At 43.6% G+C, this 115,343-nt stretch carries 109 protein-coding genes and 7 tRNA genes (2 of these 116 only partly in view); 95 read left to right on the plus strand and 21 right to left on the minus strand.

Going from position 1 to position 115,343, the window contains the following annotated elements:
• A protein-coding gene (clpB, locus tag FCL46_RS01835; RefSeq protein ID WP_136810518.1) for an ATP-dependent chaperone ClpB crosses the window boundary here: on the minus strand, positions 1 to 1,059 show its start. 1,542 nt of this gene lie to the left of the window's left edge; only the first 1,059 of its 2,601 coding nucleotides appear in the window; the start codon lies at positions 1,057 to 1,059; the stop codon falls past the left edge of the window.
• Between the two features lie 255 nt (positions 1,060 to 1,314).
• Positions 1,315 to 1,656: an IscA/HesB family protein gene (locus FCL46_RS28610; RefSeq protein WP_338032043.1), complete on the minus strand. Its 342-nt coding sequence runs from the start codon at positions 1,654 to 1,656 to the stop codon at positions 1,315 to 1,317.
• 396 nt (positions 1,657 to 2,052) lie between these two features.
• Here FCL46_RS28610 and FCL46_RS01850 point away from each other — a divergent pair, with 396 nt between their 5' ends.
• Together FCL46_RS01850 and FCL46_RS01855 are read left to right on the plus strand one after the other, a co-directional pair.
• Positions 2,053 to 3,165 carry a 6-phosphofructokinase gene (locus tag FCL46_RS01850; RefSeq protein ID WP_136810520.1) on the plus strand — a complete coding sequence of 371 codons (1,113 nt, stop codon included), beginning with the start codon at positions 2,053 to 2,055 and terminating at the stop codon, positions 3,163 to 3,165.
• Positions 3,166 to 3,192: 27 nt separating this feature from the next.
• The gene (locus FCL46_RS01855) at positions 3,193 to 3,840 is read left to right on the plus strand and encodes an endonuclease III domain-containing protein (protein ID WP_136810521.1); all 648 of its coding nucleotides are present in this window, start codon (positions 3,193 to 3,195) and stop codon (positions 3,838 to 3,840) included.
• A gap of 18 nt (positions 3,841 to 3,858) precedes the next feature.
• On the opposite strand, the gene FCL46_RS01860 is transcribed toward FCL46_RS01855, so the two are convergent.
• The 5 genes from FCL46_RS01860 to rnr form a co-directional block, all read right to left on the minus strand.
• Positions 3,859 to 4,215 carry a flagellar basal body rod C-terminal domain-containing protein gene (locus FCL46_RS01860; RefSeq protein ID WP_136810522.1) on the minus strand — a complete coding sequence of 119 codons (357 nt, stop codon included), beginning with the start codon at positions 4,213 to 4,215 and terminating at the stop codon, positions 3,859 to 3,861.
• Between the two features lie 210 nt (positions 4,216 to 4,425).
• The gene (locus FCL46_RS01865; protein WP_136810523.1) at positions 4,426 to 7,743 is read right to left on the minus strand and encodes an AfsR/SARP family transcriptional regulator; all 3,318 of its coding nucleotides are present in this window, start codon (positions 7,741 to 7,743) and stop codon (positions 4,426 to 4,428) included.
• Between the two features lie 21 nt (positions 7,744 to 7,764).
• Positions 7,765 to 8,511 (minus strand): RNA methyltransferase, encoded by a 747-nt coding sequence (locus tag FCL46_RS01870; RefSeq protein WP_136810524.1) that lies wholly within the window; start codon positions 8,509 to 8,511, stop codon positions 7,765 to 7,767.
• Between the two features lie 151 nt (positions 8,512 to 8,662).
• The gene (locus FCL46_RS01875) at positions 8,663 to 9,178 is read right to left on the minus strand and encodes a hypothetical protein (protein ID WP_136810525.1); all 516 of its coding nucleotides are present in this window, start codon (positions 9,176 to 9,178) and stop codon (positions 8,663 to 8,665) included.
• 186 nt (positions 9,179 to 9,364) lie between these two features.
• Positions 9,365 to 11,557: a ribonuclease R gene (gene rnr / locus FCL46_RS01880; RefSeq protein WP_167506090.1), complete on the minus strand. Its 2,193-nt coding sequence runs from the start codon at positions 11,555 to 11,557 to the stop codon at positions 9,365 to 9,367.
• A 199-nt stretch (positions 11,558 to 11,756) separates the two neighbouring features.
• Between rnr and FCL46_RS01885 the strand changes: the two genes are divergently transcribed.
• Positions 11,757 to 13,862, plus strand: a complete 2,106-nt coding sequence (locus FCL46_RS01885) for an HD domain-containing protein (protein WP_136810527.1) — start codon at positions 11,757 to 11,759, stop codon at positions 13,860 to 13,862.
• A 26-nt stretch (positions 13,863 to 13,888) separates the two neighbouring features.
• Here the strand turns inward: FCL46_RS01885 and FCL46_RS01890 are convergent, their stop codons facing one another.
• The 3 genes from FCL46_RS01890 to FCL46_RS01900 form a co-directional block, all read right to left on the minus strand.
• Positions 13,889 to 14,434: a TSCPD domain-containing protein gene (locus FCL46_RS01890; RefSeq protein WP_228723309.1), complete on the minus strand. Its 546-nt coding sequence runs from the start codon at positions 14,432 to 14,434 to the stop codon at positions 13,889 to 13,891.
• Entirely contained in the window at positions 14,427 to 15,110 is a 684-nt protein-coding gene (aat, locus tag FCL46_RS01895; protein ID WP_136810528.1) for a leucyl/phenylalanyl-tRNA--protein transferase, read from the minus strand. Before aat ends, FCL46_RS01890 begins: the two co-directional genes overlap by 8 nt.
• Before the next feature lie 69 nt (positions 15,111 to 15,179).
• The gene (locus tag FCL46_RS01900) at positions 15,180 to 15,905 is read right to left on the minus strand and encodes a sulfite exporter TauE/SafE family protein (protein WP_136810529.1); all 726 of its coding nucleotides are present in this window, start codon (positions 15,903 to 15,905) and stop codon (positions 15,180 to 15,182) included.
• A gap of 494 nt (positions 15,906 to 16,399) precedes the next feature.
• On the opposite strand from FCL46_RS01900, the gene FCL46_RS01905 reads away from it, so the two are divergent.
• On the plus strand, positions 16,400 to 18,616 hold the full coding sequence (locus FCL46_RS01905; protein ID WP_136810530.1) for an AAA family ATPase: 2,217 nt from the start codon (positions 16,400 to 16,402) through the stop codon (positions 18,614 to 18,616).
• A gap of 144 nt (positions 18,617 to 18,760) precedes the next feature.
• On the opposite strand, the gene FCL46_RS01910 is transcribed toward FCL46_RS01905, so the two are convergent.
• Positions 18,761 to 18,836: transfer RNA gene (locus FCL46_RS01910), tRNA-Ala, on the minus strand.
• 257 nt (positions 18,837 to 19,093) lie between these two features.
• On the opposite strand from FCL46_RS01910, the gene FCL46_RS01915 reads away from it, so the two are divergent.
• From FCL46_RS01915 to rodA, 5 genes are all read left to right on the plus strand, one after another.
• A complete protein-coding gene (locus FCL46_RS01915) occupies positions 19,094 to 20,131 on the plus strand; it encodes a rod shape-determining protein (RefSeq protein ID WP_136810531.1) in 1,038 nt (345 codons plus the stop codon).
• 94 nt (positions 20,132 to 20,225) lie between these two features.
• Positions 20,226 to 21,104 carry a rod shape-determining protein MreC gene (gene mreC / locus FCL46_RS01920; RefSeq protein WP_136810532.1) on the plus strand — a complete coding sequence of 293 codons (879 nt, stop codon included), beginning with the start codon at positions 20,226 to 20,228 and terminating at the stop codon, positions 21,102 to 21,104.
• Between the two features lie 6 nt (positions 21,105 to 21,110).
• On the plus strand, positions 21,111 to 21,641 hold the full coding sequence (locus FCL46_RS01925; protein ID WP_136810533.1) for a hypothetical protein: 531 nt from the start codon (positions 21,111 to 21,113) through the stop codon (positions 21,639 to 21,641).
• Positions 21,642 to 21,884: 243 nt separating this feature from the next.
• Positions 21,885 to 23,777, plus strand: a complete 1,893-nt coding sequence (gene mrdA, locus FCL46_RS01930; protein ID WP_136810534.1) for a penicillin-binding protein 2 — start codon at positions 21,885 to 21,887, stop codon at positions 23,775 to 23,777.
• A gap of 48 nt (positions 23,778 to 23,825) precedes the next feature.
• Positions 23,826 to 24,950, plus strand: coding sequence for a rod shape-determining protein RodA (gene rodA, locus FCL46_RS01935; RefSeq protein WP_136810535.1), 1,125 nt, complete (start codon positions 23,826 to 23,828; stop codon positions 24,948 to 24,950).
• 52 nt (positions 24,951 to 25,002) lie between these two features.
• Here the strand turns inward: rodA and hemH are convergent, their stop codons facing one another.
• Entirely contained in the window at positions 25,003 to 25,956 is a 954-nt protein-coding gene (gene hemH / locus FCL46_RS01940; protein ID WP_136810536.1) for a ferrochelatase, read from the minus strand.
• Positions 25,957 to 26,294: 338 nt separating this feature from the next.
• Between hemH and FCL46_RS01945 the strand changes: the two genes are divergently transcribed.
• Entirely contained in the window at positions 26,295 to 26,825 is a 531-nt protein-coding gene (locus FCL46_RS01945) for an HPF/RaiA family ribosome-associated protein (protein WP_136810537.1), read from the plus strand.
• A 313-nt stretch (positions 26,826 to 27,138) separates the two neighbouring features.
• Positions 27,139 to 29,811 (plus strand): DNA polymerase I, encoded by a 2,673-nt coding sequence (gene polA / locus FCL46_RS01950; protein ID WP_136810538.1) that lies wholly within the window; start codon positions 27,139 to 27,141, stop codon positions 29,809 to 29,811.
• 66 nt (positions 29,812 to 29,877) lie between these two features.
• Here the strand turns inward: polA and FCL46_RS01955 are convergent, their stop codons facing one another.
• The gene (locus tag FCL46_RS01955) at positions 29,878 to 31,173 is read right to left on the minus strand and encodes a citrate synthase (protein ID WP_136810539.1); all 1,296 of its coding nucleotides are present in this window, start codon (positions 31,171 to 31,173) and stop codon (positions 29,878 to 29,880) included.
• Between the two features lie 408 nt (positions 31,174 to 31,581).
• Between FCL46_RS01955 and thiE the strand changes: the two genes are divergently transcribed.
• Positions 31,582 to 32,265, plus strand: coding sequence for a thiamine phosphate synthase (gene thiE, locus FCL46_RS01960; protein WP_228723310.1), 684 nt, complete (start codon positions 31,582 to 31,584; stop codon positions 32,263 to 32,265).
• A complete protein-coding gene (locus FCL46_RS01965) occupies positions 32,265 to 32,948 on the plus strand; it encodes a hypothetical protein (protein ID WP_136810541.1) in 684 nt (227 codons plus the stop codon). The genes thiE and FCL46_RS01965 overlap by 1 nt, the downstream gene beginning before the upstream one ends.
• Positions 32,949 to 33,034: 86 nt before the next feature.
• On the opposite strand, the gene hflC is transcribed toward FCL46_RS01965, so the two are convergent.
• The 5 genes from hflC to FCL46_RS01990 all read right to left on the minus strand — a co-directional run bounded on the left by hflC (position 33,035) and on the right by FCL46_RS01990 (position 39,519).
• Entirely contained in the window at positions 33,035 to 33,976 is a 942-nt protein-coding gene (gene hflC / locus FCL46_RS01970) for a protease modulator HflC (protein ID WP_136810542.1), read from the minus strand.
• A gap of 23 nt (positions 33,977 to 33,999) precedes the next feature.
• Positions 34,000 to 35,109 (minus strand): FtsH protease activity modulator HflK, encoded by a 1,110-nt coding sequence (gene hflK, locus FCL46_RS01975; RefSeq protein WP_136810543.1) that lies wholly within the window; start codon positions 35,107 to 35,109, stop codon positions 34,000 to 34,002.
• A 197-nt stretch (positions 35,110 to 35,306) separates the two neighbouring features.
• Positions 35,307 to 36,227 (minus strand): rhomboid family intramembrane serine protease, encoded by a 921-nt coding sequence (locus FCL46_RS01980; RefSeq protein WP_136810544.1) that lies wholly within the window; start codon positions 36,225 to 36,227, stop codon positions 35,307 to 35,309.
• A 192-nt stretch (positions 36,228 to 36,419) separates the two neighbouring features.
• Positions 36,420 to 38,375, minus strand: a complete 1,956-nt coding sequence (locus FCL46_RS01985) for a phosphoenolpyruvate carboxykinase (GTP) (protein WP_136810545.1) — start codon at positions 38,373 to 38,375, stop codon at positions 36,420 to 36,422.
• 1,057 nt (positions 38,376 to 39,432) lie between these two features.
• Positions 39,433 to 39,519: transfer RNA gene (locus FCL46_RS01990), tRNA-Leu, on the minus strand.
• A 95-nt stretch (positions 39,520 to 39,614) separates the two neighbouring features.
• On the opposite strand from FCL46_RS01990, the gene FCL46_RS01995 reads away from it, so the two are divergent.
• The 81 genes from FCL46_RS01995 to FCL46_RS28400 all read left to right on the plus strand — a co-directional run bounded on the left by FCL46_RS01995 (position 39,615) and on the right by FCL46_RS28400 (position 111,279).
• Entirely contained in the window at positions 39,615 to 40,586 is a 972-nt protein-coding gene (locus FCL46_RS01995) for a bifunctional riboflavin kinase/FAD synthetase (protein WP_136810547.1), read from the plus strand.
• Positions 40,587 to 40,799: 213 nt separating this feature from the next.
• Positions 40,800 to 41,429, plus strand: a complete 630-nt coding sequence (locus FCL46_RS02000) for a tetratricopeptide repeat protein (RefSeq protein ID WP_136810548.1) — start codon at positions 40,800 to 40,802, stop codon at positions 41,427 to 41,429.
• A 38-nt stretch (positions 41,430 to 41,467) separates the two neighbouring features.
• Positions 41,468 to 42,616, plus strand: a complete 1,149-nt coding sequence (locus tag FCL46_RS02005; RefSeq protein WP_136810549.1) for a DVU0298 family protein — start codon at positions 41,468 to 41,470, stop codon at positions 42,614 to 42,616.
• Positions 42,609 to 43,208, plus strand: coding sequence for a tetratricopeptide repeat protein (locus FCL46_RS02010; protein WP_136810550.1), 600 nt, complete (start codon positions 42,609 to 42,611; stop codon positions 43,206 to 43,208). The genes FCL46_RS02005 and FCL46_RS02010 overlap by 8 nt, the downstream gene beginning before the upstream one ends.
• Positions 43,209 to 43,229: 21 nt before the next feature.
• Positions 43,230 to 43,892 (plus strand): riboflavin synthase, encoded by a 663-nt coding sequence (locus FCL46_RS02015; RefSeq protein ID WP_136810551.1) that lies wholly within the window; start codon positions 43,230 to 43,232, stop codon positions 43,890 to 43,892.
• 49 nt (positions 43,893 to 43,941) lie between these two features.
• The gene (locus tag FCL46_RS02020) at positions 43,942 to 45,150 is read left to right on the plus strand and encodes a bifunctional 3,4-dihydroxy-2-butanone-4-phosphate synthase/GTP cyclohydrolase II (protein WP_136810552.1); all 1,209 of its coding nucleotides are present in this window, start codon (positions 43,942 to 43,944) and stop codon (positions 45,148 to 45,150) included.
• Positions 45,151 to 45,211: 61 nt separating this feature from the next.
• Positions 45,212 to 45,679 (plus strand): 6,7-dimethyl-8-ribityllumazine synthase, encoded by a 468-nt coding sequence (gene ribH / locus FCL46_RS02025; RefSeq protein WP_136810553.1) that lies wholly within the window; start codon positions 45,212 to 45,214, stop codon positions 45,677 to 45,679.
• 128 nt (positions 45,680 to 45,807) lie between these two features.
• Complete coding sequence (gene nusB, locus FCL46_RS02030) at positions 45,808 to 46,233, plus strand: transcription antitermination factor NusB (RefSeq protein ID WP_136810554.1); 426 nt, start codon at positions 45,808 to 45,810, stop codon at positions 46,231 to 46,233.
• Between the two features lie 113 nt (positions 46,234 to 46,346).
• On the plus strand, positions 46,347 to 48,482 hold the full coding sequence (locus FCL46_RS02035; protein ID WP_136810555.1) for a DNA translocase FtsK: 2,136 nt from the start codon (positions 46,347 to 46,349) through the stop codon (positions 48,480 to 48,482).
• 279 nt (positions 48,483 to 48,761) lie between these two features.
• A complete protein-coding gene (gene aprB, locus FCL46_RS02040) occupies positions 48,762 to 49,178 on the plus strand; it encodes an adenylyl-sulfate reductase subunit beta (protein WP_136810556.1) in 417 nt (138 codons plus the stop codon).
• Between the two features lie 70 nt (positions 49,179 to 49,248).
• A complete protein-coding gene (gene aprA / locus FCL46_RS02045) occupies positions 49,249 to 51,267 on the plus strand; it encodes an adenylyl-sulfate reductase subunit alpha (RefSeq protein ID WP_136810557.1) in 2,019 nt (672 codons plus the stop codon).
• A gap of 285 nt (positions 51,268 to 51,552) precedes the next feature.
• Positions 51,553 to 52,812 carry an FAD-dependent oxidoreductase gene (locus FCL46_RS02050; protein WP_136810558.1) on the plus strand — a complete coding sequence of 420 codons (1,260 nt, stop codon included), beginning with the start codon at positions 51,553 to 51,555 and terminating at the stop codon, positions 52,810 to 52,812.
• Positions 52,813 to 52,817: 5 nt separating this feature from the next.
• Positions 52,818 to 55,079, plus strand: coding sequence for a hydrogenase iron-sulfur subunit (locus FCL46_RS02055; protein WP_136810559.1), 2,262 nt, complete (start codon positions 52,818 to 52,820; stop codon positions 55,077 to 55,079).
• A 126-nt stretch (positions 55,080 to 55,205) separates the two neighbouring features.
• A complete protein-coding gene (qmoC, locus tag FCL46_RS02060) occupies positions 55,206 to 56,393 on the plus strand; it encodes a quinone-interacting membrane-bound oxidoreductase complex subunit QmoC (protein WP_136810560.1) in 1,188 nt (395 codons plus the stop codon).
• A gap of 1,188 nt (positions 56,394 to 57,581) precedes the next feature.
• Positions 57,582 to 57,657 (plus strand) — tRNA-Thr (locus FCL46_RS02065).
• A gap of 80 nt (positions 57,658 to 57,737) precedes the next feature.
• Positions 57,738 to 57,822, plus strand: a tRNA-Tyr gene (locus tag FCL46_RS02070).
• Between the two features lie 35 nt (positions 57,823 to 57,857).
• Positions 57,858 to 57,933: transfer RNA gene (locus tag FCL46_RS02075), tRNA-Gly, on the plus strand.
• 26 nt (positions 57,934 to 57,959) lie between these two features.
• A tRNA-Thr gene (locus FCL46_RS02080) sits at positions 57,960 to 58,035 on the plus strand.
• A 58-nt stretch (positions 58,036 to 58,093) separates the two neighbouring features.
• The gene (tuf, locus tag FCL46_RS02085; RefSeq protein WP_136810561.1) at positions 58,094 to 59,284 is read left to right on the plus strand and encodes an elongation factor Tu; all 1,191 of its coding nucleotides are present in this window, start codon (positions 58,094 to 58,096) and stop codon (positions 59,282 to 59,284) included.
• A gap of 71 nt (positions 59,285 to 59,355) precedes the next feature.
• Positions 59,356 to 59,505 carry a 50S ribosomal protein L33 gene (gene rpmG, locus FCL46_RS02090; protein WP_136798095.1) on the plus strand — a complete coding sequence of 50 codons (150 nt, stop codon included), beginning with the start codon at positions 59,356 to 59,358 and terminating at the stop codon, positions 59,503 to 59,505.
• A gap of 8 nt (positions 59,506 to 59,513) precedes the next feature.
• Positions 59,514 to 59,590 (plus strand) — tRNA-Trp (locus tag FCL46_RS02095).
• A gap of 96 nt (positions 59,591 to 59,686) precedes the next feature.
• Positions 59,687 to 59,938 (plus strand): preprotein translocase subunit SecE, encoded by a 252-nt coding sequence (gene secE, locus FCL46_RS02100; RefSeq protein WP_136810562.1) that lies wholly within the window; start codon positions 59,687 to 59,689, stop codon positions 59,936 to 59,938.
• Between the two features lie 85 nt (positions 59,939 to 60,023).
• The gene (gene nusG / locus FCL46_RS02105) at positions 60,024 to 60,557 is read left to right on the plus strand and encodes a transcription termination/antitermination protein NusG (RefSeq protein ID WP_136810563.1); all 534 of its coding nucleotides are present in this window, start codon (positions 60,024 to 60,026) and stop codon (positions 60,555 to 60,557) included.
• Positions 60,558 to 60,649: 92 nt separating this feature from the next.
• Positions 60,650 to 61,075 carry a 50S ribosomal protein L11 gene (rplK, locus tag FCL46_RS02110; protein ID WP_136810564.1) on the plus strand — a complete coding sequence of 142 codons (426 nt, stop codon included), beginning with the start codon at positions 60,650 to 60,652 and terminating at the stop codon, positions 61,073 to 61,075.
• Positions 61,076 to 61,137: 62 nt separating this feature from the next.
• Positions 61,138 to 61,842 carry a 50S ribosomal protein L1 gene (rplA, locus tag FCL46_RS02115; RefSeq protein ID WP_136810565.1) on the plus strand — a complete coding sequence of 235 codons (705 nt, stop codon included), beginning with the start codon at positions 61,138 to 61,140 and terminating at the stop codon, positions 61,840 to 61,842.
• A gap of 211 nt (positions 61,843 to 62,053) precedes the next feature.
• Entirely contained in the window at positions 62,054 to 62,581 is a 528-nt protein-coding gene (rplJ, locus tag FCL46_RS02120; RefSeq protein ID WP_136810566.1) for a 50S ribosomal protein L10, read from the plus strand.
• A gap of 54 nt (positions 62,582 to 62,635) precedes the next feature.
• Positions 62,636 to 63,013 (plus strand): 50S ribosomal protein L7/L12, encoded by a 378-nt coding sequence (gene rplL / locus FCL46_RS02125; protein WP_217909548.1) that lies wholly within the window; start codon positions 62,636 to 62,638, stop codon positions 63,011 to 63,013.
• A gap of 408 nt (positions 63,014 to 63,421) precedes the next feature.
• Positions 63,422 to 67,501: a DNA-directed RNA polymerase subunit beta gene (gene rpoB / locus FCL46_RS02130; protein WP_136810568.1), complete on the plus strand. Its 4,080-nt coding sequence runs from the start codon at positions 63,422 to 63,424 to the stop codon at positions 67,499 to 67,501.
• Between the two features lie 123 nt (positions 67,502 to 67,624).
• Entirely contained in the window at positions 67,625 to 71,671 is a 4,047-nt protein-coding gene (gene rpoC / locus FCL46_RS02135) for a DNA-directed RNA polymerase subunit beta' (protein WP_136810569.1), read from the plus strand.
• Positions 71,672 to 71,836: 165 nt separating this feature from the next.
• Positions 71,837 to 72,208: a 30S ribosomal protein S12 gene (gene rpsL, locus FCL46_RS02140; RefSeq protein ID WP_136810570.1), complete on the plus strand. Its 372-nt coding sequence runs from the start codon at positions 71,837 to 71,839 to the stop codon at positions 72,206 to 72,208.
• 31 nt (positions 72,209 to 72,239) lie between these two features.
• Positions 72,240 to 72,713, plus strand: a complete 474-nt coding sequence (gene rpsG / locus FCL46_RS02145; protein ID WP_136810571.1) for a 30S ribosomal protein S7 — start codon at positions 72,240 to 72,242, stop codon at positions 72,711 to 72,713.
• Positions 72,714 to 72,785: 72 nt separating this feature from the next.
• On the plus strand, positions 72,786 to 74,864 hold the full coding sequence (fusA, locus tag FCL46_RS02150) for an elongation factor G (protein ID WP_136810572.1): 2,079 nt from the start codon (positions 72,786 to 72,788) through the stop codon (positions 74,862 to 74,864).
• A gap of 24 nt (positions 74,865 to 74,888) precedes the next feature.
• Positions 74,889 to 76,079, plus strand: a complete 1,191-nt coding sequence (gene tuf, locus FCL46_RS02155; protein ID WP_136810573.1) for an elongation factor Tu — start codon at positions 74,889 to 74,891, stop codon at positions 76,077 to 76,079.
• 12 nt (positions 76,080 to 76,091) lie between these two features.
• The gene (rpsJ, locus tag FCL46_RS02160; protein WP_176360112.1) at positions 76,092 to 76,403 is read left to right on the plus strand and encodes a 30S ribosomal protein S10; all 312 of its coding nucleotides are present in this window, start codon (positions 76,092 to 76,094) and stop codon (positions 76,401 to 76,403) included.
• 41 nt (positions 76,404 to 76,444) lie between these two features.
• Positions 76,445 to 77,074 (plus strand): 50S ribosomal protein L3, encoded by a 630-nt coding sequence (gene rplC / locus FCL46_RS02165; RefSeq protein WP_136810574.1) that lies wholly within the window; start codon positions 76,445 to 76,447, stop codon positions 77,072 to 77,074.
• 37 nt (positions 77,075 to 77,111) lie between these two features.
• A complete protein-coding gene (rplD, locus tag FCL46_RS02170; protein ID WP_136810575.1) occupies positions 77,112 to 77,735 on the plus strand; it encodes a 50S ribosomal protein L4 in 624 nt (207 codons plus the stop codon).
• Complete coding sequence (rplW, locus tag FCL46_RS02175; RefSeq protein ID WP_136810576.1) at positions 77,732 to 78,019, plus strand: 50S ribosomal protein L23; 288 nt, start codon at positions 77,732 to 77,734, stop codon at positions 78,017 to 78,019. The genes rplD and rplW overlap by 4 nt, the downstream gene beginning before the upstream one ends.
• 91 nt (positions 78,020 to 78,110) lie before the next feature.
• On the plus strand, positions 78,111 to 78,932 hold the full coding sequence (rplB, locus tag FCL46_RS02180) for a 50S ribosomal protein L2 (protein WP_136810577.1): 822 nt from the start codon (positions 78,111 to 78,113) through the stop codon (positions 78,930 to 78,932).
• A 17-nt stretch (positions 78,933 to 78,949) separates the two neighbouring features.
• A complete protein-coding gene (gene rpsS / locus FCL46_RS02185; protein ID WP_136810578.1) occupies positions 78,950 to 79,225 on the plus strand; it encodes a 30S ribosomal protein S19 in 276 nt (91 codons plus the stop codon).
• 47 nt (positions 79,226 to 79,272) lie between these two features.
• Positions 79,273 to 79,608 (plus strand): 50S ribosomal protein L22, encoded by a 336-nt coding sequence (gene rplV / locus FCL46_RS02190; RefSeq protein WP_136810579.1) that lies wholly within the window; start codon positions 79,273 to 79,275, stop codon positions 79,606 to 79,608.
• Positions 79,609 to 79,639: 31 nt separating this feature from the next.
• The gene (gene rpsC / locus FCL46_RS02195; RefSeq protein WP_136810580.1) at positions 79,640 to 80,287 is read left to right on the plus strand and encodes a 30S ribosomal protein S3; all 648 of its coding nucleotides are present in this window, start codon (positions 79,640 to 79,642) and stop codon (positions 80,285 to 80,287) included.
• A 50-nt stretch (positions 80,288 to 80,337) separates the two neighbouring features.
• Positions 80,338 to 80,754: a 50S ribosomal protein L16 gene (gene rplP, locus FCL46_RS02200; protein WP_136810612.1), complete on the plus strand. Its 417-nt coding sequence runs from the start codon at positions 80,338 to 80,340 to the stop codon at positions 80,752 to 80,754.
• Positions 80,751 to 80,942: a 50S ribosomal protein L29 gene (gene rpmC / locus FCL46_RS02205; RefSeq protein ID WP_136810581.1), complete on the plus strand. Its 192-nt coding sequence runs from the start codon at positions 80,751 to 80,753 to the stop codon at positions 80,940 to 80,942. Before rplP ends, rpmC begins: the two co-directional genes overlap by 4 nt.
• 68 nt (positions 80,943 to 81,010) lie before the next feature.
• A complete protein-coding gene (gene rpsQ, locus FCL46_RS02210) occupies positions 81,011 to 81,271 on the plus strand; it encodes a 30S ribosomal protein S17 (RefSeq protein WP_136810582.1) in 261 nt (86 codons plus the stop codon).
• 59 nt (positions 81,272 to 81,330) lie between these two features.
• The gene (rplN, locus tag FCL46_RS02215) at positions 81,331 to 81,699 is read left to right on the plus strand and encodes a 50S ribosomal protein L14 (RefSeq protein ID WP_136810583.1); all 369 of its coding nucleotides are present in this window, start codon (positions 81,331 to 81,333) and stop codon (positions 81,697 to 81,699) included.
• 56 nt (positions 81,700 to 81,755) lie between these two features.
• Entirely contained in the window at positions 81,756 to 82,091 is a 336-nt protein-coding gene (gene rplX / locus FCL46_RS02220; RefSeq protein ID WP_136810584.1) for a 50S ribosomal protein L24, read from the plus strand.
• A gap of 30 nt (positions 82,092 to 82,121) precedes the next feature.
• Positions 82,122 to 82,661: a 50S ribosomal protein L5 gene (gene rplE, locus FCL46_RS02225; RefSeq protein WP_136810585.1), complete on the plus strand. Its 540-nt coding sequence runs from the start codon at positions 82,122 to 82,124 to the stop codon at positions 82,659 to 82,661.
• Positions 82,662 to 82,714: 53 nt separating this feature from the next.
• Positions 82,715 to 82,900, plus strand: coding sequence for a type Z 30S ribosomal protein S14 (locus FCL46_RS02230; protein WP_136810586.1), 186 nt, complete (start codon positions 82,715 to 82,717; stop codon positions 82,898 to 82,900).
• A 60-nt stretch (positions 82,901 to 82,960) separates the two neighbouring features.
• Complete coding sequence (gene rpsH / locus FCL46_RS02235) at positions 82,961 to 83,359, plus strand: 30S ribosomal protein S8 (RefSeq protein WP_136810587.1); 399 nt, start codon at positions 82,961 to 82,963, stop codon at positions 83,357 to 83,359.
• Positions 83,360 to 83,383: 24 nt separating this feature from the next.
• Entirely contained in the window at positions 83,384 to 83,923 is a 540-nt protein-coding gene (rplF, locus tag FCL46_RS02240; RefSeq protein WP_136810588.1) for a 50S ribosomal protein L6, read from the plus strand.
• Between the two features lie 51 nt (positions 83,924 to 83,974).
• On the plus strand, positions 83,975 to 84,340 hold the full coding sequence (gene rplR / locus FCL46_RS02245) for a 50S ribosomal protein L18 (protein ID WP_136810589.1): 366 nt from the start codon (positions 83,975 to 83,977) through the stop codon (positions 84,338 to 84,340).
• A 27-nt stretch (positions 84,341 to 84,367) separates the two neighbouring features.
• Positions 84,368 to 84,880 (plus strand): 30S ribosomal protein S5, encoded by a 513-nt coding sequence (gene rpsE / locus FCL46_RS02250; RefSeq protein ID WP_136810590.1) that lies wholly within the window; start codon positions 84,368 to 84,370, stop codon positions 84,878 to 84,880.
• A 73-nt stretch (positions 84,881 to 84,953) separates the two neighbouring features.
• Positions 84,954 to 85,136, plus strand: a complete 183-nt coding sequence (gene rpmD / locus FCL46_RS02255) for a 50S ribosomal protein L30 (RefSeq protein WP_136810591.1) — start codon at positions 84,954 to 84,956, stop codon at positions 85,134 to 85,136.
• A gap of 1 nt (position 85,137) precedes the next feature.
• On the plus strand, positions 85,138 to 85,593 hold the full coding sequence (rplO, locus tag FCL46_RS02260) for a 50S ribosomal protein L15 (RefSeq protein WP_136810592.1): 456 nt from the start codon (positions 85,138 to 85,140) through the stop codon (positions 85,591 to 85,593).
• A 62-nt stretch (positions 85,594 to 85,655) separates the two neighbouring features.
• Positions 85,656 to 86,960: a preprotein translocase subunit SecY gene (gene secY / locus FCL46_RS02265; protein ID WP_136810593.1), complete on the plus strand. Its 1,305-nt coding sequence runs from the start codon at positions 85,656 to 85,658 to the stop codon at positions 86,958 to 86,960.
• 68 nt (positions 86,961 to 87,028) lie between these two features.
• Positions 87,029 to 87,754: a type I methionyl aminopeptidase gene (gene map, locus FCL46_RS02270; RefSeq protein WP_267313773.1), complete on the plus strand. Its 726-nt coding sequence runs from the start codon at positions 87,029 to 87,031 to the stop codon at positions 87,752 to 87,754.
• Positions 87,755 to 87,842: 88 nt separating this feature from the next.
• Complete coding sequence (gene infA / locus FCL46_RS02275; RefSeq protein WP_035234762.1) at positions 87,843 to 88,079, plus strand: translation initiation factor IF-1; 237 nt, start codon at positions 87,843 to 87,845, stop codon at positions 88,077 to 88,079.
• A 14-nt stretch (positions 88,080 to 88,093) separates the two neighbouring features.
• Positions 88,094 to 88,207, plus strand: coding sequence for a 50S ribosomal protein L36 (gene rpmJ / locus FCL46_RS02280; RefSeq protein ID WP_136810594.1), 114 nt, complete (start codon positions 88,094 to 88,096; stop codon positions 88,205 to 88,207).
• Positions 88,208 to 88,253: 46 nt separating this feature from the next.
• Positions 88,254 to 88,619, plus strand: a complete 366-nt coding sequence (rpsM, locus tag FCL46_RS02285; RefSeq protein WP_136810595.1) for a 30S ribosomal protein S13 — start codon at positions 88,254 to 88,256, stop codon at positions 88,617 to 88,619.
• A gap of 25 nt (positions 88,620 to 88,644) precedes the next feature.
• Positions 88,645 to 89,043 carry a 30S ribosomal protein S11 gene (gene rpsK, locus FCL46_RS02290; protein ID WP_136810596.1) on the plus strand — a complete coding sequence of 133 codons (399 nt, stop codon included), beginning with the start codon at positions 88,645 to 88,647 and terminating at the stop codon, positions 89,041 to 89,043.
• Between the two features lie 48 nt (positions 89,044 to 89,091).
• A complete protein-coding gene (rpsD, locus tag FCL46_RS02295; RefSeq protein ID WP_136810597.1) occupies positions 89,092 to 89,721 on the plus strand; it encodes a 30S ribosomal protein S4 in 630 nt (209 codons plus the stop codon).
• Between the two features lie 177 nt (positions 89,722 to 89,898).
• A complete protein-coding gene (locus FCL46_RS02300) occupies positions 89,899 to 90,936 on the plus strand; it encodes a DNA-directed RNA polymerase subunit alpha (protein ID WP_136810598.1) in 1,038 nt (345 codons plus the stop codon).
• Between the two features lie 89 nt (positions 90,937 to 91,025).
• Positions 91,026 to 91,412 (plus strand): 50S ribosomal protein L17, encoded by a 387-nt coding sequence (rplQ, locus tag FCL46_RS02305; protein WP_136810599.1) that lies wholly within the window; start codon positions 91,026 to 91,028, stop codon positions 91,410 to 91,412.
• A gap of 155 nt (positions 91,413 to 91,567) precedes the next feature.
• Positions 91,568 to 92,302 (plus strand): YkgJ family cysteine cluster protein, encoded by a 735-nt coding sequence (locus tag FCL46_RS02310; protein WP_228723401.1) that lies wholly within the window; start codon positions 91,568 to 91,570, stop codon positions 92,300 to 92,302.
• 208 nt (positions 92,303 to 92,510) lie between these two features.
• A complete protein-coding gene (rpsB, locus tag FCL46_RS02315) occupies positions 92,511 to 93,284 on the plus strand; it encodes a 30S ribosomal protein S2 (RefSeq protein ID WP_136810601.1) in 774 nt (257 codons plus the stop codon).
• Positions 93,285 to 93,477: 193 nt separating this feature from the next.
• On the plus strand, positions 93,478 to 94,074 hold the full coding sequence (tsf, locus tag FCL46_RS02320) for a translation elongation factor Ts (protein ID WP_136810602.1): 597 nt from the start codon (positions 93,478 to 93,480) through the stop codon (positions 94,072 to 94,074).
• Between the two features lie 95 nt (positions 94,075 to 94,169).
• The gene (gene pyrH / locus FCL46_RS02325) at positions 94,170 to 94,883 is read left to right on the plus strand and encodes a UMP kinase (RefSeq protein ID WP_136810603.1); all 714 of its coding nucleotides are present in this window, start codon (positions 94,170 to 94,172) and stop codon (positions 94,881 to 94,883) included.
• 42 nt (positions 94,884 to 94,925) lie between these two features.
• Positions 94,926 to 95,480: a ribosome recycling factor gene (frr, locus tag FCL46_RS02330; protein ID WP_136810604.1), complete on the plus strand. Its 555-nt coding sequence runs from the start codon at positions 94,926 to 94,928 to the stop codon at positions 95,478 to 95,480.
• Between the two features lie 54 nt (positions 95,481 to 95,534).
• Positions 95,535 to 96,281, plus strand: coding sequence for an isoprenyl transferase (locus FCL46_RS02335; RefSeq protein WP_136810605.1), 747 nt, complete (start codon positions 95,535 to 95,537; stop codon positions 96,279 to 96,281).
• 3 nt (positions 96,282 to 96,284) lie between these two features.
• Positions 96,285 to 97,085 carry a phosphatidate cytidylyltransferase gene (locus tag FCL46_RS02340; protein WP_136810606.1) on the plus strand — a complete coding sequence of 267 codons (801 nt, stop codon included), beginning with the start codon at positions 96,285 to 96,287 and terminating at the stop codon, positions 97,083 to 97,085.
• On the plus strand, positions 97,085 to 98,245 hold the full coding sequence (locus FCL46_RS02345) for a 1-deoxy-D-xylulose-5-phosphate reductoisomerase (RefSeq protein ID WP_136810607.1): 1,161 nt from the start codon (positions 97,085 to 97,087) through the stop codon (positions 98,243 to 98,245). The genes FCL46_RS02340 and FCL46_RS02345 overlap by 1 nt, the downstream gene beginning before the upstream one ends.
• A gap of 73 nt (positions 98,246 to 98,318) precedes the next feature.
• The gene (rseP, locus tag FCL46_RS02350) at positions 98,319 to 99,392 is read left to right on the plus strand and encodes an RIP metalloprotease RseP (RefSeq protein ID WP_136810608.1); all 1,074 of its coding nucleotides are present in this window, start codon (positions 98,319 to 98,321) and stop codon (positions 99,390 to 99,392) included.
• Positions 99,392 to 100,129, plus strand: coding sequence for a tRNA (adenosine(37)-N6)-threonylcarbamoyltransferase complex dimerization subunit type 1 TsaB (gene tsaB / locus FCL46_RS02355; RefSeq protein WP_136810609.1), 738 nt, complete (start codon positions 99,392 to 99,394; stop codon positions 100,127 to 100,129). The genes rseP and tsaB overlap by 1 nt, the downstream gene beginning before the upstream one ends.
• Positions 100,130 to 100,209: 80 nt before the next feature.
• Positions 100,210 to 101,292 carry a flavodoxin-dependent (E)-4-hydroxy-3-methylbut-2-enyl-diphosphate synthase gene (gene ispG, locus FCL46_RS02360; RefSeq protein ID WP_136810610.1) on the plus strand — a complete coding sequence of 361 codons (1,083 nt, stop codon included), beginning with the start codon at positions 100,210 to 100,212 and terminating at the stop codon, positions 101,290 to 101,292.
• Positions 101,293 to 101,398: 106 nt separating this feature from the next.
• Positions 101,399 to 103,111, plus strand: coding sequence for a proline--tRNA ligase (locus tag FCL46_RS02365; RefSeq protein ID WP_136810611.1), 1,713 nt, complete (start codon positions 101,399 to 101,401; stop codon positions 103,109 to 103,111).
• 20 nt (positions 103,112 to 103,131) lie between these two features.
• Complete coding sequence (locus FCL46_RS02370) at positions 103,132 to 105,315, plus strand: RelA/SpoT family protein (protein ID WP_228723312.1); 2,184 nt, start codon at positions 103,132 to 103,134, stop codon at positions 105,313 to 105,315.
• A gap of 104 nt (positions 105,316 to 105,419) precedes the next feature.
• Positions 105,420 to 105,872 (plus strand): zinc-ribbon domain-containing protein, encoded by a 453-nt coding sequence (locus FCL46_RS02375; RefSeq protein ID WP_136810615.1) that lies wholly within the window; start codon positions 105,420 to 105,422, stop codon positions 105,870 to 105,872.
• Between the two features lie 594 nt (positions 105,873 to 106,466).
• Positions 106,467 to 106,625, plus strand: a complete 159-nt coding sequence (locus FCL46_RS02380; protein ID WP_153307153.1) for a hypothetical protein — start codon at positions 106,467 to 106,469, stop codon at positions 106,623 to 106,625.
• 246 nt (positions 106,626 to 106,871) lie between these two features.
• Positions 106,872 to 108,380: an IS1182 family transposase gene (locus FCL46_RS02385; protein WP_136810870.1), complete on the plus strand. Its 1,509-nt coding sequence runs from the start codon at positions 106,872 to 106,874 to the stop codon at positions 108,378 to 108,380.
• A gap of 374 nt (positions 108,381 to 108,754) precedes the next feature.
• Positions 108,755 to 110,200, plus strand: a complete 1,446-nt coding sequence (locus FCL46_RS02390; protein ID WP_167506110.1) for a methyl-accepting chemotaxis protein — start codon at positions 108,755 to 108,757, stop codon at positions 110,198 to 110,200.
• Positions 110,201 to 110,571: 371 nt separating this feature from the next.
• The gene (locus FCL46_RS28400) at positions 110,572 to 111,279 is read left to right on the plus strand and encodes an FKBP-type peptidyl-prolyl cis-trans isomerase (RefSeq protein ID WP_136810837.1); all 708 of its coding nucleotides are present in this window, start codon (positions 110,572 to 110,574) and stop codon (positions 111,277 to 111,279) included.
• A 101-nt stretch (positions 111,280 to 111,380) separates the two neighbouring features.
• Here FCL46_RS28400 and FCL46_RS02400 read toward each other — a convergent pair whose 3' ends face one another.
• The 3 genes from FCL46_RS02400 to crcB all read right to left on the minus strand — a co-directional run bounded on the left by FCL46_RS02400 (position 111,381) and on the right by crcB (position 113,848).
• Positions 111,381 to 112,271, minus strand: a complete 891-nt coding sequence (locus FCL46_RS02400) for a DUF362 domain-containing protein (RefSeq protein WP_136810838.1) — start codon at positions 112,269 to 112,271, stop codon at positions 111,381 to 111,383.
• Between the two features lie 98 nt (positions 112,272 to 112,369).
• Complete coding sequence (locus tag FCL46_RS02405) at positions 112,370 to 113,458, minus strand: LptF/LptG family permease (protein ID WP_136810839.1); 1,089 nt, start codon at positions 113,456 to 113,458, stop codon at positions 112,370 to 112,372.
• A gap of 9 nt (positions 113,459 to 113,467) precedes the next feature.
• Positions 113,468 to 113,848 carry a fluoride efflux transporter CrcB gene (gene crcB, locus FCL46_RS02410; protein ID WP_136810840.1) on the minus strand — a complete coding sequence of 127 codons (381 nt, stop codon included), beginning with the start codon at positions 113,846 to 113,848 and terminating at the stop codon, positions 113,468 to 113,470.
• Positions 113,849 to 114,379: 531 nt separating this feature from the next.
• Between crcB and FCL46_RS02415 the strand changes: the two genes are divergently transcribed.
• Positions 114,380 to 115,343, plus strand: partial view of a DHH family phosphoesterase gene (locus FCL46_RS02415; protein ID WP_136810841.1) — the 5' portion only. 56 nt of this gene lie beyond the right edge of the window; only the first 964 of its 1,020 coding nucleotides appear in the window; its start codon is at positions 114,380 to 114,382; its stop codon lies beyond the right edge, outside the window.

Consider the following 115,343-nt stretch of genomic DNA (forward strand, 5'->3'; position numbering starts at 1 on the left):
ACGGAGTATGGCAATGGTGTCTTCAACTGTCGGCTCCTGAACGAGAACAGGTTGAAATCGTCTTTCAAGGGCACTGTCTTTTTCTATATATTTCCTGTACTCATCAAGGGTAGTTGCGCCTACGCAGTGTAATTCACCTCTGGCAAGTGATGGTTTGAGCATATTTGAAGCATCCATGGACCCTTCTGCAGCACCTGCACCGACAAGGGTGTGTATTTCATCAATAAAGAGGATGATTTCTCCGGCCTTTTTTTCTACCTCTTTGAGTACAGCCTTCAGTCTGTCTTCAAACTCTCCTCGATATTTTGCACCAGCAACCAGGGCAGCGAGGTCAAGTGTAACAACCTGTTTATCTTTCAGTGTTGCGGGGATATCACCATCAATAATCCTTTGTGCAAGGCCTTCTACGATAGCTGTCTTTCCAACGCCAGGTTCGCCAATAAGTACAGGGTTGTTTTTGGTTCTTCTGGAGAGTACCTGTATGATACGGCGGACTTCGTCATCTCTGCCGATAACCGGGTCAAGCTTTCCCTGTTTGGCTCGATTCGTAAGATTAATCCCGTATTTTTCAAGAGATTGATATTTCTCTTCCGGATATTGATCTGTAACTCTGTGATCACCACGAATAGCCTGAAGTGCTGCCAGGAACTTTTTATCATCAATCCCTCTTGCGGACAAAGCACGAGTTACCTGATCTTTTTGATTTTTAATGACAGCAAGAAAAAGATGCTCCTGGCTTACGTAATCGTCCTGCATGTCGGCTGCGATCTTAAAAGCCAAATCAAGGATGTTTTGAAGTTCCTGAGATGCATACACCTGGCCTGCACCACTTCCAGAAACCTTAGGTTCTTTTTCTATGAGAGCATTGCAGTCCATAAGTACGAGTGATGGATCAATACCCATTTTTTTCAGCACCGGTACGACAACACCATCTACCTGCTCAAGTAGTGCCTTTACCAGATGAACCGGCCGGATACTTTGCTGTGAGGCATCCCTCGCCATTTTCTGGGCTGCCTGGATAGTTTCCTGTGATTTTATTGTAAACTTGTCAAATTGCATTCTTCTCTCCTGTTGACTCGTTTATTAAAGGTTACTTTGCTAAGAATCCGATGTTAGTGGTTCGGAAAAAGCATAACCCTTTCATTGATTGGCAGAAAGATAATAAGGATGCTGGAAAGGGGTGTCAATAAATTGACATATACGTTGGACAAGTTAAAAAAAAAGGTGAAACCAGAACGGTTTCACCTTTTTGTTACATCTATTTAAGACCTGAAATAGATATTCCAGGTGATAGTCCTTTGCAGGCAATACTACTTAACCGCAACTACCTGAATCGCAGGAACCTGAGCTGCAACCGCCACCGCCACCAATTGGGTTGGCAGATGTGATTCCAAAGCCCGAACGAGGTCCAGCATCAATAAAATCAACGGTGATTGTTCCACATGTGGTAAGAAGACTTTCTTCCACCAGAAACTTCAGGGTGTCGTTTTCGTATACTTTATCGTTTTCTTTTGGCTCATCCAGAGCCAAGCCCAGAGAGGGACCAGATCAGCCACCCTGCATAAGGGCTACACGAAGAGCAGAATCGATATTGTTCTGCTCCATATACTCTTTGAGTTTTGTAACAGCTAAGTCTGTTACACTAAAATCAGACATGATGCCTCCTCGTTTCAATACGTTACCACTATATTGAAGTGTTTCAGGTTGAACTTCTTTAAAGAAGTGGTTTCTGTTCCCAGACAAAATAAGGTGCTACAGATGATAAGTCAATCCGGGATTTTTAGAAAATTCCGGATTGACTTATTTGTGCATAAGATTTTTTAACAGGATGTTCACTGCAGACCCTGAATATGTAATGTTTTTTCTTGCTTAGGTGAAAAGTGTAGTGATAACCTTATAGAAATATGGCAATTATCCAACATTATTGAAACATTGTTGATATATCCTAACGCGTAAGCGATACTGAATTATTGATGAATCGGATGTTTTGTTACTAAGTATCCGAAGATTCTCTTCTCCTTAAACATTTCCATAAAGTAAAAGGGTACCGATATGAAGAAAATTGTAATTTCGACTGGTGGCGGAGATGCTCCTGGCTTAAATGCAGTTATTTTTGCAGTTGTACATTCGTGCTACAAGCGTGGCTGGGAGGTTTATGGGAGCCGAGACGGATATGCAGGTTTTCTTGATATTGATGACATGATCAGGCTAACTCCTAAAGACGTTGCTGAAATCTATTCAACTGGCGGTACCATTCTTGGTTCTACTAATAAAGGGAATCCTTTTTCACGACCTGTAGAGAATCTTGCAGGTGAAATTCAGGTTATTGATGTCTCAGATAAGATACTAAAAAACTTTAATAGAATGGGTTTTGATTGCCATATAGCAATTGGTGGTGATGGCAGCCTGGATATAGCAAATAGATTTGCCGAAAAAGGTATGCCCGTTATAGGTGTCCCAAAGACCATAGATAACGATCTCGAGGAGACAGATCGTACTTTTGGATTTGATACTGCTGTTTCTACAGCTACGGAGGCTCTTGATAAACTCCACTCTACGGCTAAATCTCATAATCGGGTAATGGTAGTTGAAGTAATGGGGCGTGATTCTGGATGGATTGCTCTTTACTCGGGAATATCCGGCGGGGCTGACGCTATTCTTATTCCGGAAATCCCATTTGATATGGAAGAGGTGTGTGAGAAAATCTCAGATAATGAACTGCATGGAAAACATTACGCTATTGTAGTGGTGGCCGAAGGTGCAAAGACTAAAGAGGGAACCGCATTTAATAAAGGCGAGGGGGAACTGGGTCGCGAGGAGGTTGTCCTCGGTGGCGTTGGGGAATATGTAGCTAGTGAGATTCGCAAACGTACCGATAAAGATACACGTTCGCTTGTATTAGGGCATCTTCAACGGGGTGGTTCGCCAACTACATTCGATCGTCTGCTGGCATTACGATTTGGAACGGCGGCTGTTAGAATGGTTGAAGAGAAAAAATTTGGTCATATGGTAGCACTTCATAATTCAAAGATGGTTCCTGTGCCAATTGTTGATGCGATCAAGAATCGAAAAAAAGTTCAAACTGATTGCGATAAAATTTCCACAGCGGAAGACATCGGTATCTGTCTTGGTGGTACCTCCGGTGGCTGGAGACTTACCAGATAAGAGAAAAATAAAGGAGTGTTGGTTGCAATGCGGATAGATGTTTTTCAGCAAGTATACGATTTGTTATTTAATCATTATGGGCCGCAAAAATGGTGGCCCGGTGACACACCATTTGAAATAATGATAGGAGCGGTGTTAATACAGAATACACATTGGAAAAATGTCACCAAGGCTATCAATAATTTACAAGAGCGGAATTTACTCTCTTTACCTTCATTGCATGATGCATCTTATGAGGAGATTGCGGACTGTATTCGCCCATCAGGATATTATAATATCAAGGCAAAGAGGTTGCGCAATCTGCTGCAGATGATTGTTGAACAATACGATGGCGATCTTGAAAGTCTGCTGAGTGATTCAACAGATGATGCACGAGAGAATTTGTTGTCAGTTAAAGGGATAGGCCAGGAAACCGCCGATGCTATTTTATTATATTGTGGGAATCACCCTGTATTTGTCGTAGATACCTACACGCATCGTGTATTTTCGCGACACAATCTTGTTCCTGATGAGTGTGGTTATGAAGAGCTCCAGGAAGAGTTTACGTGCAGATTACCGTCTGACTCAAAACTTTTTAATGAATATCACGCGCTGATAGTAAATGTCGGTAAGGATTTTTGTAAAAAGACAACCCCCTTATGTGAACAATGTCCACTCAAGGGGGTCGAGGGGTAGGAGGAGAGGGGATTGGGGTCAGGCTTTCAGTTTTAGAAGACTGCCAGCCATCTCGTCAGCAACTTGTAGAGTTTTAAGGTTGGCTTGATACAGGTTGCTGTTAATGCTCATTTCAGGAAACTCCTGTCCGATATCCACATTAGACAGTTCAACTTCTTGCTGTCCGTCACTGGTTTCCTGATATACTACACTGCCGGGAGTATTTACTTTCTCGATCTGCGCTTGCACCCCGCCTGTTTCTTTTGAGCTTAATGTCACACGGGTTTTCTTAAAACCATCAGTCAGTGAGTTTGCAACATTGTTGGAGTTGGACTGCACTCTCGTAGAGAATGCTTTCAAGGCAGAAAGAGCTGAATTTTGGGCTGAGGAGATCATAGTAGTCTTTTTAAGGCAAATGTGATTTCGTTGAACGAGTTAATCTTTAATTAGCAATTTAAATGCCAAAAAAAACTTTTGCAATGGCGTTACCAGAGAATATAGTTTAACTGGTTTAAATTGATGAATATAGTCCTTCACCTATTGTTCATAGAACGTGTCGGTGAAGGTCTGACTGGAGAGTGGGGTAGGGAATGTGTGGAATCAGAATTACATAAATGAACTTGGAGTGTTTTCGGGTATAATATTTTGTGCCGTTTTTATTACTTCCTGCAGGTAGGTCTCGATTTCGTCGAGACTATATTCAACTTTCATCAGAGCTGCTCTATACTTATCTAACGTTTCTTTGGCTTTGATCGGGCTGTTATTTTTCGAATGAAGCGCATAAAGTAGGGTTACCAGCTGTTCTTCAAGTTTATTCATCAGCACAACTTGTTCGAGCAGGGTGATTGCTTCTTCGGTTCGACCGGTTTCAGCCATGTGGTTTGCCCAGGTGGTCGTGAATTCGATAAGGCCGAAGACGAGCTGGTCATTATAGGCAAGCACTTGCTCAGATTTAAATATGTCTTCTGGGAGCGATCCTTTCCAGTAATGGAGTGCACGTGTGAACGCATTACTTGCCTGCCACCAATCGCTGTTTTTGCTATGCACCATCCCCTGTCGAGCAGAATCGAAAAATTGAAGAGAATCCATCTGATAATTCGCCAGGCATAGAATTCCTTTTTGCATGAATATATAGTCTCGCACAGTGAGTGCTTCAGTTTTCGAAAGTTCTTTTCTTAGCCTGGTGAGTAGAGTATCGAAGCTTTTTCGTGCATTTTCAGGCGTGTTGTCCGGCCAGAGTTCAAGCTGTACCCTCTCCTGACTTATTCGTTGTCCTTTCGAAGTGATTAACAGCCCAAGTAACTCTCGCTGGGAAGGAGTGAGATCTTTAGCTCGGCTGACAACTGTATCCCCCAGGCTGAGTTGAAAAGTATCGAGTAATGAAAAGCTAAGCAGTGTTACAGGTTCGCCTTCATCCGTGAAATTTAAACGAAGTCTTTCCCGTGACAACATTTTCGCAAAACTTTTTTCAATATCAAAACGAACAGCAATTGAGAGAAGACGGCTCATCATTACCGGTTCCCAGCCCCAGAAGAATGAGTAACCGTTATTTCTCATGAGTGATAACCCGGCATCCAGATCATCAAGTGCTGTTTCAGCATCGATAGCCAAAAGCTTGTTATAACTTCGCTGAAGGAGTGCACAAATGGTCAGGAAAGTGGATGGAATGGATTGGGCCTGTTCCACCGCTGTGTTAAGTGCTTCTGCAGCTTTATCAAACTCACCAATTCTGGTTAATGATGCTCCACTCAATATTGTGTTAAACGTTTCATAAAAGAATCCGCCAGCCTGTCGACGTAAATCTGCTGACTCTGTGATGAGTTCAAGTGTTTTTTCTTTGTCGTTGGTCAGAGATTTTCCATAAGCCAGCCACTGCAAAATCTGGCTATGCATATGATTGGTGCTGGCAGTAGACGTAATGCCGAATCCTTTACTCAACAATGCCATGGCATTATCTGTTTGCCCGAAAGAAAAATACCCGATAGCACCCCATACAAAAATATACGGAGCTGCTACGGTTTGGTCTACAATGGTCTGGTCAATGCTTTCCTGAATCTCCTGCTGATGTTTTTTGAAATTTAAAAAATCTCCAACCATAGAGAGGTAGCAAAGGTACATGACGCGGATGGTCAACTTGTTGGACATACCTACAAGGGGGTCGTTTAAAAAGGAATAACAGCGTTCGGCCTCTCTGAGATATTTCGCTCGATTACCACTAAGAAGTTCAATGTATCCCTGGATAAAGCAAGCTGATGCAATGTGGTTTCTGCAATTTTGACGAGTCGCCAGGGTGTTGGCTAGTGCAATGTACGATCTTGCCGTGTCCATTTCACCGTCAAAGAAACAATATCCACTTGCCAGATTACGAGCGGCATGGATTTTAACGTTATCCGGAAGAGTGTCTTTGTTTTTTTTCAGTAGCTTTGCAGCTTGTGGAAGCAGTTTTGAGCCAACTTGATACTGTCCGGAGATAACAAAATGAAAGTAGATCATTTGGGAAAGGCAAAGCAGCTCTCCGGTTTCGTCGTTATTTCTTTTGAAAACTCCCATTGCTTTTTCGTAATAAGGGAGGGTCGTCTGAGGGGAGTAATCATTTCTGAGCAGACCCGCATAAAATGTTAGCCAACTGTACTGGAAAAGGGTTTCTTCAGGGATTGATTTGAGCAGCGCTAGAATAGTCAGGGTTTTATTCTCTGCTACCATAGCCATTCCTTTCGTTTGAAGCAGTCGCTCCATGGTAAGAAAGTCACCTGCTTTTTTATAGCTGGCAAGGGCCTGCTCTATCATGTCCTTTTCAAGGTAGTACTCAGCTTCCCGGGTATGAATGTTTTTGATATCTGAAGGCGAAAGGGTTTGCTCAGCTCGTATTTGTAAAAATTCCTGAAAGAAATGGTGAAATCGAAAGATCGATTTTTGATCGTCAAGCTGGTAGACAAAGAAATTTTCCCTGGCCATATCGCTCAGTATCGTATCAATATCCTCAATTCCCGTGAGCATAGTGGCTAGATCAACAGGGATCTGTGATATAAACGACAGTTTTAAAAACGGAATATGCAGATTTTCTGGAATTTTATCAAAAATTTCATCCTGAAAAAAATCAAGCATATGACCCTGATCAGAACGGGATGCTGCAATTGAACTGTTATCTGTTTGCTGCCAGAATTTTGTGCGACCGGTCATCGGGTGGCTGGCGAGAACAATCCCCATGACCCAGCCGTTAGTCATTCTATGAATTTCACTGGCGTCCTGCCTCGTAATGCTTTTTTCAAGCACATTGGTGAAGAGATCTTCAATCTCTTTGTTACTTAGCGCCAGATCCTGAGTGCTGAGGTAGGATATCTTATTGCTATCTCTGAATGTCTTGCACTTCATTTCCAGCGGGTGTCTGGTGGAAAGAACAAAGTGGAGGCGTGGGGGAGATGTGTCAATAATATACTCAAGTATATTATTAGTAAGCGTTGCACCGGTGGTGAGATGAAGATCATCAAATACTATGAAAAGATCGTGAGCAAGATAATGGTTGATATCCGTCAGCAGAATATTTGCACATCGCTTCAGGTCAAGTGGACCGACTTCACCTTCTCGCAAAATGGTCGCAAGTTGAGGCGAATGAAAATTGGGATATTTTTGATTGAAGTTTGCAAGGAGCGACGATAGCAGAAGAACTGGGTCGGAATCTTCAGGACCTATCTGATACCACATATATTCGAAGCTATTGTGATCCAGAAACTGGGAGATAAGCGTTGTCTTTCCCTGACCTGCCTGAGCTTCAATAATCACTGCCTTTTTCGTCTTGATCTTTGCCGGCAGTTTTTTACTGAGTAAGCGGGTGCGGAGCAACGATTGGGATTCGTCAATATGAGGGGGGTAGAATTTGTTGGAAGGCATGGCGAACGGTATAGTGTTCTCTTTGGTGTTCATCATGTGGTGTCCCCCCTAAGAATGTTATTTTTCCTGGCCCCTCCCCTGGTAACAGAGAAACTGCCTGCAGATGCCACGTATGATTTTTGAATCTTTAGAAGTTATGCGGATTCTGCTCAAAAACTGTCTGATGTTGGTCATCCAGTATGTATGACTTTTTTCTTGTAGAAAATCAATACGTAATAACGTTTCTTCTAGATAGTCGTACATTCCTTCTAGTTCATATGACGAGGCGATTTTCGGATTAGGTTCGATGGCCCTGGGTGCATGCACTATATTATAATACAATTCATAGCAGTGAATAGCCACGGCCTGGGCAAGATTAAGTGAAGAAAAATCGGCTGTAGGGATGGATGAAGTGTAGTTGCAGTATTTGAGCTCGTCATTTGTCAATCCCCGGTCTTCAGGCCCGAATATAATGGCGAGCTGGTTGTTGGGTAGATCGGGAATGATGGTTTCAATTATTTCTCTAGGCGTTCTTTCAATGGTTCGTTTTTTTCCTGTACGTGCGGTCGTTCCCACTATTACAGAAAACGGTTTGAGTGCTTCCTCGAGATTATCATGGATTTCCATGTTGTCGAGGAGATGAGCTGCTTTGTGAGTTGCCATTTTGGCCATGGCAGCCCTGTCGGGCATGATTTCATGAACCAGAATCAATCGTTTTATTCCCATGTTAAAAGCAACACGGGCTGTGGAGCCGATGTTCTCGGCAAATTTAGGACGTACCAGAACTATAGCAACCTGGGAGAGTAATAATTGATCGGGATACATTGTAAGAAAAAGAGGATATGTAAAATAAGATCTGAAAGAGGGGGAGGTGTATTTCGCCCTGTAAATACAAAACAGGGACCTGCTCCATTAAATGGAACAGGTCCCTGTGAAATCAAAACAACTGTTTGTCGGGAGTATTACCCGGTCAGTGTTAGTTTTTCTTCTGATTGGTATCCATGGTAATTTTGCTGATTTTCTCGTACTCTTCTACCTGCTTGTCGGCTGAAGTAGGCATAAGTCTCTTAAGAAGTGGCATAACTCCACTCTCAGACTTTTCAAAGAGATTCTCTGCCTCTTTGAGGGTAACCTGCCAAGCCGGAGCAAAGCCTGGTGCTTTCTCAAACATTATGTCCAGAGCGGTCTGGTAGATGTAAAACTGACGTATTTCTTTGCGACCAGGCTTCTGGTTCAGGGACTGGACAGTGATTCGCAGATTGTCGCGTTCCTGCTTAAGCCGGTTGAGTTCAGTTTTACGTCGCTCGTTATCTGATGAATCGATTTCAAGCTTGGTGTGCAGGTGTGATCTGAGTCGATCAACCTCTTTACTCAGTTCGCGTCTTCTGAGCAGTCCTCTGAGATAAATAATAATACAAACCACAAGGCCAATTGCAAGACCTCTAAGAAACGGGTTTCCGAGAAGAGTTGTCAAAGATTCGGTTCCTTCCATATGGTACTCCCTCCTGAGCGAGTAGGACGTTAGGTAAGTCTTTATAACTGATTATTGATTAAAAATTCCGGATTTAACATTCTTCAAATAATTAATTCGAAAAGTGCTCGCAAGTCAAGCTGCAAAAGCACCATTAATAAAAAACCCTAACATTTCACTGGTAGGAGATACTTATGGAAATATCTGTTATTGCATTAAAGATGGTTTGAAATTCACCCTGTTTTTATTTTTATCAATATCTGTCGCAATAACAGTAATCCTGTCACCAAGCTGATATATATTTCTGCTTATTTCACCGATAAGCCTATGATGCTTGCCATCGTAGAGATAATAGTCGTCGGTAAGCTGTTCGGCGAGGATTGATCCACTGATAAACAGATCGTCCAGTTCAACAAAAAATGCAAATTCTGTGACCCCTGATATTATCGCACTAAATGACTCTCCCAAATGCTTTTCCATGTAAATAATTTTTAGGCGGTCATTCATTTCACGTTCAGAATTTACAGCGGTTCGCTCCCTCGTTGACAAAAAGATACCTGCGGCCTCAAGGTTCTGACTTTCAATGTTATCAGTATCCGTTTGCTTTTTTGTCAGGAGAAACCGGCAGAGTTCACGGTGAACCATCAGGTCTGGATATCGGCGGATTGGAGAAGTGAAGTGGGTGTAGTCAGTGGCCGCCAGTGCAAAATGTCCTTTATTGTCATGTGAGTAGCGAGCCTGTTGCATGGTGCGCAGGAGGAGGTTGTTGACAATATACTCTTTTGGTGTGCCTTTACATGCTTCAAGTACTTTGCCAAACCACTGCGGATTATTTTCCGGAGGAGGAAGGTGGAGGTCCAGTGTTTTTGCAAAATGACTGAATTCGACTACTTTTTCAAAATCAGGAAGTTCATGGATGCGATAGAGGCTGTTTCTATGGTTCCGTGTGAATGTTTCTGCGACAGCTTCATTTGCTGCAAGCATAAACTCTTCAATAAGCTGATGGGCGAAATTGCGTTCGGCTTTTTTTATCGATGCTATTTTGCCTTCGTGGTCTAGGGAAATTTCAGGCTCAGGAATAGAAAAGCCTATTGATCCTCGGTCTGTTCGATATCGCTGTAGAAGGGTTGCAAGCTCTGAAGCGTTCCCAAGCATTTCAAGAAATGGCGTATGTTGTGAAATTACCGCTGGATCTTTATCTATAAGGATTTGTCTCACTGTGGTGTAAGTAAACCTTTTATGACTTCTGATGATTGAGCGGCAGAACCGTTTACCGATACGATTACCTCTATTATCGAAATCAATAACTGCAGTTACTGCTAGTCGATCCTGGTCAGGAATCAGACTGCAGAGGTTGTTTGATAGCTTTTCAGGCAGCATCGGAATGACACGGCCGGGGAAATAGATTGAAGTACCACGCTGGTATGCATCTTTATCTATGGCGGAACCGGGTTTGACAAAATAGGAAACGTCGGCGATGGATACATAGAGTCGATAGCCGGTATCCGTTCTCAGAACGCAGACAGCGTCATCGAAATCTTTGGCAGTCTCTCCATCAATTGTTACCAGCTGAATGTCGCGTAAGTCTTCCCTTGCCTCATCTGTCGGGATAGTGTCAGAAAGCTTTTCAGCTTCCGCCACAGTTGCATCGCTGAACTGATGAGGTAGCTGGAATTTCTCAGTGACAAGGCGCATTTGAACATCAATATGTTCAGGTGGGCCCAGTATTTCTGTAATTGAACCGGCCACTGTTCGTGACGGTTGATCTGGCGGTGTTATTTTCGCTATGACCGCCATACCGTTTTCAATGTCTGGGCAGGTTTGAGGATCGATTCTGATAATAAACGGGTATCGTGTATCTTCTGGGAATACAAAAGCACCTTTCTTATCGCGAGTGAAAAATCCCGCAATAGTTTCAGGGCCACGTTCTATTACGTCTAGGATTGCACCTTCCGCTTTACCGTTTTTGGCTACATTGACAACCCTGATTAGCACAGTGTCACCATGCATTGCTTTACTAATTCTATTGGCTGGAATATGAACATCACGATCGAGATCAGGAGAAGAGCCATGTTTTTTTGTGATGCTGACAAATCCAAATCCCTTAGGATGTTGATGGAGAGTTCCACTATATAGTTGCGCTGCTGACCCTATTTGGTAATGTTTCTTTCCCGGTTTAATAATTGCCTTACTTTGGAACAGGTATGCTATTGCGAGTTTTAAATCTTTACTGATGGTGCGCTTACCTGTTACAGCAGTGGCGATATCAGTCAAGGAGGCAGGGGAATCGCAGCCGAATAGAAAATGAAGGACACTGTTTTCAATTGCCTGGAGTGCAAAGTTTTTGTGAGTGCGTTTTTTATCTTTCGCACCGAAGGGGGGCTTTCCTCTGCGTTTCAATCTTTTTTGACTCATAAATTCGTATTTTTTATTTCCCCCTCCAAGGGGAATTCTGTTATTCTGAGACGTAGTTGTCGTGTTTTTTTAATTTTATTCAGTGTATCACTGAGTTGCCAGCAGATAAAGATTTTTAAACACCTTGTGATCCGTGGCTAAATGGCTTCGGTTGGCTACCGACTTTGTAGCCAGATAGGAGAGTATGCGACGTATTCCTTTTGCTATAGATGATTATCGTCAACAGATGCGAGCGCTTCTGGGAGATTCTCCCGGGCAGTCTGTGTTCTGGGATGCTCTGGATTTTGCCATCGAAGCACATATCGATCAATGGCGTAAGTCAGGTGATGCGTATATTCTTCACCCCTGTTCAGTTGCCAAAATTCTTGTTGAAGAAATGGATATTGCACACCCGGAAATCCTGGCAGCTGCTCTTTTACATGATACGGTTGAGGATGTTGAGGAGATAACCGCCGAGGTGGTGGGGAACAGGTTCGGTGCTTATGTCCAGGCAATTGTTGAGGGTTGCACAAAGGTTACGCACGTTTCAGGCAGCAAGCAACATAATTCACAGAAAACTCACAGAAAAATCTTTTCAGGTGCTGCACTCAGGCCAGAAGTTATGTTGGTTAAACTTGCCGATAGAATGCATAACTTGCGCACCCTTCAGGCTTTACCAAGAAAAAAACGACAAAGGATTGCTGACGAAACCATTGATATCTATGCGCCTCTGGCCACGGTTTTTGGTTTGTTTCATTTGAAACGGCAGATGTATAACCTGGCTCTGCTGTTCAAATACCCGAAGCAGGGAGCAAAACTTAACAGCCAGATCCGACAGCTGAATCGTTCGCCGGTTGGGCTGGAAATTGTTCAGGCCCTGCGCCAGGAAACCAAGGCACATGGGTTGGCTGCAGAAGTTGTTATGCGTACTAAGGAACTCTGGGCGTATTATGATGTGACCAACAGATTATTGCTCAAACATATCGAAACTCCTATGGAGATTTTGATTGTCGTTAATGACCGTCACTCCTGTTACAGGGCGCTTGGCGTTGTAAATCAGACATTCAGACCAATCCCACGGACTATGCGGGACTTTATCGCAAACCCGAAGCCCACAGGATATCAGGGCTTGCATGCAAGGGCTATCATAAAAGGGCAACGATTCCTGTTTAAGATCAGAACCCATGAGATGGCACGAAAAGCCCAAAGGGGACTTTTTAGAAACTGGACATCAAAAACTGGAAAACAAGGGCGGTTTGTTCAGGAAATTCAGGAAATGTTTGATGTGCTGAGTTCTGATGAATCATTTTCCTATAGAGATGTTATCGCTGCCAGTGGAATTAAAGAGATCTATACATATACTCCACAGGGTGACTTGATCTGTCTGCCATTTAAGTCGACTGTGCTTGATTTTGCGTTCAGGGTACATACTGAAATCGGCCGAACCTGCCTGGGGGCTATGATTCGAAATACCCGGGTAACTCCAGATCATGTTCTGACTGATGGCGCGATGGTCAGAATTATTCGCAATAAGGAGCCGGTTCGTTTTGAACAGCATATGATGAATATGTGCAAAACACCGCGCGCGCGGGCTGAGTTGGCAAAGAGTTTCAGGATACGGCGCAGAAAAGTAACGTGTCGAGTCGGTGAGTCCCTCATGAGGCAGGAGATGTTGCGGTATGGTTTTCCATTCCATGTGTTAGAAGGCGATGGGCTGAAGAAAATATTAACGATGTTTCGAGTTGAAAGCCTTGATGATTTCTATGGCAGAATTGGAGAAGGGCGTTTGAGGCTGTATGATATTATGAGCAGGATTAAATCCGACATGTTTGATGGAAAATCCCCGCTCTTTACTCCGACAGGTGCCTTCAATAAAGTAGAGCTAACAACGCTTGACCCTGTTTGTGTGAAACTGTCTTCCTGCTGTAAACCAAATCCGACTGCAAAAGATAATTGTGCGCTGCTTACTGAAAAAGGTTTTTCTGTTCATCACAAGAAATGTTCACGGCTTGAACATATAAAGTTTCGTCGTGAGGATGCGGTAAATATTATCTGGAGATTGCGAACAACAACTGTTCGTAAGCAGCAGGAACTTCATGTTTTGCGAGCATCACGTGCGGATGTGATGAGAGCACTCGGTGAGGCTCCTGAAGATATGGAAGTGGCTCATTTACAACTTTTATCTCGGTATTCCACCCTGGAGCCGGCCTGGCTACTGAGTTTTAATGTCCCTAATCTTTATGCGCTCCAGAAAGTACTCAGACATTTTGATAAATCAAATATTCCGTATGAGTACTACCTGGACTGCTAATTAACTCGATTTTAGGGTATTAGGCACTACGGTGTTTCATGCTCACTGCGAGTTATTTCGTCAGGTCGTTTACTGTATTTTTGTAAAACTGTGACGAGCATTTCAGGCAGGTCATTTCGCTGTCGTGAACTTCGGTGCAGCTGAGTAAGTGTTTTCTCAAGGGTGAGCTTTTCTCCAAGGGATATATGTCGCAATATCAATGAAATTAGACGGGTTATCGTTGTAAGATTAGAGATGCGTGATTGCAGGTGCTGATCACGGTCAAATGCTGTTGAAGCAAAAATCTCTACAGGCGCACCTTCCATCTCACTAATAGACACATACCAGCTGTTTTGATCTCTGTCCCGAGTCCGGTAACGAACAGCGTCCAGCACTTCTGGGAGCTCGCAGGGACTTGCGGGCTTATTGCTACCTGCGATTTTTTTAAGTCTGTCTATGCGATTCTGTTCGTTTATCAGGGCATCTGCAAGTTTGCTGCAATCCATACAAAGTTGCGTCTCGTTGTAATCCAATAATTTCTTTTTTTTCTCGCAACCTGGGCACTGTCCTGTTGTCTGCGGTTTTTTACTCATTATTCCACTTGCCATCCGGCTGGGTTGATTTGATATGTTTGGCCAACAATTGCTGGAATTGTTTTCCCGAAATTTCCTTGGCGCCAAAGCTAAGAAGATGCTGGGTAGTCATTTGGCAATCAATTAACTTTACACCTTTTTTACGCAAATGTTCAATAAGTGCGACAAAAGCTATTTTAGACGCATCAGTTATTCTGGTAAACATTGACTCGCCGAAGAAAACATTGTCAAGACGGATTCCATAGAGCCCGCCGGCAAGTTTTGAACCTTGCCAGCATTCTACACTATGGCAATATCCGAGTTCATGAAGTCGAAGATAGGCAGACTGCATGTTACTAAGAATCCAGGTTTGCTCACCCTTTTCTGTCCGATTGGTTGCACACTCCGAAATAACCTGATGGAAATCCTGGTCAAAAGTTATTTCAAACGGATGACGGCGTATTGTCCTCGCAAGTCTTTTGGTCACGTGCAACTCATCAGTAAAGAGGACAAGGCGGGGAGATGTGAACCACCAAAGTAACGGATCACCTTCAGAGAACCATGGGAAAATACCATTCTGGTACGCTTTGACAAGGCGTTCCGGACGTAAGTCTCCACCAATCGCAAGCAATCCGGTATCTTCTGCAAGGTCTGGATGTGGGAAAACTATTTTATCTGTTAATTCAAAAACGGGCATAAATGAAGGTAACCGTAGTTCAATATGATGTCAACAACGAGCAATTGGGTATCGGAAGGGAGATCATTATCAGTGTTTATCTCGGAAATAAAAGAGTGACTCCGGAAAGAGCCAAAAAACAGGAAAAATTCGTACATAGGTTTTTCTGGGAAGGTGGTTATAAACAGCTGAACCCAAAATTGTTCCTACCAGCACTGATGGGCAACTCACTGTGAACATTTGAAGAACCGAAGGAGTTATTAGTCCGGTAAATGCATGAACTGTTACAGTAACAACCGAGTTGAAAATGAAAAACGCTGTTAAGGCGGCCTTGATCTGATCTTTGGACCAGTCATTGAGAGTTGTATATATTATAGTCGGTGGACCTCCTGTACTGAATGCTGAGCCGATTGTGCCGGATGAAAACCCGGCAAGATATGCCCAATATGTTGCAAGTGGACGGCGACGAGGGCTGAAAGCCAGATTGTATAGACTATAGGTGATCAGTAATGTCCCAAGGCAGATGCTCAGTATGTTGCTATTAACTTCGTGAAGTAGAGTTGATCCGACATAAATTCCAGGAATTGCAGAAAGGCAGAGTGGTAGGACTTTTCTGAAATCTATATGGGAGTTGAGTTTGGTTATCAAGTAACTGGTTATAGCTATGCTGTTTAGTACGCAGAGAGGAACGGCAGTTTTAACATCTATGAATAAACAGAGTAAAGGCATTGCAATAAGAGCTGCGCCAAACCCTGTTAGTCCTTGTAGAAAACCACCTACAAGGAAAATACCCGCTATAAATAATAATGGGGACATAGATTAACCTGTTTATATAACCAGTTAATTATCACCAAACCTGAGCTTGGCAAGATAGCAGTGACCTGTTCGGAGAATCGACTCAGGTTGGGATAATGTTGAAAACTCCCCAATTTCATTCTGATAATGAAGGATTGTACTCTTGTATCTTCGGCACCCTTTCCTTCTCAAATGTATCACCTTACCTTGAAAGATGAGGATTAGTGGTTATCAGATTAAACAATTTGAATTACCAACAGTTAATCGATACGTTTATACCCGGATCTTCTTCAGGGGAACAGCTAATTAACGTGTTACTGTTGTAGTTGAACCATTATTAAACGAGTGGTAGGATTGGTGCCAATTTGGCTCTGGTCCAAAGTTGTGGTAAACAGTTTGTATTATTATTATGAAACGTCGAACACCAATGGATGACCAATTGCTTACAAAGTACAAATCTTTAGAGGGTTTGTGCATGGGAATAAATCAGGACAGTTTTGAGCGCAATATAAAAGATGAATAGTAATGAGTTAACAGGAACTACTGATGATGATCCGTCTCCATTTGTAGAGACAGCCGGAAACGTTCAATTTTATCCTGTGAAGGCACATGTGAACTTACTTGCCAGGGTAAATCAGGATATTGCTGATTTGGTATCTGTGATTCTCCTGACGGGAGATTCCGGGAGTGGAAAGTCGGCAATCTGCAGAAAACTGATTGCTGATGGATTCACGGATCGGAAAACCTTACATTTCGAAAATTCCATCCAGAGTTTTGAAGATGTCGTTCGTCGGGTTGCTGATATTGTAGATGTAGAAGTACACGATTTATCTCGTCGTGGGATTACCGAAGCGATGTCACGTATAGTTTCGAGTGTTGCAGAACAAGGAATACAGGTCGTTCTTGTCTGCGACATGGCAGATAAAATATATCTGGCTACCCTTGAACGGATACGGAAGATGCTGGATGCGATGAATGATTCTACTGTTCATTTCCAGGTTGTCTTTATTGGTGAAGAAAGTCTACTCGAAAATATTAATCAGTTAAAGATCTGTGATTTTGACGAGGTTCCAGAGTCTCGCTATATACAAAAACCACTGAGCTTATCAGAGACGACTACGTATCTGGAACACTGCTGCAAGCAATTACCAACATCCAAGGCTAATATTTTTACACCTGCTATAGTTGATAAAATCTTTCAGGCATCAGGCGGGAATCTAAATAGTATTAACAGTCTAAGTCAAAAGATACTTACAGCGGGAAATGTTGAGGCGGAAAAACTTCTTAGTGTTCCATCCCAAACTGTTCAGAATCGTTCCCGGAAGGTAGTTGAAAAGATTGTTCCATTACCATTAACTCATCGTAATTTTTCATGGCGTGTTGTCGGTGGAATAGGTGGGGGGATCGCGGTCGGGGTGCTTGTACTTATTCTGATGAGTGGAAATGAACAGAAACCTGAGCTTGATGCAACTCTTCAGCAGCAGGTTACAGAGCAGCAATTGGAGGGAAGTAAACAGCAGATACCTATTGTAAAAGCAGATTCGCCCGTTGTTACACAAAGCGCGAATACAAATGTGGTGGATAGGGATATTGAGAACGAGGCATCCCATGTTGCCGATACAACAACACCGAATCAGGATTCTATCCCTGAAACAGAAGTGAATGATCCTGGCCAGAAAATTGCTCCAATTAAAGAGGAAGTTAATCAGAAAATTGAAAATGTGGTAGTTGCTCAATCCCTCCAACTTGAAGAAGATCCCGGTGGAAAGATGGGTGAGCAACCACTTGAAAAACGAGAAAAATCAAATAATCCAACTGGTACAGCAATAGATTCGCCTACTGGGGGGGGAATTGAGTCAGGTAAGGTAGTTGCGGTAAAGCCGCCAGAGAAAGTAACTGAAACAAAGGTGACAGCCCCGACAACTAAGGAAGTGGCTAAACCTATTACTGTCTCATCGCCGGTTGAAAAAGTGACAAGGGTTGAAGAGCCAGTTGAAATAACAACTATTAAGCCTTCAAAAGTCAAAGTTGTTACCGCGGTTGGTAATGATGAGGCTGTTCAGGAAGAAGAAATAGAAAAAACAAATATTGTAATCTCTTCTCTGACCAGTACAGATGAGGCACATGTACCCTTGCTTCGCGGTGATGAAGATAAAAAGAAAATTGTTGGTGATGTTGCTCTCAAAGTTACTGAATTGGATCAGAATAAAGATGTTCGGGTTATTCCTGAGAAAACTAAGGAATATGTTGCAGATACAACAGCTGATGTACCTGTTCTTCAAGAGATTAGCCCCCCTGTGAAAAGCCAGGAGGATACCTCTGGGCAGGAATCACAGATGACCACAAAGAGGATACCGCAGGTCAACGAGGCGATTGTGCCTGCCCCTGAGATTGTTGCAAATTCTGCGCTTTACAATAGCAGAAGAGCGGCGGGAGCATCCTGGTTAAGTGGGAAAAAGAACAGTAAATACACTATGCAGCTGATGGTGCTTTCCTCGGATAATGCTGAGGGGAAAATGAACGAAATTCTTTCCCGTGAAGGATATGCCAAGGCAGCTGGTGAATTTTACATTTTCAAAAAGGATTCTACTCCACCTGCAGTTTTTGTGTTTTATGGTGAATATGACACAATGACTGCAGCGCGTGACGCAAGAAATACGGTACCCGGTCTCTTGAGAAAACATAAGCCTTACGTATTATCTGTTGCGGGAGCAATGAGAAAGGTGAAATAATACTGTGTATTGAAGAATAGCGTGTTTGAAATACCCATTCAACAACTTAAGAAAGCGGAGTTTTATGGAAGTGATTGAGAGCCAACGCATGCTGAAATATAAAAAGGGCAACTGTTATAAACAGTTGCCCTTTTTATTTATATGTGGTGGAGCTAGGCGGGATCGAACCGCCGACCTCTTGAATGCCATTCAAGCGCTCTCCCAGCTGAGCTATAGCCCCACATGTCTCTCAAATTTTGTGACGGTTTAAATAACAGGCTTTGAGATTGCTGTCAACGAAATTTGTATTTTCTTTTACGAATAGCATTGTTGTTGCCAATGAATAAGAGGTTTGTTATGTTTTGTCTTTTTGCATATGTGGGCTCTGAAGCCTTGGATTTTACGTGTTAGATTGTTCAGCTCGGCAGCACGTAACAGGTTTACGAATATGCCAATATTATCAGCTGCCGATGGCTGTTTTACCTCAAGGAAGGTTGTATGTACTCTCCATTTAATTTTCTGTTTGGCTGGCTTTCCAATGATTTGGCAATTGATCTTGGAACGGCCAATACTGTTCTTTATGTTAAGGGCAAAGGGATAGTATTACGTGAGCCGTCAGTCGTCGCTGTACGTCAGGATGGCAGAATGAGTAAAGTGCTCGCGGTTGGGCAGGAAGCCAAAATGATGCTCGGCAAAACTCCTGGCAACATAACTGCAATTCGCCCTATTAAAGATGGGGTTATCGCCGATTTTGAAGTTACAGAGGCGATGCTTCGTTATTTCATCAATAAAGTGCATAATCGTCGAACCCTTGTTCATCCACGTATTATGATTTCGGTTCCATCTGGTATTACACAAGTTGAAAAACGTGCTGTTAAGGAATCGGCCGAATCTGCTGGTGCAAGGGAAGTGTATCTCATAGAAGAACCAATGGCCGCTGCTATTGGTGCTGATCTGCCAATTACAGAACCTACTGCGAATATGATTATTGATATTGGTGGTGGAACAACAGAGGTTGCAGTAATCTCACTTGCCGGAATTGTTTATGCTAAATCAGTTCGTGTAGCAGGTGATAAAATGGATGAGGCTATCCTTCAGTATATAAAGCGCAAACATAATCTTGCCATTGGTGAACGTACAGCAGAGTTAATTAAGACTACCATTGGTAATGTTATGCCGGAAGAACCCTATGAGACTATGGAGATCAAAGGTCGCGATCTCGTATCCGGGGTACCTAAAACATTGATGATTTCTGCGGATGAAATACAATCCGCTATTGCAGAACAGATAGATGTCATTGTTGAGGCAGTACGGGTCGCCTTAGAAGTTACTCCACCTGAACTTGCGGCGGATATTGTGGATCAAGGTATAGTTCTTACAGGCGGCGGGGCATTACTGAAAAACCTGGACAAGTGCCTTAAAGAGGCTACGGGTATGCCCATTATCGTTGCTGATGACCCCTTGTCATCAGTAGTCCTTGGTTCTGGTAAAGCACTAGATAATCTTGATATTCTACGTGAAGTAACCATTGATTAACTACTGATCAAAACCCAATAGATATCATCTCCGGCCTTTCTGGTCGTAATGAACGCATCGGCTGCAAACGCCGTTAAATGTGAAGTGGGTATCTGTGAGAAAACGTACTAAAGGTAGAAAAGGGGTATCGGGCCTGCTCTCAGTGAAAATGTTGCTGTTTTTTGCAACAATACTGATTGCAGGCCTTTTGTTGCTTGCCTCTATGTTGGGTGGGCGCTTCGGTGCTCTGCATCAAATCACTCTTGATCTGGTCGGTCCGTTACAAAGTGCTGTAACAACAACATTTTCGTGGTGCGGTGATATAAAGGATGACTATGTAGCACTGCTCGATGTGCGTGAAGACAACAAGCGATTGAACAAGCTTGTTGACAAATACATGCAGGAACTGAGCGAGCGACGAGAGGGGTATCAAAAATACAAACATTACGAAGAACTACTTGAGTTTAAACAGAATGCCGGATTTGGATTGATAACCGGTAGGGTGGTTGGCAAAGATCCTGCGTTTTGGTTTCAGACAATCATTGTTGACAGAGGATCAGAAGACGATGTGGTTGAAGGCATGGTCGTTTTGAGTCCGGGTGGTGTTGTTGGCCAGGTCATACACACCTCTGCTCATTTCTCTAAGGTATTACTTGCAAACGCACCGAGTAGTGCAATAGATGCAATGGTGCAGAAGAATCGAGTCCGTGGCATATTGAAAGGTGCTGGAGAAAAAGGATATAATCTCAGGTATGTTCTGAAAAATGCTGACGTCTCAGAAGGCGATCATATTGTTACTGCTGGTATAGGAGGTATTTTCCCGTCCGGCATTTCTCTTGGTGTAATTTCTGCAGTCCGTATCAAAGAGCGGGGGATGTTTCAGGAGATTGAGGTGAAACCTAGTGTTGATTTCCAGAAGCTCGAAGTTGTTTTTATAGATCTTACTGACAGAAAGAAAGTACAGAGTGAAATGTATTCAGAGTCAGACAGGTAGGTTGTCATGATACTTACTCTTGTCTTTTTATTGCTCGCTGTAATTCTTGTAGTTGTTCAAACGACGGTTTTGCAATTTCTGCCTGGCGGCTTTGCAAGGCCGGACCTTGCTTTTCTGCTCGTAGCCTTTGCGGCGTACAGGCTCCCATGGATTCCTGGTATATTGGTCGTGTTTACAGTCGGGTGGGTCTTTGATGTGGTGGCAGGTATCAATCTCGGCATTTATCCACTCGAATTTCTGTTTGTTTATATTTCCCTCAAAGTTGTCACACTAAATAGTCCTGTTAAGGAAAGTGTTTATCAGATTCCGATGGTAGGTTTAAGCTATTTCCTGTTGCAGATGATTGTCTATTTCCTTTCCTCGCTGACGCTTGATCATGCCATCCCTCAGTGGTCCTGGGGAAATGTAGCTCAGGAAACAGTTTTGCTGGTTCTTGCAGCTATCCCCTGTTTTGTATTGTTTAACAGTCTATATGAATACTTGCAGATGCGAATAGCACGTTCTCGTCCGGCACGCAGAGTGAGGAAGCGTTTATAACTCAAGGTGCTTCTCAGGGCTGATTCGTGGAGTGATGAACTGCGTGTTGCTTAGGTTGATTTTCAGGTTAACGTAAGCCAGAGAGATACAGGATTGTAATCTGAAAATGAAGTATAGAAGAGAGAAAATTCAACATATCTCTTGGGAGAATTGCCTGTTACAATCTACAATCATGAATCGTTATTACGCCACAGCGTTTATGTATATAAATTAATTCGCTTCAAAGGTGTCAGGATATTCACAATGAAGTTGTTCTATCGAGAGGTTGAAGAATTCACCGAGCGTGATGAGTTGGGAGTAGATCTATTACGGAAGCGATTGCTTGGCGGTGCTGCTGTGATATTGATCTTTTTTTCACTTATAATCATTCGATTGTGGTCCCTCCAGATCCATAATGGTGACGAGTATAAGAAGTTTGCCTATAGTAACCGTGTAAGAATTCAGGAGGTTGCTCCACCAAGAGGGCATATTCTCGACCGTAAGGGGCGAGAAATCATAACTAACCGTCCATCTTTCAATGTTGTTATGATGAGAGAGGATTCTCATGATATAGAAGATGTTCTCAAGCGTCTTTCCCCAATACTCAAGGTTGACATATCTGAACTTTGGCAACAAATACGTGATGCTTCAAGTACTCCCCGTTATCTCCCTATTACTTTAAAAGAAGATATTGATTGGGAAACTCTGGCCTATCTTGAAAATCATAATCAGAACTTTTCGGGTATCAGAATAGAAGTACAACCCGTTCGCGTTTACAACTATAAAGATCTTGCCGCAAATTCTCTGGGTTATCTTGGGATAATTAGTAAAAAAGAACTCGAGAAGTCAGATAGAGAAATTTACAGCGGGACCGATCTCATAGGAAAAAGCGGAATTGAACGGTTGCGCGAAGCGGATTTGCGGGGCGGAAAGGGACAGCGATTCACCGAGGTCGATGCACGAGGGTTTGAGAGAAACCAGCTTAAGCGGTTGGACCCTTTGCCTGGGCGTGAAATACATCTTACGATTGATGTTGATCTGCAACAGATAGCCGAAGGTTTGATGGCCGAAGGTGAAAAAGCCGGGGCAGTGGTAGCGATGGAAGTGAAAACAGGACGCCTTCTGACTTTGGTATCCAGTCCTCCTATTCACCTTGACGAATTCATTGGCGGAATTTCCTATAAAAACTGGAACGCATTGCGTGATAACATCAGGAATCCCCTGTTGAATAAGGTTGTACAGGCAGCGTACCCACCCGGTTCAACGTATAAAATGATTACTGCGCTGGCTGGCCTGGCGCTTGGTGTTATAGACAAAGATACAGTGATGTATTGTCCTGGATATTATGCATTTGGTAACAGAACATACCGCTGCTGGAAGCACAGTGGGCATGGCGCAGTAGATTTAAAACGTGCCCTTGGTGAATCTTGTGATGTCTATTTCTATCAGGTTGGCCAGTGGGTCGGTGTTGATGCCCTAGCTGAATTTGCTAAAAAATTCGGACTTGGACAACGTACAGGCGTTGAGCTGGAACATGAAAAAGCAGGTCTTGTTCCGACTAAGGACTGGAAGAGGAAACGTTATAACCAGAAATGGCATGAGGGTGAAACGCTTTCCGTCGCCATTGGTCAGGGATATAACCTGACCACGCCATTGCAGATCAATGTAATGACCGCTGCAATGGCTAACAATGGTAAACGCATGAAGCCACAGGTTGTTGAAAAGGTGATTGATCCTGATGGGAAAGTTATTGAGCAACTTGAGCCTATTGTCGAATACGATTACGAAGTGAATCCGTGGCATATGCAACTTGTCCGTGAAGGGATGGTAGAGGTCGTCCACGGTAAGAAAGGAACAGCACGGAAATTGGCAATAGATGGTCTTAAAATGGCAGGAAAGACAGGGACAGCACAGGTTGTGAAGGTCTCAAGGTATAGAGGCCTGCGTGATGATGAAATACCGTACAAATATCGCGATCATGCATGGTTTACCGCATTTGCCCCGGCTGATGACCCGGAAATAGCGGTAACAGTTCTTGTTGAACATGGCTTGCATGGTGGTTCTGGAGCAGGACCTATCGCCAAAGCTTTGTTTGAGGAATATTTTCGAGAGAAACTAGAAAAGCTTAAAGCTGATGAATCTGAAAAAGTCCAATAATTTAATGATAGAATTCTGTGCTGATCAGCATGTGATGAGGGAGTGTATATGATGCGCATAGACAGGAGGCTTATTGCAAATTTCGATTTTGTGTTGCTCCTTCTTATTTTGCTGGTGTGTGCAATGGCGCTTTTTAACTTGTACAGTGCCTCATATCCACCTAAGCCATATGGTTCACCACCATACTTCAAGCAGGCTGTATTCTTTTTAATAGGTTTTAGTTTTTGTCTAGTCATTCTGTGTTTTGATTATCAGGATCTGCATATTTTAAATTATCCGTTATATATTACGATTACAGCACTTTTGTTGTTCGCATATTTTGCAGGAAGTCAGGCTGGTGGGGCTCAGAGGTGGATTAATTTAGGATTTTTTAAATTGCAACCGTCGGAACCAGCCAAGCTGATGCTTGTTATATCTCTAGCCAGTTATTATTCACGCAAAGAAGTGATTGACGGATATTCACTCAAACAGCTTGTTATGCCTATAGTCCTGACAGCTATTCCGTTTGTGCTGATTCTTCTGCAACCTGATCTAGGCACTGCGCTGATGCTTGGTATTATTTTTGTGTCGATGACGCTATTTGTCAAAATGAAATTTTCTACCATCGCGACGCTAGGTGGTACTGGTATTGCTGTAGTGATTTTTGCCTGGGAAAAACTTTTACGTCCATATCAAAAGCAACGCATTCAGACGTTTTTGAATCCCGAGGCAGACCAGATGGGGCATGGTTATCAGATCATGCAGTCAAAGATCGCTGTAGGCAGCGGTGGAAAACTCGGCAAAGGCTATATGGAAGGCACTCAGGGGCATTTGCACTTCCTGCCGGAAAGGCATACAGATTTTGCGTTTTCTGTCTGGGGGGAAGAGTGGGGATTTGTAGGTTGTCTCTTTTTTCTAGGCTGTTATTTTTTTCTGCTTTTCTGGGGGCTGTATACAGCGATGTATGCAAGAGACAGGTTCGGTGTATTACTGGCTTTTGGCGTGGTGATGCTGATCTTCTGGCAGGCTGTCATCAACCTTTTGATGATTCTTGGATTTCTTCCTGTGGTGGGAATCCCGCTTCCTTTGGTTTCATATGGAGGTTCATCATTGCTAACAACGATGCTTGCTTTAGGGATTTTGATGAACGTGCGGATGCGCAGATTCCAGCCTTCTCACGGTGGAGATAATTGATTTAGCAGATCCGAAAGAGAATAAGCAAGCTGATGCTTATGGGTCAGCTTGCTTACTGTAATTGTTCCAGAACCAGTTCTCGCAAACCTTCTATAAAGAGTGGATCACAATTTAGCGCTGGTGTCGATTCAAGACGCATGCCGAGTGTTTCCGCTTCCTCCTTAAACTGCATGTCTATCTCATATAGCGTCTCCACATGGTCTGAGACAAAACTAATCGGCATCATGAGGATGTTTTTACAACCTGTATCTGCCAGTGTTTGGATCATGTCGGATGTGGATGGAGACAACCATTCTACAGGTCCGCTTCTACTCTGATAGCAGAGTTTGCCAGCTATTCCTGTGAGTTTTTCGATCTCAAAAATTGTTTTATTCAGTTCGTCAACGTACGGGTCGCCCTGCTGTATGAAGGATACTGGAAGACTATGGGCGCTGTAGACGAGTTGAAATGGCTGTTCTGCAAAAGATTTGACACCTTCTGAGATTCTTTTGGCCAAGGCTTTAATGTAGTGAGGCTCAGTTGGCCAGGAAGATATTTCGTTTAAAACGATATGCGGTGCAACTGTTGAACAGGCTTTGCGAAGATCGTTGAGTGACGATCCCGATGTTGCTTTTGTATAATGTGGGTATAGAGGGAGGGCGATAATTCTCTCTATGCCCATATCACGCATTTGAACAACGGCCTCCTTTGCACTTGGCTCCCAGTAGCGCATAGCCACTTTAATAATGAAGTCACCATCATGGGCTAGAGTCCTGCCAAGTGCTGAAGCCTGTTCCTCAGTAATTCTTCGTAAGGGGGAAGATCCCCCAATTTTTCTGTAAATGTTTTGGCTTTTCGGGGAGCGTCTGCGTGAAATAAACCAGGCCAGAGGCTTTTGCAGAAAGGCTGGGCCGAGGCGTATTATCTCTCTGTCGGAGAAAAGGTTGAAAAGAAACCCTGGGACATCTTCAAGAGAATCCGGGCCACCCATATTGAGCAACAGAATGCCGGTTGGCGAGTTTTTCATTGAATCTCCGGATCTTGGAATAAGAAGATTGGTAGGCTGCTAAGAAGTCGCAAACATTTTACTGTATTTAAATTGGAATCGCTATAGCTGGGAACAAATGACGGGAATTTCTTCTTCTAGGACCATTACCTGAAGGTAAACTGAGAAACCTGCCTTGATTCTCCGATTAATGGAAATATAATAATAGTCAGAGTGAGCCAAGATGCACAATTTCATTTTGTGTTGCCAGGTTTCTCTGTAAGCCTCGGCAGCCTGGTTCACCAGGGAATGCACCTGCAGGTGCATGCGGTAGACATTGGCTGGAATGCCTTTGTCGGAGCATCAATCGGAGGAAATATATGGAACTGAAGATCGAAGCCCGGAATGTTGAGTTACGTAAAGGATGGCAGACGAAAATCGAAGAGGAGAAAGAAAAGCTTGTAAAGCATTATGCGGGTCTTGTCCTTCACCTTCGCGTCTCTATCGAAGCTACTACTCACCATAAGGAAGGAGGGTTTGAGATCAAACTGATTGCCACAATTCCAACTGATACTGTTGTGGTAGTCAAAAGAGGAGAAACTGTACGACCACTGCTTACCGAAGCGTTCGATGTTTTAGCACTACAGCTTAAAGAGAAAGTTCGCAAAAAAAGAAAAAACATCAAAACCCCCAACACCGCAGAAACCGACAAAGTGGGAGTGATCCGAAAACTCTCTCCGTTTGAATCCTATGGATTTATTACCTCGTTTGATAACAGGGATATTTACTTTCACGAAAATGCACTAAAAAACGTTGACATGGAGCAACTTGCAGAAGGTGATAGTGTTCTCTATGGTGAAACCCGTGGTGATAAAGGCCCACAGGCTTCATGGGTCAGGCCGGCACGTTAACTTTTCTTATTTGAAATAGACAGTCAAAGAGGGCCTCGGGCGAGAAATCGTCCGAGGCCTTTTTTTATTGGTGTGTATTTCCCTAATCTACAATATTGCAGAGATTCACTCTGGGAAAAACCTTGATTTCAGGTTGATAGAAAACAGTTTTACGCCATCGCTCATGATCGGTGAAGTACAATTGAATGAGATTGATTTGTCAAACCTTGAAATTCTCAGAGAATGAATTGCACATGCTTTAAGACTATTGATCGGGTATAGATAGTCGTGGCAAATAATTGTTCTGGAAAATACAGGAAAGGAGTTATATCCAGTGAAAGAGGATGTCTATCTAATAGATGGTAGTGCGTATATTTATCGAGCATATCATGCTGTTAAGCCGTTAGCTAACAGTAAGGGTGCACAAACCAATGCTGTCTTTGGTTTTATTAACATAATTCGAAAACTTATTCGTGAGAAAGCGCCGAAATTTCTTGCTGTGGCATTTGACAGCAAAGGGAAGGTGTTTCGTCATGAAATGTACCCTGAATATAAAGCTAACAGGCCACAAATGCCTGATGACCTGGCTGAGCAGATTCCGCACATCAAAGAATATGTTTCTGCTTCTAACATTCTCTCTATTGAAGAGTCTGGCATAGAGGCCGATGATATTATTGCATCCGCTTCGGTATCACTAAGTGCACTCGGGTACAATGTAATAATTGTATCCGGTGATAAGGATCTACTCCAGCTCGTTAATGAGTCTGTATCCATGTGGGATCCCATGAAGGATAAGCTCATGGATATCGCTGCAGTGGAAGAGAAATACAGCGTTAAACCAGAAAAACTTCTCGATATGTTTGCACTCATTGGTGACAGTGCAGATAACATTCCCGGGGTTCCCGGGGTCGGGCCGAAAACTGCCGAAAAGTTGATCGCTGAGTTTGGCTCATTAGATGGTTTATATGCTGGTGTAGAATCGTTGAAAAAGTCCAAGATGAAGGACAAGATCATAGAGAACAAGGAGCTTGCGTATCTTTCCAGAGATCTGATTGCACTGAAATATGATGCAGAGATCCCGACTGATGTAAATGATTACACATTACAGGATGGCGATGATGAAAAACTTGCGGCCTTGTTTTCTGAGCTGGAATTTAGTTCCTTTTTAAAAGAGATTGATACTTCCGAGAAAATATCGACAGAGAAATTTACAATTGTGAACAATGAAGCTCAACTTGAAAGCGTAGTTGCTGAGTTGCTTCAAAAAGATACTCTGGTTGTTGATACTGAAACAACTTCACTTGATGCGAGAACAGCCAAACTGGTTGGGGTCTCATTATGTTCAGACCCTGAAAAGGCATGGTATATACCTGTTGGACATTTGAATGACGATGGCTCACTTCAACCTGGTCAGCTGCCTGAAAGTGTGGTGAGAGATACGCTCACACCGCTTTTAGTCGCCGGGTCTGTCATGAAGGTCGCTCATAACCTAAAGTATGATTATACCGTGCTTAAGCAACAATGGGGTGTCGAGCTTGGTGGTCAGCTTGCTGATACTATGGTTGCTGCTCATCTCTTAGAGGTTCCCGGGCGTTCACTGAAGCTTGATGATCTTTGCTTTGAGCGGGGCATTCGGCTAACTCCTTTTAAGGAAGTTGTTGGCAATGACAAGCGTGAAGACTGTTTCGCATATGTCGGATTGGAAGAAGCTACTAATTATAGTTGTGAGGATGTTTACGGGGCAATCATACTTTGGAACGAGTTTCAGGAACAACTGATTGATAAAGATCTGGATGGATTGTTTTATGATCTTGAGATGCCGCTCATACCAGTGCTAGCCGCAATGGAGGTAGAGGGTATATGCATAGACGATGACATTCTGAAAAAGCTTTCAATTGAATTTGCTGCTAAGCTAGAGGATATTGAAGCGAAGATTTATGAGCTTTCAGGTAAGCCCTTTAATATTAATTCGCCTCGTCAGCTGGGCCAGATTCTCTTTGAAGAGTTGGAACTCCCGCATGGCCGAAAAACGAAAACCGGGTATTCCACTGATGTTAAGGTGTTGGAGAAGCTCGCCCCAAAACACCCTTTGCCAGCATTGGTGCTGGAATATCGAACCCTTACGAAGTTGCAAACGACCTATGTTGAAAAACTTTCCAGTTTACGGGATACCATCACCGGAAGGATTCATACTTCGTTTAATCAAGCTGTTACCGCAACAGGCCGTTTGTCGAGTACAAACCCGAATTTGCAGAATATCCCGATAAAGGGTGAGGATGGGCATAAGATTCGTCAGGCATTTATCCCGGCAAAAGGATGTCTCTTTATTTCTGCCGATTATTCACAGATAGATCTCAGGGTACTGGCACATTACTCTCAGGATGCTGCACTTCTTGAGGCCTTTAATGGTGGTGCAGATATTCATGCCCGAACTGCAGCCCAGATTTTCGGAGTGTCACCGTTATTCATCACGCCTGATATGCGACGTATTGCCAAAAGCATTAACTTTGGGATTGTGTATGGCATGAGTGCTTTCGGTTTATCCAGCCAACTTAATATCAGCAGGAAGGAAGCTCAGAATTTTATAGATAGGTACTTTCAGCATTACTCCGGGGTTAAACAGTTTATGGGGGATATTGTTGATCGTGCACGAGAAGATGGGTTTGTTACCACACTTCTTAACAGGCGAAGAGGTGTGCCTGAGATTGATGCCAAAAACAAAATGCGTCGTGAATTTTCCGAGCGTATGGCAATAAATACACCGATTCAGGGTACCGCTGCTGATATTATCAAGCTGGCAATGCTCAAGGTGGAAGCTGCTCTGCTCAAAGAGAATATCCCAGCTAAAATGCTTCTTCAGATTCATGATGAACTGGTGTTTGAAGTACCTGAAAATGTCATCGATCAGGCTACTCGGGTGATTAGGGATGCTATGGAGGGAGCAATGGAACTGGATGTTCCGCTGGTTGTTAATGTTGAAGTAGGGAAAAGCCTCGCTAAAGGGTAAATGAAAAAGGGAGCGAGCCGGATGGACGGTCACTCCCTTTTTCTATAGTATGCAACTGATTACTTATTATCGCTCATGCATAGGGAGAAACGGTCTTAGGGTAAGACCTGTATATATCTGACGAGGTCTTCCTATTCTTGAATTCACTTTATCTTCTTTCATTTCACGCCATTGCGCAATCCAGCCAGGTAATCTGCCGAGGGCAAACATTACTGTAAACATGTTGGTCGGGATTCCGATGGCTCTATAGATGATTCCACTATAGAAATCCACGTTAGGGTAAAGGTTGCGTGTTTGGAAGTAATCATCGTTCTTTACACGTCTTTCAAGCTCAAGCGCTACATCAAGTAATGGGTCTTGAATATCCAGGGTTTCAAGCACTTCGTGGCATGCTTTTTTGATTATGCGCGCACGTGGGTCGAACGTTTTATAGACACGATGACCAAAACCGGAGAGTCTGAAGGAATCCTCTTTGTTTTTTGCTTTCTTTATGTACTTGTCGTAGTTGCAGTCATCTGCATAGATAAGCTCAAGCATTTCAAGTACTGCCTGGTTTGCACCACCGTGCAGCGGTCCCCAGAGGGCGTTTACACCAGCAGAGATCGAGGCATAGAGGTTTACGCCAGCACTTCCAACAAGTCGAACAGTTGAGGTCGAACAGTTCTGCTCGTGGTCAGCGTGGAGAATAAGGAGCTTGTTAAGTGCAGAAGCTACTTCAGGTTTTATGACGTAAGGCATGTTCGGTCTATCAAACATCATGTTGAGAAAGTTTTGGCAGTAATTAAGCTTTGCATTAGGATAAACAAGCGGATGGCCAATACTTTTCTTATACGAAAACGCGGCAATGGTACGGATTTTAGAGAGTAATCGGGCGGTAGTTACTGTGATGCCGCCATAAGGGTCTTCCTCGTCATCCATTTCTGGGTAGTAGTTATGTAATGATCCGACCATTGTTGAGAGTATTGACATCGGGGATGCATTGGGCGGGAAATGATCAAAGAAATGAATCATGTCTTCATGAATCAGGGCAAACCGTTTCATATCCCTTTTGAATTGTTCGAGTTCTCCGAAATTTGGCAAATCACCGTTAAGTATGAGATAGGCAACTTCAATAAACTGGCAATTTTCTGCAAGATCTTCAATGGCATAACCACGATAATTCAAAATACCCTGAGCACCGTCGAGATAGGTAATGGCACTGGTGCAGGAACCGGTATTCATATAACCGGAATCGAGGGTTATATATCCCGTTTCTTTCAGTAAGTTTCTAATATCTATTGCTTTTTCACCAGCTGTTCCTTCCACAATGGGAAGGGTATATGTTTGCCCGTCCAGGCAAAGTTGCGCGAAATTTTGAGACATAGGCGTACCTCATAGTTGTTGAAACGGTGACCATTCGGTGGTTACACACACTTCATAATTATATCCGGCAGCGTGAAGGGTAACAAATGATGCACAGACGGTGCGATTACAGTACAATGAGTGTGTCTGGATGCATGAGTTGTGGTGCCGGAAGGAGCTAGCCCGGTAGGTTGGCATGACGCTAGAGCGGAAGTGCTTCAGGTGTTCATGCGAGGGCCATATTTTCCATCAATCGAAGTACACTATAGTATAAAAAATTTAAATTAGCAATTTATCTTTTAAATATCCAGCTTTGGTTTGATGGTATTACCCTTGAATAATTGAATTTAATCTCCGGTTCCCCAGCCGGTATCTTAATATATTAGAGCTATGATAAACACTTTTAGAGTTGAAAATCACGATGTCTATATGGCAAGGATGCAACAATTTATCGATGAAGTTTGCGTCTATCCAGTAACCTGTGACTCGCTCACTCATGGTCGTGGAGATCGAGAATGGTTAGATCAGGTTTTGTCTGGTGGAGCAAAAATTGTTCAGCTTCGAGACAAGGAAAGCAAAGATAATCTGTTTCTTGAGAAAGCAAACTATTTCAGAACTAAAACACGTGAAGCCGGTGCATTATTTCTTGTCAATGACAGGTTGGATATTGCGCTTCTTTCTGATGCTGATGGAATACATGTCGGGCAGGGTGATCTTCCACCTTCTGAGTTACGAAAGCTTGCACCTGATATGATAATTGGTCACTCCTGCAATACAAAAGAACAGGTTCTGGCTCTTGCGGATGAAGTCAATACAGGTACTTCCTGTGTATCTTACTATAATGTTGGACCTATATATCAGACTGCCACTAAAGAGGGATTGCATAATTTTCTTGGGTCCAAGGCAATTGCTGAATATACATCGGCTTGTAGCTTACCTTTTACAGTAATGGGGGGAATTAAATTTGCCCATATCGATGAGTTACTTGGGGCTGGTGTCAGAAGGATCGCAGTTGTAACTGCAATAAGTCAGGCAGCAGATATGGCAGCAGAAACGGAAAAATGGCAAAAAAAGATTCGTGAAAAACGTAATAGAATGGATGGGGTTGACTGATGTTGCTACCTGAGATTACACAGGATAAACTTGTTTCTGAAATAGAACTGTTTATTGAATATGGTGTTGTAGAAGAACAACGAATACCAGCAAAGGAGTTGCTTCAAAAATATCTAGATAATCCAATTGCTCTTGCTGCACTTCTCGAGTTTTACAAAGTGCTGCCGGAGGCCAGGGAGGAGGCGGTTAATCGCATTGGACGCATTGATTCCCTTCAGGGAGTAACGTTACTTGCTCTGTACACTGCGAACCATACCTATACTGTAGTTGTTACAGAAGGAGAGGCCCATATTTTGGGTGAATTTGCTAAAGATGAAACCCCAAGGGAGATACTCAATTACTTTGCACATTCTTCACACGAAGAGTTCATAAAGAGTTGTGGGCCGATTAATGAATTGAAAGAATTTGGTGTTAAGGAGAAAGCTGCTGCATGTCCTGCCTGTGGTGTACTTGTCGGAGAGTTCCATTTGCTTGGTTGCCCGGTTGAAATCTGTCCGTGGTGTGATGGGCAGCTCTGTAAATGTAATTGCAGGTTTGAAAAACTGGATGTTGAGAGTTTGGATGATGATGAACAGGTGGAGGAATTTCAGGATTTGCTCGATTCTAAAGGCCGTGTACCTTACGATTCTGAACAGACGCCAGCTTATCCTGGTACAAGTGATGGTCTTGATAAAAAGAAATAGTGTTGAGCCTTTAGATGATTACGATATAAAAAAAGGGATTCTGTTAAATAACAGAATCCCTTTTAGATGTACAGCTCAATACAGGGTTACTTGCCCTCTACGTTGTTTAAATATTTGTACAACTCGGATTCAGAAGACAGGATTAGGGACGTATTGGCACCGATGATTTTTTCATAGCTCTCAAGAGTTTTGAGGAACTCATAGAAGTCTGCGTCCTGTGAGTAAGCGAGACCATAAATCTTGGTGGCTTCAGCATCAGCTTTACCTTTGATGGTAACCGCTTCACGATTTGCCCCTGACATTATTTCCTTGAGTTCCTTCTCCACTGTACCAAGAATCTCAGCCTTTTGCCCCTCACCCTTAGAGCGTTTTTCGGCAGCGATACGTTTTCGTTCAGAGATCATTCTGTCGTATACTTTTGTACGTACAGACTCAATATAGTTAACACGCTTAATCATGACATCGATAAGCTCAATACCATATTGAGGGGTTGCCTGAGCTGCGATTTTAAGAATGATATCAGCGATCTTGTCTCTACCCATTACCGGTTTGGTGCCCATGGATTCGGCACTGATACCAACTGACATTGTGGCCTCAGACCAGTCAGAGCTGCGAACAATCTCAATCAGATTGTTTTTGTTGACCATATCCCGGACTGTTCCACCGATAATATCATCGAGAAGTGATTGCGCCCTGGATTCAGAACCGCCTACTGCCTGTAAGTATCTGAGGGCATCGGTAATTCTCCATCTTGCCGTAACGTCGAGAAATACAAAAGTCTTGTCGTTAGTCGGAATCTGGTTAGGATCACCATCCCAGATCTGTATCTTTTTTTCGAAGTGGTTTGTCTGCTGAAGAAATGGCATTTTCAGGTGCAGTCCTGCTTCTGTCACAGGGTCACCAACAGGGGCACCAAATTGAGTAACAACAACCTGCTTGCCTTCTTCTAATATATAAAAACCATCATAAACTACCAAGACGGCCATTAAAACGAGGCCGACGAGTAAAAACTGGAGTATCTGTTTCATCTGAGCATCCTTTTTGTATCACACTAGTTTTTCTGAGGTGCAGTTAACCCTTGTGCTCCGGTTAAGTTCAGGAGAGGTATGGGAGACTGTTGGTCTTTATCGATTACATAAATCTTCTCGACACCTGGAAGGATTCCTTGCATGGATTCTAAATACATGCGTTTTCGTGTGACATCGGGAGCGTTTCTATATTCTTTAAGAATATCAAGAAAACGCCCGGACTGACCTTTTGCGTCATTCAAACGTTCTGATGCATAGCCTCGGGCTTCCTCGATCGTCTGTTTTGCACTACCGCGTGCTTTAGGAATGACCCGGTTATATGTTTCCTGTGCTTCATTGACCAGTCTTTTCATATCCTGATCAGCTTCGTTCACTTCATTAAAAGCGGGTTTAACCATGTCTGGGGGATTAATATCCTGAAACTGAACAGTAACAAGAGCAACACCTGACTCTAGGTTGTCAAGTTCTGACTGCAATTCCTGTTTTACAGAAGCTGCAAGCAGGTCTCGATTACTCAGTACGTAATCAAAATCCATATTACCGACTATACGACGGGTTACACTTTCAGAAGCGTCATGAACTGCTTGTTTGACATCTTTTATCTTAAAGAGATAGAGGTATGGGTCTGAGATTTTATACTGAACAATCCAGGCGACGTTGATGACGTTTTTATCAGCAGTGAGCATGAGAGATTCCATGTCATAATTACGTCTGTCAAAGGTGCTCTGCTGCCCGGGGAAACGTGTACGAAAGCCAAATTCCTGTTTCTGAATCTCTTCTACATTGACTTTGTACAGACTTTCAACATATGGGAGTTTGAAGTGGAGGCCTGATTGAGTTGTTCTCGAATATTTACCAAGCGTTAGGATTACTCCAACTTCGCCTGGCTGAATCTTGAATACTGATGAGAAGGCACCCTGCAATAATAGAAAAATTGCTGCTATTGCGAGAAATTTAGTAATACCGGCAAATGGATTGGAAGGCTTTTTAGGAGGCTGTGTTCCCCCTGGGCCCTGCTTTTTTTCTTCTGAGAAGAAATCCTGCAGCTTCTTAATTAGCTGTGCAACCATTTCCTCCGGTGTTTGAGGCCCTTTTTTTCTGCCCCAAGGAGGTTGTTGATCCTGCATGGACATAAATATTTCTCCTGAACTGTTTTACCTGATTACCGGTCGAACCGTTGATTTACAGTATCGATTACGGGTATCAGGATGTGAATGTGTAAAACTCTAGAAAATTTTATCGATTACAATGGTAAGTATTTAATGAATAGAATGCTACCAAATCATATCATTATTTCAACATGATTCATCTGAAGTGTCTAAGGTTGAGCTTATGACAAGGCGAGGTACCACGCAAGTACCGGGCAAAAGAAGCCGGTAACAGCGAGAAACAACTGTAACGAGAATGAATGTCTTAAGTTGAAGATTTGTTTGAATCCCAGAATTATTCCGGTAACTAGTCCGGTGATTAAACCGAAGAAGTGAGCGCCAAGGTCCGTACGTTCCCCTCCGCTTCCCAGAAATGCGAGCATTGTTGCTCCTGCCATCAGCGGGAGCACAATTCGTGCAGGTCGGCTAAACTTATAATGCTTATAATTTAACGCTGACAGGATACCGATTACTGAGAAAACCGCAGTTGAAAATCCAATAGAGTGATGACCTGCGCCATGGCCAAGGACGTTGAGGTAGTTGGCCGATACAGAAGATATGAGTAGGGCCCATAGGCCTATTCCGTTGCCTAGTAAGAGAAAATAGAAATGTAGTAGAAAACCTCCAAGAATACAGTTGCCCATTAGGTGAACAATGTCGGCATGAAGTGTTAGGGCTGTAATAAGTCGATAGTATTCGTGATTGTAAAGTATTAGAGCTGAGTCTATTGCACCTTTCTCAAACCAGAGAGAATTGCTTGACCATGTGCCAGTAAGTGAGAAGATGCAAATCAGGCAGGAAAGTATCAACATACTTTGTACACGGAAAATCGGAGTAAATGAATTGTCTTCCTGATCAATGACAGGCCAATTTTTATTCTCGCTCGTATACGTGTCGATCTGGAATACTGCCTGGCTGTGATCCTTCTTGTCAACATGAATATGCCAGCCATGTGCGGGGGAACCTGAGATTTTGTGGTGTATGCCGACTGAAGAGAGAACAAGTGATAAGGTGTGAAGCTTATCGTGTTCATACGTTGATATTACAGGAAGATTTCCTGAAGGCTCATCACTGGTGATGATGTCTCTTTCGTCTATGGTCATACGTTTAACGACTCTTTGGAGATAATTATGAATAAAAAAATATATTTATGCGGTTATAATATGTAGGTGGAGAGTAGCCGTCAATGATTGAACAACAATAGGTAAAAAGGAAGTGCGAGTTTTGCATGGAATTTAAAAAAAAAGCCAGCAAGGTAAACCTTGCTGGCTTTTTGTGACAGGTAAAGAACAGATTTAGCTAAGGTCATCAATTGCAATTACAGGCCCGAATTGTTCTTTTAATGCGAGTAATGCTTCTTTTTGATGGCGGTAAACATTATATAATTCAACAGGTATGTCTGTCTCATGTGAGTAAGCTTCAGTCTGCAATTCTATACGTTTTATAATATTGTCAGTGTAGATTGCGAACTGCAAATCATAAAGGCTTTTGGGGTAGTCTTTATCAATAGCGGTAAAAAGAGGTTTGAGGTCTTCATATTTCGGCAGCATACCAATTGGTGTTTCTATAGCCTCTACATCACCATGAGCATAGAGATCAAGCCATCCCAACCAGACTCGGACATCTTTTTTCTCACCAAGTAATCCTTTGCCTGAACTACCGCGATTGGCATGGGTAAGAAAGTAGTTGAGGCCAGCCATGATAGGACGACCGGCATCCGAGAATTTTCGGGAGTTGAAGAAGGTGAATTGTGCCTTCATGTAGTCTGAGAGAGAACCGGGGATGAACGGAGCATTGGCCCATGGCTGTCGTCTAACACCTGTTGTGCCTATCTCGGTAGCGGTCGCTTGTGAAACAATGGAGGCGCCAATGATTACACCTTCGTCCATAGATTTAGCTACCCATACAGGAGGCATTGTATCTGCATCACGACCCGAATAGGTTATTACTTTAATTGGAGCCCCTGCAGGGTCTTCTGCAACTTCTGTGGCATGGTTGGCAATCGCTGATGCAAGAAGTGTACATCGAGAATTCTTGTGAGACATAGGGATTGCTTTGCCGTCGGCATCTGTCTTCCCTGCCCACCACTCACCTTGAAAGTTGGTTCCGCGTTCAGGTGCCTGTTCTCCATTGCCAACCCAGTGAGGAACACCTTTGTCATCAATGAGCACATTAGACCATATAACCTCTGTGTCATCACCGCGCAGACAATCCATAAGGTACGGGTCACCTTCACGGTTTACATCTTCGACGATACCAAAGATTCCTTTTTCCGGATTAATTGCTCGTAATGTTCCATCATCTGCGATCCACATCTGGGCAAGGTCATCACCTACGAAGTCGGTACCAACCATTGCGGTAGTGGTTTTACCGCAGCCGGAAGGTGCCGCGCCGGCAAAGAAGGTTTTTCGGCCATTGGGACCAGTCATGCCAGTAATGAACATGTGTTCAGATATCTGTTCACCAAGTTTGTAATATGTAGCGTAGTCTACTGAGAAGCGGTGGTTACCTTTTTTAAGAAGAAGGGTGTTGCCGGCGTACGTACAGAATGTGGAAAATGTTGTCTGCCAGCTTCTGTCCATCAGGATTCGCGCATTAGGCACATCTTCAGGAGTGTTGTTACCTTCAGCATGAACGTTTGTATAAAAAAGACCTGCTCTTTCAACTTCGTTGTCAAAATCACTGAAGCAGTTCCTGTAAAGGAGTTCGGCAGAGTGTAAAACGTAACCGGATGATGAGATTTCAATCGCAGGAATGGCAGCTTCAGCGCCTACTGGTCCACGACTGTAAAAACCTACCATCATGACTTTACCGGCCATAACCCCACGCATATACTCTCTCACGTAGTGCATCGCTTCATCCCGAAGAAGAGATTTGGCGAGAGAACTCATTTGTTCACCTTCATTTATAATATAGAAGGTCTGATTAACGAGACGAGCCTGATCCTGAGGCAAATCGAAGTGGATGGTGTGTCCATCCTTTGCAAGCTTTTTCTCTTCACCTTTTTCAAGAGAGTATTCACGTATCCACTGCTGGTCGTCAGCACTTCCTGTGTTGACGAATACCGAGGCTGGAGAACACATTGAGATAGCATTTGCCACCTTTATCAGCGCCTCAGGGTTCTTTATCTTCGCGAGTTTTTCCTGATTTGTTGCATCAAGATTCTCTGCTAAAATCGCTTTGGCTGCATCGGCTGTAGTGATGCCGCCGATAACTTCAAGAATATCAGCACCTTTCTTGAGCTCAAGCATTCTTGACTCCTTAATTGTTAAAAAAAATATTTGCTCCATCTGCCAATCCGTAAAGGCCGATGATAGTGTTTGAGAGCACCATCATAGGGTGTTTTGCATGTGGCGTCAAGCACTAGGATTAGAGCAAAAAAGTAGAATGGTGGCGTGTAACTTATTATACTTTCACATTTATATGGCATTGTTATGAAACTGAAAGGAGGAGGGCGTCAACCTGAAGCCTTAATAATTATTGAATTAAACTATAAGAAATAGTGATATGAAGATACGTTGTGTTGTTAGGAATTTCGTTTTGCGCAGAAAAAGGAAGTAAAGAGGAGTTGAAACGAAAGGTATAAATATTTTTGATTTGCAAGATAAATTAAATGAATATATTAAGCAAGGCTTAAGGTTGGAGGTGAAAAACATGAAGGTGGTATAGGAGGAGGTGCTAAGGAGCTGTAGTAGAGGATCAGGTCAACTTTGTAGTTTGATATCATTGCAGTTGACTAATGTGGATTCCACTTTGGCTGAAATTTATGAAAATATCAAGCAATTCCTGATTAGTTTGCAGGTTTTATTGGCAATTGGAAAAGGGTTGTTATTGTTCACTTGTTAATTAGCTGTTGTAGGTCTGGTAACGTAATGAACATATATTAGATAAATCACGGGATGACGGCATTAGTAATGCATGTTGAGTTTGGAGAATTACGTCAAGTGTCGTTACACGTCAGCTTTCAGCTTTCAGCTTTCAGCTTTCAGCTTTCAGCTTTCAGCTTTCAGCTTTCAGCTTTCAGCTTTCAGCTTTCAGCTTTCGGGTTAACTCTGATTGCGGGAAAAGGATATTCGTGATATACGGCATCCAGTTTTCAGGAGGAAAATTTCGCAAGGCGTTAGTGCGATAGCAGAGACCTGATACTAAATATTGATAAACAACCCGTAAGATGTCAGGTTGAGTTTAGGCTGTTCAGGATGGCAATTTAAAAATGTATGACAATGAAGGATTACAGGAGGATTTTAATGAGCATCAATATAAAAAGAAAAGGGTTGCAATCATTAAGATTGCAACCCTTTATCAATTTGGTGCCGAAGAGAAGACTCGAACTTCCACGGGGATACCCCCACTAGACCCTGAACCTAGCGCGTCTACCAATTCCGCCACTTCGGCAGCGACAACGGGCATGAATATGCTAGTTTGTAGGGTTTTTGTCAACACTTTCTTTTTCACAAAAGTTAAAAAAATAGCAATTGATGCTTAAGTAAATGAAAATATACAATAAAATAGAAGATGTGAGGGGTGGCTTTAGTAACACCTGCGTAACAATAGGAAATTTTGATGGTGTCCACCTGGGGCATCAACAACTCTTTGGAGAGGTGGCGCGAAGAGCACAGCTTCGTAAGGGGCAGAGTGTCGCTGTTACCTTTGATCCGCATCCGCTTCAGGTTCTTCGACCCGATGGTATCAAGCTGATCTCCAATTGCGAACAGAAACTTGAATTGGTAGAAATGGCAGGCATCGATGCAATGCTGGTGATTCCCTTTACAAAGGAATTTGCAACAACCACGGCAGAATACTTTGTTGATGAAATCCTGCTTAATCGCCTGGGGATGAAAGAGCTGGTTGTGGGATACGATTACGCTTTTGGAAAAAACAGAGCTGGTAATATCACTTTTCTGAAGCAGCAGGGGAAGGCAAAGGGGTTTGAGGTAACCGTTGTAGATGCGTATTATCTGGAGGAGACTTTAGTGAGTTCAACGCAGATTAGAAAATTGTTGGCTGAAGGTGATATGGTGGCGGCCAGGAGACTCCTTGGCAGAAGTTATCAGATCCGGGGTGAGGTTCAGTTGGGTAAACAACGTGGGGGGAAAGAGATTGGATTCCCGACTGCAAATCTCAAGTTTGCAGAGGAAGATTTGGTTCCACGATTGGGAGTCTATGTTTCACAGGTTATTTGTGATGGAAAATGTTATGGTGGCATCATAAATATTGGTCGTAATCCCACTTTCGGAGAGCACGCGCTGGTTGCTGAGACTCACATCTTTGACTTCAATCAAGATATTTATGGCAAACCTATAAAAGTCAACTTACTTAAATTTCTGCGTAGTGAACGAAAGTTTGAAGGAGTGAAGGAACTCGCGGCCCAGATAAGTAAAGATGTAGTTGAGGCCCAGCGAATTTTATCTCAGCAGAGCAAGGAGCTGACAATTTCCTGTGGGGACAAATTCAACCAATAGCGTTTTCAGGTAAATCAACAGGTCGTCCTTTTAATACTTGCATGTGAACAGAAGGTGCCTATATTGTACTCCGTTTTTATGTCTAAATTACTGCTGTCATGCATTGAATATATCATTTAATAAGGCAGTACAATTAGAAAAGTCACGTCAGTTGCATTCTCGCTAAGTCGATGCATTGATGTTCTATTATTTTATTTTGATAGGGGTTTAGTTATGACAGAGCAGAAACATGAAGATCTTGAAACGGTCATCGAAGAGTTGGAGAAGAAGTGTGCAGAGCATCCTGAGTCCGTAATGGCACATCATCATCTTGGGCTTGTTTACATGAAAGCAGGTAGAATTGAAGATGCTATAGCGTCTCTTGAAAAGGCCATCGAAGTAGATCCGCTTAATGGCGACAGTATGATTAATCTCGGAGCAATACACTTCGGTCAGGGTGATCTTGAAAAAGCACTCAAGCTCAATGAAGAAGCTGTAAGAGTGCAACCTGAGTCTGCTCAGGCATATGCAAATCTTGGACTCATCTGGCAGCAACAGAGTGAGCTTGAGAAAGCAATTGAAAACTACGAGAAGGCACTTCAATATGATCCAAAACTTGTGACAGCGTGGCTCAATCTTACCTCTGTTCTTACAATGAAAGGTGAGGATGATCGTGCTGTTAAAGCAGCGAAGAAAGGTCTTGAAATTGACCCTGATTCCGCACTTGGTCATAATAATCTTGCTGTTGCTCTATATTTTAAACAGGAATTTGCTGAAGCGTACAAACATATGCAGAGGGCAAAAGAACTCGGATATTCGGTAGACCCGAATTTCAGCGCTAAGCTTCAGGAGCACGTATCCTGATTTTTTAGCTTAGAGCAACCTTTTACTATCGAGTTCTCATGAGTAAATCAGATATTAAAAATCCGCCTTGGTGCCCTTTTTGCGGGCAACGGGTTGGTCGCCCCCGTGAAGCTGAACAAAGAAGACTGAACGAATTTCCCGTAGGGGACTGTCAGTGTGGTGCAATTTATACCAGTGACGCCACTGGGCATAATGTAGGGTCTGCAATGGTCGAGGCGCTCGTCTATGCCTGCAATGATAACTGGGATTTTGCCTGGGAATTGCTGCCAGAAGACGATTACTTGACTGGGCGAATAGAAAATTACGACGAACAACGTCACGAAGTATTTGAAAAGGGTCATGTTGATGGTCGGCCTGTTCGTGGTGTTTTATATTTTGTCAGATTGCATACAGAAATCAATGAAATCGCAGGGCGCCTTAAAGCCAAAAAAGAAAGCGATATTGAGATTTCAACTGTCAAAAAGATGATTGCTGAAGATCGTCCAGCTCTCGAGCCTGCTCCAGATGAAAAGCGTGTTAAAAAGAAGGCCAATAAACGGCTTGTTAAAGAACTGGTCGAGCAGGCTGATGTTGATAGTCTGGTTGCCCTGTGTTTTGACGACAAGAAAACGTTGCGGCTGATGCAGCGGCTTCTTTATGATCCATATGACGAAAAGCGCTGGCATGTTGCCTGGATGATCGGACAGGTTACCGGAAGAGTAGCAACGCGCGAGCCGGGGCAGGTTTCCGAATTATTACATCGCTTATACGAGGCATGTAACGATTCCGCCGCCACGCATTGGGGGATGGTCGAAACCCTTGGAAGTGTTATTGCCGTGCGCCCTGATATTTTTGGTGCCTTTACTCGTCACCTGCTTAATTTTCTTGGGCAGGATACAAGCCGGGTACAGGTGCTCTGGGCACTTGGTGAAATCGCTGAGACCCGTCCTGACCTGATTAGAGATACGCCTTTTTACAATCTTTTTCATTTTCTCCAGCATCCAGATGCTGCCGTACGTGGGCATGTTGCCAGATTGCTTGGCAGAATTAATGCTTCAGAAGCTTCGATGCAGATTATGACATTGAGTGGAGATGAAGAGGAATTCATGATGTGGGAAAAAGGCCGAATGATTTCAACCACGGTTGCAAAAGAGGCTGCTGGTGCCCTTGCTGCAATTCAGGGAGGTTTAAAAAAGAACGATGAATGATTTACAGAATTTGAAAGATATTGCACCAATGGCTGATAAGCCGAAGGGAAGCAGTGAGCCGGTCGATCCAATAGCTGCAGATTACGATGAGGGTAAACGCTTTATAGGCAATGGCAACCTGTCTCAGGCGGCGATGTCTCTGCATAACGCCCTGCTGGGCTATGAAGAGAAAGGTGATAAAGCTGGTATTGCCAATGCAAGTAATCAGCTTGGTCATGTTTGTCTTGCCAAAAACGATTTTGTCGGTGCTGAAAATCATTATCAAAGAGCATGGGATCTGTGTGAAGAGCTTGGCGATCCTATGAGTTTGTTTGAATTGAATAAGCGATTTGTACAAGTAAATCGGGGATTAAAAAACTATGACAAAGCTATCAAATTATGCTTTGACATACTAGACGTCTATCAGGGCAATAATGACCCACGTGGCACTGTAGGAATTCTCGAGACACTGGCGGAAGTGTATATCGATGCTGATAGTGTTGAGAAAGCTGCTGATACATTTCGTACAATCGCCTCGATTCATAGGAATTTCAAACATGAGTCTATTGCGGATACCTTTGAGCAAAAAGCCAAAGATATTCTAAAAGGCTAGTAACCGGTTACTTCGAGAAAAATGTTTACAGGAATAATACAAGGTACAGGAAAGTTATTAGCTAAAAGAACTGTGGGTGGTGGTCTGGCTTTTGATCTTGAGGCCGGATTCGATATTGATGCACCGATGGAGGGTGAATCTATTGCCTGCAGTGGAGTTTGTCTTACCGCGTACAATATTTCGGGGCGTCGCTTCAGTGCAGATGTCTCTCCAGAAACATTGTCGAGGACAAAACTCGGGAAGCTCGTGATAGGTGATAGTCTCAACATGGAGCGGGCTCTTAAACTTTCAGACCGTTTAGGTGGACATCTTGTCTCCGGGCATGTTGATTGTATGGCTACGGTGAGTACTATTGATCCTGTCGGCGACTATACGGTCTTTACATTTTCAATGCCTCCGGAGCAGTCTAAATATGTTATTGAAAAGGGGTCGGTGACCATTGACGGTATAAGTCTTACCGTAAATAGTTGCAGCCCAGGTAGCTTTTCGGTATCTATTATTCCCCATACGCTTAAGATGACCACACTTGGGAAACTTAAGAGTGGGCATGAAGTAAATATTGAAGTTGATGTTATAGGTAAATATATAGAGAATCTATTGCTCGCAGGTGGCCGGATTTCCGGTGCAGCTAATAAACAGCAGACGATCTCGCAGGGATTCCTGGCCGAACATGGGTTCCTTTAGAATGAGCCCTTTTCGGGTTTTCAGCTAACTTTATATAATTGTGAAAGCTATGGCAGTAAGTCCTATTAAAGAAGTAATTGAAGATATCAGAGCAGGCAAAATGGTCATCCTTGTCGACGATGAAGATCGTGAAAATGAAGGTGACCTGTGTATGGCCGCAGAGGCGTGCACTGCTGAACATATTAATTTCATGGCTAAGTACGGACGCGGACTGATTTGTCTGACCTTGAGCCCGGATATTGTTGACCAGCTTGAGTTGCCGATGATGGTGACCAATAATAAGTCACCTTATGGTACCGGTTTCACTATAAGCATTGAAGCCCGTATCGGTGTATCTACAGGTATTTCTGCGGCAGATCGTGCCAGAACAATTGAAGCTGCTGTTGCAGAGGATGCAAAACCTCGCGATCTTATCAGCCCGGGACATATATTTCCGCTTCGTGCCAAAAAAGGTGGTGTACTTGTACGTACCGGTCAGACTGAAGGGTCAGTAGATCTTGCCAGGCTTGCCGGAATGCGAACTGCCGGTGTTATTTGCGAAATCATGAACGATGACGGAACAATGTCACGCATGCCTGACCTTAAAATATTTGCCAAAGAACACGACCTGAAAATTGCAACAATTGCAGACCTTGTTGCTTACCGTCTCAATCAGGATATCCTGGTTCACAGGCAGGTTGAAGCACGGATACCAACAGAGCACGCAGGTGAGTTCACTTCTATTGTCTACACCAACGATGTTGATGATATGGAGCATCTGGCTCTTGTCAAAGGCGATATCTCCAAGGTAGATAAGGTACTTGTTCGAGTTCACTCCGAATGTTTAACCGGGGATGTTTTCGGCTCATCACGTTGCGATTGTGGATTACAGCTCAATGCGGCAATGAAGATGGTAGACCAGGAAGGTGCCGGAGTGATCCTTTACATGCGTCAGGAAGGGCGTGGTATTGGGCTGGTTAATAAGCTAAAGGCATATAACCTGCAGGATAAAGGGTTGGATACGGTAGAGGCGAACCTGGAGCTTGGGTTTGATGCTGATTTACGCGATTACGGTATAGGTGCACAGATACTACGTGATCTCGGTATCAGCAAAATGGCGCTTCTAACCAACAACCCGAAAAAGATTGTCGGGCTCGAAGCATACGGTCTTGAAGTTGTTGCAAGGTACCCGATCGAAATAGAGGCGGGTGATGAAAGTTTAGGATATCTTGTCTGCAAGCGTGACCGGATGGGACATCTTATTGAGATTGATGATTAGTCGATACTCATTACGCAGTTTTCATTAAACGTCATTGATTATTAAAGGCTGAGGAAAGAAGATGGCAAATTATATTGAAGGTAATCTTAAGGCAGACGGCAAAAAATTCGCTATTGTCGTAGCCCGTTTTAATTCTTTTGTAGCAGAGAAACTTCTTGATGGAGCTCTCGACACACTTGTTCGCTCCGGAGCACTCGACTCCGACATTGATGTCGTAAGGGTTCCAGGTGCTCTTGAGATCCCGCTTGCGACTAAAAAACTTGCAGGTACCCAGAAGTATGATGCGATTATCTGCCTCGGAGCAGTTATTCGTGGCGCGACTCCGCATTTTGATGTTGTTGTGAATGAGGCTTCTAAAGGGACTGCTCAGGTAAGTCTTGATAGTGGTCTTCCTGTTCTTTTTGGTGTGCTTACCACCGAAACTATTGAGCAGGCAATTGAGCGCAGCGGTACAAAGGCTGGAAATAAAGGGTCTGAGGTCGCAGTTGCTGCAATTGAAATGGCCAACCTTGTTGCCAATCTTCACTAAAATTGAGTAGTGTGCAGGCTGTGATAAAAAAGTCTGCACTTTAATTTATCAGGAGGTATAGGTTATTGGACGTAAGTCGTCCAGAAACCAGCCTCCTGTATTCGTCTTTAACCAGGAAGTTGACGTTTATGGGAGTTCGACGTAGAGCCCGAGAGGCCGCATTACAGTTCTTGTTTCAGGAAGATTTTAAACTGGAAGAGGGGCATCGGGAAGAAGAGCTTGTTGAACGGTTCGATGCGTTCTGCACCTTGTATCAGGTGAATAAGAAAGCCCGACCCTATGCCCAGGAATTGCTTCAGGGGATTATCAAGATTCAGGGGGAAATCGATGCAAATATCGGTGAGGCTGCCAGTAACTGGCGTCTTTCCCGGTTGGCAGCCACAGATAGAAATATTTTACGTCTGGCTGTCTATGAGATGATCTCGGATACCGAAATACCCGATCAGGTCGCAATAAATGAGGCTGTAGAGATAGCAAAACGCTTTGGTAGTGATGAATCGCCAGCTTTTATCAACGGTGTGCTTGATGCAGTAAAAACAGTTTTGCGTTCATAGCGGTGCCTTAGCCGGGGCGACCCAGCCTTGCAATTCCATCTATAACCGTGTACACCTTGCACGGTTAGCGTAACTTCTTACTAAATTGCATTTTCAGGAGCGTTCTGCACATTATGGCACAGAAAACAGAGCAGTCACGGCCGGGATTCAAACAGGAATCGGTTGCTGTACTGGGTATTTTTGTTTCTATTTTTCTTTTTTTAAGTCTTCTCTCCACAACTCTGCAAACAGGAAGCAACTGGTGCGGAGATATTGGTGAAATAATAGCACTGGGTTTGCTGGGTATTATCGGGTGGAGTAGCTACCTGTTGACCGGTTTACTTCTGGTGATGTCCTGTCTTTTTTTCAGTCCGAAAATGTCCTTTGACAGGGTTCCTCATGTTACATTAGGCCTTACCGCCGGAGTGATTTCTTTTTGTGGTTTGCTTTCTGCAACTTCTCTAAGAGACCCTGAACTCATTGAAACGGGCGGTTTGGTTGGAAGGTGGTTCTTTTCAGTCGTGCAGATGTTTCTTGGTAATGGCGGAACACTCCTTTTGCTCGGTTTGATCTTTTTGATATCGCTGATGTTGGCAGTTCAATTTTCGCCTTACCAATTGATGCGGTTGATTGGGGGCGTCTTTAAAGCATGTTTTCGACTTGTTGGTGCTTTGTTTAAGCGGAAAAAGAAACCTCTCACCGCGGCAGGAACCACCAAGCAGATACTTAAGACTGAAAGAGAACCGAAACCTGTTGTTGAATCACCTGCTGCACCTGCATCAAGTAAGCCGGTTGTTAAAGAGTTACCTAAAAAGGTTGTTGAAAAAGAATCTGATGAGTCTTTTGCTACAACGCAACTCGCCAGGGGAGATTGGAAACTTCCCCCATTGTCACTTCTGACAAAAAACGATCAGGTGCATGAACAGATCGATAAAGAAGTATATTACAAAATTTCCAAACAGCTTGAACAGAAACTTAAAAATTTCGGAGTTTCTGGAAAGGTTGTAGGAATATCTCCAGGGCCGGTTGTAACAACATACGAGTTTTCGCCTGCACCTGGTGTAAAGATAAATAAAATAGTTGGGCTAGCTGACGATCTTGCTCTTGGACTTAAGGCTAAGTCTGTCAGGGTGGTTGGTTCAATTCCTGGTAAAGCTGCACTTGGTATTGAGATTCCAAATGATAATCGTCAAATTGTATATATCAGAGACCTTCTTGGTACTGAGGAATATAGGAATAACAACTCAAAACTGAATTTAGCACTGGGGCTTGATGTTATTGGTAATCTTGCAACCGGAAATCTTGCAAAAATGCCGCATCTGCTAATTGCCGGGGCGACTGGTGCTGGAAAAAGTGTGGGGATTAACACGATAATCGCATCGATTCTTTACAATGCAACGCCAGATGAAGTTCGATTTTTAATGGTTGATCCTAAGCGCATTGAGCTCTCGGGGTACGAGGGGATTCCACATTTGCTGCATCCTGTAGTGGTTGATCCTAAACTGGCAAGTAAAGCATTGAACTGGGCTGTGCGAGAGATGGAACGCAGGTACAGGATGCTTGAAGAAGCAAAAGTTAAGAGTTTCGATTCGTATAACGAAACAGCAGAACACAAGATGCCGTATATCGTCATTATTGTCGATGAGCTTGCTGATCTTATGATGGTAGCATCAAAAGATGTCGAAGCGGCAATTGCCCGGCTTGCACAGATGGCCAGAGCTGCGGGAATTCATCTCATTCTGGCGACCCAGAGGCCTTCTGTTGACGTATTGACCGGCCTGATCAAGGCTAACTTCCCAACGCGAATATCATTCAAGGTGTCCTCTAAAATTGATTCTAGAACGATCCTGGATAATAGTGGTGCAGAGCATCTGCTTGGTGCTGGTGACATGCTTTATCTTGCTCCGGGTAGTTCGAACCTCCAGCGTATTCACGGTGCGTTTATTTCTGAAAAAGAAACTGCTCAGATTGTTGAATTCCTTAAAAAACAAGGTGAGTCAACATATGATGAGGGAATCATAGAAGAAATAGAAAAAGAAGCTGCTGGCGAATTAGTCGCCACAGAAACTGATTATGACGAAAGATATGATGAGGCTGTGCAGTTTGTGACAGAGTCAGGTCAGGCATCAATCTCATCTCTGCAGAGACGCCTGCGAGTAGGGTACAACAGGGCTGCAAGGATGATTGAGACCATGGAGAGTGAAGGCCTGATCGGACCTGCTGACGGTTCAAAGCCTCGAGAGGTTCTGGCGAGAAATAGCTACGAGTAGACATCTAGTGAATAAATTGAAATTTCTTGACAATCTTACTGCAACAAATTATAAGAAAAAGTCTTGAATAAAATGAGGATTCATTCATTAAATTCTTGTTGGTTTACATAAGTTTATATATCGCTGTATCCAATTGATTATCTGGTTGTTTGAAAAAAAAAGATACAGATTATCGGGTAATTAGTTTTAGTAAGTATTTTTGCAGTAAAGAGTACAAGTCTTAGCTGGTCCTGAATGTTCAGGACCACAACAGTTAAAACAAACTGAGGAGGTAGTTTAATGCCAAGTTATGTAGATCCTTCCAAATGTGATGGCTGCAAGGGTGGAGACAAAACCGCGTGCATGTACATCTGTCCGAACGACCTGATGGTACTTGAGAAAGGCGAAATGAAAGCCTACAATCAAGAGCCTGATGCATGCTGGGAGTGTTACTCCTGCGTAAAGATTTGCCCTCAGGGTGCAATCTTTGTTCGTGGCTATGATGACTTCGTGCCTATGGGCGGTCAGGTTCATCCAATGCGTAGTGCCGATTCCATCATGTGGACCGTTAAATTTCGTAATGGTGCAATGAAGCGCTTCAAGTTCCCAGTGCGTACAACCGCTGAGGGTGCTGCTAACGCTTATGTCGGTGAGACAGGTGCTAATCTCGATGACGAATGTCTTCTTCTCGAGGCCGATCTCCCAACACCTAAGTAATCAGGCGTTTGGAATTTGAAACTAGCAAGCAAAAAAAAAATCTTTAGTATTTATTTAAGGAGATTTCAATATGGCATTACCAAATAAACCCAAAGGTGAATTAGTTGCCGTGGTCGACCCTGAGGTTGTAGAGCATGATGTAGATGTTCTCATCGTCGGTGGTGGTATGGCTGCATGTGGTACCGCTTTCGAAATTAAGAAGTGGGCTCCAGCTGATATGAAGATCGTACTTGTAGACAAAGCGTCTCTTGAGCGTTCTGGTGCTGTTGCGCAGGGTCTCTCTGCTATTAACACCTACATTGGTGAGAATCCGATCGAGAACTACGTAAAAATGGTTCGTAACGATCTGATGGGCGTTGTACGTGAAGATCTTATCTATGACTGTGGACGTCACGTAGATGAGTCAGTAAAGCTGTTTGAAGAATGGGGTCTGCCAGTATGGAAGAAAGATGCAGACGGCGAGAACCTCGACGGTTCTAAGCCTGCTCCTACCCTGCGTGAAGGCGGACAGCCTGTACGTACCGGTAAATGGCAGATCATGATCAACGGTGAGTCTTACAAGTGTATCGTTGCTGAGCCTGCGGCTACCGCTCTCGGCGCTGATAACATCATTGAGCGTGTTTTCATCGTGAAGATGCTCCTTGACAAGAACAAGCCAAACCAGATCGCTGGTGCTGTTGGTTTCTCTACCCGTGAGAACAAAGTACATGTTTTCCGTTGCAAAACTGCAATGGTTGCTTGTGGTGGTGCGGTTAATATTTTCCGTCCACGTTCTACCGGTGAAGGTAAAGGTCGTGCATGGTACCCAGTATGGAATGCTGGTTCAACCTACACCATGTGTGCTCAGGTTGGTGCTACCCTTACCATGATGGAAAACCGTTTCACCCCAGCTCGTTTCAAAGATGGTTACGGTCCTGTTGGTGCATGGTTCCTTCTTTTCAAAGCTAAAGTTGCTAACGGCTTGGGCGAGTTTTATGCAATGGGCGATGCAGCTAAGGAAGAGCTTTCTAAGTTCATGCCTTACGGCGCGTCTCCAGTTACTCCTACCTGTCTTCGTAACCACTTGATGATCAACGAGCTGAAAGAAGGTCGTGGTCCTATCTATATGGCTACCGACGTTGCTCTGAATGCTTTCCTTGACGAGCGTCGCGAAGCTGGTATGGACGAGAAGTCTCTCAAGAAATTCTGGAAACACCTTGAGTCTGAGGCGTGGGAAGATTTCCTTGATATGTCCGTTGGTCAGGCTGGTCTCTGGGCTGGTATGAACGTTGAGCCTGAGAAAGTAGGTTCTGAGATTATGCCAACCGAACCATACATGCTCGGATCTCACTCCGGTTGTTGTGGTATCTGGACCTCTGGTCCGGAAGAAGACTGGGTACCTGAGATTGCTAACGAATCTCGTGCTCACAAGTACAAGTGGGGCTACAACCGTATGACCACAGTTGACGGTCTCTTCACTGCTGGTGATGGTGTTGGTGCTTCCGGTCATAAGTTCTCCTCTGGTTCTCATGCTGAGGGTCGTATTGCTGCTAAGCAGATGGTTAAATTCTGTCGTGACAATGCTGATTTCACCCCTGAGCTTAAGCAGACTCCTCAGGAACTTGCTGACGAGATCTACGCTCCAGTTAAGCGTTACAATGAGTTCAAGGATGCATCTACAGCTGAAGATGTGAATCCTAACTACTGTAAGCCTGCTGGTATGATGATGCGTCTCATGAAAGCTACCGATGAGTATGGTGGTGGTGTTGCTACATACTACATGACCTCTGGTAAGCTTCTGAACATCTGTCTTGATCTTCTTCAGATGCTTCGTGAAGATGCTGAGAAGATGGGTGCTGGTGACCTCCATGAGCTCATGAGAGCTTGGGAGAACTACCATCGTATCTGGTGTGTTGAGACTCATATCCGTCACATCGAGTTCCGTAAAGAATCCCGTTACCCAGGATTCTACTACAGATCTGATTTCCCAACCTGTGATGACGAAAACTGGAAGTGTTTCGTTAACTCTACTTTCAACCCAGAGACCAAAGAATGGCTCTGTGAGAAGGTTGAGGTTGTGAACATCATTGAGACCGAACCTTGGCTGTAATGGTACAAGGGCGAAAGTCTTGATATGATGTAGTGAAAATCTCCAGGAATTGTATGATTCCTGGAGATTTTTTGCTATCTAGGCCTTTTTTTGTTTTATGAAGGGCAAAGGAATTTAATTGCTTTGATCTACATAAGTTAAAAAAAGATTTGATGATTTTAATTTTTCTGGTTTTGTAGGTTTTAGTCCAATAGTTGGCATATATGTTCAAAGTATGGAGATGCCATGCTGAGAATGTGCCAATGGTCAATATATTATTTTTAAGAGTAATTATGGAGGAAAGGTATGACTGACGAGCAAGGCACCACTGGTGCAGTTTTGGTCGTAGGCGGAGGAATCAGTGGCCTGACAGCTGCTCTGGAGACCGCCGAAGTCGGAAACGACGTATTCCTGGTCGAAAAAAGCCCAACCTTTGGTGGCAGGGTTGCCCAGTTGAATGAGTATTTTCCGAAAATGTGTCCACCGAGTTGTGGGCTGGAAATTAATTTCCGTCGCATCAAGGAAAATCGTAGAATTCGCACATATTCTATGACCACTGTCAAGGAAGTTACAGGTGGTCCTGGAAATTATGAGGTTACGTTAGAAATCGCACCTCGTTTCGTTAACAGCAACTGTACTGCTTGTGGCGATTGTGCGGTTGCATGTCCAGACGAGATTGATAGCGATTTCAACTTTGGTCTTGGTAAAAGTAAAGCTGCATATCTTCCTCATGAAATGGCGTTTCCTCGTCGTTATGTGATCAATAAGGAAGGACTTTCTGCTGAAGGTGCTGAAGCCGTTAAATCAGCGTGTAAGTACAATGCAGTTGATCTTGATATGGCAGTAGAAACCGTAACCATTAATGTTGCTTCTATTATCTGGGCGACAGGTTGGGTTCCTTACGATGCGACCAAGATGGAGAATTTAAAGTTTGCAGAATCTGATTCTATCATCACCAATATGATGTTAGAACGAATGGCTGCTCCTAGTGGGCCTACTGCTGGAAAAATTGTTCGCCCTGGCGACAATAAAGAAATAGAATCTATCGGCTTTGTTCAGTGTGCAGGATCCCGTGATGAAAATCATCTCGAATACTGTTCACATATTTGCTGTATGGCAACGTTCAAGCAGATGACATACATTCGCGAACAGTACCCGGATGCTAAAATTTATGTTTTCTACATTGATCTTCGCACACCTGGAAAATACGAGAAATTCCGTGAAGCTCGTATGGCCGACGCAAATGCAGAATTTATAAAAGGCAAGGTCGCTGAGATTATTCCTGAGGCAGATGGTAGCGTTACTCTGATTGCAGAGAATGCTATTACCATGGAAAAACTTTCCCAGAAAGTTGATATGGCTGTCCTTGCAACTGGTATGCAACCTTCACTTTCCATACAGGGAGCACCAACTGCTCTTGAGATGGATAGTAATGGTTTTGTAATCACTGATGCTGATAAAGGCATGATTGCAGCTGGTTGTGCTAAGAAGGCTGCTGATGTTGTTACAACTACTCAGAATTCCACTGCAGCTGCCTTGAAGGCAATTCAGGTTTCCAGGAGGTAAGGACAATGGATAAAAAATATTGCGCATATATATGTACGGGATGTGGCATCGGGGATGCGCTCGATATTGAGGCTCTTTCCGAGGTTGTATCCAGCGAGATGTCCATGGAGTGTAAAACACATGAATATCTCTGTGGCAAAGAAGGGTTGGCGACAATTCAGGCAGATATCGCAGGTGGTGTAAATACTGTTGTTGTTGGTGCATGCTCCCCTCGTGTAATGACCACTGAATTTAATTTCGGTGAGGATAAAATTACCGTACGTGCAAACCTTCGTGAGCAGGTTGTGTGGTCTGAAGTTAAACCGGCAGAAGGTGAGGAGCCTGCAGCTGATGCAGCTGAGTGGCTTCAGGAAACTGCAAGCGACTACATGAGAATGGCATGTACCCGTGCCAAAAAGACTGAACTTGCAGAGGCTTTTACGCTCGAGAACATTAATAAGACCATCATGGTTATGGGTGGTGGTATTTCTGGACTTACAGCAGCTAAAGAGGCTGCGGCAGCAGGGTATGAAGTTCTGTTGATTGAAAAGGAAGCAGAAGTTGGCGGTAAAGCTAAAGGCTGGAGAAAATCTTTTCCTTCTAAAGCTCCGTGGACAGATCTTGAAGAGAATCCTGTTGAGGCACTTGTTGCTGAAATTGCAGCTGACTCTAGAATTACCATCAAAACTGCAACTGAAGTTGCACGTATTGCTGGTTCTCCAGGAGATTTCAAGGTTTCACTTAAAGCTACCGGTACTAGCGGTGAGTGGGATGCTCCTGCAAAAGTTACTGTTGATGAGCAGGAACTCATTAATAAGGGCGAGAAAGAAGATCCGAATGCTGGACTTCAGCAATATGTTGCTGTCGACCCTAATTCTGTACCAGTAGGTGCTGTTGTTCTTGCAACTGGTTGGAAGCCTGCTGATGTTAGCGAATATGAGCATCTTGGGCATGGTAAAATAAAAAATGTTGTGACTAATGCTGAATTTGAGAAACTTGCTAAAGAAGGCAAGGTTCCGGCAAATGTAGCATTTATTCAGAGTCCGGGTGGCAAAGATAACGATAAGGATTTCCCTTATTGTAACTCTGTAACTTCGATGGTTGCTTTGAAGCAGGCTCAGTATGTTTGTCAGGATAATGCCGAAGGTAAAGCATACATTCTTTATCAGCATATGCGTACCCCTGGTAGTATGGAGCTCTTCTATAAAGCTGCTCAGGATAACGATGGCATTTTCATGACTAAAGGTAACGTCATGGAAGTTGGTGAGGCTGGTGGTAAGCTCACTGTTTCAGTAGAAGAAACTCTTCTCGGAGAAGACCTGAATCTTGAAGTTGACATGGTCGTACTTGCTGCCGGTATGGAGCCTACCACACTTCACGAGAACACTGTAAACCTTGCCTATCGTCAGGGCCCTGCATTTATGGACCTCGATCTTTTTGATGGCTATGCTGATTCTCACTTCATCTGTTTCCCTTACGAAACCCGAAGAACAGGCGTCTATGCTTGTGGTGGTGTACGTAAAGCTGAGACTATGGAAGAGGCGATTGATGATGCAACAGGAGCGGCACTCAAAGCAATTCAGTGTCTTGAGTCTACAGATCGTGGTGTTTCAGTACACCCTCGCTCCGGTGATGCGACATATCCTGAATTCTTTATGCAGCGTTGTACCCAGTGTAAGCGTTGTACTGAGGAATGTCCTTTTGGTGCTCTTGATGATGACGAGAAGGGTACACCGCTTCCTAATCCTACACGCTGTCGTCGCTGTGGTACCTGTATGGGTGCATGTCCAGAGCGTATCATTGGATTCAAGGATTACAATATCGATCTGATTGGTTCAATGATCAAGTCTATTGAAGTACCTGAAGACGATGACGACAGGTTACGTATTATCGTTTTTGTTTGTGAAAACGATGCATATCCAGCTATTGATATGTCCGGTATGAAGCGCAACGGTCTCAATCATATGGTTCGTTTTGTACCAGTTAGATGTCTTGGATCAGTTAACATGGCATGGATTCGTGATTCGCTTTCTGCAGGTATGGACGGTGCAATGCTTCTTGGTTGTACTTACGGTGATGACTACCAGTGTCACTTCGTTAAGGGGTCCGAGATTGCTACCAAACGTATGGAAAACATCGGTGATACTCTTTCAACTCTTGGTCTTGAGCCTGAGAGATGTGCTGCACAGCAGATTGCAATTACCGATTATGACAAGGTGCCTCAGATCATCAACGACTTCGTAGAAGAGATTGTTGAAATGGGTCCAAATCCATTCAAGGGCTTCTAACCTGTTTTTATCATTAACACAACCGCAGATGGAATCATCTGCGGTTGCGTTACACTTGTATTTTGAGTTATAAGATCGCATGAGATCATGAAATAGTGTTTTTGATAATATAACAGGAGGGATTACATGAATGTTCAACCGGATTTAGAATTTATAAAATCTTTGAAACTGGCAGGAGGTGACACGCTTAAAAAATGTTACCAGTGCGCAACATGTTCAGTTGCCTGTCCGCTTTCAACAGATGACAAACCATTTCCTCGTAAGGAAATGATATGGTCTCAGTGGGGTATGAAAGAAAACCTCGTTGCTGATCCTGATGTGTTTTTATGTCATGCATGTGGTGACTGTACAGAGATGTGTCCTCGAGGGGCTAAACCAGGTGAAGTGCTTGGAGCTATTCGCTCTTATGCCTACACATTCTATGGTTGGCCATCAGGACTTGCAAAACTTGCAACAAGTGCAAAGAATCTACCAGTGCTGATTGGTATTCCTTCAATCATTATATTAGTATTGTGGTTTCTTTCCGGGGCTATGCATGTGCCTTCTGTTGAGCATTTTGCAAGTCACGGATATCAGCAGTTTTTCGGTACCTGGGATTTCAGATGGTATGCGAAGAATATTTTCTTCATAGTGCTGTTTATGGTACCTGCTGCAGGCCTTGCAGTATTCTCTGTATTTATGGGCATTACCAAAATGTGGAAGGAGATGACTAAACGGGCAGGGATAAAATCTGCATTTAGACCATCTATCGTGCAGTTCTTCCAGATGTTTCTGTGGCCCACACTCGTTGAAACAATGCAACATAATCGTTTCCGCGAATGTACCGTTAATACCGACAGGGTGAAAGGACATTTGCCACTGGTTCTGGCTTTTATCGGTCTTTTTATCGTTACCTGTTGGTCACTTCTTAAGAATGATGTCCTTGGATTATTCTGGACTTCATTGCATGGACCACTGCCTCTCATAGATCCTTTCAAAATTTTAGCGAACGTTTCTGCAATTGCTCTACTTTACGGTATCTGGATACTCTGGAGTAATCGTAAAGATTTAGAGGCAAAAGGAAGAGCGACTCCTACATTTTATGATTGGTTCCTTATCTGGGAAATCCTTGCTGTAGGTGTAACAGGCGTTGGTGCAGAGTTATTGCGCTGGGCGGGATTACCAATATTTGGTTATATTGTATATTTCATGCATCTCGTAGCTGTTATGATGCTGTTCCTGTACATGCCATACACCAAATTCGCACACATTGTCTACAGAACAACAGCTATGTGTTTTGAGAAGTATCGCGAAAGCGGATTTGCTAAACAGTAAGTAGAAACTTAGCTGCTGATTGCAGCTGAGATAGTTTTAGAAGTCAAAGCCATCTTTCCTTTTTTTGGGGGAGGTGGCTTTTTTTTGTTTATCTGCATGGTGCATGACAACATGCGTACCTCGATTTATTGTGAAGCGTCTCTGATTCCTTCATTCAAACCTATCAGGCTTTGCCTTCGCACTTTATCAGTTCTATACGGTATCCAGCCTAATATCACATAGAGAATTTTACATACTCTGTATTCAAGAGATTTCGAAATCTCAATACTAAAGGTATGGCTCAGTATCCTTAAGGTAAATGTCTCTGTCATAGAATCAGGACTATGGCTGATGCAGGGTGGCCGTTATGATAGAATGGCACAACTATTCGTAACATTGGTAAACTCTACGTTTTATTATCTGGAAACTTATGAAGATGAAACCAGTACAATTTGAGAGATAGAAATCCAGTCGATATTGCGAGCATGATTTTTGAAAACTTCGAAGATTTCGGTGAACAGGCACTACTCGGGTAGCCTATAAGAAAAATAGTACTATTGTTAAACCTTATGTGTAGTGAGTGAGAGTAATATTACGATCCTGTACTACGTACTAATGAACGCGATTATCATGCTGACGGAAATAGATGGGTGTAGTAGCAAGAAAATTACAAGCCATGTTGCTTTGATAAGAGTTTTTATTGTATCAAATGTAATGAATGCTGGTGTAGTCATTTATCGGTGTTTGCCAGAATTTACTGATATGATACTGAAGTTGAGATATGAGGTTCATAGTTATTTGAAAATTATCCTATTGAATTACCAACAGAATGCAATTTATATTAGTACATAGTGTAAATTATAGTGGAAGTTCCCTGTAGAAAGTGTTAATCACTGTGCCTGAAAAAAAATCGTTAATACTGGACTATGGGACTCGCAGTTATTAGTATAATTGTTCCTGTTCTAAAGATAGTACATTGTCCAGTATCAATTTGAGGTTTTTTTACGCACGGCCAGGTTATTGACCCAGTGCTCTTGAAAAAAAAGTCTAAAGAGCGATAATTACAAGTGACTCTTCAAATCGTTAAAACATCGATTGGCTAGTCAGGTAGTAAGTGGGCCTTGATCACTTTCGAGAGAAAAATGATTGAATCTGGAAAAAAGGTGTTGCTTTAAAATATACGAACGTGTATATTCCCGTGCTTTGTAAGCTGGCGTAGCTCAATTGGCAGAGCAGCTGATTTGTAATCAGCAGGTTGCGGGTTCAAGTCCCATCGCCAGCTCCAAAAAAAAATAAAAAGTACTTTACAAAGTGCTTCTGAGAGAATATAGAGTGTCTGTCATTTTGATCAGACATTCAAGTGAAGGAGGGGTTCCCGAGTGGCCAAAGGGAACAGACTGTAAATCTGTCGGCAACGCCTTCGGAGGTTCGAATCCTCCCCCCTCCACCATCTCTTTTTAGCATGGCTAGATACTTTCGAAAAGGGCGGGAATAGCTCAATTGGTAGAGCATCAGCCTTCCAAGCTGAGGGTTGCGAGTTCGAGTCTCGTTTCCCGCTCCATGCTGCCTCATAGAAGTGAAATTGGCGCCCACGTAGCTCAGTTGGTAGAGCGCATCCTTGGTAAGGATGAGGTCACCGGTTCAAATCCGGTCGTGGGCTCCAGATCTAATAAAGTGTATTACGAAAAGAAAACTTACAACGGCCTGAGGAGACAAGAGAAATGTCAAAGGAAAAATTTGAAAGGACTAAACCGCATGTCAATGTAGGAACTGTCGGTCATATCGATCATGGTAAGACCACATTGACTGCTGCTATTACCCGTGTTTTGTCTACTAAAGGTCAGGCTTCTTTTACTGACTTCAGTGATATTGATAAGGCACCGGAAGAGAAAGAGCGTGGAATTACTATCGCTACTGCTCACGTAGAATATGAGACTGTTAATCGTCACTATGCTCACGTAGATTGTCCTGGTCATGCTGATTATATTAAGAACATGATCACTGGTGCAGCTCAGATGGACGGAGCTATCCTTGTGGTTGCAGCAACTGATGGCGCTATGCCTCAGACTCGTGAGCATATCCTGCTTGCACGTCAGGTTGGTGTACCTGCAATCGTTGTGTTCCTTAATAAGTGTGACATGGTTGATGACGAAGAGCTTATCGAACTTGTTGAGATGGAGCTTCGTGAGCTTCTTGATAAGTATGAGTTCCCAGGAGACGATATCCCATTTGTTCAGGGTTCAGCTCTCTTAGCTCTTGAAAATCCGGAAGACGAAGAAAAAGCAAAATGTATCTGGGACCTCATGGATGCCGTTGATTCATACATTCCTGAGCCAGAGCGTGATGTTGATATGCCATTCCTTATGCCTATCGAAGATGTTTTCTCAATATCCGGTCGTGGTACTGTAGCTACCGGTCGTATTGAGCGCGGTGTTGTAAAGGTTGGTGAAGAGGTTTCTATCGTTGGTATTAAAGACACCATCAAGACTACATGTACTGGTGTCGAGATGTTCCGCAAGCTCCTTGATGAAGGTCAGGCTGGCGATAATATCGGTGCACTTCTTCGTGGTGTTAAGCGTGAAGAGATTGAGCGTGGTCAGGTTCTTGCCAAGCCAGGTTCTATTACTCCGCACACACAATTCGAAGCAGAGTGTTATATCCTCGGTAAAGATGAGGGTGGACGTCATACTCCATTTTTTAACGGATATCGACCACAGTTCTACTTCAGAACAACTGACGTTACCGGTATTGTAACCCTTCCAGAGGGTACTGAGATGGTAATGCCTGGTGATAACGTTTCTGTAACCGCAGAACTGATCACTCCTATCGCTATGGATGAGGGACTTAGGTTCGCTATTCGTGAAGGTGGTAGGACCGTAGGCGCCGGTGTTGTAGCAAAAATCATCAAGTAAGTTACTGGCGCAATAAAGTTTTATCCTGTCCTGCTTGCAGGGCAGGATAAATTTTGCATAGGAAGATCGGAATGAGAGACATAGTTACCCTCGCATGTGGTACATGTAAACGTCGTAACTACACCACGACGAAGAATAAGAAAAATACTCCGAATAAACTCGAGTTTAAAAAATACTGTCCTTTTTGCAGGAGTCATACTCCGCACAAGGAGACTAAGTAACAAAACACAGGCCAGTAGCTCTAATTGGTAGAGCACCGGACTCCAAATCCGGGGGTTGGGGGTTCGAATCCCTCCTGGCCTGCCATTTTTATGGCAGGTGTTTTTGTGTTTGGTCAACGGTGCTTTTTAAGCCAATATTCGTTGAAATTTATTAGAAGAAACCTCCTTTCGGGCATTAATTATGGCAGGGAAAGCGAAATCGAAGAAAAGCAATGCGGTGAGTAAAGACAATACTCCGTCTCCATTCGCACCTGCTCAGGTTAAGAAATTTGTTGAGGAGGTGAAGGTTGAGTTCGGTAAGATCGTATGGCCGGACAAGAAGATGACCCTGGGGTTAACCGGGATAGTTATCGTTCTGACCTTTGTTATATCTGCTTATCTCGGTTCTGTTGACCTGCTCCTCGGTAAACTTGTCGCGTCATTTTTAAGATAACGCGTCGTCAGGATCCTGTTTGATTGCATGAGCCATCTAGCGATCTGCTCCAGCTTTATTCAAACACTCAAGGAATAAATTACTCATGGCAAGACAATGGTACATACTCCAAGTCCACTCAGGATTTGAGGATAAGGTTAAAGCCACCCTTGAAGAACGGATTCGCAAGGAAGGACTTGAAGAATCTTTTGGTGAGATCCTTGTTCCGACCGAGCAGGTAGTTGAGATGATCAAAGGTTCCAGGAAGACTTCGTCAAGAAGGTTCTTCCCAGGCTACATGCTTGTAAGTATGGAACTCAATGATCAGACATGGCACACGATCCATCAGAACATGCCACGGGTTGTTGGATTTGTAGGCGATGATCGTAACCCGATTCCATTGTCTGATGAAGATGCTGCTAAGATTATCGGTAGGATTCAGGATGGTTCTGAAAGGCCGAGACCGAAAGTAATATTTGATATTGGTGAAACAGTTCGGGTTATAGACGGCCCATTTGCCAATTTTCAGGGTGTTGTCGACGAAGTTTTTCCTGAAAAAGGTCGTGTACGCGTCATGGTTTCAATTTTTGGGCGCGAAACTCCTGTCGAGCTTGAGTTCGTACAGGTAACAAACACCTGATATGTGGTGTACGGTTGATCCCGCACTACTCTTAAAATCTAATTAATTAGATTTCAAATTACAGAAAAAAGTTTGTTAGTTGGAGTGAGAAAATGGCCAAAAAAGTAATGGCATACATTAAGCTGCAGATTGCTGCAGGAAAAGCAAATCCATCTCCACCAGTAGGTCCTGCATTGGGCCAACATGGTGTGAACATCATGGAGTTTTGCAAAGCTTTTAATGCAAAAACCCAAAGCATGGGAGATACCATTGTTCCTGTTGTAATTACAGTTTACCAGGACCGGTCTTTCAGCTACATAACCAAGACTCCACCTGCATCAGTACTGCTTCTTAAGGCGGCTAATCTGCAGAAGGGATCAGGTAATCCAAAGGCTGAGCGTGTTGCTGAGCTCGGTCGCGATAAGATTAAAGAAATCGCTGAGATTAAAATGCCTGACCTTAATGCGTATGATATTGCAGCTGCTATGAAAATAGTTGAAGGTACTGCCCGTAGTTGTGGAATTACTGTTGTAGACTAAATTAGAATTTTAATTTTACTGCAGGTAGAGACACGCAGAGCTCTATCGATGTAGGAGGCAAAATGCCGAAGCGCGGAAAAAATTATAAAAATAAAGCTGAGACATTAGATAAAAGTGTCCTTTATTCTATTGAAGAAGGTGTCAAAAAAGCTCTCTCTATGAGCTTTGCAAAATTTGATGAAACTTTTGACATTGCGATGAAGTTAGGCGTTGACCCACGTCATGCCGACCAAATGATTCGTTCGTCTGTTGTGTTACCGCATGGTACTGGTAAAGTGACGCGCGTTCTCGTTTTCGCGAAAGGACCGAAAGAAGCTGAGGCTAAAGAAGCCGGGGCTGATTTTGTTGGTGGCGACGATTTAGTAGAGAAGATTAAAGAAGGTTGGCTCGAGTTCGATAAAACTGTAGCTACCCCTGATATGATGGGTACTGTAGGTAAGATCGGACGAGTTCTCGGACCTCGTAATCTTATGCCAAACGCTAAACTTGGTACTGTTACATTTGATGTAGCAAATATTGTCAAGGAAATCAAAGGTGGTAAGGTTGATTTCAAGGTTGAAAAGACAGGTATCATTCACGCAGGTGTAGGTAAAACCTCTTTTGGTGAAGAGAAACTCATCGAAAATATTACTGCGTTTATTGAAAAAATCATTCAGTTAAAGCCATCAGCCAGTAAGGGAATCTATCTAAGATCTATTACTATCTCATCTACGATGGGGCCTGGTGTTAAGCTTGATCCAGTAGCTATCAGATCAGCAATAAAGTAAATTTTGGTTAGAGCATCAGTTTTGACTGATGCTCTTTTTTTGGTCGAAGACAGCAGGTACTAGTGTTTAATCATGCGTATACGCGTGACCTGCCGAGACAGAAGGTAGTTTAACTACCTTTTTGTAACATGTGGATAACCCATATGTTGACTGTACCAGCGCATCAACTGCTGTTTCGAATAACGTTAATATCTAAATAGGGAGGAGCACTTTGAATCGTGATGATAAAGCGACCATAGTCTCGGAATTGAATGAATCATTCAACCGAGCTAAATTCGCTGTAGTCGCAGACTATTGTGGTTTGAAGGTTTCTCAGTTGGAACAGATTCGTGTTGAACTGCGAAATTGTGACTCTGAGATTCGCATAGCAAAAAATACTCTCCTGAAAAGAGCAGCCGCTGATACAGGCAACGCTGTGCTTAGTGATTCATTTACTGGCACCACCGCTGTCGTCATGGCCTATTCTGATCCGGTCGCACCTGCAAAAGTGCTCGCCAAATTCGCAGAAGGTAATGATAAGTTTGTAATCAGATGCGCAGCACTTGAGGGAGATAAACTGGAACTGGCCGGAGTGATTGCTCTGTCCAAGCTGCCGACCAAAGAAGTACTGCTCAGTCAGTTGCTTTCCGTACTCAACGGAGTGCCTACTGGTCTTGTACAGGTTCTCACTGGAGTACCACGTACCTTTGGTTATGCTCTTAACGCTCTTAAAGAGCAGAAAGAACAGGCAGAAGCATAATTTTCCACTCGTTTTTACGACGTGTAAACTACTTTACAAAAGAGGTTATTCATAATGTCCATCACAAAAGAAGATGTAATTGAATTCATTGCAAATATGACCGTTCTCGAACTTTCTGAGCTTATCAAAGAGTTCGAAGAGAAATTCGGTGTTTCAGCTGCTGCTCCTGTTGCAGTTGCTGCTGCTGGTGGCGGTGATGCTGCTGCTCCTGCAGAAGAGAAGACTGAGTTTGATGCAATTCTTGCATCTGCTGGCGATCAGAAGATCAAGGTTATTAAAGAAGTTCGCGCTATCACTGGTCTTGGACTTAAAGAAGCAAAGACTCTCGTAGAAGATGCTCCTCAGCCACTGAAAGAAGGTGTTACTAAGGAAGAATGCGAAGAGATCAAAGCTAAGATCGAAGCTGTCGGCGGTACTGTAGAAGTTAAGTAATCCGACTGCTAGCAAGGTACCCGAAAATCGGGTGCAACGAATAACAAGACACGCTACGGGCTTTGCCACGTAGCGTGTCTTGTTTTAGGCTGTTAAAAATATATTAAAAATTAGGTCAGCAATATCAAGCGGTTACGAGTATAGTTTTGTCGTTTCTATAATTAGAACACTAAATTTTACAAAAGGAAAAAGACATGCTTGTAAAAACACGATCGCTTTTTTTTACCGCAATGCTTATTAAAGTTAATTCGATTAGACTGACTTTTTTCTTTTCACATAATCCATACTCAAATCCTTAACACGTATCACTCCTATTCATTCAGCAACACATCTGAATCGATCGCTTTTCAGGCATCTGACTGTGCTAATTAGTTTGTAACGATTTACAGGCAACCTCGAGGACAATTTATGGAACGAGTTAGAAAGAACTTTGCCACGGCTGAAACGATTATTGAGCCACCACATCTCATCTCAATGCAGAGAATTTCTTATGAAAAATTCCTGCAAATAGACTTAGAACCTGAGGAGAGAGAAGAGCTTGGGCTTGAGGCAATCTTTAAGAGTGTCTTCCCAATCAACGATTTTAACGGACTCTGTTCCCTCGAATATGTACGATATAAATTCGGAGAGCCCAAGTACACCGTAGAGGAATGTCAGCAACGTGGAATGACATATGAGATTCCTCTTAAAATCGTTGTTCGTCTCATTACTTTTGATGTAGATGAGGAGACAGGGGTTCAAACCATTAGGGATATCAAGGAGCAGGAAGTTTTTCTTGGTTCTTTGCCAATGATGACCGCTGATGGCGTTTTCGTTGTAAACGGTACAGAACGAGTAATTGTTTCCCAGTTACAGCGTTCACCTGGTCTTTTTTATACTCACGACAACGGCAAGACTCACGCAAGTGGTAAATTACTGTATTCTGCTAGGATCATCCCTGTGAGAGGTTCGTGGATTGATCTTGAATTTGATATTAAAGATATACTTCATGTCAGGATTGATCGTCGAAGAAAATTCCCTGTTACTACTCTTTTAAAAGCAATTGGATTCACCTCAGAAGAATTACTCGCAGAGTTTTATCCAATCGATACTGTTAGTAAGGTTGGTGAGGATTTCTTTATTGAATTTAATTCAGAGACTTTGCTTTCTCAGCGATTGGAATACGACCTTGTATCACCTGTAAATGGTGAAATTATAGCCAAGAAAGGTAGAAAAGTAAGTAAAGCTCTCTGTAAGCGAATAGCGACCGAAGAAATCTCCAGAATTCAGATTTCTCCAGAAGCTGTTGTTGGTAAAATTCTTTCTGAAACTATTATCAATCCTGAGGATGGCGAGCCTATTGCCCTGTGCAATACTGAGATTACAGAAGCATTACTAGAAACTCTTCTGGCTAGCGGGATTAACCAATTTAAAACCGTTTTTATTGATGGTGTAAAATTCTCTGATTCATTCAGTCGGACTCTGGCTCTTGATAAGGTCGCCGGGACAGACGAAGCACTTCTCGAAATTTACCGAAGACTGAGACCATCAAGTCCGCCTACAATTGAAGTCGCCCAGGGATTTTTTGACAATCTGTTCTTTAACGGTGATCTTTATGATCTGTCAGAGGTTGGTCGTTACAAGATAAATGCGCGATTAAATCTTGATATCGAGATTGAGAACAGAGCATTAACTAAGGCCGATATAGTCGAATCCATTAAGTACCTTGTACGGTTAAAAGACAGTCAGGGAGCTGTAGACGATATCGATCATTTAGGTAATCGACGAGTTCGAACCGTTGGTGAACTGGTTGAAAATCAATATCGCATGGGCCTTGTCAGGATGGAGAGGGCAATTAAAGAACGTATGACACTTCAGGACGTTGAAACCCTGATGCCACACGATCTTGTTAACCCCAAACCTATCTCTGCTGCTATCAAAGAATTTTTTGGTACGTCTCAGCTGTCACAGTTTATGGATCAGACCAACCCGTTATCCGAGGTTACACACAAACGCCGTTTGTCTGCACTTGGACCCGGTGGTTTGTCTCGAGAACGTGCTGGTTTTGAGGTTCGTGACGTCCATCCGACGCATTATGGTCGTATTTGTCCTGTTGAAACTCCTGAAGGTCCGAATATCGGACTGATTGTTTCTCTTGCGACATATGCTCGAGTAAATCCTTACGGCTTTATCGAAACGCCTTATCGTAAGGTGGGTGAAAGAATAGTTCTGGACCAGATAGATTATCTTAGCGCACTTCAGGAACAGAATCAGATTATTGCTCCTGCACTTACCGGCTTGAGCGACGAAAATGCTATTGCCGAAGGAAATCTGATTGTTCGTGAGGATGGAGAGGTTGTTACAGCAAACGCTGACAATGTCACCTATATGGATATTGCACCGAACCAGCTCGTGAGTGTTGCTGCTTCACTTATTCCTTTTCTTGAAAACGATGATGCTAACCGTGCCCTCATGGGGTCAAACATGCAACGTCAGGCTGTACCATTGTTGATTACACGTTCACCATTGGTCGGTACTGGGATGGAAAGATATGTAGCACGTGACTCAGGAGCATGTCTTCTCGCTGCAGGTGATGGTGTGGTCGAAGAGTCTGACGCTAACAGGATTGTAATTCGATATGATAAACCTGGTGTTGATGGGTATGATACCGGCGTGGCTGTATATCGACTTGAGAAATACAAAAAATCTAACCAGAACACATGTTTCAATCAGCACCCACTGGCAATGCCAGGGCAACGAGTGAAAAAAGGTACTGTTCTTGCTGATGGCCCATCATGTCAACTAGGTGAGCTGGCTCTTGGTAAAAATGTAACTATTGCATTTATGCCTTGGCGTGGATTTAACTTTGAGGATTCTATTCTTATTAATGAGAGACTCCTTAAAGAAGATACATTCACTTCTGTGCATATCGAAGTTTTTGAGACAATGGCACGGGATACCAAACTTGGTAAAGAGGAGATAACTCGTGACATACCAAATGTCAGTGAAGAGACCCTCCGCAACCTTGATGACTCTGGTATTGTTCGGATTGGTGCAGAAGTTAAAGCTGGCGATACACTTGTTGGAAAGGTGACTCCAAAAGGTGAAACTGTGCTCTCTCCTGAAGAGAAACTTCTTCGGGCAATCTTTGGTGAAAAGGCGCAGGATGTTAAAGATTCCTCACTTCGTGTTCCGCCAGGGGTGAGTGGTGTTGTTATTGATGCTAAAGTCTTCTCACGTAAAGGTGTAGATAAAGACGAACGTTCTCTCATGATTGAGGATCTTGAAATTGATAAGCTCAATCAGGATAAAATTGATGAGTTGAATAGCCTCAAGCGTGGCGTTTGTCGAGAAATCGGTTTGATTATTGACGGACGTACTGCAAAAAATGATATTTTCAGTGCTGACGGTGAGCTTGTTGTTGGGCTTGGTAAAAAAATAGAAACTGATATGGCAGTAGATATTGGTTTTCATCAGCTTAAGCATATCGATTTCTCTGAAAAAACGAAATATGAAGAACCTCTTGCGCTTGCTTTTGAACGTTATGAAAAACAAGCCAGGTTGATTTCTGATCGTTACGATGGCATCATTGAAAGAATGCGTAAAGGTGATGACCTGCCTCCGGGCGTTGTCAAGATGGTTAAAGTGTATGTTGCCACTAAGCGGAAGCTTTCGGTTGGTGATAAGATGGCTGGTCGACATGGTAACAAAGGTGTTGTATCCCGTTTGCTACCTGAAGAGGACATGCCATATTTCGCAGATGGTTCAACTGTAGATATCGTTCTGAACCCGCTTGGCGTACCGTCACGTATGAATGTTGGGCAGGTTCTTGAGGTCCACTTGGGTTATGCTGCAAAACGTCTTGGTGCTCAACTTGAGAAACTCGTTCAGGAACAGGCAGTAGACCTGATTAAAGAGAAGCTAAGAGCTGTTTACCAGGATAGTGAATATGAGGCTATCACCTCAGGACGTAGTGATGAGGAATTGATTGAATGGGCTCATGCTCATAGAGAAGGGCTTCATATGGCTACACCAGTATTTGATGGTGCCAAAGAAGAACAGATTCGCAGACTTCTCGTAGAGGCCGGTGCTGATGAAGTTGGACAGGTTCAGTTATACGATGGACTTACAGGTCAGCCTTTTGCTAATCAGGTAACTGTTGGCGCAATGTATATGGTCAAACTCCATCACCTGGTGGATAATAAAATTCATGCTCGTTCAACCGGACCATACTCTCTTGTTACTCAGCAGCCATTGGGTGGTAAAGCGCAGTTTGGTGGTCAGCGACTTGGTGAAATGGAAGTTTGGGCAATGGAAGCGTATGGTGCGGCGTATACTCTTAAAGAGTTTCTTACTGCTAAATCTGATGACGTTGAAGGCCGAACGACTATGTATGAGAGAATTGTCAAAGGTGACAACTTCCTCACAACAGGACTACCGGAATCGTTCCATGTTCTGGTGAAGGAGTTGCAGGGGCTGTGTCTGAATATGGAGCTTATTGAGGAATAAGCTCATAAGTAAGTGTTCAGGTACAAAAGGCTGTACTGCAATAGCAGATTGAAGGAAAATCTCTTCAAGGCCTGCTGGAAAATACATCAGGCATATCCTAAAATTTGAGGGAGAGGTGATTTCGTGGAAGAATTGTTTAACTTTTTTCAAAAACCGAAAGCCCCGACAAAGTTCAAAAGTGTAAGAATTTCACTGGCGTCACCAGAGAAAATTATGGACTGGTCTCATGGCGAAGTAAAAAAGCCTGAGACGATTAATTATAGAACGTTCAAACCTGAGCGTGATGGTCTGTTCTGTGCAAAAATATTTGGCCCTGTAAAGGACTTTGAATGTAACTGCGGTAAGTATAAACGCATGAAACATCGCGGCGTTGTTTGTGAAAAATGCGGTGTGGAAGTTATTCAGTCTAAAGTCCGTCGAGAAAGATTAGGACATATTACCCTTGCAGCACCAGTGGCTCATATATGGTTCCTTAAGAGTTTACCAAGTAAAATTGGTGCAGTTCTTGACATGACCTTAAAGCAGCTGGAGAAGATTTTATACTTCGAGCAGTATGCGGTTGTTGAGTCTGAGACAGAGGCGATTCCTGTAGGAACATTACTCACAGAGGAAAAATTCCGTCAGTATCGTGAAGAGTATCCTGCTCAGTTTCGTGTTGGTATTGGTGCTGAAGCAATTCGCGAATTGCTTGCAGCAACAGACCTCATCGAATTGTCAAGAACTCTCCGTGATGAGATGGCTACAACCAACTCTCAGACAAAGCGTTTGAAACTTGGAAAGAGGCTCTTCGTCTGTGAAGCATTCAGGGATTCAGGCAATCAACCTGAATGGATGATTCTTGAAGTTATTCCTGTGCTTCCTCCTGATCTGCGTCCGCTCGTACCTCTTGAGGGTGGTCGATTTGCGACATCTGATCTTAATGATCTGTATCGTCGTGTAATTAACCGTAACAATCGCTTAAAGCGACTCCTTGAACTCGACGCTCCTGACATCATTATTCGTAATGAGAAACGTATGTTGCAGGAAGCGGTTGATGTACTGTTTGATAATGGCCGTCGGGGACGGGTTATTACCGGTGCAAATAAACGTCCGCTCAAATCGCTTGCTGATATGCTTAAAGGTAAGCAGGGACGTTTCAGACAGAACCTTCTTGGTAAGCGTGTAGATTATTCTGGACGTTCGGTAATTGTTGTTGGCCCACATCTGCGTCTGCATCAGTGCGGTATCCCCAAGAAAATGGCTCTTGAGTTGTTTAAGCCATTTATCTACAATAAACTTGAGAGCAAAGGGTATGTTACTACCATTAAAAGTGCTCGAAAGATGGTAGAGAAAGAAGCTAAGGAAGTTTGGGATGTTCTTGAAGAAGTTGTAACTGAATATCCTGTTATCCTTAACCGTGCGCCTACTCTTCATAGACTTGGTATGCAGGCTTTTGAAGCTGTACTTATTGAGGGTAAAGCAATTCAATTGCATCCGCTTGTCTGTGCAGCATTTAATGCTGACTTTGACGGTGATCAGATGGCAGTTCACGTTCCTCTATCTGTCGAAGCTCAGGTGGAAGCTCGTGTTCTCATGATGTCTACAAACAATATTCTTTCTCCCGCAAATGGTGAGCCAATCATTATCCCATCTCAGGATATTGTTCTTGGTCTTTACTATATGACACGAGAGCGTATCAACGCTCTAGGCGAGGGAAAGGTGTTCTCTGATGAAACCGAGGCCATAATCGCTTATGATTATGGTGAGATTGATCTGCAGGCCAGAGTCAAAATACGTCGTGGTAAAGAGATAATAGATACCACTATGGGGCGTATTGTTTTAGGACAACTCGTTCCTAAGTCTGTTCCTTTCAGAGAGATTAACAAGGTCATGAGCAAGAAGGCTCTTGCTAATCTCATTGATTACACCTATCGAAGTGCGGGAACTAAGGATACTGTAATTCTTGCTGATCGTTTAAAAGACACTGGTTACGAGTATGCAACTAGAGCCGGTATTTCAATCTGTATTAACGACATGAAAATACCTCTTCGTAAGGAAGAGATGGTTGAAAAGGCTGAAAATGACGTATTGGATGTAGAGCAGCAGTATTCTGATGGTCTGATTACTGCTGGTGAGAAATACAATAAGGTCATCGATATCTGGTCAAAGGCATCGGAAGATGTTGCAAACGAGATGATGGATGAGATTAAAATTGATTATTTCCGCAATAAAGATAATCAGATTGAGGAAGGGCCGAGTTTCAACTCCATCTTTATTATGGCCGACTCCGGTGCGAGGGGATCGAGAGATCAGATTCGTCAGCTTGCCGGTATGCGTGGTCTTATGGCAAAACCTTCGGGCGCTATTATTGAGACTCCAATTAAAGCTAACTTTCGAGAAGGTCTTGGAGTTCTGGAGTATTTTATTTCTACTCATGGTGCTCGAAAGGGTCTCGCTGATACCGCACTTAAAACAGCTAACTCTGGATACTTAACCCGTCGTCTTGTTGACGTTGCTCAAGAAGTCACTATTGTTACAAGTGATTGCCATACTCTTGACGGTATTGTTGCTGAGCCACTGCTTGATGGTGGTGAAGTTATTGTACCATTGGGTGACAGAATTCTCGGTCGAGTTGCTCTTGAAGACGTAATTGATCCTTTCAACGATGTAACAATTGTTGCTGCTGGTGAAGAGATTACAGAAGAGAAGATTGAGAAGATTGAAGAGGCTGGTATCGATAGGGTAATGATTCGATCAGTGCTAAGTTGTCGTGCTCAACGGGGTGTGTGTGCTCTGTGTTATGGTCGTGATCTTGGTCGCGGTCATATGGTCAATAGAGGCGAAGCTATTGGTGTTATTGCAGCGCAGTCTATTGGTGAGCCCGGAACGCAGTTGACGATGCGTACATTCCATATCGGTGGTACTGCGAGTAGATCTGTAGAGCAGGCAGAGATTCAGACCCAGCGTGGCGGAACAGTAGGATTTAAAAACCTTCATCATGTTGTTAATGCTGAAGGGGTTAAGATTGTCATGAATCGTAATGCTGAAATTGTTATTCTTGACGAACTCGGAAGAGAGCGTGAAAAGTTTAAGGTAAACTACGGTGCTCAGGTACTTGTTACCGAAAATGGTGAGGTCGAGCCTGGAACAATACTTGCTGACTGGGACGCATATACTATTCCAATTGTTTCTGAAGTTGGTGGTATAATCAAGTACGGTGACGTTCTTGAGGGTGTATCTATGCAGGAAAAGGTCGATCCCGTTACTGGTAAGTCGTCAAAAGTTATTATTCACTCAACCAGCAGCGCGCAGCTCAACCCGCGTGTTTCCGTTAAAAGTGATCGTGGTAAGACTCTTAAACTGCCAAATTCAGATGTACACGCAAGATACAGTCTACCCGTTGGCTCCATTATTTCTGTGAGCGAAGGGGATGTGATTGAACCTGGTACTATAGTTGGTAAGATTCCACGTGAGTCATCAAAAACCAAGGATATTACAGGTGGTCTTCCACGAGTTGCCGAACTTTTTGAGGTTCGTAAACCCAAAGAGCCTGCGATCATATCAAAGATTGATGGTCGTGTAAGCTTTGGCAAGGAACTTAAAGGAAAACGTAGAGTCGTTGTGACACCTGAATATGGTGAGTCCGAAGAGTACCTGGTACCAAAATCAAAGCATATCATTGTACATGAGGGTGATTATGTGCAGGCCGGCGAGCCTCTGATGGAAGGTACAGTCGTACCAAATGACATCTTGAGCGTTCTCGGTGTAAAGGAACTGGCGAAATTCCTGGTGAATGAGATTCAGGAGGTTTATCGTCTGCAGGGTGTTAAGATCAACGATAAGCATATTGAAGTTATTGTTCGTCAAATGCTGAAACGCGTTATGATCACTTCAGCCGGTGATTCGAAGTTTATGATTGGAGAACAGGTTGAATGGTGGAAATTTGAGATAGAACGTGACAAGCTAATGGCAGAAGGCAAGATGCCTGCTGTAGCTGAGCCTCTTCTCCTTGGTGTGACAAAGGCATCACTGTCTACTGAGAGTTTTATTTCTGCGGCATCGTTCCAGGAAACTACAAAAGTTCTCACCAACGCTGCTATGGCTGGAAAAGTAGACGAACTTACCGGATTGAAAGAAAATGTTATCATGGGTCGTTTGATCTCTGCTGGAACTGGTCTTGACGGTAAGTAATCGCAGCATGTTATTTTTAGGTTGAAGTTGCTTTTGGTCTTGACACTAAAGTGGCGTTAGGGTAAATATCATCTCTTTCGTGCAAAAATTTAGTGGCGAGATCTGCAACTGAATTGTCAGAAATTATATATTAAAACTGTTATTCAAACAGGAGCAGTAAGCGCAATGCCAACTATTAACCAACTCGTTAGGCGTGGCAGAAAAAAGAGTGTTAAGAAAACTAATACTCCCGCCTTGAAAGGGTCTCCACAGAAGAGGGGCGTATGTGTTCGTGTTTACACAACTACGCCAAAGAAACCAAACTCAGCGCTTCGTAAAGTTGCTAGGGTTCGGCTTACGAACGGTATTGAGGTCACTTCCTATATCCCGGGTATCGGGCACAATCTGCAGGAGCACTCAGTTGTGTTGATTCGCGGTGGTAGGGTGAAGGATCTTCCTGGTGTACGTTATCATGTTGTTCGAGGAACGCTTGATTCCCTCGGAGTATCTGATAGACGTCAGGGACGTTCAAAGTATGGAGCTAAGCGTCCTTCTTAATAGAAGGCCGACCTGATGGAGAAAAACTGATATGTCTCGTAGAAAAGTAATTAGCCGACGTCCGATCGAAGCAGATCCTCGCTTTAACAGCGTGCTTGTAAGTAAATTTACAAATGGTTTGATGGAACGTGGTAAGAAGAGTGTCGCTATGCGCATCTTTTATGATGCGATGAATATAGTAGAGACTCGTGTTAGTGATGAAGATTCGATCACCGTTTTCGAGGAAGCGATGGAGCATGTTCGTCCAAAGGTTGAGGTTAAGTCCCGCCGTGTTGGTGGTGCAACTTATCAGGTGCCGATGGAAGTTCGTCAGACTCGTCGTAATGCCTTGGCGATTCGCTGGATTATCGGATTCGCAAAGTCTCGTTCAGGAAAATCTATGTCTGAGAAACTTGCGGCCGAGCTCGTTGATGCGTACAATAATCGTGGCGCCTCTGTTAAGAAGCGTGATGATACACATCGTATGGCAGAAGCCAATAAGGCATTTGCTCACTACCGCTGGTAGGGCGAGAATAAACCAAGCGATGCCATGGGTTGGCATCAGCACTTACTTAATTTCTATATTTGAGGGAGGGCTATGGCAACCCAGGTTGACCTGACCGGTGTGCGTAACATCGGCATCATGGCTCATATTGATGCTGGTAAAACCACTACCACAGAAAGAATAATTTATTACACTGGTCGTTCGCATAAGATCGGAGAAGTTCATGAGGGTACCGCCGTCATGGACTGGATGGAACAGGAGCAGGAGCGAGGAATTACAATCACCTCGGCAGCAACAACCTGCAACTGGAAAGATACTAAAATTAATATCATTGATACGCCTGGGCATGTTGACTTTACCGTTGAGGTAGAGCGATCCCTGAGGGTACTTGATGGCGCGATAGCCGTTTTTTGTGCTGTAGGTGGTGTTGAACCACAGTCTGAAACAGTATGGCGGCAAGCCAACAAGTACAAGATCCCGAGAATTGCGTTCATTAACAAAATGGACAGAGTCGGGGCTAACTTCAATAGGTGTCTTACGATGATTGAAGAACGGCTTGGGGCCAATCCGGTAGCGATTCAAATACCGGTAGGTGCTGAGGCGGACTTCATCGGGGTCATAGACCTCGTTAAAGAGAAGATGCTTGTCTTCACAGAGCACACTCTTGGTCAGGAAGTGATCGAATCCGATATTCCTGCCGAACACATAGATAAGTTCACGGCCGCACGTATGGCACTACTCGAGAAGTTGGCCGACTTCGATGAGGGTGTCATGGAAAAATACTTGAGTGATACATCGGTATCTGCGACTGAGATTTATGAAGCTCTCAGGAACGCAACACTTGAACTGAATATTGTACCTGTGTTGTGTGGGAGTGCTTTTAAAAATAAGGGCGTACAGCCTCTGCTTGATGCTGTAATCAGCTATCTTCCTTCACCCCTGGACGTTCAGGCTATAGATGGTGAGGATAAGGATGGTAATGTGGTTACGCGTAAAACAGACCCTGCTGAGAATTTCGCAGGTCTTGTTTTCAAGCTGATGAGCGATTCGTTCGTTGAAAATCTTGCATTCGTAAGGGTTTACTCCGGTACCCTTAGTGTTGGTGATAAGGTTTTTAACCCTGCAAAGAAGAAGCAGGAAAAGATAAGCAAGATTCTGAGGATGCACGCAAATAAGCGTGAGGAAGTCAGAGAAGTTGTCGCTGGTGATATTTGCGCGATAGTCGGCTTAAAGTTCACCACAACCGGTGATACTCTGTGTTCTAAGGGTGATTATATCATGCTGGAAAGCATGGATTTCCCTGACCCTGTTATTGGTGTCGCTATAGAGCCAAGCACTAAGGCTGAAGAGAAAAAGCTGGAAGAATCGCTCAAAAAAATTGCTCTTGAAGATCCGTCATTCACGATTACGACTGATGGGGATACAGGGCAGACGATTATCTCCGGGATGGGAGAGCTTCATCTCGAAATAATTGTACATCGACTGCTAAATGAATTTAAAGTTGGTGCCAAGGTCGGTAAGCCTCAGGTCGCTTATAAAGAGACCATTACCTCAAGCAACAAGGCTGAGGGGAAGTTTGATCAACTTACCGGCGCTAAGGGAATGTACGGACATGTAATAATAGATGTTCAGCCCCTTAAGCAAGGCGAAGGCGTTATTTTCGAGAGCAAAGTAGATGAGCAGCAGATTCCTGCAGCATTTATCGGCGCAATTGAAAGAGGTATTAAAGACAGCCTGGATTCGGGTCCGCTGATAGGATATCCTCTCACTGATATTAAAGTGAGACTAACTGGTGGATCTTTTCATGAAGATGAATCGACGGATATGGCTTTTGGAGTTGCCTCGTCTATGGCGATTCGTAGGGCAACGGCAGAGGCAAGTCCTGCGCTGCTTGAGCCGGTCATGGATCTTCAGGTTGTTACCCCGGAAGAATATATTGGGGATGTCATATCAGATGTTAACGCCAAACGAGGGAAAATTGTTGGTGTTGAAGCTGATGGCGATTTGCAGAATGTAAAAGCGCATGTTCCACTTGCTGAGATGTTTGGTTATTCTACATCACTCAGATCAGCAACGCAGGGAAGGGCAAGTTTTACAATGCAGTTTCTGCAATATGATATAGTACCTGCCGCAAAAGCAGAGGCAATTATTAAAAAGATCAGAGGGATTTAAGTCCAAGTATATTGGGGAATTACTATGGCAAAAGAAAAATTTGAAAGAACTAAGCCGCACGTTAACGTGGGTACCGTTGGTCACATTGATCATGGTAAAACTACCTTAACTGCAGCTATCACAAGAGTATTATCGACGAAGGGTCAGGCCAAATTCACTGATTTCAGTGATATTGACAAGGCTCCTGAGGAAAAAGAACGCGGAATTACAATTGCCACTGCCCATGTTGAGTATGAGACAGAAAATCGTCATTATGCCCACGTAGATTGTCCAGGTCATGCTGACTACATTAAAAACATGATCACAGGTGCAGCGCAGATGGATGGTGCTATACTTGTTGTAGCGGCAACTGATGGTGCAATGCCCCAGACTAGAGAACATATTCTGCTTGCACGTCAGGTTGGTGTACCTGCAATTGTAGTCTTCTTGAACAAGTGCGATATGGTCGATGATGAAGAATTAATCGAACTTGTTGAGATGGAACTTCGCGAACTCCTTGATAAGTATGAATTTCCAGGAGACGATATTCCTTTTGTTCAAGGATCAGCACTTCTCGCTCTTGAGAATCCAGAAGATCCAGAGAAAGCTGCCTGCATATGGTCGCTCATGGAACAGGTTGATTCCTATATTCCTGAGCCGGTTCGCGATGTTGATCAGCCTTTCCTGATGCCTATCGAAGATGTATTCTCTATATCCGGCCGTGGCACCGTTGCTACTGGACGTATTGAAAGGGGAATCATCAAGGTCGGCGAAGAGATAGCAATTGTAGGAATTAAAGAGACTACAAAAACTACATGTACCGGAGTTGAAATGTTTCGGAAACTGCTTGATGAAGGTCAGGCGGGAGATAACATCGGTGCATTGCTGCGTGGCGTAAAGAGAGAGGAAATCGAACGTGGGCAGGTACTTGCCAAGCCGGGTTCTATAACTCCACATACCGTATTCGAAGCTGAGAGTTATATTCTTGGTAAGGATGAAGGTGGTCGTCATACACCATTTTTTAACGGATATCGTCCGCAGTTCTATTTTAGAACTACAGATGTAACAGGCATTGTAACTCTTCCAGAAGGAACCGAGATGGTTATGCCTGGGGACAATGTTTCAATTACTGCTGAGCTGATTACTCCTATCGCAATGGATGAGGGATTACGATTCGCTATCCGAGAAGGCGGCAGAACAGTTGGCGCAGGCGTAGTAAGCAAAATTATTAAATAAAGGTGTACGATGATACCTACAGAAAAAATTCGTATTCGTTTGAAAGCATACGATCATAAACTGCTCGATCAATCTACGTCCGAGATTGTAGAGACTGCACGAAGGACCGGATCTGCGGTTGCAGGCCCTATTCCCCTTCCGACTACCGTGAACAAATTCTGTGTTCTTCGTTCACCACATGTTGATAAGAAGTCTAGAGAGCAATTTGAAATGAGAACCCATCGTCGTTTACTTGATATCCTCGAGCCTACTCAGCAGACTATTGATCTGTTGATGAAACTTGAGTTGTCAGCAGGCGTCGATGTCGAGATTAAACTGCCTTAAAGGCAGTATATGCAAAGTAAATTGAAGCATCGGGTGCAATTATGCCAAAGACAATGGGTATACTAGGTAAGAAAGTTGGAATGACCCGCGTTTATAGCGAGATGGGTCAGGCAATACCTGTAACTGTCATTGAAGCAGGACCGTGCAAAGTAATCCAGGTTAAGACTGTTGAGACAGATGGATACAATGCAATTCAGGTCGGCTTTTCAGACAAGAAAGCACAACGGGTAAACAAGCCTGAAGCCGGTCATTTAAAGAAATCTAACTCTGATGGTTTCTACCATATTCGTGAGTTCCGAGGAGTAGACGCGGCGCAATACGAGGTAGGACAGGAGATCAATTTTTCCGAACTGTTTAACGTTGGTGATGTTGTTGATGTACAAGGCACCAGCAAAGGTAAAGGCTTCCAGGGTGTTGTGAAACGCTATGGTTTTGCCGGTGGTTGTACAACTCACGGTTCTATGTTCCACAGAGCTCCTGGTTCTATTGGTTGTAGTGCTTGGCCGGGCCGTGTTGTAAAAGGTAAGAAAATGCCTGGCCGCATGGGTAACGAGACAGTTCTGAAGAAGAACGTTATTGTGATCGATATTCGCGCAGACGAGAATGTAGTTCTGCTGAAAGGACCTGTTCCCGGGGCTAAAAATGGCCTTCTGAAAATATTTTCGAAATAATTGATTTCAGAACAAGATCAGGTTCGAGGAGATAATAATGTCAACTGTAAATGTTGTTAACACCCAGAACGAAAACGTCGGACAGTTAGAACTGAACGACAATGTTTTCAATCTTGAGGTGAAAGAGTACATCCTGCACGATGTTGTAAAAATGCAGCGTGCTGCTCGACGCGCAGGTACAGCCTGCACCAAGACCCGAGTAGAGGTCGCTGGTGGTGGTGCTAAACCATGGCGTCAGAAAGGAACTGGACGTGCACGTGCAGGTACCAGAAACTCTCCTATCTGGAGAGGTGGTGGAGTTACCTTTGGTCCAAAGCCACGTGATTATAGTTTCAAGCTGAACAGGAAGGTTAAAAAGCTCGCTCTTGCAATGGCAATGAGTGCTCGCCTTCAAGAGGAAAATCTTATCGTACTTGAAGGGTTCTCCCTTGAAGCGATTAAAACTAAAGATTTCGTTCAGGTCATGAAGACCCTCGAGGCTGATAACGCACTTATCGTTATTGACGGAGAGGCTGACAACCTGAAAAAATCCTCTAGAAATGTTAACGGTTTCAAGGTTTTGCCTTCCGAAGGGTTGAATGTGTATGATGTATTGCTGCACAAAAAACTTGTATTGGTCAAGCCTGTAATTGAGAGCCTTGAGAAGAGGTTGATGGCATGAAAAATATTTACGGCGTTTTGAAGGGGCCCTGCCTCACAGAGAAGGCCGCCTTGTTACAGGAAGAAGACGGAGCGATCGTCTTCAAAGTACATCCCAAGGCGAACAAGATAGAAATCAAGAAAGCAGTGGAACTCATGTTCAACGTAAAAGTGAAAGATGTGAGAACCGCTAACATGCACGGCAAACAGAAGAGAGTTGGCCAGAAGATTGGGATGACCAACGACTGGAAGAAAGCTTACGTTACCCTCTCTGAAGGTGAAATTAACTTTGCAGATGAGCTGTAAGCAATTAAGCAATTAATTTCGACGTGCTGCGAATCTCTCTCATATTGAATGATTCTATCTAATTTTATCATGATGGAGCGATTGGGAAACCATGGCTATTAAGACATATAAACCAACATCAGCCGGTAAGCGACACCAGGTATCCATACAGAACCCTGACTTGTCCAACAAGCGCCCGGAAAAAAGTCTGGTTACAAGTCTGTCTAAGACAGGCGGAAGAAACAACTACGGTCGCATCACCTCCCGGCATATTGGTGGTGGTCACAAAAGAAAATACCGCATTATTGACTTTAAGCGCGATAAAACTGATATCGATGCTAAAGTTGTAGCGATTGAATATGATCCCAACAGATCAGCAAACATTGCGCTACTTTGTTATATTGACGGTGAGAAAAGATACATTCTGTCCCCGGACGGCATTTCAGTTGGTGACAAAATTGTCGCTGGCGATAGTGTCGATATTCAGCCAGGTAACTGTCTGCCGATGTTTAATATTCCACTCGGTACTGTGATTCACAATATCGAAATGAAGATCGGTAAAGGTGCTCAGCTTGTACGTAGTGCAGGTGCATCTGCCCAGTTGATGGCTAAGGAAGGAGAGTACGTTCTCGTTAGACTTCCTTCCGGTGAAGTACGAAAGTTTCATAAGAATTGCCGCGCATGCATCGGTTCTGTTGGTAACAGCGAGCACGATAGCCAGAAACTCGGTAAAGCTGGACGTACCAGGTGGAAAGGTAAGAGACCACATGTTCGTGGTGTTGCGATGAACCCAGTCGATCATCCGATGGGTGGTGGTGAAGGAAAGAGCTCCGGTGGTCGTCATCCTTGTACTCCTTGGGGTTACCCGACAAAGGGTTACAAGACCAGGAAGAATAAGGCTTCAGACAAGTACATTGTCAAGAAGAGATCATAACACACAAGGAGTAAAGCATGTCCCGTTCGATTAAAAAGGGTCCCTTTATTGATGACCACCTTATGAAAAAGGTTGTTCAAGCTAACGATTCTGGATCCAGGAAGGTTATTAAAACCTGGTCCCGGAGATCAGATATTTCCCCGGAAATGGTTGGCCTTACCTTTGCAGTACACAACGGTAAAAAATTCATCCCTGTCTTTGTTTCAGAAAATATGGTAGGGCACAAGCTCGGCGAATTTTCTCCGACCAGAACTTACTATGGACACGCTTCTGATAAGAAGGGTAAAAAATAATTTAGAAACATCAAAGTTTCTGGTACGACTCATTGGGAGTACATACTATGGAAGCACGAGCCGTAGGGAAATATATTAGAATATCCCCACAGAAGGCCCGACTGGTTGCAGACGTGGTCAGAGGCATGAACGTAGACCAGGCAATTACTACACTTCGGTTTATGCCGAAAAAAGGTGCGGTAATCCTGCGAAAGGTAATCGAGTCTGCAGTAGCCAATGCAACCCAGGATGATCAGGCTGATATCGATAATCTCTTTATCAAAAAGATTACCATCGATGGTGGCCCTTCACTGAAAAGGATTCGTCCGCGAGCAATGGGACGGGCAACCGGTATCATCAAGAGAACCAGCCATATAACGGTTGTTCTTGATGAGAATGAATAATAACTGAATAAGCACTCTTTGGAGGATTGTTTTGGGCCAGAAGGTAAATCCATTAGGACTAAGACTGAACATTACCCGGACCTGGGACTCAATCTGGTATGCAGATAAAGAGTATGCGTCCTATCTTCTTGAAGATCAGAAAATCAGAAAGTTTCTCAAGAAACGTCTGAATCACGCTGGTCTTTCAAGAATTATTATTGAGCGCACCGGAGAGAAAGTACGAGCTAAGCTCTTTACTGCCAGACCAGGTATCGTGATTGGTAAGAAAGGTTCAGAGATCGAAATTCTTAAACGGGATCTCGAAAGACTCGTAGGTCGCAAAGTCACTCTCGATATTCAGGAAGTTAGACGTCCTGAAGCTGACGCTCAGCTTGTGGCAGAGAACATTGCATCTCAACTCGTTCGTCGTGTCGCTTTTCGTCGAGCGATGAAAAAAGCTGTCAATTCTGCACTTCGCTTTGGTGTACAGGGTATTAAGATTTCCTGTTCAGGAAGACTTGGTGGAGCAGAAATGTCAAGATGTGAGTGGGTACGTGAAGGACGTGTACCGTTGCACACTTTACGCGCTGATGTTGATTATGCCCTTGCCGAAGCGAATACCACTTATGGTATTATCGGGGTTAAGGTCTGGATATTCAAAGGTGAGGTATTAAACGAGAAGGAAGCGCCGGTTGCATAATCGGGCTGATCGTTTATCCCCCTTACGTAAATTATTATCTGGAGTAAATGATGTTAAGTCCAAGAAAGGTAAAGCATAGAAAGGTATTCAAGGGTCGGATGACAGGTACCGCTTATCGCGGCTCCTCCATATCCTTCGGTGAATACGCCTTGAAAGCTGTTCAGTGCGGTAAAATGACTGCTCAGCAGATAGAAGCTGCACGTATTACGATTAATAGAACAATGAAACGTGGCGGAAAAGTCTGGATTCGTGTATTCCCTGACAAGCCCATCACGAAGAAGCCAGCCGAAACTCGAATGGGTAAAGGTAAAGGTAGCCCTGATCATTGGGTTGCTCCAGTTAAACCCGGTAAAATTCTTTATGAAGTTTCCGGTGTAGATGAAAAACTTGCTATGAGAGCACTTGAACTCGCAGGCAATAAGCTGCCGTTTGCGACTAAAGTGATCGCAAGGAGGAACACTTTATGAAAGCTGAAGACATTCGTAAAATGTCCGAAGAAGAATTGATCAAAAAAGAGAATGAGTTGCACGAAGAGTTGGGTAATCTTTCTTTTCAGCATCGTATCAGGCCTCTTGAAGACAGCTCACGTTTGAAAAAAATTAGAAAAGATATTGCCAGGATCCAGACCATTAAGAGTGAAGTCGCTGCTAATTAAGCAGCGACTTGGAAAAATTTAAATATGGTTACCATCCTCGCATATAAACATCACGAATTGATTAAATTATGAGTGAAAATACAAAGTCCAGAAAGACAAGAACCGGTTCTGTTGTAAGCAACAGAATGGAAAAGAGTGTTGTCGTCAGGGTCGAGCGCAGGGTTCGTCACAAACTGTATGGCAAATACGTTAAAACTAGTGTCAAGTACCTGGCTGATGATCCTGAAAACAGCTGCAACATAGGTGACACTGTTCTAATTGAGGAATGTCGTCCACTGAGTAAGAAGAAGCGGTGGCGCGTAAAAACAATATTGGAACAGGCCGTTTAATTGACTCTCAACTGTGAGAGATTCATAAGAACGTTACAGATGAGATATCAGGTGAAATTATGATTCAAACAGAAACAGTACTCAATGTCGCTGATAATTCAGGTGCCAAAAAGGTCCTGTGTATCAAGGTACTTGGTGGCTCCAAAAGGCGCTACGCCGGTATTGGAGATATTATTACGGTTGCAGTTAAAGAAGCTATTCCGCACGCCAAAGTAAAGAAAGGTGATGTGATGAAAGCTGTTATTGTTCGTACCGCTAAAGAGATGAAGCGTATGGATGATACATGGGTAAAATTCGATGAAAATGCAGCTGTCATCCTTTCCGGATCCGGTGAGCCAGTAGGTACACGTATCTTTGGCCCGGTTGCACGAGAACTGAGAAATCAGGGATTTATGAAAATTATTTCATTGGCCCCTGAAGTACTTTAACCTATTGTAAATAGTTCTCGACATTGAGATACATCGACAGAATAAAGGTATTGAAAATGAGACAGGGTAGAACATACCTGAAAAAAGATGATCAGGTTGAAGTAATTGCCGGTAAAGATAAAGGACGAGTTGGTAAAGTTCTTAACGTTATTCCGGCCAAGAGTCAGGCGATTGTCGAACGCATTAATATGATAAAACGCCACACAAAACCGACCGAGATGAATCAGCAAGGTCAGATTGTAGAAAGAGAGGCGCCGATTCATACATCCAATCTTCAGCTTATCTGTCCTGAATGTACCAAGACTGGTCGCATAGGGAAGAAGACTCTCGAAGATGGAACGAAGGTTCGCTTCTGCAAAAGTTGCGGCGAATCCATCGAGAAGAAATCATAGAAAAGATAAGGCTTACGCTAGGAGTTATACATGGGTGCGCTGAAAGATTTATATATAAATGAGGCCATTCCGGCACTCAAAGAGGAATTTGGCTATAAAAATGCCATGCAGCTTCCTAAAATTGAGAAAATAGTTCTCAATATGGGTTTGGGCGAAGCAGTCCAGAACCCAAAAATAGTAGAAGGTGCGGCTGACGAATTGACCAAAATAGCCGGACAAAAAGCGGTTGTTACCAAAGCTAAAAAATCCATTGCTACATTTAAACTTCGCGAAGGCATGCCTATTGGTTGCCGAGTTACTCTGCGTGGCGATAGAATGTTCGATTTTTTCAGCAAGCTTGTCAATATCGCCTTACCGCGTGTACGTGACTTCCGTGGTCTTTCTCCGAAAACATTTGATGGTAGAGGCAACTTTTCCATGGGTGTCAAAGAGCAGATCATCTTTCCGGAGATCGATTACGATAAGATTGACAAGATTAAAGGCTTGAATATCACTATCGTAACCTCAGCCAAAACTGACGACGAAGCCCGTTTCCTTCTTAAAACGATGGGAATGCCTTTTAGAAAATAATAGTCGGTATACTAGTTCATACTGAGAATAAATGAGATAATCTGGAGGTCGTTTTGGCTAAGAAATCCATCATTGCTAAGGCACAACGCAAACCTAAGTTTGGCGTGCGAAAGTATAATAGATGTCCATTGTGCGGACGTCCACGTGCATTCATAAGAAAATTCGGAATTTGCAGAATTTGCTTCCGCAAACTGGCATCGAGTGGTCAGGTTACTGGCGTGACTAAGTCAAGCTGGTAAACTTGGTCAATTTTCTTTGTTAGATTTGTAGAAACTTATACAGAATAAGGAGTGTTCGCTATGTCTATGAGCGATCCCCTGGCAGACATGCTGACCAGGATACGTAACGCAGTAATGGTTAAATTTGATACCGTTGACATGCCGAAGTCCAACGTTAAAGTAAACGTTGCTAAAGTCCTTAAAGAGGAAGGCTTCATCACCGATTATAAGGTTTCGGATTCAGGAGTTCAGGGTGTCCTGACAATTACCCTGAAATACGGACCGGATGGTGAACCTGTAATTAGGGGAATCAAAAGGGTCAGTAAACCAGGTCTTCGGAAATATGCTAAGGCTGGAGCAATCCCTAAAGTCCTCACCGGACTTGGGGTATCGATTGTTTCGACGTCTAAAGGCATCATCACTGATAAAACAGCAAGGACCCTGAACACTGGTGGGGAGATCATTTGCGAGGTTTGGTAAGACTCGCAGATTACGGAGGTAACTATGTCTCGTATTGGTAAACAACCAATTTCTGTTCCCGCTGGAGTGAAAGTTGACATCAAAGGTCAGCATGTCACAGTTACAGGTGGTAAAGGAACTTTGGAAATGGAAGTTCGTCCTGAAATCGAAGTTGTTGTTCAGGACAATGAAATATTAGTGAACGGTCGTGATGAAGGCAGACAAACAGCTGCATTCAGAGGCCTGTTCCGCAGCCTTGTCAATAACATGGTTATTGGTGTTGTTGATGGTTTCAAAAAAGTTTTGGTTATTGAAGGTGTTGGTTATAAAGCCAACGTTGCTGGGTCTAACCTGACCCTCAATGTAGGTTATTCAAATCCGGTAGAATATGCTTTACCTAAAGCTGTTAATGCTACCATTGAAGGTGCCAACAAGATAGTACTCGAATCAATTGATAAAGAACTTCTCGGACTAACTGCAGCCCAGATTCGTCAAATACGAAAGCCAGAGCCATACAAGGGTAAAGGTATTCGTTATGAAGACGAGCATATTGTACGTAAAGTCGGTAAGGCTGGCGCAAGATAATTTCTCGTAACGTTAGTCGTTGCAGGTAAAATAATATAACGGAATAGAACTATGGCTAAGACGAATCCCAGGACAGTTGCGAAAGCAAAACGTGTCCGTAGAATTCGGAAAAAGATCAAAGGTACTAGTGAGCGACCACGTCTTAGAGTTTTCAAAAGCAATAAGCATATATACGCTCAGATAATCGATGACTCAGCAGGCCGTACCCTTGCCACCATGTCAACTGTTGACAAAGAGTTTTCGGCTGGTGAAGAAAAAGGTAAAACAGGCGACGCCAAAGTTGTTGGATTGAAAATCGCTGAACGGGCCAAAGCAGCCGGTGTTGAGCAGGTTGTTTTCGATCGTGGTGGTTATATATACCATGGACGTGTTAAATCGCTTTCAGAAGGTGCCCGGGAAGGCGGTCTGAAATTTTAAAGTTACAAAAACATATGGGGGTGTCCCTTGTCTGATTTCAAACGTTCCAAAGCAGAGAATACTGAGGAACTGATCGAAAAGATCGTATTTATCAACAGGGTAGCTAAAGTCGTTAAAGGCGGTAGACGTTTTTCCTTTAGTGCAATCGTTGTTGTTGGCGATGGTAATGGAAAAGTCGGTTACGGTCTTGGAAAAGCGAACCAGGTACCCGAGGCAATCCGTAAAGGTGTAGAGCGCGCACGAAAAGACATGACATTAGTTCCGTTAACCGATGTTTCGATTCCACATGAGATTATTGGAAAATATGGAGCGGGTCGCGTTTTACTTAAGCCAGCGTCTGCAGGTACCGGTCTAATCGCTGGTGGTCCTGTTCGTGCGGTACTTGAGGCAGCGGGTGTTCATAACATCCTGACAAAATGTCTTGGATCGCACAATCCGCATAATATGGTTAAGGCCACTTTGGACGGACTTCGTAGTATCCGTTCTGCCCAGACCATTGCAGATTTACGCGGAAAAACAGTAGAAGAAATTACTGCATAATTATTAGCGTTCGTTGGGTTCAATAATTTCATCGAACGCTTGATTTCAAATTTCCTAGAGAGAAGGTAGTCAGATGGCCGAGACAATTACATTTACTCTGGTCAAAAGTGGCATAGGTAGTACTCAGAAGATACGCGCCACATTGATCGGGCTTGGGCTTACCAAAATGAATAAGACTATAACCCGGAAAGATACTCGCGAGCTGAGAGGTATGCTCGGAAAAGTACAACATCTCGTCCGGATTGAGGAGGCATAACATGTTAAATTTAAGTAATCTTTCTCCTCAAAAAGGTTCTACTAAGCAGAGAAAACGGCTTGGTAGGGGACCGGGTACAGGACACGGCAAAACTGCCGGTCGTGGTCACAAAGGTTTTAAATCCCGTTCAGGATCTGGTATCAAGCCGGGTTTTGAGGGTGGTCAGATGCCGCTTCAGCGCCGTCTCCCAAAAAGAGGATTCAATAACATATTCAAAAAAGAATATGTCCTTGTTTCTCTCGACCAGCTTGAATCCTTCGAGGGTGCTGAGGTTATTACCACAGCCGCTCTTATAGAGGCAGGCATGGTTAAAAAGGGCGCAATGGTCAAAGTTCTTGCTAATGGTACTGTTACAAAAGCTGTAAAAGTACACGTTGAGAAAATCAGCGGAAAGGCAAAAGAGCTTATTGAGGCCGCAGGTGGTGAAGTAATTCTGGTAGAAGCTGTTTCTGAATAAGAAGCAGTTTCTATCTTTGTTGCCAGATTTTTGTTTGTACGGATCGTTCATAGGGATTTATAATGAGTGGATTGCAGAGTGCTGCTAACATTCCGGAGTTGCGAAAGCGGATCTTTTTCACAATCATCATGCTTGCTGTATACAGGATGGGTGTTCAAATACCTACCCCAGGCATAAATAGTGAAGCTCTCGCAAATTTTTTCGCCCAGAATGCCGGAACCCTTTTTGGGATGTTCAATATGTTCTCTGGTGGTGCTCTTGAGAACTTTTCTATCTTTGCATTAGGGATTATGCCCTATATTAGTGCATCGATTATCATTCAGCTTCTTACTGTTGTAATACCGCAGCTTGAAGCAATGAAGAAAGATGGGCAGGCTGGACAACGTAAGATAACTCAATATACCCGTTATGGTACCGTATTACTTAGTATCATTCAGGGTACTTTTATTGCTGTCGGGCTTGAGGGCATGACTGGTCCTGGCGGCGAAGCAATTGTCCTTATTCCTGGTGTTGAATTTAAGCTGATGACTATGCTTACGCTCACTTCCGGAACCGCATTTATAATGTGGCTTGGTGAACAGATGACCGAGCGGGGAATAGGCAATGGGATTTCCCTTATCATTTTCGCAGGTATTGTAGCTCGTGTACCTGCTGCGATTGTGAACTCTATTCAGCTTGTTAAAGCTGGTGAGATCGCGATGTTCTTTATACCGCTGTTACTCGTATTCATGGTTGCAGTAATTGCGATCATAGTTTTTTGTGAAACGTCGCAACGAAGAATTCCTATCCAATACGCAAAGCGTGTGGTGGGTCGAAGAGTGTATGGTGGACAGTCCTCGCATTTACCATTAAAAATTAACGTATCCGGCGTTATTCCACCAATTTTTGCATCATCACTTATGATGTTTCCTGCTACAGTTGGCGGGTTTATCCAGGTTGACTGGGTACAGAGAGCGTCTGCTGCTCTGCAACCTGGCACAGTATGGTACTATCTGATCTATACTGCGATGATCGTTTTCTTTTGTTTCTTTTATACTGCGGTAACATTCAAACCTGATGATGTCGCTGAGAATCTAAAGAAAAATGGTGGATTTGTTCCTGGTATCCGTCCAGGCAAGAAAACAGCCGAATTCATAGACAAGGTGCTTACACGACTAACTGTTGTGGGTGCTATTTACCTCAGTGCTGTCTGTGTTTTGCCTACAATTATGATTTCAAAGTTCAATATCCCGTTCTACTTTGGGGGGACAGCACTTCTGATTGTTGTAGGTGTTGCTATTGATACTATTTCACAAGTCGAATCTCATCTGCACATGCGTAATTACGAAGGCTTCATGAAGCAGGGCAAAATTCGCGGAAGGAAGTAAACGTGTACTGTGCAGACCCAAGTTGCGGAAAATCCATTGTGATTAAGAATCATGATGAGATAATGATAATGCAGGAGGCGAACCAGATTGTTGCTGAAACACTCTGTCTGGTAATAAAGTCGGTGGAGCCGGGTATCACTACTTTAGAACTAGATAGAATAGCAGAGGATCTGTGTCGTAAAAAGAATGCTATTCCTGCATTTAAGGGTTATCGAGGATTCCCTGGTAGTCTCTGTGTTTCAGTTAATGAGGAGGTAGTACATGGTATACCTTCAAGGAAACGCAAGCTGCGCAAAGGTGATATTATTTCCGTAGATTTTGGTGTCAAGTACAAAGGATTTTACGGAGACTCGGCAGTTACTATACCCGTAGGTAAGATAGATTCTGAAAAGCAGAGACTCCTGGATATAACCCGAGAATCTCTTGACAGAGCCATTGAGCAGGTAGTTCCGGGTAACCGGATTGCCGATATTTCAAAAGCTGTACAAGGCTATGTTGAGAAAGAAGGTTTCTCAATCGTCAGGCAGTTTGTAGGTCATGGAATCGGTACCGATTTGCATGAGGGACCGGAAATTCCAAATTTTCATCAGGGTGAGCGCTCTCCTAAGCTATTAGCAGGAATGGTGCTTGCAATAGAACCGATGGTTAACATCGGTACTTATAAGGTGAAAGTTTTACGTGATGGCTGGACTGTAATTACAGCAGACAAAAAGCCATCAGCACATTTTGAGCATTCTGTAGCAGTTACGGAAGAAGGCCCATTGGTGTTGAGTTCACGTGAAAAGTTCTGTTGATTAAAAATAAAATAATACTTCTCTTTTTACTTGAATTGTATTATATTGACCGCTTTTGAGTTGAAATCTACTTTTTGCAGGAGCCTCCATGGCAAAAGAAGAAGCTATAGAAGTTGAAGGAACCATTATTGAGCCTCTACCCAATGCAATGTTTAGGGTGGAGCTGGATAATGGACATAAAGTGCTTGCCCACATTTCTGGTAAAATGAGAATGCATTTCATTAAAATTTTACCAGGAGATAGAGTAACAATAGAACTTTCCCCGTATGATCTCACCAGGGGGCGAGTCACATTCAGGGCAAAGAACGCCAAAAAGAAAAAATAGAGAGTTTGATTATTATGAAAGTGCGTGCATCAGTAAAAAAAATGTGCAGTGACTGTAAGGTATTTAAGCGTAACGGAGTTGTACGCGTGTCCTGTAAGGTTAAAAAGCATAAGCAGCGGCAGGGATAATCAAACTTTTCACGCTAAATATTCACTTCCTTTTAGGAGATAGGTTTTGGCACGATTAGCTGGAGTTGACCTCCCCAAAAACAAACATTTAGATAGGTCTTTGACCTATATTCACGGTATCGGAATCACTTCGGCGAGAAAGATACTGGATAAAGTAGATCTTCCATACACCATGAACAGTGATGATCTTGGTGGCGACGACATCAATAGGCTTCGTAAAGTTATTGAAGAAGAATTCGTTGTAGAGGGTGATCGAAGACGCGAGGTATCCATGGATATCAAGCGCCTCACTGATCTTGGCTGTTATAGAGGGCGTCGTCACCGCATGAGTCTTCCTTGTCGCGGTCAGAGGACAAAAACCAATGCACGTACCCGTAAAGGACCTCGTCGCGGGGCTGCACGCCGTAAATAATAGATCAATATAACAGGTGTAAGATATGGCTGGAGCGAAGCGTGCTGAGGCACGAAACAAAAAAAGAGTGAAAAAGAATGTCCCTGAGGGGATTGTATTTATCTACTCTACGTTCAATAATACTATAGTAACCATCTCTGACCGGCAGGGTAACGTTGTTTCTTGGTGTAGTGCTGGTGTTCTTGGGTTTAAAGGCTCTCGTAAGAGTACTCCTTTTGCTGCCCAGAACGCAGTGGCTGATGCTGCCAAGAAGGCTGCCGATTGCGGAATGCGTAAGGTTGAAGTGAAAGTTAAAGGACCTGGACCAGGTCGTGAAGCTGCACTACGGGCGCTGATTAATACAGGATTCGAGGTGAGCAGAATTTATGATGTCACACCGATTCCACATAACGGCTGCAAGCCTCCAAAGCGTCGCCGCGTATAACCGCGTTCAAGAGATATACGAAAATTTTATTCATAATGGAGGCCTAAGTTGGCTAGAAATATAGGCGCTGCATGCCGTCGTTGCAGGCGAGAAAATCTTAAACTGTATCTAAAGGGTGACCGATGTTACTCTGATAAGTGCTCTTTTGAGCGCAGAGCATTCGGCCCTGGTCAGCATGGACAGGCACGGTTCAAGAAGCTTTCAGATTACGCGGTTCAGCTTCGCGAGAAGCAGAAAGTAAAAGCAATGTACGGAATGCTCGAAGGCCAGTTCCGACTGACTTTCGAAAAAGCTGAGATGCAGAAAGGTGTTACAGGTGAAAATCTGCTTATCCTTCTCGAAAGACGACTGGATAACACAGTATTTCGCTGTGGATTTGCATCCTCACGTGATCAGGCCAGACAGCTTGTACGGCATAAACACATTCTGGTCAACGGTCGCAGAGTTGACATTCCGTCTTTTCTCATTTCAGAAGGTGATGTTATTACCTTGAGAGAAAAGAGCCGGGCTAATACTCAGATTAATGAAAACCTTGATGCTGTTGCCCGCAGGGGTGTACCGTCCTGGCTTGAGCTTGACAAAGACAATTACAAGGCTAGTGTTAAAGCGCTTCCAAACAGGGAAGAGCTTACTATGCCTGTTCAGGAGCAGCTCATCGTCGAGCTTTACTCCAAGTAATAGTAGTAGTACAGTTTGTAGCAGATGGTCCTATTTATTGGGGCCATCTGTTTATTATTGTCAGCGTTCGGGAAAGCATCGCTGGGAGACGACATTGTTCGCCTGTAGTGGGTTTGAATTGTGGCTTTTCCTCAGGCGCATACGAAAACAGCTAACAGAAACGCAAAGAAGGAACATATGACGCAAGCTGCCGAAGAAAAAATACCGTATTACCGAAACTGGCGCGAGCTGATCAAACCTGAGAAGATTGAAGTTGACAGAGATAAGCACACCGAATCATATGGTAAATTTGTCTGTCAGCCTCTTGAACGGGGGTTCGCGACAACTATCGGAAATTCATTGCGCAGAATACTTCTGTCATCGATCCAGGGCGCTGCAATTACAACAATAAAGATTGATGGTGCCCTGCATGAGTTCACCACCTTAAAAGACGTTATGGAAGATGTGAGTGAAATCATCCTTAACGTTAAGCAGGTGAGACTCAAACTCAACTCTGAGGACTCTCAGGTTGTGGTCATTGAAAAAAATGGCCCTGGAAAAGTGACTGCTGCCGATATAGGCGCGTCTGCTTTTGTTGAGGTAATGAATCCTGAGCAGGTAATTTGTAATTTAACCGGCGACATCAATTTTAGAGCAGAGCTCACTGTTGAATGGGGTAAAGGTTACCAACCTGCTGAAAAACAGAATAAGGATGACCTGACTATTGGTCAGATCCCTATTGATGCTATTTTCACACCAGTAAAAACTATTCAATACTATGTAGCTCAAGCTCGTGTTGGTCAGCAGACAGATTACGATAAGCTAACCATTGAGATTGAGACAGACGGAAGTGTTAAGCCTGAAAATTCACTTGCTTACGCTGCCAAAATTTTAAAAGATCAGATGACTATCTTTATCAATTTTGATGAAGAACAGGCTGAACCTGCTCACACAGAAGATGACGTCGCAGATATTGAACCACTCAACCCATATCTGGACAAACCGGTCGAAGACCTCGAACTTTCTGTACGATCCGCAAACTGTCTGAAAAATGCTGATATAAATTACATCGGTGATCTTGCACAGAAGTCAGATCAAGAAATGCTTAAGACCAAAAACTTTGGTCGTAAGTCTCTTAATGAGATAAAAGCACTCCTTTCTGAAATGGATCTTACCCTCGGTATGAGATTCGAGAACTGGGTTCGCCCATGCGATCGTGAAAGGGAAGAAGATTAGGGATAAGGCAGGAGCCTTAACTATAACTAGAGAAACTCGAGTCATCCTTGGGTGGTTTTGTTCCATTCGGGTATGTTGAGGATAGGCACATGAGACACAAGAAATCAGGCAGAAAATTAGGCCGCACAAGCTCTCATCGAGAAGCGATGTTTAGAAACATGGTTACATCGCTTTTTGAGCATGAGCGAATCGTTACCACCAAAGAGAAAGCTAAAGAACTTCGTCCGATTGCTGAGAAGATGATTACCCTTGCGAAAAAAGGTGATCTTCATGCAAGGCGTCAGGCAGCTTCTTACATCAGAAGCAAAGATGTCGTTCATAAGCTCTTTACTGACATCAAAGACCAGTTCGCAGAGAGAAACGGTGGTTACACCAGAATCCTGCAGACAGGTGTTCGTCGAGGTGATGCTGCATCTATGGCAATCATCGAGCTTGTTGGATATGAAGAGAAGGTCGAGACTTCTGAAGAGAACTAATCTCGTATCCAGATAGCAGTTAATAAAAAAGGCTGATTGGGGCATTATGCTCCAATCAGCCTTTTTTTTATAGTTGCTATATCTTATTAACTGTCTTATTTGACTTAATTATTAGTTATATTGTTATGAGTGAAGAAAAATTATTTCCAGAAGGAATGGAACCTTTAGGGAAAACTCCTTTTACTTTTAGCTGCCATCCCGGAGTATCGTGTTTTACTATATGTTGCAGGAAAGTTGATCTGGTTTTGTATCCATACGATGTTCTGCGTCTTAAGAGGGCCTTAGGCATAAATTCGGAAGAATTTATGCGGAAATTCAGTAGAGTTGTAAATGGAGATAATCCATATTTTCCAACTGTAATGCTTTCACTTACAGAAGATGGAAAAGGGGATTGTCCATTTTTAACCACTGAAGGTTGTTCTGTATATGAGCATCGGCCTACAGATTGCCGGACATATCCTCTAGAGAGAGCTCTGGATCGTACTCCCGATAGACGTGGGCCAAATGAATTTTATTTTTTGACTCACCATGATTATTGTAAAGGGCACGATGAAAATATTGAGACAACTGCCCGAGCGTATGTGAGAAGTCAGCATCTCGATCAGTACAATACATATAATGAATTATGGACTGAGATCGACACTCTTTTCAGAACAAACCCATGGGCAGGAGAAGGTGCAGGTGGAGCGGGTCAGCAACTTGCCTTTATGATCTGTTACAATATAGATGGATTTCGATCTTTTGCTTTAGAGCGAAATATTCTTGCATCATTTAAACTTTCAAAACAGGTTAGAAGAGATATCGCTCTACACGATGAAGAGTTGATGAAATTTGGATTTGAATGGCTCAAATTTCTATTTACAGGAAAATCTTCGTTAATCCGCAAGTAACAACCAAAATCCAGAGAATGTTTAAATTACTACTGTTGCATTGAACTCATTATCGTGGTACATGACAGTGTTGTTCAAATTAAAGAGTATTTCATAGTGAAATGCTCATCACGTAAAAAAACACACATCTTCGATTATACTGGTGTCATATGGATTACGTATCCATAGTGATTCGGAAGATGGAGGTTAAACCAGACAAGGTGAAAAAATGGCAAGTGCATCTGTAAAAGACATGCTGCAGGCAGGACTTCATTTCGGTCATCAGACCAGACGTTGGAATCCTAAGATGAAACAATACATCTATGGTCCACGTAATGGAATCTATATCATCAACCTTGATAAGACCAAAAAACTCTTTGATAAAGCTTGTGATTATATAACCAGCGAAGTCAAAGGCGGCGGTTCTGTTCTGTTTGTTGGAACTAAGCGTCAGGCTCAGATGATTATCAACGAAGAAGCTAAGCGTTGCGGTATGTACTACATTGATCACCGTTGGCTCGGTGGTATGCTTACCAACTTTCAAACCATCAAAAAGAGCATTGAACGTCTCAAGTTAATTGAGGGAATGCAGGCTGATGGATCCATAAAAAGATTCCCTAAAAAAGAAATTCTGTTGATGGAAAAAGAGCGCATCAAGCTTGAAAGAAACGTTGGCGGTATCAAAGATATGCGTAATCTGCCAAGCGTTATCTTCATCGTTGATCCTAAAAAAGAGTCTATCGCAGTTAATGAAGCGAATAAACTCGGCATCCCTGTTGTTGCTGTTACTGATACAAACTGTGATCCTGATGGAATTGATTTCGTAATTCCTGGTAATGACGATGCTATCAGATCTATCAGACTTCTTAGTCACCATATTGCTGAAGCTATTCTTGCTGGTCAGGCTGAGCGTGATGGCGATGATGCTTCTGACGAGGCGATTGCCGCTGCAATGGCAGATGCCGGTGCTGAGATTGCTGGTGAAGCAGCCGCTCAGGAATAGAAGGACATTTATCCTGCGATCTCATAGATAGTAGGGTAGACATTAAAGGGGTTTGTCTCGCGACTGCCCCTTTTGTTATGTTCAGTAAAAAAACATGATGCACGTATTGATTGTTGAGTTCACGTATAACTCTACGTTGGAATATGTGATGATATAAAATGCCCCTGAAGGCGTTACTTGTAAGGAGATATCCATGAAGATTACAAGCCAGATGGTAAAAGACCTCAGAGATAAGACTGCTGCAGGCATGATGGATTGTAAAAAGGCCCTGGGTGAGACTGATGGAGACATGGAGAAGGCAGTCGATCTTCTTCGTCAGAAAGGTCTTGCTGTTGCTGCAAAACGTGCTGGTAAAGCTACAAGTGAAGGCACCGTTGCTACCTATATACATGCAGGTGGAAAACTTGGTGTTATGGTTGAGCTTGGGTGTGAGACCGACTTTGTTGCTAAAACTGATGGTTTTCTCGATTTCGCCAAAGAGATCGCTATGCACATTGCTGCAGTAAGTCCTCTCGGAATTACCCGAGAAGATATTCCTGCCGAAGTTATCGCTCGCGAGAAAGAGATCTATGTTCAGCAGGCTCTTGACTCAGGTAAGCCTGAAGCAATTGTTGAAAAAATGGTTTCTGGAAAACTCGATAAATTCGTTGCAGAGATTTGCCTTCTTGAGCAAAAATATGTGAAAGACCCTGATCTTACCATTCAGGATAAACTGAATGAAGTTGTCGCCACTATGGGCGAGAACATCTCGATTAAGCGGTTTGCCCGCTTTCAGGTAGGTGCCGAATAGGTTCTCCTGTTACCGGCCGGCTGTCACTAGACAGGCGGCCGGAATTGTTTTGTAGTACCTGCTTTAATAACAACAACTGACAGAAAGGACACAGGATGCAAATTGAATATAAGCGAATCCTTCTTAAATTAAGTGGTGAAGCCCTCATGGGCAATGATACATACGGTATTAATACTGATGTGCTTGAATTCGTTGCCGATGAAATTAAAGAAATTGTAGCGTTAGGGGTTCAGCCAGGCGTTGTTATAGGTGCAGGAAACATTTTTAGAGGTGTTGCAGGTGCGAGCAGAGGGATGGATCGTGCCACTGCTGATAATATGGGAATGCTGGCTACTGTTATGAACAGTCTGGCGATGCAGGATGCTCTTGAGCGTAAAGGTGTCATTACTCGTGTAATGTCGGCTATACCTATGCAATCTGTATGCGAACCCTATATCAGACGTCGAGCAGTCCGCCATCTTGAAAAAGGTCGAGTAGTTATTTTTGCTGCTGGTACCGGTAATCCATACTTTACAACTGACTCAGCAGGAGTTCTAAGAGCGCTTGAGATTGATGCCGATCTGGTTATCAAGGCTACGAAGGTTGATGGAGTTTATGATAAAGATCCGGTTGTTTATCCTGATGCCGTAAAGTATGATAACCTCACTTACGATGATGTTTTAAAGCGTGGGCTTCGGGTTATGGATGCTGCAGGTATTGCACTAGCAAAGGAAGATAACAAACCGATCAAGGTACTGAACATGGGTGTTTCCGGTAATATCCGCAAGGCAGTCGCCGGTGAAGCTGTCGGTACACTGATTACCTCCTGATGATACCACTTAAATAAACTATCAGAAACTAGAGGTAAACGTATGAGCGATGTAATACTGGAGATGGCTGAAAAGATGGACAAGAGTGTTGACGCATTCAAGGTCGAACTTGCTAAAGTTCGTACAGGACGCGCTTCAATCTCAATTGTCGATGGAATTATGGTTGATGCATATGGAAGCAGTATGCCGCTTAATCAGGTTGGTACACTTACTATTCCTGAGAGCCGCATGATTGCAATCCAGCCATGGGATGTTCAGATGGTTCCAGCCATCGAAAAAGCGATTCTTAAATCTGATGTCGGTCTAACGCCGATTAGTGATGGGAAAATCGTACGCCTCAATATACCCCAGCTCACTGAAGAACGGCGAAAAGATCTTGTTAAGCAAGTGAAAAAAGTCGCTGAAGAGTTCAGAGTTGCTGTACGAAACATTCGACGTGAGGCGATTGATATTCTGAAGAAACAGAAGAAGGATAAAGAAATCTCTGAAGATGATCTCTTTCGTCTTCAGGACGAAGCTCAAAGTGAAACTGATGCCTATATCAAGCTGATTGATGAGGCGACTGTCGCAAAAGAAGGCGAGGTTATGGAGGTATAATTCCTCCACGTTTCACTGAGTTGTTACTCCCCTTATACTGTTTTACGGAGAATCATGGTCACTGACCCTGTAATAGACCAGAATCGTCTGCCACATCACATTGCCATCATTATGGATGGCAATGGTCGATGGGCTGTAAAGCGCAACAGGCCCAGGCTGTTTGGCCATAAGGCAGGAGCAGATTCTGTACGTGTTATTGTTGAGTCCTCACTAGAGTTAGGAATAAAAATTCTGACCCTCTACGCCTTCTCTTCTGAAAATTGGAACAGACCACAACAGGAAGTGAGTGGTTTAATGGGTATCCTGAAAACCTATCTTGCAGCCGAGCTTTCGCAGATGCAGAAGAACGGTATCAGGCTTCTATGTACAGGTGATATTTCTCAGTTGCCTGATGGTCCAAGAGATGCTCTAGAAAAAGCCATTGAGGCCACGGCCGACAATACGAAATTTACATTGAACCTTGCTCTTAGCTATGGCGCCAGGGATGAGATTACACGAGCCGCAAAATTATTGGCCCGTCGCTGTGTAGATGGCGATCTTACTCCTGATCAGATATCGCCGGAGCATATCGAAGAGAGCCTATACACCGCTGGACTTCCCGACCCTGATCTGCTCATACGAACAGGAGGGGAAGCGCGTCTTTCCAATTTCCTGCTCTGGCAAGCGTCCTACTCTGAGATTTATTTCACAGATATAATGTGGCCTGATTTTCGTCGCGAGCAATATATTCAGGCTATTATTGATTATCAAAAGCGTGAACGTCGTTTTGGCAAAACAAGCGCCCAGATTACAGCTAATTGATTTATGAAACGAACTCTTCCTGGAATTTTGATAGCTGTTGCCTGGGTATTGCTATTGTTGGCCGGTACCCCGATACACTTCTATCTTGTTATGTTGTGTGTAGTTGCGATTGCAGCTTATGAGTATCTTAAAATGACCTTTAAGGAAGGTCTGGGAATATTTTCAAGAGCCTTTCTTATTCTTACCCTTGGGTTGCCCACTGTTTTCGCCTGGCCGGGTTGCCAATATATTTCTTCTCAATTTGGCCTGTATCTCTCTTTTTTCCTTACAACCCTTTACTTCATCAAACGTTATGCACACTTTGATGATACGTATGAACGGTTTAGCCGTGTTGTTTTTGGAATTGTTTATGTAGGAGTGTTAGCTTCATATCTCGTAATGCTGAGATATATTCCTCAGGGAGGCAGCTGGTTGGTTGTGCTTTCCGCAATTACGGCAGGTTCTGATTCCGGGGCATATTATTTTGGCCGTACTTTTGGCAAAAGGAAGCTTAGCCCTCATATCAGCCCTAAGAAAACAGTTGAAGGTGCCTTGGGCGGATTGTTGAGTAGTGTAATAATTGCGATACTCTTCTCCTGGATTCTTCTTGATAACGTCAATATGTTCCTTGTTGTTGGAATTGCAATACTCCTGACTGGTGTAGGTATACTTGGTGATTTAGCTGAATCGATCATAAAACGTGGTACCAGCACAAAAGATTCAGGTCGATTACTGGCAGGTCATGGTGGAGTGCTTGATCGGATTGACTCTATTCTTCTTGCTTCACCGGTGCTTTATTACCTGCTGATAATTATAGGTGTTTAATGAAACGTATTGCACTTCTTGGATCTACAGGATCAATCGGAGTCAATGTACTTGAAGTTGTCCGACAATTTCCTGAAAGGTATTCTATTGTCAGTCTTGCTGCCGGAAGAAATTTATCAAGGCTTAAAGATCAGGTAATCGAGTTCGCTCCAGAGCGTATTTCAGTAATTGATGAGCAGCACGCTCAACAGTTACGTGAAATCCTTCCCCGTGAGTATAACGATCGAATTACTTTTGGCTGCCAGGGAAATCAGGAAGTAGCTTCAATATCTGATGCAGATTTCACTGTCTCTGCAATCGTCGGGGCAGCAGGGTTACTACCGACTCTTGCGGCAATCAGAGCAGGAAAACAGATTGGGCTGGCAAATAAAGAGACGCTTGTGATGGCCGGCAAACTTGTTATGGGTGAGGCTACTAAAGCCGGAGTCCCCCTGTTACCCATTGATTCTGAACATAGTGCTATATTCCAGTCGCTTGAAGCTGGTCGGCGAGAAGATGTTGCCAAGATAATTCTTACAGCATCGGGGGGCCCTTTTCGCGGTAGATCAAAAGATGAACTGAAGACAGTCACAAGAGAGCAGGCGCTTAACCATCCGAATTGGGATATGGGCCAGAAAATCTCAATAGATTCAGCAACACTTATGAATAAAGGTCTCGAGGTAATTGAAGCTCGGTGGCTTTTTGACATGGCTGTTGAAAACATTGATGTAGTTGTACACCCGCAATCTGTGGTTCACTCTCTGGTAGAGTATCAGGATGGATCAGTGATGGCGCAGCTCGGTATTCCAGACATGCGCATTCCGATCGCCTATGCCTTATCCTATCCCGAGCGTTTGCCTTTAAAACTACAGCCACTAAGTTTGTCCCTCTGTTCTAACCTCGAGTTCCATGAACCTGATTATGATTGTTTTCCTGCATTGAAACTCGCATTTGATGCTATTCACGCAGGTGGTGTTGCACCTGCAGTGTTGAATGCTGCCAATGAAGTAGCTGTTGCAGCATTTTTAGCTGAGAAAATCAGTTTTCTGGAAATTTCGAGAGCTGTTGCCGAGACAATGGAACGTGTTCAGGACGGAAGTGAAGATTCACTTGATGATATACTCGCCGCAGATGGCGCCGCTCGCCGAGAAGCTGAGAAACATATCAAATCTCTCCCATAATAGTTTTGGGAACCATCTCAGGTCGGTAAGCAACTAATCCAACCAGGTAAAACTGGTCGACTTTTATGGTATTATGAATACAGCTTTTTCGTTTATTCTGGTTCTCGGTCTTCTCATTTTTGTACATGAGCTCGGCCACTTTGTTTTTGCCAAACTCTTTGGAGTTCGGGTACTAAAATTTTCTTTAGGTTTTGGTCCCCGCCTTTTTGGCAAAGTGATTGGTGATACCGATTATGTTGTCTCTGCAATCCCCTTGGGCGGATATGTAAAGATGTTCGGTGAAAACCCCGACGAGCAGGATGTCCCTCCTGGTACACGAGAAGTATCATTTGCTCATAAAAAAGTATGGCAACGATTCGGAATTGTTTTTGCCGGACCGGCGTTTAACTTTCTGTTTACACTCGTGTTGTTTTTCTTTCTTTTCCTGTTTAACGGCGTACCTGAGTCCATAGATACTACCCAGGTGGGTAGGGTCAATGAAAGTTCACCAGCCGCCCAGGCTGGAGTTCTCGATAATGACGTAATTGTAGAGATTAATGGTAAAATTACCGAAAAATGGATGGATGTATTAAACGCCGTTAAAGACAGCGGAGGCGAGAAATTGTCCATGGTTGTCCTGCGGGATGGCAAGGAAGTTAAGCTTGCTATTATACCGCAGGTTGATGATGTGAAAAACATTTACGGTGAAAAGGTTGATGAGCGCTATATGATCGGTATTGTCCGATATGAAGAGCTCAAATATATTCCAGCGGGTCCGTTTGGTGCTCTTGAGAGTGCAGCAAAACAGACCTGGGGATTTGTCATGCTGACTGTAACAGGTTTTGTGAAGATCGTTCAGCGCGTCATACCTATGTCAGAACTTGGCGGCCCGATTCTTATAGCGCAGATAGCTGGTCAGCAGATGGAAGCAGGCTGGATAAATCTCATGTATTTTATGGGATTACTCAGTGTTAACCTTGGTGTATTGAACCTGTTGCCGATCCCTGTACTGGATGGCGGTCATCTTATGTTTCTCAGTATAGAGTCTGTACGTAGAAAACCGATGGATGAACGAGCCCAGATTATTGCACAACAGATAGGTATCGCTCTGCTCGGTACACTCATGGTTTTCGTCTTCTACAACGATATACTCCGGTTATTCAAGTAATGACTCAGCAAGATCAGTACATACTGGCATTAGATACTGCAACGCCCTGTAGTACAGTTGCGCTTACTACGGGTACTCGTCAAGGAGGCAAGGTATTTGCGTCTTTGTCGCTTAGTAGTAATGTGACACATTCAAGGCGGTTGCTCACAGCTATTGACAGACTGTTCACCGAAACAGAAATACCAAAATCGAGTATAAGTGCATATGCTGTCGGACTCGGACCTGGAAGCTTTACCGGTTTACGAATCGGTATGGCTACCGTGAAAGGCCTTGCTGCAGCATCAGGTGCAAAACTGTATGGTGTACCCACTCTTGATATACTCGCTGCTAATTGTAGCGATTCACGGCTTATCTGTTCTGTGCTTGATGCTCGGAAAAAGGAAGTTTATTCTGCTTTCTATCGTTGCAATGAATCCGGGTTTACCGAAAGAGTTTCTGACATTATCGCAATATCGCCTGAAAAACTTGTCGATCTGATTGATGAACCGGTGTTGATGGTTGGAGACGGCCTTTCGGTTTACGGTGAATTGTGGAAGCAGCAACTCGGAACCAGGATGTCTATGTTCCCGTCACAACTCTGGAGCCCTTCAGCATCAACCCTGGGCTTACTAGCGGGTGAACTGGCAGTTCACAATGCGCATCTTGATGTAGCTGCTGCCTCTCCAATGTATATACGTGCATCTGATGCAGAATTGAATCTTCAGATGAAAAAGAAGGCTCAGAAGCGTCAGGGCTAATGTGATAACTGTATCCCTATTATTAGACTAAGACCGAGCAATTTACGCCCATTCCCACAATTTATATCTGCACAATCATCATGATTATACGACGCCAGACCCGAAAAATAGACGTAGGTGGAGTTGCCATTGGTGGTGACAGCCCTATCTCGGTACAATCGATGACCAACACCGATACCCGGGATACCGAGAGCACCATTGACCAGATTCTGCGCCTCGAGAAAGCGGGCTGTGAGATAGTACGATCAGCCGTTCTCGACATGGAAGCAGCTGCAGCTATCCGCACAATTCGTGATGGTATTACTATTCCTATTATTGCAGATATTCATTTTGACTACCGCCTGGCTCTCGCCGCTATGGAAAACGGAGCTCAGGGAATTCGAATCAACCCTGGTAATCTTGGCGGTGAAGCAAAACTCGCCAAAGTAATTGATGCAGCCAAACTGCATAAGGTTCCGGTGAGGGTTGGTGTGAATAGTGGATCTATCGAAAAGGACCTGCTTAAAACGTATGGGTATCCAACAGCTGAGAATCCGAAAGCGTTGATTGAAAGCGCCTTGCGTAATGTAAGGCTGGTGGAAAGTCATGGATATCATGAGATGAAAATCTCTATTAAATCTTCTGATGTGATGACGACTGTCAGTGGATATCAGCAGCTGTCTAAATTAACAGATTATCCTCTGCATCTTGGAGTTACAGAAGCTGGCGGGCTTATAGCCGGAACAGTCAAGTCGAGTGTCGCTCTCGGGATTCTGCTCAGTCAGGGGATAGGTGACACGTTTCGCATATCACTTACCCGCGATCCAGTTGAGGAGATTCGGGTTGGTTTTGAACTTCTCAGGTCCCTTAAAATACGTGAACGTGGCCCCGAACTGATTTCATGCCCCACTTGCGGCCGAACACAGATTAACCTCTTTAAGTTGGCAGAAGAAGTAGAGCGCTATGTCCAGACCATGGTAACGCCGATCAAGGTCGCCGTTATGGGTTGTATCGTAAATGGACCAGGCGAAGCGAAAGAGGCAGATCTTGGTGTGACCGGTGGGAATGGCGTCGGCATTATCTTTAAGAAAGGTGTGATATATAAGAAGGTCGCCGAAGAAGACTTACTTGAAACCTTTATGGCCGAATTGAAAAAAGCAGAAGAGGAAGGGCAAAATTCGTAAGAATCTGCTACATTCTCGTTGAAATCAATATTATCCGGGGCCTGACTCCGGGAATGTTATCTGAATATCTATATACTATTGTGTTAATTTAAATTACGGAACATCTATGCGCTATTCTCAATTACTGTTACCGACACTGAAGGAGACACCGGCAGAAGCAGAAGTAATCAGTCATAGACTGATGCTGCGGGCTGGTTTCATGCGTAAGCTCACTTCTGGTGTTTACTCATATCTCCCTTATGGTCTTGCTGCTATTCGACGTGTTGAAGCAATCGTGAGAGAAGAGATGAACCGCGCTGGTGCTCAGGAGTTGATGATGCCTATGGTGCAACCGGCTGACCTGTGGCGTGAAACCGGAAGGTATGAGAAATACGGCCCTGAATTGCTGCGATTTCATGATCGACACAATCGTGAGTCCTGTCTTGGGCCCACCCACGAAGAGGTTATTACTGATATAGTTAGAAGAGAGCTTCACTCGTATCGTGATCTTCCGATTAATCTCTATCAGATTCAAACTAAATTCCGTGATGAAATTCGTCCACGCTTCGGTCTTATGCGCGGTCGTGAATTTATCATGAAGGATGCCTATTCGTTTGATACGGATGATGCTGGTGCTGAAGTCGCCTATGGCAAGATGTTTGAGGCATATAAGCGAGTATTCAAACGATGCGGTTTAGAATTTCGCGCGGTTCAAGCAGATTCCGGTGCAATTGGCGGAAACTTTTCGCATGAATTCATGGTACTTGCAGATACTGGGGAAGACACAATCGTTGTCTGTAAAGATTGCGAATATGCTGCCAATATGGAAAAGGCAGAGGTCAAGTCCAGTGCAGCGCCTTCAGATGTCGCTCTTGCAGACCTTGAAAAAATTGAAACACCTGGCAAGCGTAAAGTAGATATCGTCTGTGACTTTATGGGTATTACTCCTGATCAGCTAGTCAAAACGATGGTCTACATAGCTGATGGCCAACCTGTAGCCGTTCTGGTCCGCGGTGACCGTGAGGTTGAGGAAGTTAAACTTAAAAACCTCATTGGTGCAGCTGATGTTGAAATGGCTGAAGATAAGGCCGTATTTGACGCAACCGGTGTACCTACCGGATATCTCGGACCCGTCGGAATTCCTGTAAGAATCTTTGCCGATCAGGAAGTTGCTGCAATGCGCAACTTTGTTGTCGGGGCAAATGAAAAAAACTATCACATGAAAAATGTGAACATAGGCAGGGATTTTGAAGTTGAGGCGGTTGCTGATCTTCGTCAGATAACTACTGATGATCCATGTCCTGCCTGCGGTGGTACACTTGAGCTTACTGAAGGTATTGAAGTAGGTCATATCTTTAAGCTTGGCACCGGATATTCCGAATCAATGCAGGCGTTGTTTCAGGATAGCGATGGTCAGGAAAAACCATTTGTTATGGGCTGTTACGGTATTGGCGTAAGTCGTGTTGTTGCAGCTGCTATTGAGCAGAACCATGATGAAAACGGTATTGTTTTTCCGGTTCCACTTGCTCCATTCCAGGTTACCGTTCTTAACCTTGGTGGAAAGGATGAAGCCATTACTCAGGCGGCTGAAAAGCTTTACAGTGATCTTCAGCAGGTTGGTATTGATGTACTGCTTGACGATCGTGATGAGCGACCTGGTTCAAAGTTTAAAGATGCAGACCTTCTTGGAATTCCGTTTAGGGTGACTGTTGGTAAGTCCCTGACTAAGAACGGAGTGATAGAGGTTAGACGTCGTCGTGACGGTTTTACAGAAGAAATTTCTCCGGAACAGGTTGTTGAGTTATTGCAGAAACGGCTTAATGAGGAGTTAGCTCCTTAATTTAACGTAGTTTGGTAGATATGTCTTATTCTTCAATGCTGAATCCGCGGGGCCTTAAAATCCTCGCTTCTAATTACTTGCACGATGTTGATCTCTCCCGGATTGATAAGGCCTGGGAGGTGGTTACTAAGGTCCACAGTGGGAAACTGCACTTTTCTGGTGAGTCCTATCTGATCCATTTACTGGAGGTCGCTTCAACCCTGGCCTCCATGCATCTGGATCTTGATACCGTTCTGGCCGGTTTGCTGCACGGTGTCCTGAAAGAGGGCGTTGCAATTGAAGAGATAGAGCGCGAGTTTGGTGCTGATGTAGCATTAATAGTCGCAGGATCTACCAAAATTAACAAAGTGCAGTACAGCAGTAAACTGGTAAGCCATGCGGAAAATACCAGAAAAATGCTGCTTGCGATTGCTGCCGATATCCGGGTCCTGCTCGTTAAACTTATTGACCGGCTGCAGGACATGTTCATGCTTGACCTTGTTGACCGGCAGACTCAGCTTGAGATTGCCCGTGAGACAATGGATCTTTATGCACCGCTTGCCAGTCGTCTTGGTATCGACTGGCTTAAGCGGGAACTCGAAGATCACTCCTTTAAATATCTGCATCCTGAAGAATATGCAGATCTGACGTTAAAGCTTGAGTCTTCTCTTGAAGAGCGTCAGTCGTATGTTGATGAAGTTATCGCCATTCTCCATAAGAAATTGAATGAATCTGAGATAACTCCAACGCGAATAATAGGCCGCCCCAAGCACGTTTATTCAATTTACAAAAAACTTATTGCCCAGAACATTCCGCTTGAGAGAGTTTACGATAAGGTTGCTTTTCGTATAATCGTCAACTCTGTTAAAGAGTGTTACGAGTCTCTTGGAACGATTCATGCCAACTGGTCTCCCGTTCCTGGAAGGATAAAGGACTTTATATCTGTCCCGAAGTCCAATAACTACCAGTCGATGCATACAACGGTAGTTGGCCCCCGTGAACACTTTATCGAGATTCAGATACGTACTGAAGATATGGATCGCATTGCCCAGGAAGGTGTTGCGGCTCACTGGGCATATAAAGAGGGGCAAAAAGCAAGTGATCGTGACGCCAAACTTTTCAGAGATCTGAAAAAACTAGTTAAATCACTGCAGGAAGTAGAAGATCCCCGAGAATTTCTAGAGTCTGTCCGTGGAGAACTGTACGACCCTGATGTGTATGCACTCACCCCGGCTGGCGATGTAAAAGAATTTCCACAGGGGAGCTGCCCGATTGATTTTGCCTATTCCATCCATACAGAGGTAGGCGATCATTGCGTTGGTGCTAAAGTAAACGGCAGGCTGGTGCAGCTGAAGTATGAGCTCCAGAGTGGCGATATTATCGAAATTATCACATCGCCTACCCAGACTCCACGAAGAGGCTGGCTCAACCTGGTCAAGACCAGCAGGGCAAAAGCGCGCATTAGATCCTGGCTGCGCCGTGATGATAAAGAGAAGGCTTTCAAGCTCGGTAAAGAGATTTGCGAGCGCGAGATGAAAGTCTACAATATGACCCTCAAGAAGATGATAAAGAGTGGTCATATTCGGTTGTTGTTAAAACAACTTCGATGCAATTCGCTTGATGATATGCTGGTCAAGGTGGGTAGCGGTGCTATCACCGTTCAGACACTCATCAGGGCCCTGCAACCACCTGAGCTTGTAAGTGATCACGAAGCTCAAGCGACTGAGATGAGTCCGGAGCAGCTCGCAGCTACGCTTCTTCAACGACAGCATGCCGCAAGAGAGGAAGGTCGTTCAGGGATTTCCATTGATGGTGTTGAAGGCATGCTGATGAAGATCAGTCAATGCTGTTCGCCGGTTCCTGGAGACCCTATTGTCGGATTTATCACCCAGGGGCGTGGAGTTTCTATTCATAAGCAGGATTGCTCCAATCTGAAAACTACTGATCCTCATCGCTGGATCGATGTTTCATGGGCTGGCCTCGAAGACAAACATTACAAGGCGAGCGTCCATATTAAGTCTGAAAACCGACGTGGAATATTTGCAGATATCAGTACAGCGATAAGCACTGATAATGCCAACATTGTAGATCTCGCAGGACACACAACGGCCGAAGACACAGCTGATCTTCATATTACCATGGAAGTACGTGACCTCAACCATTTGCAGCTTATTCTGCAGCATTTGCGTCAGATGGATGATATTATTTCTGTTCGAAGAGTTTAAAAAAGTTTAACCGTTTGTAATGCAATGTGTTTTGTAGATATATCAGATTACTATTTTGCAGTATGCAGGTTAGACGTGTTTAATGCGTATGACAGAGGAGTGGTATGAGCCTCTGTCAGGTGTGCGGAAATGAAATTGAACCTGGTAGTAAATTTTGCCGGTTTTGCGGCAGTTCTCAGTTTACCGATAGTTCCGCCGCCTACAGTGTAAAAACGTTTTCTCACAGAACCGTGAATCTCGAAAAAGGGATGCCTTTTGTCGAGCCGGCATTAAATCACCTGAAAGCCGTGATAGATGAAGCACGTCGTCTAGAAATTCAGGTTTTGACAATCATTCACGGCTATGGATCTTCTGGCAAGGGTGGCGTAATTCGAACCGAGTGTAGAAATATGCTCGACTATATGTGCAGCAAGGGAGAACTCTCTTCGTATATCACCGGTGAGGATTTTCACCGCCGAAATGGTCTGGTAAAGAATTTGCTCAGTAGGTTCCCGCAGCTTAGTGACAATAAAAACCTCAATAGAAATAACAGAGGAATCACTCTAGTTATTTTTTAACTATTTTAGTTTAACTCCTTCTCCCCATTTCCCTCCTTCTTTTCGTATCTTGCTGATTGAGCCGCTTGGGTTTGATCTTCCCTTCATACTGCTAACTTGTACCACCTGTACGTGCGAGCTGCAGCATTGAACAGTTCTGAAAGTCGTCTCTACTCTTACCAATATGATTCAGGCATAAGCCAAAAAAGCAATGTGCTCACTTGTTTTGTCAGGAATAATTTTGATATAATTTCCCGTAAGTGCTCATATTTCCAGAATGCTCACGAGGAGGTTGGCTGATTGACAATGTGTTTTTCCTCAAGTCAAGAAATTGATGGGAAATTACGATTAGTCATATAATCGATCTTTATAGAATAACGCCGAGTTAAGCTGGTAAGTGAAGACTCCGTAGAAAGGTTTCAATCTCAGGCAGACTTCGAGTCTCATAATGAGTTTATCTGGTACGCAATACTCATTTGGAAAATATACATTCTGAGATGCCCGGCTATTTGATGAGACATTTGAAAAGGGATTTCAGTGCATGCAAATATCCACAACGGTGCAGATTACTGTTGAATCATAGGCAGCCGAAACAGAACGAGAGCAGCGTGTCTAATGAACAATGAAATACTCTTAGAGAGTGGTGCTGATATAGTCGAAAAAAATGAGTTTATCTATTCACTAGTGTCATGTCATGTGTCAAATGTCGTAATAATGCGAAGCTTTTTCTCTTCCTGCAAGGCACGACTGATTGAGCATAGCAGCGCTATGTAACAGAAGGAGTAACGAAGTCAGGAAGTGAAAAGGGCGAGCAGAATTAGACATCTGATGCATGACAGGACACTAGGAGGCTGTCCGACAATAATTAAAGAGAATAGTTAAATTGTTTTTATCGTAGCTGAATTTCCTAGCAAATGGCAAACAGGTTGAGATGGAATGCTTATATATAACAGCATGATAAGCTGCATATTCTTGTTTTTTGTGTTAATTTGTATTCAATAAAACAAGAGAGGTTTCCTTATGTCACCCCCATTCAAAAATCTGCCATTAGAATTCAAACAACGGCAAATGTTTCCGAGCAATATCTTTGATCTGCTCCCTGACAATCATGAATGTTATCTGTATAACGATATTTTTCAGCAGCTTGACACCTCAAGTATTGAAAAACAGTATAGCATGCAAGGACAGCGTGCCTATCATCCCAAGTTGATTATCTCGATTCTCATATACGCATACAGTCATGGCCTTTTCAGCTCAAGACAGATAGAAGGACGGTGCCATGTAGACCTTGCTTATATGTATATATCAGGGATGTCATGCCCAAATTTCCGAGTGTTAAGTGACTTTAGGAAAAATAATGCTGAATTTTTTCATGAATGTTTCAAGCAGAGTGTCCTGATAGCCATGCAATTGGGACTTGCGTCTCTTGGCCATGTAAGCTTAGACGGTTCAAAATTTAAGGCTGACACTTCTAAGCATAAGGCCATGAGTTACAAGAGACTCAAAGAAAAAGAACATGAATTACTAGCGGAAATTGAGAGCCTTATAGCGAAAGCAAAAAACTGCGATGAAGAAGAGGACAGGGAGTATAAGGAACCTACCGGATATGGTATTCCCGAAGATTTACAGTTCAAAGAAAAGCGATTAGCAAAAATACAGGCAGCCAAAAAAGCCTTAGAACAACGGGAGCAAGAACTACACCCCGGCAAAACCATTGAGGACAAAAAGCAAATTAGCTTTGCAGATACGGATGCCCGTATTATGGGAAAAAATAACGTCTTTGATTATCAGTACAATGGGCAAATATGTGTAGATGAGGATAAGCAAGTGATTGTTGCCCAACATCTGAGTCTAAATGCAAATGACAAGAACGAGGTTGAACCTGCGTTAGAAAATATACGGGAAACGACTGGCAGTTTTCCTTCAAAGATGAGCTTTGATAATGGTTACATGTCAGGTGATAATCTTGAGGCAATAAGATCGGCAAAACTCGATGCTTATGTAGCAACAGATAAAGCTGAGAAGAGAAGTGAAATTCCGTTAAATGATTCGGACCGCAAGCTCATAAAGGCTGATTTTATTTACAACGAGCGGGGTGATTTTTTCACCTGTCCTGGAGACCAATCCCTCGTTTTAATACGTACATCAAAATCGGGCAGGAAAACATATCAAGGCGACTCTGATGTGTGTGTTGAGTGCGATTATAAAAGCAGATGTTGCAAATCAACTCAGGGTAATGCTCGAACAATTAACACGGATGACAAAGAGCCCTTACGGCAACAGATGAATGAGAAAATGGAGAGGGTAAGCTCTAAAGAAATATATGGAAGACGAAAAGTTATCGTTGAACCAGTATTCGGACAGATAAAAAATATCGGTTTCAGAAGATTCAGTGTCAGAGGGTATGAGAAAGCAAGTGGTGAATTTTCCCTTGCATGCACTGCTCACAACATGAGGAAGTTACTGAGAGCGATCATAAATGGGGTAGTACGTTCAGAGGACGGCAAATTGTTGGCAAATCCTGCATAGTAATGATGGAGAGCCCTGATTCTCAGTATAATTGCATTATTCAGGCGTTTTTCAGGTGCATATTATAAGATTTACCTTTGCGCAGAGATATAAAGCTCCAGCGATTGCTAGGCTTTATGATTTGTCCGATTTAAAATTCCTGTTCTCGGACAGCCTCCTAGGAGGCTGTCCGAGAATAGAAATTTTCGCTCAGATCAAGGCAAACTCGAAAAATTACCGGAGGCATATAGTCGATATTCCGAGGATAATTTTTCTAGTTTAACGAAGATATGGGTGGAAAGGGCATTGTCGGACAGCCTCCTAGGTCAATATTGAGAAAATACCCGGATGAACGTAGCGAGTAGCTCCTCAAACATCTTTTGATGGAGGTTGTTGTGAAATGGAAAGATGTATCATTGCGTGTAAAACTTGGTTCAGGATTTGCCGCACTGATTCTACTTGTTATTATCCTGGCGTTTAGTGCAGAGGTAGGAATCAAAAAGATAATAGATGACGCAGAAGAGGTAATAAGCAGTAACCACATGCAATCTGTTATTGACGATGTGGAAGTTGCTCACCTTAGGTGGGCAACGTCTGTTGCAATGCACCTTCTTGATGAAACCGATCAAAAACTGGACGTTGTCCTTGACGATCATCAGTGTTCGTTTGGTAAGTGGCTGTACGGCGAAGGGCGACGAACGGCTGAAGCAATGGTTCCATCGCTTCGGCCACTGTTGAAGGCGATTGAACAGCCACATTACGATCTGCATTCAAGTGCCCAGACAATTATTGAAGCCAGAAGCGGGAGTGGTGGAGTAGATGATGCACGCAGAAATTTTTTGATAAATTCCGCATTCTTAGTCGACAAGTTCAGTGCAAATCTTGATAAAATCCGTCTGGAAATTGATCGAAAAATGATAACCACCCCGAAAATGCTCGATCGAGCGTCGCATCAGCGGAGCCTGATAATATGGATGATAACAGGTATAATTCTTCTCGGCCTAATCATATATGTAGTACTTTCTGAGTCTATTCGATCCCCACTGATCAAGGCGATTGAAGCAGTTCGCCGTCTAGGTGAAGGCGATGTTGATGTCTCGCTCGATATTAACAGAAAAGACGAAATCGGTGAGCTGGCAGGCGAGATTAATCTCATGGTTGCCGGACAGAAGAAAAAGGCAATAATCGCCCAATCTATTGCGGACGGTGATTTGACAGTTGATGTCGAGATGCTTTCAGATAAAGATGTTTTGGGCAATGCCCTGATGAAAATGGTTGAGAGCCATCGAACCGTAATTTCCAAGACTGATATGGTGGAAGAGCAGAAAAATATCGGCGCAAATGAGGTGGCTTCCGTAAGCCGGTACCTGTCTGAAAGTGCTACAGCATCAGTAGATTCTATTGAAGATATTTCAAGTTCAATGGGCAATAACACGACCAATGCTCTTAATGCGGGACAGGGAAACCAGTTGTCACCTAAGTCACAAGAAGTTGCTGATCGGGGTGATGCTCACATGCATGAACTCATTGGGGCTATGAGGGAAATTAATGATGCAAGCCAGAACATATCTCAGGTAATCAAGGTAATTGACGAGATAGCGTTCCAAACGAATTTACTTGCCTTGAATACCGATGTTGAAGCAGCCAGGGCTGGTCAGCATGGTAAAGGCTTTGCAAGTGTCGCAGAAGAGGCGAGAAGCCTTGCTGCCAGAAGTGCAAAGGCAGCAAGTGAGACGGCAGAACTGATTGAAGGTTTTATTGAGAAAGTGAGACAGGGAACAACCATCGCAGATCAAACAGCCCATGCATTGCAGGAGATAGTTGAAGGTCCGGGAAAGTGATAGATCGTGTTGCTGAGATAATTGGTGAGGTAGATACCGTACTCAAACAGATCAGATTGGCTGGCAGTCGCTCGACTCACCTCCAGCGACCCAGCATGCATGAATCGAAGGTGTGCGACCGCAATTTAGCAAAGATGTGAGGCCTAAGTCTGTTATTGCTTTGGGCGATAGTGAATTTGGTAAATATTGATAGTTTCCACTGCGATGAGATGTTTTTTACGTAGAGATCTGGTATAAATTACACTTTGGCATATGCTGAAAAGTATGCCGGAGCAAATTGAGTTGTGCTTGCCCTTATGCCTGCCACAAGGGCTGCCACATTAATTAAATATGTGGATGTCATTGCATTCACAATAGAAAGGAGTCTTCGCATGAAGCGATTAGTTGCACTTTTTGCCGCTTGTGTTATTTCGATACCCGGTGTGCTTGCCGCAGAAGAGAACGCTGCCAAGCCCGGTCTCGAAAGCAGTCCACAGAAATTAAGCTACGCGATGGGCACCGATATCGGTCGCTATTTCAAAGGACTTGGGGAAGATATAAATTTTGAGGCGCTCATTTACGGTATTACAGATGGGTATACCGGAGTCGAGCTGGCACTCCCTGCAGAAGAGATATTTTTAGTGCAGAAAGAGTTTGGTGCACACCTTCAGGCAAAACAGGCAGCTGAGTTGAAGGCAATGATGGAGAAAAACCTCGTTGACGGCAAAGCATACCTTGAAGAAAATGCAAAAAAAGAGGGCGTTGAAGTAACCGCGTCCGGTTTGCAGTATGAGTTTATCACTAAAGGCGAAGGCCCCATGCCGAAAGCGAGTGATCAGGTAAAGGTGCATTATGTGGGCACCCTGATTGATGGAACAGAGTTCGATAGCACAGTAAGTCGTGGTGAGCCTGTGGTTTTTGGTGTGGATAAGGTGATTCCAGGTTGGAGCGAAGCGATGCAGCTTCTTCCCGTAGGTTCAAAGGTTAAGCTTGCTATTCCTTCAGAACTTGCCTATGGCGAAGCAGGTGTTATGCCAAAGATTGAGCCCAACTCAGTGTTGCTGTTTGATGTAGAATTGCTGGCCATTGAAGCTGAGTAGTTAAGCTTTTTATCTATAGCAATATGTAAAAAACGGCCTGAAGGATTCTCCTTCAGGCCGTTTTTTTATAGCAATTGAGCCCTGTCATCTTTATGCTTTCTTTACACTTCATGTATCTTCAGTGGTTCAGCGCACCCAACAATTGCATTGGCCATCTGTATATAACCAATACGCTGCCAGTCCTTCTGAAGTAAATCACAGCCATATCTGTCTATGGCAACACTGTCATAGGAAGCGCACAAGCGTCCGACAGGTGGATTGCAATGAGCTCCCCATAGGTGAGATTCGCTCATACCGATGGTGGCATCAAGAATGGTGAAATCCGGTGTTCGATATCTGTTGAGTTCAAATACTGCAGCATGAATACGGGTATGAAATGCGGATTTTCCCCAGCAACCTCCCTGTTGATAATGTGTTGGTGGAACGCAACCCATCATATTCTTCATAGTCAGTGTGACGCCCGCAAGACTGTGTGCTTTTAATACTGGAACAGAGATGATAAACGCATTGTCCAGTATCTCAGGCAGGTACATTTCCGGCCAGCGCTTGAATTCAGCATTTTTTTTATGTGCAAGCGTAGCGTGATTGAGATCAATCAACTCAACATTCTGACGTTGAGCCATTTCTATATAGCCGAGTTTTGAAAAGCAGTGGTGGGTATCGTATTCAATAGAACCGGTTCCTTCACCAATGCATAATGTCGAATCCGGATGGAATGTCTTTATGGCAATGATAATCTCTTCAACTAGTTCAAACGGAGTCGTTACAGGAGGTGCAGAGGTATTAACAAGATTGGGTTTAATCAGTATCAGCGGATGATGTGCTATTCTGGATTGCAGCTCTGAAGCGTGTAATAACCGTTCGACACTAGAGGCCCAGCTATCCAATAAGGTTGAGAATACTTCGCCCTGTTGAGGTTGATTGGTGCAGCTCATTTGAATCGTGAAATGGTTTAAGGTCGATTGAAGTGGTGTGTCTAACAGTATATCCATCAGGTACACATTGTACCCGATGGATAGATCTGATGTTATAGCAATTTCATTGTTATCAAATGATTAGGAGGTGTAGAAGGTGTAGGAGCTTTTCAGCCTTAACTATCCTGCCGCTTCAGAAGAAGTAATCCACCTGTAACAAAGAAAATATGTATGGCTACTGCCGCAATAATTGGTGAAATGTATCCTGCTCCGGCAAGAGACTGAAGTGCTCCCCATATACCCCAGGCTCCAAAGGCCATTCCACAACTCGCAGGAATAGCAACAGAGAGGTCTTTCCCCCATTTCTGGTAAGAAATAAGCAGAATAGGCAGGCCAAGCAATAACAGAGGCATGCCGAGCAGTATATAGGATATCCGGCTTAAGAAACTGGTCCATGCCTTTAATGTCTGCCCTTCAGTTTCCTGTTTCTGAGTTGCAGTGTATAAAGCCGTCAGAGACTGCTCTGCGGATTCATATTCGGGTACAAGAAAGTCGACGGGAGTCTCGGGAAGCTTAATCTCCCAATGTGGGAAATTCCGGATATCGTAATTCTGATCATCGGTCTTTTTCTGAAACTGTACAACATCGAGTATCCACCGATTTTTATTTTTATCCCATTTGGCATATCTTGCAGTAATAAGTGCAGCTGTGTTGTAGTTTTCATCCCAACGTGAATACGAAAAATTCTTAAAAAGAAGCTTTTTTCTGTTTGGCCATTGAAAAGAATAGAAACCTTCAATACCTTTGTAGTAGTAACGTCCGTTCCTGTAAATACCCAGCGGGAGTTTACCCTGAACCTGTTCATGCCAGATTTCGTTAGTGGTTGAAATAGTATATGGCAGTAACCACTGGGCCGCAGCAAGCATAAGTGCTGTAAAGATCAAGCCGCCAACAATAAAAGGCTGTACGATTTTCTTTAACGGGATACCGCCGGCTTTAAGGGCTGTCAGTTCATTGGTATGGTTTAGTATACCAAGGCTTATCACTCCTGAAAGCAATATAAGAATGGGCCCGAGCTGATCGACAACGAAGGGGATATTCATGAGAAAAAATTTCAGCGCAAGACCGAGTGGTTTACCAGCTCGTGTGAAATTATCGAATTTCTCAATAAAATCTACCAGCAGGTAGATTGAGGCAAAGGCAACATTTACTGTAAAGAAATGTTTTACAAATTGTGTGAGAAGATATTTATCAAGTAGCTTCAAATAAGACCTCTAGAGACGAATATATCGCTCGGCAAGCATAAACCCGGCTGCAACCACAAGTAGACCAAAGGTATTGCTTACCAGAATATAGCCGAAGGCGTGGAGCGGCTCGCCTGCTTTAAAAAACTGTATACTTTCACGGGCAAATGTCGAGAAGGTAGTAAAGCCTCCAAGAAAGCCGGTAAAGAGAAAAAGTCTGAACTCATTACTGATATGAACCCGGTCAAACCAGTTCCAGAAAAATCCAATCAGCAGACAGCCCAGGAGATTTGCCGCAAACGTCCCGAGCGGAAAATTAACATCGGTAAAACGGTCGGCAAGACGCGCAATGGAATATCTGCCCAGAGAACCGATACCACCGCCTAAGGCAATTGCTAGTATTTTTAACATCCGTATCTCGTGTTCATGCTGTTGAGTCATCAGGGATTTCGGTTGCAGAAAAGATGTGCACACCGTTCAACTTAGGTACCATTAAGATGACAACTCGTCAAGAAGAAGGGAGGCGTATATATTACAGGACAAAGGTTGATGGTATCGAGTCTTTCTGCTTTACGCTATATAGGCAATACCTTCAAAACCTTGATTTTTTTTCATACCATGTGCTATATTGAGTTCTTTCTGTGATGTTGGCGCGTTTCGAAAGTGGTAGTATTTATACGTTCCCGCCAATATATACTTGCTCTCGCGCAAAGCTTTCGAAACTCGATGAGGGCTGAATTTTACAGGAGGTGGCTGGCATACTGATTCCAATGAATCTGCTCACTCGGTCCGTCATAGCGGCGCTCAGGAAAGCGGATTGTTGGCTACAGGGATTTTGTGTGGAAACCGGATGTTCCCGGTATCCTAAGGCACGTTAATGTGCCTTTTTTGTGTTGTATCTATAAAACCCTGTTGATATTTAGCATGTCACTGTTACCGTGAATGGCTAAAAACCAAAATAAGACAAACGGAAACATAGAAAGAATAATTTACCGGAACACAGCTAAAGACAGGCTTCATGCTTTTTGGGATGTCTTTGATAAGGATGACGATGTTCTGGTAATTATTAACGCCGATCCGGATGCCCTGGCCAGTGCTATGGCTGTAAAAAGGCTTCTCAGGTATCGGGTGAAAAATGTTGTTATTGCGCATCCTAATGAGATTCGACGCATGAACAATGTCGCAATGGTTGAACGACTTAAGATTCCACTTGAGCGACTCGGTAATGTTAAATGTGGGGATTTTAATAAATTTGTCATGGTGGATTCCCAGCCCAGCCACCTTCCATGTTTTGAGAAGATGGATTTTGATGCGATTATCGATCATCATCCGTTGAGTGGAGAGTGGGATGCGCCGTTTGTAGATCTTCGCCCTGATTATGGTGCAGTTTCTACTATGATGGTAGAGTATTTGCGTGCTGCAGGAATGAAGCCTTCCGTCGCTCTTGCTACGGCACTTTTTTATGCAATAAAGGTCGATACCCAAAATTTTGAAAAACAGTCACTTTTGGCCGATGGTATCGCTTTTCGTTATCTGTTCAGTATAGCCAACCGTAACCTTGTTCGAAAGTTCGAGCTTACCGATCTTAGACGATCAGAATTGAAATATTTTAATATCGCCTTTCAGGAATTGAAATATTCAAAGCGCCGATATTACACACATGTTGGTAGGGTTCGTAGCCCTGATGTTCTTGTTATTATTGCCGACTTCTTAAATCATGTCGGAGAAATAGACTGGGTTTTCGTTTCCGGAATACACGGGGAAAAGCTTGTCGTGATTTTTCGTTGCGATGGTTATAGAAAAAGCGCAGGAAAACTTGCAAGTCGAACCTTCGGTTCCTTCGGTTCTGCAGGAGGGCATAAAGAGGCTGCCAGGGCGGAAGTGCCGCTCAAAAATCTTGATCTGG

Origin of the sequence: Desulfosediminicola flagellatus (assembly GCF_005116655.2) — a bacterium.
Lineage (GTDB): Bacteria > Desulfobacterota > Desulfobulbia > Desulfobulbales > Desulfocapsaceae > Desulfopila > Desulfopila flagellata.

Coding starts and splice junctions, on each gene's coding strand:
- secE (WP_136810562.1), top strand. CDS start 59,687: ATGGCAGGGAAAGCGAAATCGAAGAAAAGCAATGCGGTGAGTAAAGAC.
- crcB (WP_136810840.1), bottom strand. CDS start 113,848: ATGTTAAAAATACTAGCAATTGCCTTAGGCGGTGGTATCGGTTCTCTG.
- FCL46_RS28400 (WP_136810837.1), top strand. CDS start 110,572: ATGAAGCGATTAGTTGCACTTTTTGCCGCTTGTGTTATTTCGATACCC.
- frr (WP_136810604.1), top strand. CDS start 94,926: ATGAGCGATGTAATACTGGAGATGGCTGAAAAGATGGACAAGAGTGTT.
- rplW (WP_136810576.1), top strand. CDS start 77,732: ATGAAAAATATTTACGGCGTTTTGAAGGGGCCCTGCCTCACAGAGAAG.
- FCL46_RS01985 (WP_136810545.1), bottom strand. CDS start 38,375: ATGCTTGAGCTCAAGAAAGGTGCTGATATTCTTGAAGTTATCGGCGGC.
- rplD (WP_136810575.1), top strand. CDS start 77,112: ATGTCAACTGTAAATGTTGTTAACACCCAGAACGAAAACGTCGGACAG.
- FCL46_RS02365 (WP_136810611.1), top strand. CDS start 101,399: ATGCGCTATTCTCAATTACTGTTACCGACACTGAAGGAGACACCGGCA.
- rpmC (WP_136810581.1), top strand. CDS start 80,751: ATGAAAGCTGAAGACATTCGTAAAATGTCCGAAGAAGAATTGATCAAA.
- nusG (WP_136810563.1), top strand. CDS start 60,024: ATGGCAAGACAATGGTACATACTCCAAGTCCACTCAGGATTTGAGGAT.
- FCL46_RS02370 (WP_228723312.1), top strand. CDS start 103,132: ATGTCTTATTCTTCAATGCTGAATCCGCGGGGCCTTAAAATCCTCGCT.
- FCL46_RS02380 (WP_153307153.1), top strand. CDS start 106,467: ATGAACAATGAAATACTCTTAGAGAGTGGTGCTGATATAGTCGAAAAA.
- rplF (WP_136810588.1), top strand. CDS start 83,384: ATGTCTCGTATTGGTAAACAACCAATTTCTGTTCCCGCTGGAGTGAAA.
- pyrH (WP_136810603.1), top strand. CDS start 94,170: ATGCAAATTGAATATAAGCGAATCCTTCTTAAATTAAGTGGTGAAGCC.
- FCL46_RS02345 (WP_136810607.1), top strand. CDS start 97,085: ATGAAACGTATTGCACTTCTTGGATCTACAGGATCAATCGGAGTCAAT.
- rplE (WP_136810585.1), top strand. CDS start 82,122: ATGGGTGCGCTGAAAGATTTATATATAAATGAGGCCATTCCGGCACTC.
- FCL46_RS02005 (WP_136810549.1), top strand. CDS start 41,468: ATGAGTAAATCAGATATTAAAAATCCGCCTTGGTGCCCTTTTTGCGGG.
- FCL46_RS02020 (WP_136810552.1), top strand. CDS start 43,942: ATGGCAGTAAGTCCTATTAAAGAAGTAATTGAAGATATCAGAGCAGGC.
- FCL46_RS01915 (WP_136810531.1), top strand. CDS start 19,094: ATGTACTCTCCATTTAATTTTCTGTTTGGCTGGCTTTCCAATGATTTG.
- rseP (WP_136810608.1), top strand. CDS start 98,319: ATGAATACAGCTTTTTCGTTTATTCTGGTTCTCGGTCTTCTCATTTTT.
- rodA (WP_136810535.1), top strand. CDS start 23,826: ATGATGCGCATAGACAGGAGGCTTATTGCAAATTTCGATTTTGTGTTG.
- rpmG (WP_136798095.1), top strand. CDS start 59,356: ATGAGAGACATAGTTACCCTCGCATGTGGTACATGTAAACGTCGTAAC.
- FCL46_RS01870 (WP_136810524.1), bottom strand. CDS start 8,511: ATGTATCCCGATCAATTATTACTCTCCCAGGTTGCTATAGTTCTGGTA.
- FCL46_RS01925 (WP_136810533.1), top strand. CDS start 21,111: ATGATACTTACTCTTGTCTTTTTATTGCTCGCTGTAATTCTTGTAGTT.
- rpsG (WP_136810571.1), top strand. CDS start 72,240: ATGTCTCGTAGAAAAGTAATTAGCCGACGTCCGATCGAAGCAGATCCT.
- nusB (WP_136810554.1), top strand. CDS start 45,808: ATGGGAGTTCGACGTAGAGCCCGAGAGGCCGCATTACAGTTCTTGTTT.
- rpsB (WP_136810601.1), top strand. CDS start 92,511: ATGGCAAGTGCATCTGTAAAAGACATGCTGCAGGCAGGACTTCATTTC.
- rplA (WP_136810565.1), top strand. CDS start 61,138: ATGCCGAAGCGCGGAAAAAATTATAAAAATAAAGCTGAGACATTAGAT.
- thiE (WP_228723310.1), top strand. CDS start 31,582: ATGGCAAGGATGCAACAATTTATCGATGAAGTTTGCGTCTATCCAGTA.
- FCL46_RS02310 (WP_228723401.1), top strand. CDS start 91,568: ATGGAACCTTTAGGGAAAACTCCTTTTACTTTTAGCTGCCATCCCGGA.
- aprA (WP_136810557.1), top strand. CDS start 49,249: ATGGCATTACCAAATAAACCCAAAGGTGAATTAGTTGCCGTGGTCGAC.
- rpsL (WP_136810570.1), top strand. CDS start 71,837: ATGCCAACTATTAACCAACTCGTTAGGCGTGGCAGAAAAAAGAGTGTT.
- qmoC (WP_136810560.1), top strand. CDS start 55,206: ATGAATGTTCAACCGGATTTAGAATTTATAAAATCTTTGAAACTGGCA.
- FCL46_RS01860 (WP_136810522.1), bottom strand. CDS start 4,215: ATGATCTCCTCAGCCCAAAATTCAGCTCTTTCTGCCTTGAAAGCATTC.
- rpsS (WP_136810578.1), top strand. CDS start 78,950: ATGTCCCGTTCGATTAAAAAGGGTCCCTTTATTGATGACCACCTTATG.
- tsf (WP_136810602.1), top strand. CDS start 93,478: ATGAAGATTACAAGCCAGATGGTAAAAGACCTCAGAGATAAGACTGCT.
- hflC (WP_136810542.1), bottom strand. CDS start 33,976: ATGAAACAGATACTCCAGTTTTTACTCGTCGGCCTCGTTTTAATGGCC.
- rplV (WP_136810579.1), top strand. CDS start 79,273: ATGGAAGCACGAGCCGTAGGGAAATATATTAGAATATCCCCACAGAAG.
- ribH (WP_136810553.1), top strand. CDS start 45,212: ATGGCAAATTATATTGAAGGTAATCTTAAGGCAGACGGCAAAAAATTC.
- rplQ (WP_136810599.1), top strand. CDS start 91,026: ATGAGACACAAGAAATCAGGCAGAAAATTAGGCCGCACAAGCTCTCAT.
- FCL46_RS01865 (WP_136810523.1), bottom strand. CDS start 7,743: ATGATGAACACCAAAGAGAACACTATACCGTTCGCCATGCCTTCCAAC.
- rpsQ (WP_136810582.1), top strand. CDS start 81,011: ATGAGTGAAAATACAAAGTCCAGAAAGACAAGAACCGGTTCTGTTGTA.
- FCL46_RS01900 (WP_136810529.1), bottom strand. CDS start 15,905: ATGTCCCCATTATTATTTATAGCGGGTATTTTCCTTGTAGGTGGTTTT.
- FCL46_RS02055 (WP_136810559.1), top strand. CDS start 52,818: ATGGATAAAAAATATTGCGCATATATATGTACGGGATGTGGCATCGGG.
- rplP (WP_136810612.1), top strand. CDS start 80,338: ATGTTAAGTCCAAGAAAGGTAAAGCATAGAAAGGTATTCAAGGGTCGG.
- FCL46_RS01945 (WP_136810537.1), top strand. CDS start 26,295: ATGGAACTGAAGATCGAAGCCCGGAATGTTGAGTTACGTAAAGGATGG.
- hemH (WP_136810536.1), bottom strand. CDS start 25,956: ATGAAAAACTCGCCAACCGGCATTCTGTTGCTCAATATGGGTGGCCCG.
- FCL46_RS01995 (WP_136810547.1), top strand. CDS start 39,615: ATGAAAATATACAATAAAATAGAAGATGTGAGGGGTGGCTTTAGTAAC.
- map (WP_267313773.1), top strand. CDS start 87,029: ATGCAGGAGGCGAACCAGATTGTTGCTGAAACACTCTGTCTGGTAATA.
- rpsH (WP_136810587.1), top strand. CDS start 82,961: ATGTCTATGAGCGATCCCCTGGCAGACATGCTGACCAGGATACGTAAC.
- tsaB (WP_136810609.1), top strand. CDS start 99,392: ATGACTCAGCAAGATCAGTACATACTGGCATTAGATACTGCAACGCCC.
- rpmD (WP_136810591.1), top strand. CDS start 84,954: ATGGCCGAGACAATTACATTTACTCTGGTCAAAAGTGGCATAGGTAGT.
- rpsK (WP_136810596.1), top strand. CDS start 88,645: ATGGCTGGAGCGAAGCGTGCTGAGGCACGAAACAAAAAAAGAGTGAAA.
- FCL46_RS01980 (WP_136810544.1), bottom strand. CDS start 36,227: ATGACCATAGACGAAAGAGACATCATCACCAGTGATGAGCCTTCAGGA.
- FCL46_RS02050 (WP_136810558.1), top strand. CDS start 51,553: ATGACTGACGAGCAAGGCACCACTGGTGCAGTTTTGGTCGTAGGCGGA.
- rplR (WP_136810589.1), top strand. CDS start 83,975: ATGGCTAAGACGAATCCCAGGACAGTTGCGAAAGCAAAACGTGTCCGT.
- FCL46_RS02300 (WP_136810598.1), top strand. CDS start 89,899: ATGACGCAAGCTGCCGAAGAAAAAATACCGTATTACCGAAACTGGCGC.
- FCL46_RS02010 (WP_136810550.1), top strand. CDS start 42,609: ATGAATGATTTACAGAATTTGAAAGATATTGCACCAATGGCTGATAAG.
- aprB (WP_136810556.1), top strand. CDS start 48,762: ATGCCAAGTTATGTAGATCCTTCCAAATGTGATGGCTGCAAGGGTGGA.
- tuf (WP_136810561.1), top strand. CDS start 58,094: ATGTCAAAGGAAAAATTTGAAAGGACTAAACCGCATGTCAATGTAGGA.
- FCL46_RS01850 (WP_136810520.1), top strand. CDS start 2,053: ATGAAGAAAATTGTAATTTCGACTGGTGGCGGAGATGCTCCTGGCTTA.
- rplN (WP_136810583.1), top strand. CDS start 81,331: ATGATTCAAACAGAAACAGTACTCAATGTCGCTGATAATTCAGGTGCC.
- FCL46_RS02385 (WP_136810870.1), top strand. CDS start 106,872: ATGTCACCCCCATTCAAAAATCTGCCATTAGAATTCAAACAACGGCAA.
- rplK (WP_136810564.1), top strand. CDS start 60,650: ATGGCCAAAAAAGTAATGGCATACATTAAGCTGCAGATTGCTGCAGGA.
- FCL46_RS02015 (WP_136810551.1), top strand. CDS start 43,230: ATGTTTACAGGAATAATACAAGGTACAGGAAAGTTATTAGCTAAAAGA.
- FCL46_RS02340 (WP_136810606.1), top strand. CDS start 96,285: ATGAAACGAACTCTTCCTGGAATTTTGATAGCTGTTGCCTGGGTATTG.
- aat (WP_136810528.1), bottom strand. CDS start 15,110: ATGCCCGTTTTTGAATTAACAGATAAAATAGTTTTCCCACATCCAGAC.
- FCL46_RS01855 (WP_136810521.1), top strand. CDS start 3,193: ATGCGGATAGATGTTTTTCAGCAAGTATACGATTTGTTATTTAATCAT.
- rplL (WP_217909548.1), top strand. CDS start 62,636: ATGTCCATCACAAAAGAAGATGTAATTGAATTCATTGCAAATATGACC.
- tuf (WP_136810573.1), top strand. CDS start 74,889: ATGGCAAAAGAAAAATTTGAAAGAACTAAGCCGCACGTTAACGTGGGT.
- FCL46_RS02375 (WP_136810615.1), top strand. CDS start 105,420: ATGAGCCTCTGTCAGGTGTGCGGAAATGAAATTGAACCTGGTAGTAAA.
- FCL46_RS01885 (WP_136810527.1), top strand. CDS start 11,757: ATGCGACGTATTCCTTTTGCTATAGATGATTATCGTCAACAGATGCGA.
- infA (WP_035234762.1), top strand. CDS start 87,843: ATGGCAAAAGAAGAAGCTATAGAAGTTGAAGGAACCATTATTGAGCCT.
- FCL46_RS02335 (WP_136810605.1), top strand. CDS start 95,535: ATGGTCACTGACCCTGTAATAGACCAGAATCGTCTGCCACATCACATT.
- FCL46_RS01955 (WP_136810539.1), bottom strand. CDS start 31,173: ATGTCTCAAAATTTCGCGCAACTTTGCCTGGACGGGCAAACATATACC.
- FCL46_RS01890 (WP_228723309.1), bottom strand. CDS start 14,434: ATGAGTAAAAAACCGCAGACAACAGGACAGTGCCCAGGTTGCGAGAAA.
- FCL46_RS01965 (WP_136810541.1), top strand. CDS start 32,265: ATGTTGCTACCTGAGATTACACAGGATAAACTTGTTTCTGAAATAGAA.
- rpoB (WP_136810568.1), top strand. CDS start 63,422: ATGGAACGAGTTAGAAAGAACTTTGCCACGGCTGAAACGATTATTGAG.
- secY (WP_136810593.1), top strand. CDS start 85,656: ATGAGTGGATTGCAGAGTGCTGCTAACATTCCGGAGTTGCGAAAGCGG.
- rplB (WP_136810577.1), top strand. CDS start 78,111: ATGGCTATTAAGACATATAAACCAACATCAGCCGGTAAGCGACACCAG.
- hflK (WP_136810543.1), bottom strand. CDS start 35,109: ATGTCCATGCAGGATCAACAACCTCCTTGGGGCAGAAAAAAAGGGCCT.
- rplO (WP_136810592.1), top strand. CDS start 85,138: ATGTTAAATTTAAGTAATCTTTCTCCTCAAAAAGGTTCTACTAAGCAG.
- rplC (WP_136810574.1), top strand. CDS start 76,445: ATGCCAAAGACAATGGGTATACTAGGTAAGAAAGTTGGAATGACCCGC.
- rpmJ (WP_136810594.1), top strand. CDS start 88,094: ATGAAAGTGCGTGCATCAGTAAAAAAAATGTGCAGTGACTGTAAGGTA.
- FCL46_RS02400 (WP_136810838.1), bottom strand. CDS start 112,271: ATGGATATACTGTTAGACACACCACTTCAATCGACCTTAAACCATTTC.
- mrdA (WP_136810534.1), top strand. CDS start 21,885: ATGAAGTTGTTCTATCGAGAGGTTGAAGAATTCACCGAGCGTGATGAG.
- FCL46_RS01905 (WP_136810530.1), top strand. CDS start 16,400: ATGAATAGTAATGAGTTAACAGGAACTACTGATGATGATCCGTCTCCA.
- FCL46_RS02035 (WP_136810555.1), top strand. CDS start 46,347: ATGGCACAGAAAACAGAGCAGTCACGGCCGGGATTCAAACAGGAATCG.
- FCL46_RS01875 (WP_136810525.1), bottom strand. CDS start 9,178: ATGGAAGGAACCGAATCTTTGACAACTCTTCTCGGAAACCCGTTTCTT.
- FCL46_RS02000 (WP_136810548.1), top strand. CDS start 40,800: ATGACAGAGCAGAAACATGAAGATCTTGAAACGGTCATCGAAGAGTTG.
- ispG (WP_136810610.1), top strand. CDS start 100,210: ATGATTATACGACGCCAGACCCGAAAAATAGACGTAGGTGGAGTTGCC.
- rplX (WP_136810584.1), top strand. CDS start 81,756: ATGAGACAGGGTAGAACATACCTGAAAAAAGATGATCAGGTTGAAGTA.
- fusA (WP_136810572.1), top strand. CDS start 72,786: ATGGCAACCCAGGTTGACCTGACCGGTGTGCGTAACATCGGCATCATG.